Here is a 115343-nt window from a genome sequence, read left to right as displayed (position 1 = left end):
ACAAGCAATATCTCTGGCCTCATTCCAAGTGCGCATATTGATAGAATCCCCTTTCCAGTCTTGTACAGCTAAAAGTCCTGCTTCAAAATCAAGACAAAGTGTTGGTTCATTCAAAGTTTTAAGCAGACTGGTTTTGCCAATTCCATAAGGTCCAAAGATTACTACCTTCACGCCTGTTACTATTTTTACTCTTTCTTTGCTGTTTATTATTTTTAAGGTCATATATCGTGGCCCTCCTATAAGAGTTATACTAGAACTGTTACTTGTTGTTTGATTTGCTAAAAAAAATTTTTTATGTGCCGTCTTATTCGTTGCAAAGTGTTATAAACTGTTGTGCGTGGTATTCCATTTATTTCAGCTATTTCTGGAACACTGAAAAATTCCAGTTGTCTGCATAGTACTTGCCATTCTTGGGGTAGTGTTGAGATAACATCGTTCACATCAATACGAGTTGTGATTTCAGTGATAAAACGACATCTATCATCAACTACTTCATGTAGATCATCAGGATCAACATAGAATATACCTTGTCTGCCACCACGTTTTTTACAGAGTTGCTTATTGATTAAATTAATAGCTCTACACTTAACAAGTTGACATACAAAGGTAGAAAAAGAGCTTCTACTTTCGTCATATTTCTCAATAGCAGGCCAAATCATACAGAAAAGTTCTTGCTCAATATCTTCAAGACTTTCATGCGCAAAACACTTTAAGTTCTTTATACATTTTGCGTAATGTCTAACGTACTTGACAATTATGGGATCAATTCCTGAGTAAGAATTCTTTGATTTCATTAAAGCTCCTTGAATAATTAACTATCAAGGATGACCTTTATAGACGGTTAATTGCAGGTTCAGAGAAATTTAAATAATTACGGTACGATTTTTAACCTGTTGATATTCGCTTGCTTTTTTTTGAGAATAATTGCGGTAGCATTTAAAATAATGTCGATGTAAACATTAGCCTTCAAAACTTGAATAACTCTTATGTAAGGTTGTTTATGGTTTTATTATGAATATCGATTCTAAATCTTTAAATGATAAAACAGAACTATTGCTTAACATAAGATCTTGCCTTTTTTACCTTTTACCAAGAGGAACTTTCCGTGGAGATAAGTTTTACGTAGGTGATGTGCATGGTAATAAAGGAAAAAGTCTGGTAGTAGAATTAAGTGGCAGTAGAGCTGGGTTATGGAATGATTTTGCAACTGGAGAAGGTGGTGACATTATCAACCTTTGGGCAGCTGTACATAGAAAGAATGCAAGGACAGAGTTTCCTGAGGTAATAGCTTCAATAAGTGAATGGCTCGGAAATAATAAAAAATACAGAGAGAAACAATATGTTGATGAAGACTTTGAGAAATTTATTACCTGTAGTTGGAATTATTATGATGAAAATGGCCAGGTCATTGTAAAAGTTTACCGTTCTGATCCTCCTGGAAAGAAAAAAGTATACAAGCCTTTTGATGTTAAGCGAGGCATATATGGTGCACCAGGAATAAGGCCACTCTACAACATTCCAGAAATCTTAAAGTCTGATAAAGTTATTCTGGTTGAAGGAGAAAAATGTGCAGAAGCGCTGATAGAACAAGGAATTGTAGCTACAACAACAATGTCTGGAGCAAACGCAGATGTTGATAAAACAGACTGGTCGCCCCTAAAGGGTAAACATATTATTATATGGCCAGATAATGATGAAGCAGGTAATAAATACGCAAAAAATGCTGAAAAAAAGCTTTTAGAGATCGGAGTTGCATCACTTGTTGTTCTTAATATTCCACAAAATAAACCAAAAGGCTGGGATGCTGCTGATTGTGTGTTAGAAGGAATAAGAGCTTCTAAGTTTATTGAAAGGAGGTTAAAGAAAAATGATAAACTCAATATTTTAGATTGGAATCTCAGCCGTTATTTAGGTGAAGTACCAACACAAAAGTTCCTAGTTGAAGGGTTATTTCCTTTAGGCGTTACTTCAATAGTAGCTGCTATGGGAGATACAGGCAAAGGAATGCTACTACTTGATTTAGCTCTCAAAGTTGCAAGTGATACAGATCAGATCTGTGGTTTTGGTTCGCTTGTAAAAGAACACGGATCAGTGGTAATTTTTTCAGCAGAAGATGATGCAGATGAGATACATCGTCGCTTAGAACGTCTTGATCCTGAAGGTAATAGAGCAAAGTACCAGGATCGTGTATTTATTGTACCTATGCCAAACACAGGAGGACCATTTTCTATAATAAAAACCAATACGCGTGGTAAATGTCCTGAAACTTCAGAAAAATTTGAAGGTATTAGCGAACAATTAAATGCAATTGAAAATTTAAAACTGATTATTTTTGATCCATTAGTATCGTTTGTTCATGCTGATATAAATTCAGATCCAGAACTTGGGTGGTATTCAACAGGATTGCTTGCAAGTTTGGCAACTGAAACAGGAGCGACTGTAATTGCTGCACATCATATGAGAAAACCTAAATGTGGATCAATTACAACCGTAGAACAAGCAAGAGATGCAATAAGAGGTACAACTGCACTTGTTGATGGAGTTAGATGCTCTTTTGCATTATGGCCTGCACCAGTAGAGCATCAAAATTCAGTGTGTAATACACTAAAGCTTGAAAGAACTCATAGTAAAATTTATCAGGGAGCAGTGGTTAAGTCCAATGGGGCAGCAGACAGAAGTGTAAGAACTTATTTGCGTTCATCAACAGGCTTGCTAGAAGATATATCTGAACAAATTAATGCTATTAAGTCCTCTGATGAAGAGTTAAAAAATATACTTATTCACTACATTAAACTTTCAGCCCACGAAGGCCATCCATTTACGCATACAGGTGGTCCTGGAGTTTTCAAGCAACGGCATAAATTACCACCCATGTTTCATAATGCTAGCAGACATAAACTTGAACGTTTAGTACAGAGTTTGCTAAATGAAAATAAGATAGTAAAAGGTATGGCTGCAGATTCAAAAGAAGATAAGTGGCTTGATGTTCCAACTGGTCCTTTTGCAAGAGGTGAAGGTAAATTTAAGCTGGGTGCAGGGAAATTCAAAGTTGCTAATAGTCTTTAAAAACAGTTTACAGCCATCAGCATAAATCTGCTATAATAAAAGGTTAATTACAAACTTGAAAAAACTTTTATTAAAAAAATGGGTCATACAAAAAGCATTTAAGCCAAACTGGGAATACAAATTTCGCAACTATAGGCAAGCTTGATGTATTTCATTACTTTGGCTAGGCCGATCTGAGTTTTATAGTTTCCGTGATTTCCGGCAAAATTTCAAAATAAGGAAACAGAAATATAATACACCTAAACCATTGAAATTCAGTATTTTTATCCATTTAATATCTATAAGACTTTATCTTTCCAGTTCCAAAAGACTTAATGAATCAGATCGCCATAAAACCCGCTACAGTAGCTAGCTTTCCACTTTCCGAAAATCTTATATATTATTATAATATGTAAATAACACTATACATATATATACTAATAACAAATAATAATAAACAATATGAAAATATAATGAGGTTAACTAGAATTAAAGTAATGCTTAGGGGGTGAAGAAAAAAGAAGTTAGGGGAACTGGAAAGGTCTTAAAATATTCATAAATACAAGAAATAGCTTTTAATGCGGATTTAAAACGATTCTATGACTTTGGGGTACAATTATACCACCAAGACCTAAGTTGCTTACGTAGAATAGCTTAAAACTCAATTACAAGGGACTTCTAAATTATTTTCTACTTTAAATTTTTACTTGTTATAAAAAAACTTCATTTTAGTTTATCACGTCTTTTATTCGTTGTAAAATATTTTTTCAAACAGGCAAAGTAGTCGTCAACTGATGTTTGAATTACGTATGCTATTCCATCAAAATATATAGATAAAATCAATAACTGCTGGCATATGATTGATTATGAATCACAGAGGCTTATAAATATGGTCAAAAGTTAGATGCAGAACGTTCTCGTAGACATTTTTACACTTGTGTTGAAGGTATGGAAGAGAAAGTTACAAACCAACTAAATAAGGATATTACAGTGTATGAAAAGATTTTACCAACCGATTACAAATCGCCAGAATATGGAAGTATTGTGCCAGTTGAAGATTCAAACATTTGGCTTTACTATAATTAGATCTCAGCTACAATACCAGACTCCAGAACTCTTCAGTCTTGGCAGAATCTGGTGCAGTTTATGAGATCTGGTACTTTCTGCTAGCAAAAAAATGATGTATTTTCAATAGTTTAAGGGTTGACAGATTTCTGAGCTGTAATCTGGTTTAGGTGGCAAAAAACTTAGGAATATTGAGGGATTTTGACCAGTTTTCAGTTTCCAAAGTTTTCTATTATTATATAATAATAAGTAGTATGAATTAACATATACTACTTTCATCTTACTACTCAAAAAACTTAACTTCTGCGAAAAGGTAAAAGCCACTACAATTAAGTTTCAAAGCGATTCTACAACCCACCAAGACCTATGCAAGATAGCTTAAAACTCAATTAAGAGGCATTTCTAAATTGTTTTTTACTTTTATGAAATTTAGCCCTAAGTTTTTACACTTTTTTGATCAAGACTTTTCTTTTCTTCCACCAATTTATCAAAGTCTGACTTGTATGAATTATCCTGTGTTTTTCTAAATACCTCATATTCTTTTGTAGCTAGGGCAATTGCTACTTCATGAGAGGTTTTGCCATAATTCTGTAATATATCTTGCTCATTAAATCTTAAAAATGCATCAAGTTTCTCTTTCCAATCCTTCATATACATTACTTTACCCCTGGCAGCTTGAAACTCTGCGTAATCTATATACATATTTACTATTCTGTTTAGCTGAGCAATTTCATTTTTATCTAAATAGTTTTTTGCTACTTGCGTGTCAGAAAGAAAGATTTTTCCCTTAGGCCCCTTACGCCAATTTGTTAATCCCATATTAGGTTTACTTCTATCCACTCTGTTAGCAATAATTTCTGCTGCTGTATTTCCAGTAATAGCAAAATGCAATTTATTCTGCACTATAGCAAAGAAATTTTTTGTTTCAGTTGAACAGCTTGCATAGTCTACTGAAGTTGCATAAATGTCTGTGATTTTCTGATAAGCCATACGCTCACTTGCACGAATTTCTCTAATTTCTTCAAGCAACTCATCAAAAAACCGAGTGTCAAATCTAGAGCCATTTTTAAATCTATTGCTATCAATCACGAAACCTTTGAAAATATACTTCTTTAGCTTATCAGTTGCCCATGTACGAAAAGCAGCACCACGCTCTGAATTGACACGATAACCAACTGATATCACAGCCTCTAAATTGTAGAAAACCACATCACGTTTTACTTCTCTTTCTCCCTCTTTTTGAACTATCGAGGATTCCTCGGTAGTTGAGTTTTTATCTAGTTCTTTACATAGATAAATGTTCTTTAGGTGCAATGAAATATTATCAGTTGAACAGCCAAATAACTCAGCCATATGTTTCTGAGTAAGCCATAGATTTTCATTTTCAAATCTAACTTCAATACATACCTTTCCATCATCTGTTTCATAGAATAAAATTTCATTATGATTCCTGTTCATACACTTCCTTTAACACCCTTTGAAAAGCAAATAAAAAGTACTATTAATGATTAGATTGATATAAGTAAACTTACAGGTAAGTTTAACATCGTTTTTATTCATTGTAAAGAAAAAATTTGTATGAAGGAGAAAACTCACTTTGCAACAGCTTTCATAAGTTCCTTGTATCTCTCATCTTTTTTTATTGAGTGTTCCCAGAAAACCTTTAAATTAGCTGATAGCAAGAGAAACAAAGTGTTTGCTAAGTTGCGTAATTGAGAAGAAATAACTTAACTCAAACAAAAAAAATTTAGTGCAAATCAAATTTCCAACCTCATTTCTAGTATATATCTGTTAAGAGGTAGTTGAAAGAGCTACTATAACGTAGACAACCTTAATCCATATACTTCTTAGGAGTAGCACATGATTCTCGAATTTCCGTTGTTGGCCTACAAAAAAACTATAAACCGCTTTTTGATAGTACGTTCGAGGAACCAAACGATATTTTGGAATCAGTGCTACTTATAGTTTTAAATAATGTCAATCCTAACACTGGACCTCGGTAAACAGACAGGCTGGGCAATTCTAACAGATGGAGTAATTGAAAGTGGAAGCAAAAGTTTTCATGGTAGTCGTTTCAGTGGTGGTGGAATGTGTTTCTTGAATTTTCGTAATTGGCTTAACTCTTTGAGAGACATTTCTGCAGTGTATTTTGAAGAAGTGAGAAGACATCTAGGAACTGATGCAGCGCATTGCTATGGCGGTTTTCTCGCAGTTCTGTCTGCTTGGTGTGAAGAACATCATGTGCCATACAAAGGTGTTAATGTTAAAACTATAAAACGCTTTATAACAGGCAAAGGCAATGCAAGTAAGAGTGAAGTTATTGAAGCGATACGTGAAAAAAGTTTTTTACCTAGAGATGATAATGAGGCCGATGCTTTGGCATTAATGTTCTATATTAGTAAAGATATTAATAAGATGAAAAATCCATAAAAAGTGGGTCCTTTCGGCCATATTGGCGGGTTTGGTGGGTTCGACCTCAGGCCTTCTTTAGCGTCAGAGATATTTTGAATATTAACTTTTTAATTATTAAGATATGAATTTAGCAATCCACTACTATCCTGTTGAAAACCTCGTCGAATATAAGCGTAATCCTCGTAAAAATGATGATGTAGTAAATAGAATGTGTGCTTCAATCAGGGAATTCGGCTTTCGTATTCCAATAGTTGCAAAAAGTGATGGAACTGTGGTTGATGGTCATTTAAGACTTAAAGCAGCAAGAAAGCTTGGTATGGAGAGTATTCCAGTGGTTTTAAGTGATAATTTAAATGAACCACAAACCAAAGCTTTTCGATTACTGGCCAATCAATCAGCTAATTGGGCAAAGTGGGACGATGAGCTTTTAAAAGTGGAAATTCAGGAGCTAGAAGATTTACAGTTTGATCTTAAAATGACTGGATTTGAATTAGAAAAAGTTCAACGGTTTCTCGATGATTTTGATGGTGAAAAAGAAGATTTTTCTGACTTAGTTGTTGATGACAAAAAAGTAACAAAACCAGGTGATTTATGGATTTTAGGTGATCATCGAATCTACTGTGGTGATAGCTCTGTAGTTGAATCATATAAAGCGCTGTTAGATGATAAAATGGCAGACATTACTGTTTGTGATCCTCCATATAACGTTGACTATGGTAGCAGTCAAGACAAAAAGATATTAAACGATAATCAAGGTGAAAAGTACGAACTTTTTCTCTACGACATCTGTTCCAATATTTTAGCATATACGAAGGGAGCAATTTACATCTGCATATCATCATCAGAGTTTTCAACGTTGCAAAAAGCATTTGAGGAGGCAGGAGGAAAATGGTCAACATTTATCATTTGGGCAAAGAATCACTTTACGCTAGGCAGGTCTGATTATCAAAGACAATACGAAGCAATGCTCTATGGATGGAAAAGCGGTAATAAACGTGAGTGGCATGGAGGAAGAAATCAAAGTGATTTGTGGTTTTATGACAAACCAGTGCATAACTCATTACATCCAACAATGAAGCCAGTAGAGCTAATGGAGAAAGCAATAGTTAATAGCAGCAGACCTGGGGATACTGTACTTGATCCATTTAGCGGTTCTGGCAGCACACTGATTGCATGCGAGAGAACAGGAAGAATTTGCAGAACAATAGAGCTAGATTCAAAATTTGTAGATGTAACCATAAAACGTTGGCAAATATATACCGGAAGAGATGCCCTTTTAGCCAGTACTGGTAAAACTTTTGCAGAAATTCAAGAAGAAAATTCGTAAAAAGGAGCAAAAAGAGAGGAGGAAAAGAGTGGAAAAAATCACGCAGACGGAATGGGCAAGAGAGATAGGAGTATCAAAGCAATATGTCTGTTATTTAGTAAAAAAAGGAATAGTTGAGTTGGAGGATGGTTTGATCAATAGAGAACAAGCAAATGAAGCGGTGGCAGCAATAAGAGATCCAAGTCAGCCACTTAGGAGGAAAAATCCAGAAAACGAAAATACAAATAACCTTTCTACAATGTTGCTAAAAACGCGAATAAAAAATGAGATGGAACGTGGTAAACTGCTTGAGGCGAAAGCTAAGGCTGAGATTGGTGAACTTGTAGCAGTAGAGGAAGTAAAGCGCGATGCATTTAATGTAGCAAGAGTTGTCCGTAATAATCTGCTTAATATTCCAAATAGAGTTTCAGCGCTGCTTGCATCACTGAGTGACACTGAAAAAATTCATGGAACATTGACCGAGGAAATTACAAACTCACTTGAAGAGTTATCTAATATTAAATTTTAAATAATGGCTGATAACTTAAGTTTAGAATTAATAAAATGCCTCATCAATCAACCTGGATTAGATGTTAATGTTAGAGGATTAAATGGAAAAACCCCACTACATTGCGCTATAGAGTTTGATGAATTAAGTATGGTGGATCTGCTACTCACAAAAAAGAATATCAATCCTTTTGTAGAAGATAATGAAGGTAAAACATCTCTTGATTACGCCAAAGAAGCGAAAAAAGCAGAGATATTACAAGCGCTAATTAGTAACAAATACGGGTCAGAACAAGATAGCTTACTTCATTTGGCTGCAATGATAGGTGAAGTGAATGCAGTTAGATATTTGATAGGAAAAGGTATTGACGTTAATGTACGAAATGCTTTGCATCATACTCCATTACATCTAGCAGCAGGCATAGGACATGAAAATGTTGTCAAAATTTTAGTGGAAGAAGGAAAAGCCGAAATAGATGTCTTTGATGCACGAAATCAGACACCAATGCACTATGCAGTTAATAATAAAAAGTTGGAGATAGTAAAGTTACTGCTAAAGCTAGGAGCAGATGTAAATAGCGCGCGCATGGGACAAAACTCAATGAAATTGTCGCCTGTGCATATAGCTGTAAGTAATACTAATTATGATGAAAGAGACTTATGTCTTGATATCCTCAAATGCTTAATAAGGGAGCCTAATGCTCAAGTAAATTTGCAAGACTACGAAAATAAAACACCTCTACATTACGCTGAAAGACTTAAAACAATAGAGGTCTTACTAACTCGAGAAGATATAGACCCTCTGGTAAAAGACGATAGCGGCAAGACACCATTTGATTACGCTAAACCTGAGATAAAGAAGGCTTTGATGAGTAATAAGTACGGTTCTGAAAAGAATAGTCTACTCCATTTAGCTGTACAAACGGGAGAAATTGAGATTGTAGATGCAATTTTAAAAGAAGAAATCGATATTGATATTGTAAATAATAAAGGTCTATCACCGATTTACCTTGCTGCGGAAAAAGGGCATTTACATGTAGTAAAGTTATTGCTGAAAAAAGGAGCAAATTATACACCTGTTCTGCACTTAGCAATCAAATCAAACAATTTAGAGTTACTCAAAGTTTTGTTTACTGAAAAAAATGGGGCATTGCTCTGCAGAGATACCGTTGTTAATTTTCCAACCATTCATAATAAATATATAGCACAGAGAGAAATAGCAGATAAAAGGATGAAAAAACATAATAATATTGTCTGCATCTATGTTTCAATTAGTGCAATAGCAGTAGCGGCATATATAGGTTTAACGGCAACAACAATAGGCAGTGCAATCATTTTTGCAACAATAACAGGAGTATTTGCGCTTGTTATAGCAATAATGATAAGTGAGATGAGCAAAAGATATATAGAAAAGGAATTTCAGAAAAAGATGTTTATGGAATTGGAGGAGTGTAGTTCTACTGTTAATGATGTCGAGATAGAACCAATTATGAGTAGATGCAGACAATGATATACGCCACATCTTTTTCTGAAGGTTTAAGACCAGATCCACTACTTAAAGTATCAGAGTGGGCGAATGAGTATCGAGTTCTAGCATCAACTGCAGCATCAGAGCCAGGTAAATGGAGAACAGAAAGAACTCCTTATTTAAAAGAAATAATGGATTCACTATCACCATCTTCACCTGCAGAAAAAGTAGTATTCATGAAAGGAGCGCAGATTGGGGGAACAGAAGCTGGTAACAATTGGATTGGCTACATCATAGATCAGACACCAGGTCCAATGCTGGTAGTACAGCCAACAGTTGAAATGGGAAAGCGTTGGTCAAAAGGAAGATTTGCGCCACTGATTGAAAGTACACCATGTTTAAAAAGTAAAGTAAAAGACCCAAGGTCAAGAGACTCAGGAAATACTGTGCAAAGTAAGGAGTTTCCAGGTGGAATAGTAGTAATAACCGGAGCAAATAGCAGTGTAGGACTTCGTTCTATGCCAGTAAAATATCTCTTTCTTGATGAGATAGATGCATATCCAGGAGATTCAGGAGGAGAAGGAGATCCAGTTTTACTCAGCATAGCTCGTACCAATACATTTGCACGGCGAAAGATTTTTTTAGTATCAACACCAACGATTCATGGAATAAGCAGAATTGAGAAGGAATTTGAAGCAACAGATAAGAGATATTTTTTTGTACCATGTCCGCATTGTAATTACTATCAAGTTCTAAAATGGTCACAAATAAAATGGGAAAACAACGACTCAAGAACAGCACATTATGTCTGCACTGAATGTAGCAGCAAAATAGAAAATCATCAAAAGACAGAGATGCTTGAGCGTGGAGAATGGAGAGCTACAGAGGCAAAAGAAGGGGAGAAAAAAGGATTTCATCTTTCAAGTCTTTATAGCCCAGTTGGTTGGTATAGTTGGCAACAAGCAGTAGAAGATTTTCTTCATGCAAAAGAAAGTGAACAATTACTAAAAGTATGGATAAATACTACGCTTGGAGAAACGTGGGTAGATAAAGGAGAAGTACCTGATTGGAAGCAATTATTTAACAGGAGAGAATTTTTTCAGATTGGCACAGTACCAAAAGGCGAAGTAGTTCTCACAGCAGGAGTAGATGTCCAAAAAGATCGTCTAGAGGTGGAAGTTGTAGCATGGGGAAAAAGTCGTGAAAGTTGGTCAATAGACTACCGAGTATTTGAAGGAGATACAGGAGGTAGAGAAGTATGGGGAAAGCTTTCGGAGCTCCTCAATCATCATTTTATCGGTGAAAATGGGCTTGAATATATGATAAGTATGATGGCAGTAGATGCTGGATATGCAACGCAAGAAGTATACAACTGGGTAAGAGGTCATCAAGGATCTGGAAGAGTAATGGCAGTTAAAGGTGTAAATAAAGCCCTAGTGCCACTTAGCAGCCCAAGTAGAGTTGATATAACAGTTGGTGGTCAAAAGCTAAAAAGAGGAATAAAGCTCTGGCCAGTAGGAGTATCGATATTAAAGTCAGAGCTTTTTCAGCTACTTAATATTTTAAAAGAAGAAGAGAAAGTGCCAGCAGGATATTGTCATTTTCCTGAGTATGCACCCGAATATTTTAAGCAGTTAACGGCAGAGCAATTAGTCAGTAAGGTAGTAAAAGGATACACCAAACAGGAGTGGCAAAAGGTAAGAGAAAGAAATGAAGTGCTAGACTGCCGAATTTACGCAAGAGCAGCATCTATTGCGCTTGGAATCGATCGTTGGCCAGAGAGTAAATGGAATAGTTTAAGTGAAAAGCCAGAAAGCAAAAAACCTAAAAAAGTGAGACAAAGCAAATGGTTGAATGAGAAGTAAGATGTACAGCGAAGAGTATTTAATTCAAGTCGAAGAAGCGATAAAGAAACTACAAAACGGAGAGCGAGTAGTATCAATTGCATATGGTGACCATGTGGTGAGATATGCTGAAGTTCAGATAAATGACTTGCTGAATTTACGGCAACGTATTAAGGCTGAACTGAAAGTTGCAGGTATGAAGCCTAAACGAAAGATTATTTTTGCAACAAATAAAGGAGTTATATGAGGGAAAATTTTCTGAGAAAAGTTGTAAAAGAGGAATATTCTGAATTTTTAGAGCAATTGAAAACTTTCATAAAACTATGGGACAATAGAGAGAGTTCAGTAAATGGAATAATAGATTTGTCACATTGGCAAGAAAATGTGGATTTTGAGTTAGCTAAAGAGAGTGGTATAGTTGGAGTAATTCATAAGGCAACGCAAGGAACAGAGTACATAGATTCAAAATACAAAGAAAGAAGAAAAGAAGCTGAAGACTTGGGTCTATTATGGGGTTCATATCATTTCGGTGTAGGGGAAGATGGAAAGGATCAGGCAAATCACTTTTTGAATACAGTGGGTAAAGCTAAAAATACAATTGTTGCTCTTGATATTGAAGAGAACGAAAGTGGAAAAAATATAGAACCAAGACAAGCAGAAGATTTTATTAAAAAAGTTCAAGAAGAAACAGGGCGTTCACCTTTAGTGTATGGAGGTGCTAAATTTTTGAAAGATTTTGCCACACCAATTTTGACTAAATGTCCATTATGGATAGCAAGATATGGAGATCAACCTGTTTTACCGCAAGGCTGGAATAAGTGGATTTTATGGCAATACACCGACGGTAAAAATGGTCCAGAGCCACATGAAGTAAGTGGAATCGGAAAATGTGACAGAAATAAATTTAACGGCACATTAAAAGAATTAAGAGAATTTTGGTTAGTATGATGCTGAAAAATTTCAAACAACTATTTAGCAAGCCAAAAATCAAAAGTTCAGCATGGGATGCAGCAGGGTCAGGAAGAAGATTTTTTCACTTTCAACCAGAGTTAGGAAGTATAAACAATTTGCTGTCTCAAAGCCTTGAAACTTTACGTAGTAGATCACGTGATATGGTGAGAAAAAATCCATATGCAGCAAATATTATTGATACAATAGTAAGTAACTCTATTGGAACAGGAATAAAGCCGCAATCAAAAGCAAAGAATGCAGAATTTAGAAAGAAAGTGCAAGAATTATGGCTAAAATGGACAGATGAAGCAGATAGTAACGGAGTAAGTGATTTTTATGGTCTGCAGGCTCTAGTATGCAGAAGTATGATAGAGGGAGGAGAATGTTTTGTACGTTTAAGAACGAGAAAGCTGGAAGATAGATTTTCTGTACCATTACAACTGCAAGTACTTGAGTCTGAACATTTAGACAATAAAACAAATCAAACTTTAGGAAATGGTAATGTAATAAGAAACGGGATTGAGTTTAACAGGCTTGGGCAAAGAGAAGCATACTACCTATTTAAAGAACACCCTGGTGAAAATACCTTTGGAGAGTCAGTAAGAGTGCCAGCAAACGATGTTTTTCATATCTATAGACCACTAAGACCTGGGCAAATTAGGGGAGAACCATGGCTTTCGAGTATACTTCTGAAACTTTATGAGCTTGATCAATATGATGATGCAGAATTAGTAAGAAAAAAGACAGCAGCGATGTTTGCAGGGTTTATTACAAGACTCGATCCTGAGACAAATATTTTAGGAGAAGGTGAAAGTAATGAGCAAGGAGTAGCACTATCAGGTTTAGAGCCAGGAACAATGCAGCTTTTAGACCCAGGAGAAGATATAAAATTTTCAGAGCCATCAGATGTTGGAGGAAGTTATGAAGCGTTTATGAGACAGCAACTCAGAGCAATAGCGATTGGTACAGGGATAACATATGAGCAGCTAACAGGAGATTTAACCGGTGTTAATTATTCATCCATTCGAGCAGGGCTGATAGAGTTTCGCAGAAGGTGTGCAATGTTACAGCATAACGTGATAGTGTTCCAGTTTTGTAGACCTATTTGGAATAGATGGCTAGAATTAGCAGTGCTTTGTGGAGAACTAAGTATAGATGAAAAAGTAGTAAAAGCAGCGAAAGAAGAAGTGAAATGGATACCACAGGGATTTGATTGGGTGGATCCTTTAAAAGATCAACAAGCACAGCAAATGGCAGTAAGGAATGGCTTCAAAAGTCGATCGGAAGTAGTATCAGAAATGGGTTACGATGTAGAAGAAATAGATCAAGAAATAGCAGAAGATAAAAAGCGTGCAAATAGTCTCAATTTAATGTTTGACTCTGATTGCAAAGGATTATGATGCTCTTAGGAAAACCATTAATGCTTGAACCAAGGAGTTTTGAGCTATTGTCATTAAACAATCAAAAACATCCCACGTTTAAAAACATAAAGCACTCCATCAAAAGTAACGTAGAAAGAACTGCAATTATACCAATTCATGGAATCTTGACGAAAAAACCAGGTGCGTTTGATGAAATGCTTGGGATGACATCATATGAGCAAATAGAAGAACAAATTGCACAAGCATTAGCAGATAGTAGTATAGAGACTATTTTACTGGACATAGATAGCCCAGGAGGAGAGGTAAATGGAGTATTTGACTTAGCTGATTTTATCTATAGTGCAAGAGGAAAAAAGAGGATAATAGCGATAGCAAATGATGATGCATATTCTGCAGCGTACGCTATAGCTTCTAGCACTGAGAAGGTATTTGTGAGTAGAACTTCAGGAGTAGGAAGTGTTGGAGTAATAGCAAGTCACATAGATCAAAGTAGGTTTGATGAAAAGCAAGGTATTAAGTATACCACAATCTTTGCTGGTAGTCGAAAGAATGATTTAAATCCACATGAGCCAATGACGTCTGAAAGTCTGGGAAGCTTACAAAAAGAAGTAGACCGACTATATGAAATGTTTTTGCAGCTAATAGCAAGGAACAGAGGTCTTTCAATTGAAAAGATTCGATCAACAGAGGCAGGGCTATATTTTGGGGAGAAAGCAGTAGAAATAGGCCTTGCAGACGGAATGACAATTCTTTCATCTATTAATAAAAATAGGAGTATTACTATGAATGAACAAACTACAAATGACCTAGAAACTGATAATTTAACCAAGTATCGTACTGAAGTTCTTGAATTAATACGTTTATGTAATTTATCGAAGATGCCAGAAAAGATAGGAGAATTTATTGAGCAAAGTGTAAGTGTTGAGCAAGCAAGGGAGGTTTTAATGGAATTACTTGCAGAGCGAACGAAAAAGACAGAGATACTGAGTGCAATACCACAGAATTCAGAAGAAGAGTTGATGATGCAGGTAGCGAAAAGTCGTGCGCAATCAAACATTTAAAGTATGTGTATAACCGCCGTGTATAACAACCACAAATATGGCGGTAAAAAAATAAAAAAAGGAGAGAAAAAGACATGATAAGTATAACTGAAGGAAATAATTTAGGAGATCTTCTGAAATATGAAGTGTCCAACTTATATTCAAGAGATCAGATAACAGTAGCCAAGGGACAAAATCTAAAGTTGGGAACAGTAGTTGGTTATGATACTAAAGATGGTTTTATTAAAGCTTTAAATCCAACTGCCACAGATGGTACACAAACGGCGATAGGAGTGATAGCAAGCGATGTAAACGCAAAGGAAAATAGTAAAGGAGTAATTATTGCTCGTGGTGCCATGCTAGCTGATCATGCAGTTGTATGGCCAGCAAATATTACTGAAGAACAGAAAGCTACAGCAATAAAGCAACTTGAAGGACGAGGAATCATTATCCGTAAAGCGGCCTAAAGCTATATTAAACAATAAAAAACACAAAGGGGGAAAAGAAAAAATGCAAAATCCATTTACAAATACAGCATTTAGCATGACGGCACTAACAAATGCGATGAATATATTGCCGATAAATTATGGACGGGTTGAAAATTTAAATTTATTTCCAAATAGGTCAGTAAGATTTAGACATATTACAATAGAAGAACATAACGGAGTTTTAAGTTTACTACCAACGCAAGTTCCAGGGGCGCCAGCAACAGTAGGAAAAAGAGGAAAAAGAAAAGTAAGAACATTTACGATTCCACATATTCCACACGATGATGTAGTATTACCAGAGGAAGTACAAGGAATAAGAGCATTTGGATCAGAGAGTGAACTGAAAGCGCTGGCAGATGTAATAACCGATCATTTGCAATTGATGAGGAACAAACATGCAATAACATTAGAGCATTTGCGAATGGGAGCGCTGAAGGGAATTATTCTTGATGCTGACGGGTCAGAATTATTAAATCTGTACAACGAATTTGAAATAACACCAAAAGTAGTAAATTTTGCCCTTGGAACAGCAACAACTGATGTAAAGCGTAAGTGCTTGGAGGTATTGCGACATATTGAGGATAACTTAAGTGGTGAATATATGACGGGAATTCATGCACTGGTAAGCCCTGAGTTTTTTGATGCATTAACTTCCCATAGTAAGGTGAAAGAGGCATATGAGAGATGGCAAGAAGGAGCAGCGCTAAGGAATGATATGAGGTCAGGATTTACATTCTGTGGAATAACATTTGAGGAATATAGAGGGCAAGCAACTGACCCTGAAGGAACTGTGAGAAGATTTATTGAGAAAGATACAGGGCACTGTTTTCCACTAGGAACAGCAAGCACATTTACAACATATTTTGCACCAGCAGATTTTAATGAGACAGTAAATACTCTTGGACAGCCACTCTATGCAAAACAAGAGCCAAGAAGATTTGATAGAGGGACTGATTTGCATACGCAGTCAAATCCTCTGCCAATGTGCCATAGACCAGGAGTATTAATCAAGGTTGTTGCAACATAGGTAGAGCAACTATAAAGTAGTGTGAGGCAGAAGAATGCTTTACCTCTTCTTAGCATATAAATATTAGTATATGGCGGAGAAATGTGCAAGAAAATATTAAGCGATTATTAGAAGATTGTTTTGCCCATTTAGGAGAAGTAGCTTTGTATAAATCAAAGGATAAGTCATACATGGTACAAGTATTAAAGCAACAGCCAGATAAATTATACGAGATTGGTGAAGGACAATTTGTGGGAGAGATGCTTTTCCTTGAGGTAAGCGTTTTTGATGTACTGAGGCCAATGGTAGGAGATACTTTTATTATAGGTGACCGTAAATATAAAGTATATTCTCCACCGCTGCAAGATAATTCAGGAATGATATGGAAAATCAGAGCGTCAGGAGTATAAATGCGTATTAACACCGGTAGTATTATACAAAGTATAGATGCTGAAAGGAAAAAAGTGGAAAAAGCGATGGTGAGTGCATTAAACAAAACGGCACTATGGTTAAAAGCGCAAGCAGCTAAGAAAATTAGTGAGGAAAAGAGAATAAAATTAAGTTTGATAAGAAAGAGATTAAGAATTTTTAAGGCGAAAACTAGCAGATTAGAAGTGTTAATTAGAGCAAATCTCTATGACATTAGAGCATCGGCAATTGGCAAAATACAAAAAACAAGAAGAGGATCGAAAGTAGGAAAGCATGAGTTTATAGGAGGATTTGCAGCAGTTATGCCAAAAGGAAATAGCGGTATTTTTAAACGTGAAGGAAGGGCAGCATTGCCAATAAAGGAAGTTAAGTTGCCACTAGAACCTGAGGCTTCAAGGATAATAGGGAATCTTGTTAATTATGAGGTTGAGGAAGTGTTTGAAAAGTTCTTTGAACGTGATATTACAAGAAATATATGAATTTTAAAGATTTGCATAACGCAATCTGCACTACGCTGAAGAAAGAAATACCAGCAATTCAAACTTGTGAAATTTATCCATCGATAAGAAAAGAATTATTAGCGCCAGCAGTGTTTGTAGAATTAGCAAGTTTAGAACCAGGTAAAGATGCAGGTACTGAGGAATTAGCCCTGAAAGCAAGATTTGAAGCGAGAATTGTAGTTGATGGAACAGTAGAGGGTTCCTCGTTAGTTGTAAGGTCATTAGCAGCAGAAGTAGCAAGAGTAGTGAACAAGAATACCTGGGAAAAGAATGTATCTCCGGCTGAATTTCTTTCTGCAGAGCCTGATGGATTTAGACCCGAATTAGATGCATATTTGGTGTGGATGGTTGATTGGAATCATCAGCTTCATTTAGGTAAATCAGTATGGGAAGAGGGGAAAATTAAACCACATACAATAAACGTAGGAAATATAAATGTTGGATCATAGTTTTGCAATTTCAGAGCTGCAAAGAAAGTTAGCAAACATTGTACGAATAGGAGTGGTAAAAGAAGTAGATTATGAGAAAGCAAAAGTAAGAGTGAAGATAGGAGAACTTTTAACAGATTTTCTTCCATGGATAACTTCTAGAGCAGGAGAGGAAAGAAGCTGGCTACCACCAAGCATAAATGAACAGGTAGTAATATTGTCACCATTGGGAGAGTTATCATTAGGAGTAGTACTTCCTGGAATATATCAACAAAAGTACTCTGCACCAGAAAATAAAAAAGAGGTGAGCAGCTTAACATTTCAAGATGGAACAAAGTTGTCATACGATAAAGATAAACATCATTTAGAGATTGAAGTAGTAGATAAAATAACACTGAAAGCTGGAGAATCGAGCATAGAAATGACAAAAAGTGGAATAAAACTGAAAGCAGAAAGGATCGACTTAAATTGAACAAAGGAATAGTGAGGTTAGGAGACTACTGTGGAGAAGCTATACCACATTTCTGCATTAGCGGAAGTAATAATGTTTTTGTAAACGGTAAGTCAATGTGTAGACAAGGAGAAAGTTTTAGTGAAGGAAAAGTAATGATTCAAGGATCAAAAACAGTGTTTGCAAATGGTCTTAGTGTAGGAAGAGTAGGAGATATAGTTTCATGTGGTTTTAAAGTAATAAAAGGCAGTGAAAGCGTTTTTGCAAAATAGAAATGAAGGGTATGGATGCTAAAACAGGAAAGACGTTAGAAGGAATAGAGCACTTAAAGCAATCGATAATTGATATACTGATCACTCCAGTAAACAGTAGAATAATGAGGAGAGATTATGGGTCAAGATTATTTGAATTGGTGGATAAGCCAATAAATAGAGATTTAACACTTGAGATATATGCAGCAACTGCAGAAGCTTTGGAAAAATGGGAGAGAAGGTTTAAATTAGAGAAAGTGAAGATAACAGAAGTAAAAGAAGGAAAAGTAACGCTTGACCTAGAAGGATTATACTTACCAAGCGGGAAAAACATTCATTTTGATGAAATTGTAGTCTAAAGATGCAGCAGCCAAATATTATCGAACCACTGAGCTTTGAGGAAATCTTTTCAAGAATGAAGGAAGAGTTAATAAATCGAGACACAAGTTTTACAGCATTAGTTGAAAGTGATCCAGCGATAAAGATTCTGGAGGTAGCAGCGTGGAGAGAGTTGTTACTGAGACAAAGAATAAACGAAGCAGTAAAAAGTAATCTACTTAAATTTGCAGGAGGAGAAGATCTTGATAATTTAGCTGAGTTTTATGGAGTAGAAAGACAAAAAGAAGAAGATGATGAACGATTTAGAAAAAGAATTAAAGCAAAGATAGCAGGTTGGTCAACAGGAGGAAGTAAGGAATATTATAAATATCATGCACTGTCAGCAGATAGTAGAGTAAAAGATGCACTAGTGGAATCAACTATACCAGGGAAAGTACAAATTTCAATCTTATCAACACAATTATCCACAACTGGCATAGCGTTAGAAGAGCTACTTAAAATTGTAAAAAAGCAGGTTACTAGAGATGATATAAGGGTTTTAACCGATACAGTAAAAGTGATAGGTTGCAATATTATGGAAATAGATATTCACAGCAGAATGAGCATAAGTCCTGTAATATCAAAGGAGGAAATCAAGAAGCAATTTATTAAGAAGTTTGAAGCAAGCAAAAGGTTGGGATGGAACGTAACAAGATCATGGATAATAGCAAATTTGTTTGTAGAGGGTGTAGAAAACGTAGAATTAATCGAGCCAAGAGAGGATGTTGTGGTTCTGGGGAATGAGTGTGCAGTGCTTGGCTACGTCAAGTTAGATAGGATTTAAAACGTATTTTTTTTGTTTTGTGCCAGTGAGGGGATTGCGTGCAATAAGTGGTTTACTGGATCCAATGTTAGGAAGAAGAAAGTATTGATTTTCTTCCAGAAGTTGTAATTTGTTTTTTAAAGTATGGATAATATGGTCAAATTAACCCTCTGACATTAACATCTATTATGGAAAGTGTTTTCGATATTAAGAACATCTTTATTTTTCTGAAATGATCTCTTGCTTACTCATAAGCTACCTAAATAAAGGAAATTAAAGCAACTTGAAAGAAAAGACAAATGAAAAATTTATTACCGCCAAACGCAACAAAGCAAGAGCAAGCACTGGTTGATGCAATAGATTATAAGGTTGATCCAAGCTGTATCAGAGGGTTTAAGTTCAACCTGAAAGAAGAAACATTACCATGGATAATAGAAGAATATGGTTTAGAAGAGATATTGCGCTGGGTAAAAAATAAAAGAAGGGCGATAGTAGAAGGAGTAAAATTTCAAAGACTGAGAGGAACACCTGCATCACTTAAAATAGCACTAAAGTGGGCAAATATAGAAGATATTACAATTATCGAAGAACCACCTGGTAAACACTTCTTTGAATTACAAATAGGAATAAAAGATGTTCCAAATGACTTTTTTGTAGATGCAGTAGTAGAACTTGCAAAACTATCATTACCAGCAAGATCAAGGCTAATGAGGATTTTTAATGACTACTATAACGTTGATAGGTTTATATTAGATGAAAGTATATTCGGCAGCTTATTATCAGACTATTCAGGTAGAAAAGTTGAAAAAGATGGACCAGTGTTATCGTTTGGAAGAATAAATTTTTTCAGTTCTAGAGGTCCGTTAGTAGAGATTGTAGACAACTATTTAAGAGAGCATTATGAACAAACATTTAGTAATGACATATATCAATTAGATGTAGCAGTACTTGGAGAAACAGAGCCTCACACAAAGAATTATAACGGTATTTATGAAAGAAATCATTTGTGGTACAACTTAAAAGCACTATATCCATTACCACAGAGTTTATTACCATCGATTAAATTTGCAAAAGCGCAGATAGTATTATCAGACAGTTGGGATTTAGGAGACATAAATACGTGCTTTCCAGTTAGTAGCGTAGAAGAAAGAGGAAATAAATTTGTATTGGGAAGCGATAAACTTTCAGGGCAATATTGGAATTTAAAACACAAGCCAATTTTAGAAAGATTTAGCGTTACTCACAACTATAAAGTAGAAAATTATACAGATCAGAAGGTCAGAAAATATGTTTTAGCAGAACACAACGTTTACTATAAAAATGATTTGGATTCAGAGCAAAAAGACTCAATACACGAATTAGAAAAGCACATTTTAGTATTTTACCCGGGAGTACTGAAGTGGCATGAACATCGACATTTGCACAGAAGTTGGAAAGATAGTCGAATAATATCTTTAATAAGTTAAGTACTTATATTTAGATACTCATATATTATATTAATAATAGGTAAAAGTGTATGAAATAAAAAGAAAAGGACTTGCTTTCTCATGCCAAAAAGGACATGACTTGAATAGCAGCAGGTAAATATAAGAAATTTGTCTGGTGCTAGAAAAGCTAATTTTGTGAGGTATGAAATGAGTTTTAGCAAGAGTAAGTTTTTTAAAGAAGTATCAAGTAACGGATTTAAAGACATTAATAAAAGAAATGAAGAAGGAGAGACGATCTTGCATCAAGCAGTAGAAATCTCTGATTACAAAACAGTGAGATTATTAATAAAAAAAGGAGCAGAGGTAAATGCAAGAGATAAAAATGGTTATACACCTCTACACTGTGCAGTATTCGCAAAGAGTTTAGAAAATGTAAAAGTGCTGCTAAGGTCGGGAGCAGAAGTAAATGCCACTCAATATGTCACTGGATGTACGCCACTCCACTCTGCGTGCAAGATGGGAGGAGCAGGAGTTGAAATAATAAAAGAGCTGGTAAAGGCTGGAGCTGAAGTTAATCAACTGAATAAGTACGGCGCAACGCCAATGTATTACATCTGGGAAAGTGAAAAGTATCGTCTATGTGATAGCAAAGAGAGTGAAAAGGCGAGTAAATTTTTGAGAGAAAAAGGAGGAATAACAAAAAGTAGAGAACTGACGTGCTATGGAATAGAGGGGCTAGTGGGAGAAATAGCAGACATGTTGAATGGAAGCTACATGCCTGAGCTAAAAATAATAGAGATAGGAGAAATAAGGAAGAGAGACAAATCGCTAATAAAGAAAGAATGTCAAAATTTAGCAAGCAAGATAATCAGCCAAGTGAATGCAATGATAGATGAGGTGGTAAAAAGGAAGGCTTAGGTTTAAAGAAAAGGTGGGGTAAGTTATGGTAAAGCTGGGCAAAAAAGATAAGTCACTATTAGAGAACTCGTTTAAAAATATTTATGAAAGAGACGAAAAAGGAAGAACAGCTCTACATTATGCAGTAGAGGTAAAAACAGCGAGGTTATTAATCGAAAAAGGAGTAGATGTGAATGCAGCAGATGTAAGAGGACATACAGCACTGCATCTAGCGATAACGGAGAAACGTCTAGAAACAGTTAGAGAATTGATAAAATCAGGAGGGAATGTAAATGCTGAAGAGTATGGCAATAAATGCACTCCGCTGCATCTTGCATGTATGGTAGGAGAAAAAGAAATAGTGGAGGAGCTAGTAAAAGCAGGGGCTGAAATAGAGCAAGCAGATAAATTTGGAATAACAGCGATGGATTATGCGAAAAATAGCAAAGAAATAGCCGAGGTATTAAAGAAAGAAACAGAGAAAATGGAAAGTTTGTTAAAAAAATAAGAGTCGTATCAGAAAGCGCAACAGCAGTTGGCAAAGGAAGGGCTAGACCAAATTTGAAGGCTGTAGCTGATAAAAGTTGGTCTTTTTCATAAGAGTAAATGGATTGATGGAAAAAAGGAGTGGTAAGGCTCCTTGCACTACAAAAACATTTGCAGGAGAAACTATGAGAAAAAGAACATTAACTTGCCGATACGAGCCAGATGAATTAGCGGAACAACATCTAGCAGACGCCTATGAGCTGTTACTAAGGTATGCGGTAAAAAGAAACAATGAAAAGGAGATAAAGAAAAATGATAACAGTGGCCTTATATGCAAGAGTTTCATCGAAGAGTCAAGCGCAGAACAATACAATAGAGAGTCAAATTGCCGAGCTCAAGCATAGAATTGCTGCAGATAAGCATGAGTTATTGAATGAGTATGAATTTAAGGATGATGGGCTTAGTGGGTGGAGTTTAGAACGTGAAGGTTTAGATGCATTACGTGATAAAGTAGGAGAAGATCAAATTGATAAAATTTATATTCATTCACCTGACCGACTATCAAGAAAATCTGCACATCAAATGATATTACTTGATGAATTTGAAAAAGCAGGAGTAGAAGTAATATTCTTAAATCATAAGACTGAAAATAATCCAGAGTCTAAATTGTTATTGGGAATGCAAGGATTAGTGGCAGAATATGAGTGTACAAAGATTATGGAACGTAGTCGTAGGGGAAAACTCCATAGAGCAAAAAAAGGCTGTGTAAGTGTAATTGGCATTGCACCTTTTGGTTATAATCGTATAAAGCATGTAGATAGAGAAAAGACAAAGTTTGAAATAAATGAAGAGGAAGCAAAAATAGTAAAGCAGATATTCATGTGGGTAGGGCAAGAGAGAATAAGTATAAGGGAAGTGATACGTAGACTAAGAGATAAGTCAATTAGAACAAGAACTGGAAAGAAGGTGTGGTGTCCAATAATAATTTGGAAGGTGTTAAGAAATCCAGCATATAAAGGACAAGCAGCGTTTGGTAAATTAAAGAGGGTTGAAAAAAGAGAAAGAAATAAACAAAAGGTTTCTATCTGTCGCACAGATGAGGACAGCTGGATTTATATACCAGTACCAAAAATAGTTGATGAAGGGTTATTTAATAAAGTACAAAAGCAACTGGATGAAAATAGAAAAAGAGCAAGGATGCAGAGAGAGGGAGGAAAAAAGAAATATCTATTACAAGGTCTAGTTGTGTGTCAAAACTGTGGATATGCGTATAGTGGTGCACAATGTGGAGTTGAAGGAAAAAAGTTTAGCTATTATCGCTGTAGTAGTACTATACGTATTACTGATGGTAGGGAGAAGTGTACTAATAAATTGGTCCGTACAGATATGTTAGAAACAGCTATATGGGAAAAGGTGAAAAATTTACTAAAAAACCCAGAGATAATAAAAAATGAGTATCACCGTAGAATTGCAGAAAATAAAAATGATGAATCATCAGATAAGAAGTTTGCAAGAAGGGAAAATCAAATAAAACAAGGCATCGAAAAGTTAATGGAAGACTATTATAGTCAAGAAAATGTAGGAGATAAAGGATATATAAGTGAGGAAGAATTTAAACAGACGATGAAAAGAATGAGGGAACGCTTAAGAGGGATAGAAGAAGAGAAGAAAAAGGTAGTTGATCAAAAAGCAATAGAGAAGGGAATGAACCTTATCATCAACAGTATAAAGAGTCTTTATTCCAGTGTAAAATCTAATTTGGAACAGCTAGATTGGCAAACTAAGCGTGGCATCATTAAAGCATTAGTAGAACGAATTCAGATTGGTTATGACCAGGTAGAAGTGGCGTTTAGAATCGAAGAACCAGCACAGGATGGAGAGATTTTTAATTTGCAACATTGTACTGGACGTCATGACAATAAGAGTATTTATCCTTTAGAATTAATTAAGAGAAAATTTTTTCTCGACTTGTTGTATGATTTTATAAAAGTGATCAAAATCTAAGCTTGCACTGCCAATTAAAACTCCTGATAAATTTGGAATACTGAGCAAGTTTTCTATATTTTCTGAACTGACTGAACCACCATATATAATGTGTTTTTTACCAGTACAGGATTTTATTACCTCAGCAATTGCGTCATTATTTGGCACATTTCCTGTTCCTATTGCCCATATCGGTTCGTATGCTATGGTATATTTACCTTGTGTTGGCAAACGGTTTTTGCATTGATATTCTATTACTTCTTTTGTTTTTTTATTTTTATAATCTTCTGAGTTTTCACCTACACAGATGATTGGGTGTAATCCTGATTCTATTGCTGTTTCTGATTTCAGTTTTATTTCACTATCTGTTTCATGAGCCCTTTCAGAATGTCCAAGTATTACGTAACTACATCCTAGTTCCTTCAACATTCCTGCACTAATTTCACCTGTGTAAGAACCGAACTCTTTATGATGGCAATTCTGTCCTCCTATTTTAATATTGTTGTTCAACTCTATATTGCTTTGAAATGATGTAAAAGGAGGGCAAATTACTAATTTAGAGGTAATTTCGTTGCTCTTGTTGTTAAGTTTGCCTATAAAGTCAACAAATGAAGAACGTGTTCCATTCATTTTCCAATTTGCTACTATTAAAAAAGACATCAATTTTTCTTATATGAATGAGAGTGCCGGCTGTCGGACTTGAACTGACAACCTACTGATTACAAGTCAGTTGCTCTACCAATTGAGCTAAGCCGGCATTAAATACACTGACAATATACAATTATTGATGAATTTTCGTCAACTAATTTTTAAAATACTGCATAATAAGATTATATGAGAAAATTTTTACTGAAGCCAAAAAAGAGTCTAGGGCAAAATTTTATTTTATCGAATGAGATAATAAAAAGAATAGTTGCCTTAGCCGGTAGCCTGAAAGATTTTAATGTTATTGAAATTGGTCCTGGGTATGGTGCGTTAACAAGAGAAATATTGGCATATAATCCAAAGTTTCTACTTTCTATAGAAAAAGATAGTAGTTTAGTGAAACATCACGAACAATTGCTAAATGAGCATCAGGGAAAATATAGAATTATAGAAGCAGATGCACTTAATGTTGTAGAAAAAGAGCTGGTAGAATGTCCAGTCAAAGTCATTGCTAACTTGCCTTACAATATCTCAGTAGCGTTATTTTTAAAGTGGTTAAATAATATAAAATTTTTTACGAATTTGACGTTAATGTTCCAAAAGGAGGTAGCAGAGCGTATTACAGCAGAACCTAATTCTAAGGATTATGGTTCCCTATCAGTGCTAAGCCAGTTACTATGCGACATAAAAAAGGAATTTGATATTGAACCTAAGGAATTTTTTCCAAGACCAAAAGTATATTCTTCAGTAATTACAGTAAAACCTTTACCCACTCCAAGATTTGCAGTAAATTTAGAAACCTTAACAAAGCTAACACGTGCTGTGTTCGCTCAAAGAAGAAAGATGCTGAGAAATAGCTTGCAAAGTATAACTAGTGATGTCTCAACTACTCTTGAGAATGCTAAACTGAGTGGAGACGAACGTCCAGAAAGCTTAACTATTGAGCAGTTCTGTTTGCTAGCAAATAATATAATTATGCGATAAATATATTAGGAGCTACATACCTCTTCTATCCTATTTTGATCTAAAAATAGCTGGAGCCAGGCTAATTTTGCAAAAGCTCTATTGCAATTTCATTAATTGGCGTATAAGCTTTAAATAAAGCATATGAAAAAAATGGAAGCTTGTTATTCGTTTGACGATGTACTTCTCTTACCGGCCTATTCTGATGTATTGCCTCGTGATGCAGACACAAGAACTTATCTAACAAATAATATAGAACTAAATATCCCTCTCATATCCTCTGCAATGGACACTGTCACTGAATCAGGCTTTGCAATAGCTATTGCCCAACATGGTGGAATAGGTTGCATACATAAGAATTTATCAATAGATGAACAAGTGTTAGAAGTAAGAAGGGTGAAAAAATATGAAAGCTGGATCGTGTATAACCCAATTACAATTTCCCCAGATAAAACAGTTGCAGAAGCAGTTTCATTAATGAGAGAGTATAATTATTCCGGCATTCCTGTAGTTGATCAACGCAAGTTAGTGGGAATTTTAACTAATCGAGATGTGAGGTTTATTGAAGACCAGAACATGAATATAAAAGTTTCCGAGGTAATGACAAAAGATAAGTTAGTAACAGTTCGAGAGCAGGCAGTAAATAGCGCCTCAGCAATGAAATTGTTGCATGCAAATAGAATAGAGAAGCTTTTGGTTGTTGATGAAAATTCTTGTTGCATAGGTCTAATCACAGTTAAAGACATCGAAAAATACAATAGATATCCAAATTCATGTAAAGACAGTAAAGGTCGACTCAGAGTTGCCGCTGCAATTGGTACTGGTAAAAAAGACGGTATAGAAAGATGTGAAGCTTTGGTCGAAGAAGAAGTTGATGTGGTTATTGTAGATACCGCTCACGGTCATTCCGAGAACGTTATCAGCACTATTAAGGAAATAAAAAAGATGTATCCGAATACGCAATTAATCGGCGGAAATATTACAACAAAGGAGGCTGCTGAAGCGTTGATTGATGCTGGTGTTGATGCAGTGAAAGTTGGAATAGGGCCAGGATCAATTTGTACTACCAGAATAGTTACAGGCGTTGGTATGCCACAATTCTCTGCGATCAAGAATATTGCAGAGGTTTGTAAAACAAAAAACGTCAGACTAATTGCTGATGGTGGAATAAAATATTCGGGAGATGTTGCAAAAGCTATTGCAGCTGGTGCTGATACTGTGATGATAGGTTCAATCTTTGCTGGTACTGAGGAAAGCCCAGGTGAGATTATCATGTATAAGGGTAGAGCATATAAGGAATATCGAGGAATGGGATCTATTAGTGCAATGAAACGAGGGTCAGCTAGCCGTTATTTTCAAGATTCAAAACTTGATTTAGTCCCACAAGGAGTAGAAGCAAGAGTTCCTTTTAAAGGTCCAGCTTCAGGAGTGATCTGTCAGTTAATTGGTGGGTTGCAAGCTGCAATGGGTTACACTGGCAACCGTAATATAGAAGAGATGAAAAAAAACTGCAAATTTGTCACTATTACTTCATCAGGGTTAAGAGAAAGTCATGCTCATGATATAATCATTACACAGGAAGCTCCAAATTACGCTTACCAAGCATCTAATTTATCATCTGATTCAGAGTAAATACAATCCCCTTTTGAGTGGGTCATTTCAACACTGGTACACAATTGATATTAATATTAAGAGTCAAAAAGATGTCATCTAAGTGGCTGACACTGGAAAATCGATTGTAAATAAACTGACTACATAAAATTTTTGATCAAAATCAGTGCTATAAGTTGGAATAGCAACTTAAGGTAGATTGCCAGCTTAATATATTTTGATAAATCCAAATTATTTTAGCTATAAGAGAGCTTTGCTTTTTTGCTCCATCAGAATTGGCTTACTTTTAGTGATTCATGGAGTTAAAAAAGTCAGCATTGCTCTTTGTTAAAAGTAATTTGTCACGTAAAAACTCCATTGCTTCAACAGATCCCATAGGGTTAAGTATCCTACGCAATACCCATATTTTATTTAGTATGGCCTTATCAACTAATAGCTCTTCCTTCCTTGTTCCGGATTTTGTAATATCAATAGCAGGGAATATACGTTTATCAGCAAGTTTTCTATCTAGTATAATTTCAGCATTACCTGTGCCTTTAAACTCTTCAAAAATAACATCATCCATTTTTGAACCAGTTTCTATAAGGGCTGTAGCGATGATTGTCAAAGAACCACCATTTTCAATATTACGAGCTGCTCCAAAAAAGCGTTTTGGTCTTTGCAGCGCATTTGAATCTACACCGCCGGTTAGAACCTTTCCAGACGAAGGAATGACTGCATTATAAGCACGTGCAAGACGAGTTATAGAATCAAGCAAAATCACTACATCTTTTTTGTGTTCAACCATTCTTTTAGCTTTTTCTATTACTATTTCAGCAAGTTGGACATGACGGTAGGCAGGTTCATCAAATGTAGAGCTTACCACTTCACCCTTTACAGAGCGTATCATATCTGTCACCTCTTCGGGTCTTTCATCTATAAGTAATACTATTAGTTCTATTTCAGGATGATTTGTAGCTATAGAGTGAGCCATTTGCTGAAGCAATATCGTTTTTCCTGTACGAGGTGGAGCAACTATCAATGCTCTTTGTCCTTTTCCAAGAGGTGTAACTATATCTACAGCACGCATGTTTATATCTTTTTTATTATCTCCGCTACTGTTGTTTTCAAGGATGAGGCTTTTTTCAGGATAAAGCGGAAGCAAATTATCAAAATGGACGTACTTTCTTAATTCACTGATTTCAGTAGAGTTTATACTTTGAACCTTAGTTAAAGTAAAATATCTTTCTTTATCACCAGGTGGCCTTATTTCTCCACATGCCATATCTCCTGTACGTAAATTAAACTTCTTTATTTGGCCATTGGAAATATAAACATCATCGGTACTTGGAGCATAATTTGCACTTGATGAACGTAAGAAACCAAAACCATCAGGCAATATTTCCACTACTCCACTTCCTGTGGTTATGCCTCCTTCTTCACTCATTTTCTTCATTAAACTGAATATCATTTCCTGTTTTAGCATCCTGCCATTGCCTTTACCACTAGTTGAAATTTTTCTTTCTTCAGCTAGCTCTAACAATTCTTCTGCTGTTTTCTCTTTCAATTCGCTCAGGTCCAATGTTTTCTTGTTTTTTTCAGCACCTTCACTGGTCATTTGTTTTACTGCGTCAGCATTATGAATTTGTTCGCTTTTTTCAGGTTGACCTACAACCCCTCCTTTTGCTAAGACATCTTCATTGATTGTTGTCATAATCCTCCAAAAATTTTAATTGATGCTTACTAACCTAAAATGTGAATATAAAACAATAAATTAGGCTGAGCTAGTTTTCAGTGCGTATTTAGACTTAATTATTATTAAACTAGATACTTTACTTGCATTATACTGATAAAAACTAACAAGTCAAGTCAATTTAATATTAACAAAGTACAAGAATTTGAGAATCATCAATAGCTATTATTTATATTTTTTAATCTTTGTTTCTTCTCTTCTTCTACTTTCGCTTTTTCTACTTCCGCTTCTAAATTTTCCTGGCTACATAAACCAAGTAGTACAGGATCTTGAGGTTTGATATTGAGTATGTTATGATGAGATCTATCTCTTACCTGCTCAACTGTGTAATTTGTTGTACCAACTAGCTTAGCTATTACATTATTGTTCAAGATAGGAAATTTTTTTACCAAATAATAAATCGCATTAGGTTTATCTCTACGCCTTGCTGTGGAAGCAAAGGCAAGAAAGCTAATCGTCTTTGCCCTTTTTTTCATATTTTTTATAATCAAATTTGGTACACGATTTGGATTTTTTTTGCAATTATCGATTTCTTTTTCAGTAATTATTTCAGAAATAATAGGGTCATACTTTTCAACTTCTATTTCCTCATCAGCTATGTCTTGTACTTTTTCAAGGGATAACTTGCAACATTGTGCTATTTGATCAAAAGTTAAGCTAGTGTTATCAACCAACCAAGCAGCTACTTGCATGAGAAATTGTTCATTTCTATCTTTATTGTCTTTAGAAGATTCCATTGACATCGAAAAAACATCTCCCATTTTAATATTCCTTTGCTGTTATAGAAATAAAATATAAACCATTAAAACTAAAAAAGCATTAACTTTGTCATCCAATGGCTTTTTGGTTTATATTTCTTATCTCTTAGAACCTGTTCATAATCTTTTGAAGAGGAAAGAAGCAAAAGCAAATTTGTAGGCTAGTATTAAATTTACGCTCGCAATTTTTCCAAAGTCGCCTACATTTTTCCAACCAGGCAAAAGAAGATCTCTCAACAACCCATCTTTTTGGCAATACAGCAAAGGTGCTTCACCTCAACAGTTGCACCAATAGTTACTTTCATCTGTGTTGCAAAATTTTCTCCAGTGTAGCCTGCATCAACCAGTATGTTTTTAACTTCAGAGAGACTTTCTTTAGCATTTTTAACCATTGTCAAAGCACTGCTACGATCAGTTATTTCTGCCGTTGTTATATGAATTGCTTGTGTCAAACCTTGTGTATCAACTGCGATCGGTATTTTTTACACTTTGGGCATCAATGATGCAGAAGCTTGTTTTGGTATTTCGACCACTGTTCTCTCCAACCAATTTTTTTAAAGACAATTTCTAGAACATTTTCTCTATCTTCATTCGTTTTTTTACTCCATTTCTTGAAGTAATCGTAAAAATTTCGCCATCTTGGAAACTCTTTTGGAAGCATTCGCCATTGACAGCCACTTTTTAGTACATAAAGCACACCACAAAATAACTCATATAAACCTAATCTTCTTGGCTTTGTTTTCTTTCGCACGCTTTCTAAAATTAGTCTAATCTTTTCGAATTTTTCACAACTTATGTCACTTGGATATGTATTCCTCATACTTTACCTCATGTCAACTATACCTCATCTTACCATATTCAGAGATCACTTACAGGCTCTTAGGTTAATATAAGCTTCCATTCAATTTAATACACTACAATATTACATATATTAGCTAATTTATTAATAGATTTACAAATATTAAATTATTGCTATTCTAAATTTAAGTGTTAGTTAACTAAGTTTACAATGAGTATTAGAAATTTTTTTACCAAGGCAATCGTTCTCCTTTTAGTTTGCTTATTAATCTTTATGGGGATTGGCAATCTTTTATCAAATGATGATGAAAGGAAAGAATTAGCTAAAGTAGGAAAGGAAGTTATAACATCAGATGAATATAAATTACTATATCAAAATTATAAAAAGCAAATTTCTGGATCTGATGTAAGTAAAGAACAAGTAAAAAAGCTGAAATATGATTTACTTAACGCACTTATAGAGCAAAAACTATTGTTTAACCTAATTAGCGAACTTGGATTAAAAGTTGGAGAAGAATCTATCAAAAGCCACATAAAAAATACCAAGTACTTTCAGGACGATAAAGGAGAATTTGACCATAATAAATTCCATCAAACTCTAAATAGCCTGCATATAACAGAAAAGGAATATATAGAAAAACTAGAGAAAATCCTGCCTGCAATGATGTTCATGACTTCGTTATTTAAAGATAATTATCCGGTAACTTTTGGTGAGGGTGTTGATGAGCAGATATACAAAAATCGCTACCAAACTAGAGTAGTTGATATTGTTAAAATAACTGAGGATGCAATTACAGACGTTCCTGAACCAGATGATCAAGCCTTACTTGATTTGTATGAAAGAAATAAGTCCAATTTTTATTACCCTGAGTATCGAACTGCGCAATACATTTCTCTGGATCAAAAATATTTTGAAGATCAAATCAGAATTTCAGATGAAGAGGTTGATAGTATAATAGAACATCAGGAACTTAAAAATCAAAGAGACATATTCAATGTGATATTTCCTACCAAAGAAAAAGCTGAAATAGCAAGAAGAGCACTTGAAGAAAGTAAAGCAAGCTTTGAACAAATAATAGAAGAGTTTAATAAAGTGAAACTCGATGAAACCAGAGTAAATAATATAACTAAGGATTTCTTACCTGAAAATATGAGAGAAAAGGTATTTGCTCTCAAAACAGGTGAAGTAAGTGAAGTTTTAACAAGCAATTTTGGATGGCACGTAATAAAGGTAGAAAGCATACATCAAATCTCTGATGAAGACTTGGTTGATTTAAAAAAAGACATAAGGTCAGTTTTAACCAATCAAAAGTCTTTTGAAAAAGTCAATGATTTCATAAATCAAGTGAATTATAAGATATACAATGGTGCAACGATTGAAGAAATCTCCAATAATTACAATTTACCTATACAAACCATTGGTCCAGTAGATGCTAGTGGAAAAGACCAAAGTGGTAATGAAGTAGGAAATTCCAGTGATTTCATTTCTTTCATTTTTTCACGCGAGAAAGATCAGAAGAGTTATTTTAAGGGTGTTGGAGATACTGTTGTTGGTGTAAAAATCAGTGATATCGTTCCTCCTAAATTACAAAATTTTGAAGAAAGTAGGGAATCAGCCATAAAGCTTTGGCGTAGTGAATTTATAAAAGAAAGAATGTTTAAAATGGGACAAGAAGTAGCAGTTCAACTAAGAGAAAAGACAGATTTGGAAGAAATGCAAGGTATAAAATTGGTTAAAGGCCAGCAAATACAACGCAATGAACAAAACTACCCTTTTTCTTTCATAGAAGAGATTTTCAATATGAAAACAACTAATTCGGTAACAGATCCTATTCAATACAATAATGAAATTATAATAGGCGTTCTAAAACAAATGCATTCATCAAATGGTAAATTAAACATGCTTGACACCGGAAAACGTGTGATGATATCGCTAAAGGAACAGTTAATTAGCTATCTAAAATCAAAGTATAGAGTAGAAGTTAATCATGCTATGATTGATGATATATAAAAAAGTTTATTATCTTCCTTTTATGAGTGATTAGAGGGGGCTATATTGTATTTTTAGGTAAAAGAGGTACAATTAGTTTGACTTGAGCTGTTTATTGTATTTAAATTGTAATTAATATATGAATAAAGGTTGACATGGCAGTTAAAATAAGGTTAGCAAGGTTTGGGGCAAAGAAACGTCCTTTTTATAGGATAGTTGTAGCCGACTCACGAGCACCAAGAGATGGGCGCTTTATTGAGAGAATAGGACAATATGATCCAATGTTGCCAAAAGACAATAAAAATCGTGTTGTGGTAAAAGCTGATAGATTAAAACATTGGCTAAGTGTAGGAGCGCAAGCAACTGAAAGGGTAATGTGGTTCATTAAAAAAGGCATAGTAGATTTAGAAACAGAATCGAAAAAAATAGAAAAGAAAAAAGTTGAGAAAGTACAAGGGCAAGAAGCATAAGTCCTCTTAAATGCTAAACACTGATTTAACAAAAAGTAGTAAATTAGATGATATTGTATCTTCTGATTTATTGGCTATGAATGACTTTATCTTCAAAAATGTCAATGATGAAGGTACTAAGCTTGCTACCGATATTACATCTCATCTTATTAATTCAGGAGGAAAAAAGATAAGGCCTAAGCTCATTTTTATTATGTGTAAAATGCTGAATTACTCTGGAGAGAGTAGGGTCAACATTGCTGCATCGGTAGAATTTATACACAACGCTACTTTACTTCATGATGATGTGCTTGATGAAAGTAAGGCACGCCATGGAGTTGCAACAGCAAATAAAATTTGGGGGAATAAATCAAGCATTTTAGTTGGTGATCTATTATTGACCTTAGCATTTAGATGGCTTATAGAATGTGGGAATTTAAGTGTTCTCTCTATTTTATCTAAGGCATCTAATTTGCTTGTCAAGGGTGAGATAAAGCAGATGACAACGCGTTTTGACCCTAACACAATTAGGAAAAATTATTTTAATATCATTGGAGAAAAGACAGCATCTTTATTTTCTGCATGCTCCGAGGCTGCATCAGTAGTATCTGGAGCCACAAGTGACGAAACAGAGAGGCTAAGGAATTTCGGGTTTAATTTTGGCATGGCATTCCAAATAATTGATGACGTGCTAGATTATACTGCTAATCAATGCACTTTAGGAAAGCAACTTGGAAAAGATTTCTTTGAAGGTAAAGTTACTTTACCTTCTATTATAGCATATGAAAAAGGCAGTCCATCAGAACAAAAATTCTGGGAGAAATCTTTTTCTTCAGCTAGACACAATTTTGACCAAGCATTACAATATATTAATCATCATAATGCCATTCATGTTTCTATGGAAGAAGCTAAACACTATATTAATATGGCGCAAAGTAATATTGATACTTTTTCTGATTCTCTTTATAAAACTGCTTTGATTGACTTTTTAAATGCAAGCATAGAAAGACAAGGATAGCTAACGCTTGATATTTTTGATTGATTGTTATATATTTATTAAGTTTGTAAGGGTGAATGATATGTCAGATAGTAATAAAGAGAAAAAAAAGAAATTTGCAGATATGGTCAGTAAACGAAAAGGGGATGATCAAGAAGATCAGCAAACAGGTGATTTAAGTGAAGAGCTTAATATATTAAAAGAACGTGCAGTTCAGCTTGAAGATCATTTACGTCGCGCTGTTGCGGATAATGAAAACGTTAAACGTATAATGCAAAAGCAAATTAGCGATGCAAGTGATTATGCAGTCACAAAATTTGCACGTGATATGATCGACTCTTGTGACAATTTAAAAAAAGCAATGGAAAACTTGAAAGATGGTGATCCTATTCATGAAGGAATAAAAGTGGCGCACCAAAAGATTGTGAGTGATCTAAAAAAACATGGAATAGAAGAAATAGATCCAATAGGTAACTCTTTTGACAGCAATTTACATCAAGCTGTTGTGGAAAGAGAAGATAATGAAAAAGAGCCTGGCACTATTGTAGAAGTACTACAAACTGGTTATACCATTAAAAATAGGTTGCTTCGTCCTGCAATGGTTATTCTTTCTAAAAAATCTGCTGATTGCGAAAGTAACTAATAAAACACTCAAGGTATGGAAGAAGTTGTCTTCTCAGGTATTCAGCCAAGTGGAGTATTACACTTGGGCAATTATCTTGGTGCAATTAAGCAGTGGATAGGCTTGCAGGATAAATATAAATCTCTTTTTTGTGTTGTTGATCTGCATGCAATCACAGCAAATAAGCTTCCCGCAAATGAATTAAAAAATAATATTTTTAAAGCAGCAGCAACTTATATTGCATGTGGAATAGATCCGGAAAAGTCGATTATTTTCAATCAATCCGCAGTTAGTGGTCATGCAGAATTGGGCTGGCTGCTAGGGTGCTATACACCAATTGGTTGGCTTAATCGTATGACTCAATTTAAAGATAAGGCTGGAAGCGATAGACAAAAAGCTTCTCTTGGTTTATATAGCTACCCAGTACTTATGGCTGCGGATATATTGCTGTATCAAACTAAATATGTTCCTGTTGGCGATGATCAAAAACAGCATTTAGAACTTGCACGTGATATTGCATCAGCTTTTAACAATCATTATAAATGTAGTCATTTCATCATACCTGAAATCTTAACTTTGGATTGTACATCAAGGATAATGAGCTTAAGAGATGGAGCAAGCAAGATGAGCAAATCTGATTCTTCAGAATACTCATGCATTAACCTTGACGATACAGATGACTTGATTGTCAAGAAAATAGAAAAAGCAAAAACAGATTCAATTCTAGGCTTTGATTTTGCTACTTTAAAGTGCCGTCCAGAAGTAAACAATTTGGTAAACGTTTATTCAGTGCTTAGTGATTTAAATGTGGAAAAAGTGTGTGAAGAAGTGAATAAACATGATATGAAACACTTTAAAAAAGAGTTAGCTGACTTAATCATCAGTGTTATATCACCCATACGTGAGAAGTTGAACGGTCTTTTGAGGGATCAGCTCCATTTACATAAAATATTAAAAGAAGGTACAGAAAAAGCAGCAGAGATTGCAAATAACAATATAAAAAAGATCAAGGATATTATAGGGTTTGTTCAATAGGTTACAACTATTTCTTCCCATGGCTTTCAAATCGTGCAGCTATTTTCTTTACACTAACATGAGTGAGAAGAGGTTTTTTACTAACCGGAAGTTTAGAATCGGACTTTGCTGTTATGGGGTTCATTTTAGATCTTTTATTTCCTACCGGAAATGAGTGAGATTGGGAGGCAGTTTCTTGCGATGGTGCAGGATCTTTCTTCATACCGATATCTGCTTGTGTTGCAGGGGTGGCTTTGCTCTTAGCAACTTGATTTTGCTCAAACTTTCCTACTATTGACTTTACTCTACCGTCCTTCTTGCTATTTACTTTTTCTTTTATAATAACCGCTTTTACTTCTGATGATGCTTTATCAGCAGATTTTTTCAGGATTGGTTTACTTTCAGCTGATTTTTGCGAAGTCACTTCTACTATTATTGGTTTCGTGCTCACTTGTTGATCAACAATATCTAGCCTTTTAGGATTTGACAGTATTTCAGATTTATCTTCTTTAGTTTCTTGCTTAATTTCTTGATTGGTAGCGTTTAGCGCTGGTGGCTCTGGAGCCTGTCTCTTTTTATATCCTCTTCTTGTTCCTGCATTTTTCTTAGGTTTCGTTTTGTGAGTTGGCTCCTTTTTAGCTAACTTTGAGTCTTCCGAATCTTTTGTTGAAGATTTACTACTTTTCTCTTGATAATTTGATATTTCCTCATTTCCAGACTCTTCACTTAATGAACTTTCATAGCCTGAATCTTCAGGAGATACATTCTCTATTTCTGGTTTAAAGTGTACCTTTTTTGAGGCAGTAGGAGGTGGCGGAGGTGCCGTTGTTGGCCGTTTTATTTTCTTCATACCTGATTTTCCTGCCGGCTGTTTTCCTTTTTGCAGCTTAGGAGTATCTTCCTTCTGCTTTGATGTCGTTTTATTTTCCGTGCTTACTTCGTATGATTTATGTTCTTTATTGCCTTTTCCACTCTGTTTCGAATCTAAAATTTCTTTAAGTCCTTTCTTGAATAGATTAATTGTACTTAAAATATTTGTGTATTCGGCTGCTTTTTCTATAGTGAAACCTGATAATTCATCACCAACAAAATTTTTTATGTCATTATCATTAGTTGGAATATCTTTTCCCAAGACTCTATCTAATATCCCTTTTAATGTTCCAATAAAACCGAGTGGCTTTGTGCTCAAAGGTTCTACATAATTATTCAAGTCGCTATATATAACAAATTTGGCTACATCTTTTGCGTTGTTTGTAAAATTCTTCAGAGCTTGAGATAAATCTTTCAGTGTTTCATCATATTGTTCATTAATTTTTTTTGTATCCTTCAGCTTTATGACTCTTATCAAAGAATTGAGATTTTTATCATAATTGTCACTTTTAAATAGATCACTCATACCAATTACTGTTTATCGTTTACTTAAATATAAATTCAAAGTATTAAGACCGAGTAAATGTTATATGACTTATCCTCTGACTCATAAACGCTTGCGTTCCTTAATGTGCAAAAAATTTCAATAATCTTCAATCAGCAATAGTATAGAAATCCAAAAAACAAGTAGCTAACACTGGAATCTAGGAATTATGATTGGGCACAAGTTGATGAGTATAGTTGTTTTATGTTGAAATACAGCATTTATGGAAAGATTAGATGTCAGTCTAGAATGACACCCTTTCTGGAAAACTCGGATTACAGTGTTTGTATAACTTAATAATTAGAAACTAAAGGAGTTCTTTTTTAAAAAACTTAAGTTATACTTATAAGTATTTGATATCTTTTGTAGTGATTATGTCGAATTTAAGCTGCCTTTATGGCGATAATGTCGAATTTGTGGAAGAAATTTATAGCCGTTACTTGCAAGGCGATAAATCAATTGGAGAAGATTGGCACAGAATTTTTTCGAGCAATTTAGAAGTTAATAAAGCAGAACCCTGCAGGGCACAGAATGAAGCTAAGGTAGATGTTGATGATTTAGCAAATTTTTTCAGATTTTATGGTCACTTTTTTGCAGACTTAAATCCATTATCACCGCATGTAAATAAGGAAATAGATTATCAAAAATACTTGAATCTTTCTCCTACAAGTGACACTAGAATCTACAGAGATATTTACTGCAAGAATATCGGTTTTGAATTTATGCATATTTCCTCTTATGAGGAAAGAGTTTGGCTGCAGGAGAAAATTGAAAATCAAGTCTATACGCTAAGCCCTCAGGATAAAAAAGAAATACTAAGGCACTTGATTGAATCTGAGATGTTCGAGCAATTTCTCCATATGAAATTTCCTGGATATAAGCGTTTTTCTATCGAAGGTGGGGAGTCAGCCATTGTTGCAATTGAAAGAGTTATTAGTGATTCTGCAGCTTTTGGTATTGAAGAAATAGTTCTTGGTATGGCCCACCGAGGACGGCTCAATGTTCTAACCAAAGTGATGGGAAAAGATTATGCGGCAATGCTGTCTGAATTTCAAGGCAACCTTGCATATCCAAGTGGTCTTGAGGTGTCTGGTGATGTCAAATATCACCTTGGTTACTCTTCTGATCGAGCACTTGCTGGTGGTAAAAAAATACACTTAAGTTTATGTCCTAACCCATCTCACCTTGAGGCGGTAAATCCGGTTCTAGCTGGAAGAGTAAGAGCAAAACAAAATACGAGATCTGTGCTTGGCATATCAATTCATGGTGATGCAGCTTTTATCGGGCAGGGAGTGGTTGCTGAAACCCTGACTTTGAGCAACATTGAAGGTTATAAAGTTGGTGGTATCGTGCATATTGTCATTAATAACCAAGTTGGTTTTACTGCAAATCCTAATTGTGCACGCTCATCTTTTTATTGCACTGATGTAGCAAAATCAATAGAAGCTCCAATATTTCATGTTAATGGAGATAATCCAGAAGCTGTGAGTTTTGTTGCGAATTTGGCAATGGAGTATGTGCAGAAATTTAAAAAGGATGTGGTGATTGACATAATATGCTACCGCAAATATGGCCATAATGAAGGCGATGAGCCAAATTTTACTCAGCCACTTATGTATAAAGCAATATCAAAGCATAAAACTCCAGGCACGCTGTACGAAGAGAAGCTGACTGCAGAGAAAGTGCTAGGTAGCGATGAAGTAAGTAAATTACGCAGCGAATTTAGAACAAGATTGGATAAAAGCCTTACTGAGTCAACGACTTATACTCCGAAGAAAGCTGACTGGTTTGATGGAGTGTGGTTAAAACTCAGGAGAGCAAAGTTGAACGATTTGAGTGAATATTATACGGACTCTGGTGTTTCACCAGATGAGCTAAAAAAATTGGGTGTACACATAAATAGCAATATTCCAAGTAGTTTTAATCTCAATAATAAAGTCAGAAGAATACTTGATGGCAGAATAGACAGTATAAATTCCGGTAGCAACATAGACTGGGCAACTGGTGAAAGTCTTGCATTCGCGTCATTGCTTAAAGAAGGAATAGGAGTGCGCTTGTCAGGACAAGATTCTGGTCGCGGCACCTTCTCGCACCGTCATTCAAGGCTTGTTGATCAAGCAACGGAGGAAGAGTTTATTCCACTAAACAACATAAGTGAGAAGCAAGCTCGCTTTGAAGTTATAGATAGCGCACTCTCTGAGTATGCTGTGATGGGTTTTGAATATGGATATAGCCTTGACTCTCCATATTCACTGGTGCTCTGGGAAGGGCAATTTGGTGATTTTGCAAATGGTGCGCAAATCATGATCGACCAGTTTATTGCATCAGCAGAAACAAAGTGGTTGCGATCAAGTGGTCTAGTTTTACTTTTGCCTCATGGTTATGAAGGGCAGGGGCCTGAGCATAGTTCTGCTCGTATAGAGAGATTTTTGCAACTCTGCGCAGAGGATAATATGCAAGTAGTTAATTGCTCTACTCCAGCAAATTACTTTCATGTTTTGCGCCGACAAATTAATCGAGATTTTCGTAAGCCTTTAGTGGTGTTTACACCTAAATCACTATTGCGTCATAAAAGCGCAGTTTCTAACCTTTCTGACTTTGAAGGAAAATTTCTTACGGTAATTCCAGAGTGTAGAACAGGTTTAGTTGCAAGTGATAAAATACGTAAAGTTGTAATATGTAGTGGTAAAGTTTATTACGACATAATTGAAATGCTTGAAGCACAAAAAATAAACGATATAGCAGTAGTGCGTTTAGAACAATTTTATCCATTCCCGGCCGATAAACTAAACAATGAACTCGAAAAATATAAGAACGCTGAAATTATATGGTGTCAAGAGGAACCAAAAAATATGGGAGGATGGTTCTTTGTCAACCCATTGATAGAAGAGGTATTGTCTGGCCTCAATGCTCAAGCAAAAAGACCTAAGTGCATTGCAAGACCTGCTGCTGCATCTCCTGCATGTGGTTATGCTAATATCCATGCTCAGCAACAAGCAGAAATTTTGAAGCAAGTTGCGCAGGTACAACTGTACAAACACTGAGCGGCTTCAAGCAGACTTATTAATTAGACTCTAGCACTTAGATAACTTACAACAATCAAACCTTTTATATACTCATACAAATATAAAAAGACTTTTATTTTTTTATAAAAGTATAATATTTATTAAGATTTTCATTTATTTTTCTCAAAGTAGTTAATATAGTAAATATTAATATTAATTAATATAAGATATATATGAGGACAAAAACATTTGAGAGGCTAATAGGGCAAACTAGACTACGCAGCGATAGCAAGGCTAAAATCATACGGTTAAATAGAGACAAAAAGGCTTTTATAGATGAGGATAAAAAGTCTATCGAATTAGCTGAGGCTATTTTTGCAGAAAATAATATGTTTCGTTTTCGTAAACCAGGTCCTGCTACGGATTACATTTTGCACAAACTAATAAATGATAGAAAGCTTCTCGAGGAAATGAAAGATAGAGGTACAAGTATAATACGTCTTTTTTCTTTGCTATCAATGTATCGTGGTCTTCCTAAGTGCTATGTTGTGAGAAAAGAAGGGTGTATTACTGAGTTTGGAATACTTACTTATATTGACGAATGTTTAGAATCAGTACCTTTAGAAGATTTTATACTTATTGAGTCTTCCTCGTACCTAGAGTACATTTTGTTTGATAATGATAATATCAGAAATAGGTTAGCTGAAGATTTGACTGAAGATAAAACAAAATTAGATATTTTCGTAAATGGAATTTTAGCAATAAATAGCTCGAATTTAGTATTATCTTGTATCAACACAATCGAGGCTTTTAATGAGGAAGCTAGAAATTTTGTCAATCACATACAGAAAACCAATAGGATGGACTACCTCTTTAAGGAAAATGGTACAACACTTGTAAAGTTAGTTCTAAAAGAATTATTAAAACTTTCTATTTTACAAGAAAGAGAAAACACTACATTAGAATTTCCTCAAATTTCGAGTGTGGAACATTGTAATGGGCGATAGACTTTAAAATGTGCAAGGCTCATTTAAATATGAGCCTCAGTATCGCTTAACTTTTATGGAGCATACTTTAACTTTATTTCACTTCCACTAAAGGAATATTATTCCAACTGTTACTGCTGTAGTTGTCAATAGAAGCGTTTAGGTAATCTGTATCAAAGCGTACTGGTACATCAAATTCGAAGCTTGCGGTGATTATTGTGCCTTTTGCTGGTGGTTTCATAAATTCTATTTCTCCAGTTGAATAATTTACTGAATATTTTTCTGTCTTTTCACCATCTAGGTAAATTTTTATTGTATCATGCACTGGCTTTTTAATAGTTCGTGTATGCTTGTCTTTTCCACTTATGTAAGTTTTCATCAGTTGAAAGATCGTTTTTTTATCGTCTCCTATGCCAATTTCTTGATTGATAACTGTAAAGTCTGACCAATCCTTAAAACGAAATCCTATTGCTTTACCTTTTCGTGCCTGAAAAAATGTTATGAGTTCTGTTAGCTGCTCGTTTGACCTAACTCCATAAGCTATGTTATACCTGGCACGTGCACGAGACCAATTAATATTGCGCTGCTCACAGCCATTATGAGTTGTTACAATGTCAGTGGAAAATTCCGGTCCTCCAGTGGAACCATAAGATATATTTTCTGGAAATCTAATTTCTGTAAATGACATATGCCCTCCTGTAAAAATAAAATTGAGTTGATATAGATGAAGTAGGAAAGATCTTAAATTTTTGAAGCTGCTTTATCAATCAGGCTATAAATTTTAAATCCCGTTTCTTCTAAAAAAGTAAAGGTGTTGTTTTCTCCTACCTTACCTTTCAGTTCGTTAATGTCTTGATGACTCTGCGTTAACTGATATGCACAAATACATGCAACAACTAAAGCCACTCCAGCAAAACATGCTAAAGGCATTGGTTAAGTAAAAACAGCAGCTATAGCAGATGCTGTGAATGCTATAGCTGTTATTACAGCAGCTATGCTATAAATAGCTTCTCTTCTGTAACTATTGATTAATTTCTTTTCTATTTCCTCTTGTTGTGTTTCTTGCCCTTGTTGATGAGAAATAGTAATTACTGTATCTGTATGAATTGGCTCACTAGCGCTGGTATTAATTCTCTCTTTTTGTGTTTCATGATCTTGCACAATTGCTGATTTGCTAGTTCTGATATTATATTGTTCTTCTTGCTCTGATTGATCAGAAGCAGAAGCTTCTGTAACCTCACCAAAGATTTCTTCATTAGAAACTGATTGATTTTCTGTTATATCAGAAGGGATTTTGCTAAGAAGTGGCACAAAATGCCTCATGTAATTCACTACTCCTACAGTTTTTTTGCTACTATCTATCTCTAGTTGATTGAGATTTATATCTTGTATAAAAACTTCTGGATCATCATCATGTGCTGTAATTTTAGTTACCGTAACTTTTTGACTATCTTCCTCTATTGAATAAATATAAAGTTCCACTTTGTACTTGTCGCATATCATTCTACCTTCAATGTTTGGACGACCCCATATAGGTGCGTCAGCTGTATGTGTATTAGTAATATACTCTAAATATTTGAAAAAAGACTTCGCCTTGTCTTGCTTATTAAGTCCATTTTCGCTTATTACTTCTCCATCCGGATCTTTTTGAGGTACGAAATACTCTCCGGCATCTCTTATTACCGCTTTATAAACCCACTGATCTGGCTTTTTGTTTGCTCTAGCATAATCTGCGCAGTCTTTTCTTAATGATTTTGCAGTAAAACGATAATCAGGTTTTATGTTTAATTCATTCAATCCTTGAGCCACAGAGTCAAAAAAGCAATCCCCTGTCTTTATAGCAGCTCCTATTTTTAGCTTTTCAGGATGAGCGCTCTTTAGATTATGCAATAAATCACTTGATTTTTTATTTTCTTTGATTTGTTGAAAAAGAGCAATTGGCTCTCTTACATAGTTAGAATCTCTCATGTTATAACTCCAAAATAATGATTGTATTTTAATAGATTAATCAGCCTAGGAAGGCTAATTACTTAAGGTCGTGCTGTGTTGCAAGCAAACATCACCTACTTTTCTTGAACTAATATGTAGCCTATACATATTGTTACTTAGTATATCTTAACTATACTTAAACTCTCTTATGCTGTCAAGCAGGGAATTTATTAATCTTTTAACTCATCCACTTTTTTGCGTAGCACATTTAAATCAGTTGCTCCTACAAAAAGACTATCTCCAATTATCAAAAAAGGTGTACCGCCTACTCCTAGATCCCTTACTAAAAGTTTGCTGTTGTTTATCATTTGCTCAATTTTGTCTGCATTATTTTTCATAGAGTTATTAAAATCGTTCTCGTTGATCCCTATATTTTTTACTATATCTAATATAGTTTCGTCTGAAAATTCTCCTCTGTGATCTAGTGCAGCATAGTGAAAATCTAAGTACTTTTCTTTATCGATAAAATAAGTTGCTAAAGCACCTTTTGCTGCCTTTAAAGAATTGTTACCAAGTATTGGAGCATCCCTAAAGATATACTTAACTTTGCCATCATTGATCAATTGTTTTACATCGTTCTTTATAGCTTTGCAATATCCACAAGAATAGTCAAAAAAACCTACAGCTATGATATTGCTATTTTCATTTCCTGAGTAAGGATAAGTAGAGTCGAATATTTCATTTTTATGCTGAGAAATTTTATTTTTGGTTGCATTAGCATAACTATTTTTAGCTGACTCTTCCTGGAGAGCTTTTAGAACTCTATCAAAATTTTTACTGATGTAATTATCCAATCTCTCACCTATATAATCATCATTTAAGTTCTGACTGCGGTGTGAAAGCCAATTGTTTATTACTGGTAAACTTGCTACTGCAAGTATAAAAATCAATAAAAATGGTATCTTAGACATATACTTACTTAAAGAATACAAATATTAAAGAAATGCTTAATGTTAAAACATTTTTATCAAGAAATGCAAACTTTATAAAATGAAATTTAAGATATTTTTGTAAAGTTCATCATAAGATTTGGTGATGAAAAATTTTGCAAAGTAAGGCATTTATAAAGATTTAGATAGTCTTTACCGCTATTTCTAGCAAATTGTAAGCAAAAAAGTTGATTATCTTGTAATCGCTGCATATAATATCGGTAAGCGCGTCGCTAAGTAATATGAACACACTAAGTCTTACATTTCCGATAGTGTTGTTCGGATATAATAGAATGATTTTTCAATAAATGTAAGTAAAAAATGAGGTTTTTAAAAGCTGTCTTTAACTTAGCAATGTTAGCATTTTTTGTAGCTTCGACAGCTGAAGCAAGGTGGAGTAAGTACGAAGATGCTTCTGTCGAGGTTAAGTTTTCTAATGTTAACATTAATGTTAATAGAGATGGTACCTACGAAACGGAAGTAGAACTACAAGCAAAAATACTCAAGGAGTCTGGGCGTGATAGATTTTCTCTGTATAGTTTAATCTACAATGATGATAGTGCAGATTTGACTGTTTTAGAAGCTAAAACAGCTTATAACGGAGAGGAATATATAGTCACTGAAGACATGATAGAGGATAAACCGCTAGCTAGTCCTAGTAAAGGCTTCGATCAGCTAAGGCAAGTAACTATATCGTTTCCTAAAATAGAAATTGGTACAGAAGTATATTTAAGGTATAAACAAGTTAACAAAAAGGTTCCTGTTGATAACTTTTATGGCTTGAGCTTTTCTTATCATGGGGATTATTTACAAGCAGAAAATACTAAAATCAATTCTGAATTACCCCTGGAGATTAAAGTTAATGATCCAAGAGAAGTATTAGAAATCGCTGAGGAAAAAAATGATGATATACACTCTATAAGCATTGCTTTAAAGAAAGCAGTTTATGAAAACACAACAAATGAACCACATAATGGAATATTGAACATAAAACACAACACTTGGGTATCACTTTCAAGCTTATCTGAATGGGAGGATTTAGCTAAAAAATTAGCTCCTGGATATCATAGCGTTATCAATCAGCCGCTTCCTGCAACTTTTGAAGCTATAGCAGAATTTGCTGACAATGAGAGTACCGATGAGGAGAAAATTAATGCAGTCACTTCTTTATTGAATGAAAAAGTTCAGTACATGGGAGACTGGCGTACAGTGTCAGGAAAATTTTTTCCGAGAGATTTGGAGAAAATTGCTGATTCTCAAGTCGGGGATTGCAAAGACTTTTCTGCTAGCACGGCTGCTATTCTGCAAAAACTTGGTTATAAAGTTCAACCTATTTTAGTTATGAGAGGAACTACTAGCACTTCTAATCCTGAAGCATTACCTAATATGGGTAATTTTAATCATGTGATGCTCAAAGTAACAAATAGAGATGGAAAAATATATTGGATCGATCCAACTAATACCGTCAGTATGGCACAGGGTATTTTTCCAGACATTGCTGATAGGAACGCTCTAGTACTCGATTCTGAGGAAGCAGATTACATAAAGATTCCTGCTGTACAAGGTGAAAATTCAAAAGTGATATCCCATAGTGAATTAACTATAGAAGATAATGTTGTAAATGAATATGGCCAGCTTACCGTGCAAGGGGAAGCAGCCTTAGGCTTAACAGGGGTTGGATTGTATTATTCAAATGAGCAATTAAGGGATTCTGTTTTTCGTATGATTAGTGGAGTATATCTTGATGAAGAAGAAAAGAAGTTCTTAGAATTGCCTGACCTTACTTTACGTAATGTAGAAGATCTTACAATCAAATATGAGTTTCAGCAAAAAAATAAGATTTTTAAGACAAATCTAGGACCTGCTTTGAATTTAGGAGATAATTGGCTTAATGATGTTGTCAATACAGCTTCTGACCAAGTGTCAGATCTTTTTATTGGTGTTCCTAAAACTAAGGAAAGCCATATGATAATAAAAGATATCAAAATTAAAAATTGTGAAAATTTGAATTTTGAAATAAATTCTCCTTGGTTATATGTAAATAGGTTCTGTAAATATCAAAATGATGGAACCGAATTTAGCAATTTAATAACCATAAAGAAAAGCTTTATTACCAATGAAGAATTAAAGACTGCTGAATATAAAAACTTAAAAAGCGAATTGGAGAATAATTTTTCTAGAGCCTCTATAATAATAAGTGAATGAGTTGTGCTGGGAAAAGCACTTCTTAAAAGGCTTAAAATTTTTAAAATATGTACAATAACTTACGTGACTTCATCAGAGCATTAGAAGAAAAAAAAGATCTAATTAGAATTAAAAAAGAAGTTTCAACTATTCTTGAAATGACAGAAATTCATCGTAGGGTTTTGTCAAACAAGGGACCAGCTATCATCTTTGAAAATGTTGTCACAGAAAATGGCAAAAATTCAATTCCCGTTTTAGTGAATTTATTTGGTACTATTGAGAGAATTGCATTCGGACTTGGTATAAATTCTGATGAATTAAGGGATCTGGGTAAACTTCTAGCATTTTTGCGATCACCTGAGCCACCAAAAACCTTCAAAGATGCTGTGAAAATGTTTCCTCTACTAAAAGTTGTATTGTCGATGCGGAGCAAAGTTGTGAGCAAAGCCCCATGTCAAGAGGTGGTGCTAACTGGGGATGAGGTGGATCTTAGTTTGCTACCTATTCAGACATGCTGGCCAAAAGAGCCTGCACCGCTTATCACTTGGCCACTTGTGGTAACAAAAGGACCAACAGCAGACAAGCAAGATAATTTCAATCTTGGAATATATCGTATGCAGGTTGTGAATAAAAAAACGACTCTCATGCGCTGGCTTGCACATCGTGGTGGTGCAGGTCACCATAAACGGTGGAAGGAGAGGGGACAAAATATGAAGTTTCCTGCGGCTGCTGTGATTGGTAGCGATCCTGCAACAATTATTGCTGCGGTAACTCCGGTGCCGGAGACTTTATCAGAATACCAATTTGCCGGGCTGCTGCGAAAAAAACCACTTGAGCTTGTAAATTGTAAAACTATTCCTCTTCAGGTTCCAGCTCATGCAGAAATTGTTTTGGAAGGATATGTAAGTTTGGATAATTACCAAGATGAAGGGCCATATGGAGACCATACCGGTTACTATAATGCTGTTGAACAGTTTCCTGAGTTTAACATCACTGCAATTACAATGCGCAAAGATCCAATTTATCTCAGCACTTTTACTGGCAAACCACCTGATGAACCATCAATTCTTGGTGAAGCACTCAACGAAATCTTTGTGCCGATTCTTATCAATCAGTTTCCGGAAATAGTAGATTTTTATCTGCCCCCAGAAGGTTGTTCATATAGAATAGCGGTAGTGTCGATAAAAAAGGCTTATCCAGGGCATGCAAAAAGAATTGTTATGGGCACACTATCTTTTCTCAAACAGTTCTTATACACGAAATTTATTATAGTTGTTGATTATGATATAAATATACGTGATTGGAAAGAGGTGATGTGGGCAATGTCAACAAGAATGGACCCTGTGCGTGATACAATTACGATAGAGAATGCCCCAATTGATTATTTAGATTTTGCTTCCCCTGAAAGTGGTCTCGGAGGTAAAATAGGGTTTGATGCAACAAACAAACTTCCACCTGAAACCAAACGAGAATGGGGAAGAAAAATTGAAATGAGCGAGGAAATAATAAAGAAAGTTACAGAGAAGTGGAAGGAATATGGGTTGACAGATGATTAAACTATGATGTAGACTACCGCCGTGTATTTAGGTGTGGTTTGTGAGGCTTTTATATCTTTTATTTTTGTCGGCATGTTTTTCTCTGTATTACTATGTGGGTCCTACATTCTCGCCTTGCCCAAAAGCAACAGTTTGCTTCTCACCTGAAGAAGACTGTGCTGTACCGATAATCAGCGAGATAGACCAATCTAAAGAATCTATCTTAGTTCAAGAATATACATTTACTCTTGGAACAGTTGCAAAATCTTTGATTAACGCCAAAGAGCGTGGTGTTGATGTTAAAGTCGTCTTAGATAAATCACAACTCCATTCAAAATATAGTGTCATAAGCGAATTGTTTTCAAATGGAATACCGATTTGGATCGATAATAAGCCAAAAATTGCTCATAATAAGGTAATAATTGTTGATAATCAAAAAGTCATCACAGGATCGTTTAACCTCAGTAAGACAGCTGAAAAGGGAAACGCTGAAAATTTATTAATTATTGAAAATTATCCTGAATTAGTCCAGCAGTATGTGAAGAACTGGGAAATACGAATGTCACAATCCTATCAATATGCTCCCTAGATACTTGATATCAAAAAAAGTCTTTTTATTGATAGATTTAATTTCTTGTGATATAATAAATTAAAAGGTTTTAAGGGGTAGGTAATGGATTACATAAATGATGCTGCTGATAGTTACGCTGCCATTCATGATTTTTTTCAAAATAATGGTGTTGGAGATTACAAAGTTCAATGCAATTATGGTGGTGTACCGTATGCTACTGACAAATATGTACATTCTGGAGACAAATTTTGGAGCAATAATTTTATAGACTCACATTTTGGAAGGGAAATAAAAATGTATCCTCAAAGTGAGCTTTTAGCTAAAGAGTATGCTGGTAATACACTACCGGTTTCAATATCACTAGACAAGGATCTAATAAAAATAAAAGAATGTCAGAAAAAAACTAAATTTGTAGAACTAGAAGGGGAATCAGGTGATATAGTATATGATAAGCAAAAGCATATAAAGTGCTACACGACAAAGTTATCATATGACGATGTTTCTGTTCATAATAAAAACGAAGTTTCAATACTGAATATTAGATATGATGTGCCAAACGATCCAAGATACAGTTTAAACATAGCCTTCACAAAGGTTAATGATAATAAACCAGGGTTTTGGCAAAAGTTTAAAAATATGTTTTAATAGAGTAGCTTCTAAATCAAGGGGATTTTGTTGAAAAATGAATATCTACTTAATAATGAATTTGGTCAGTAGCTACTAAGTTTGTTTCATAGCTATGCAACAAAAGGTTTGTGCCCTCACGTTTATTCTCTGCAACACGAAAAGTTCGTACAGTTGTACATGCTATGTAGTAGATAAACTTCTACTATATTTTTTTATTCAACTTACCTATTGTCTATTGAATAGATTTTGTATTAAACCTAAAATTCAACGCACCTAAATATATAAGCATTCCCAACAAAATCATAGGTATAGAAAGCAACTGTCCCATAGTTAAATTGAACCATAAATAGCCAATTTGATAGTCTGGCTCGCGGAAAAATTCAACCATAAAACGTGCTACTCCATACAACATAACTGCAACTCCAGTTGTTGCACCATAATACAATCTCATTTTGTTCAAGTAAAATAGTGAATTTACAACTACGAAAAGTAGCGCTCCTTCAAAAAATGCCTCATAAAGTTGGCTTGGATGGCGCAATAAATTATCACCACTTTCTGGAAATACCATACCCCACGGCATAGTTGTAACCCTGCCAAATAACTCTCCATTTATAAAATTACCTATGCGGCCTAGAAGTAAACCTATCGGAACTCCACAAGAAATTAGATCCAGTGTGTAAAATATAGGAATGTTATGTCTTCTACAGGAGATTATTACTGCAAGCAAAACTCCTATAGCACCGCCATGAAATGACATACCTCCTTCCCAGGTCTTTAGTATTTCGATAGGATTGCTTATATAGAGAACTGGATCATATATCAATACGTACCCAAGCCTACCTCCAAGGATAATGCCTATAATAACGGCTGTTAATAACGAATCGTAAAAATTCTTAGTAAATATTTTTTGATTGTCTAGCTTATGTAAATACCAATATGCAAAAACTATACCCAAAACATATGCTAAAGAGTACCAATATATAGAAACAGGACCGATGCTAAAAATAACTGGACTTAAAGACATATTTTACTACAAATTATTCTTAGACAATCTACTTTTCTCACGTTCCCACTCTCTCTGCTTTATGGTTGCTCTCTTATCATAGAGTTTTTTTCCTTTCACAATGGCAATTTTAGTTTTTGCCAACCCTTTATCATTAAAATAGATAGAAAGTGGCACAACAGTTATTCCAGAGGTTTTGATTTGACCAATTAGCTTATTTATCTCTTTTTTATGCAAAAGCAATTTTCGTTCTCTTTTTGGCTTGTGATTCTTTTGGTTTGCAGCTTTATACTCTGCGATATGCATATTGTTTAGCCATATTTCACCTTTTTTTTCAGTAACGTAAGCATCAGAAATGTTTGCTTTTCTTTCCCTTAGTGATTTCACTTCACTACTTAAGAGGATCATACCTGCTTCAAATTCTTCTAAGATAAAGTATTCAAACCTTGCTTTTCTATTTTCTGCAATAACTTCCATATCTAAAGATATCTTTAAGCTTCAATATATTACAGAACTTTTGGTTTAATTCATAACAAAACAATTATCTCAGTAAATGCAAGTTTGGTTAAAAAAGCTCCAATCTTCCTGCAAGTGTAATTTGTTCCACTCTTCCTACTGCCATTTCAGCCCTAGGACTAGCATTACCTGACAAAGAACTTATCACATCTTTGCAGCCCCATTCAATAGCAAAGTGTAAAGGAGCATATCTATTATTGTTCTGTTTACTAACATATGCCCCACTTTCAATTAAAATATCTCTTATACTTTCATGATCGCTAGCAAAATGCAAAGGAGTGCGTCCACAACTATCCCACACATTAACACATGCTCCATGTTCAATCAGAGTTCTTACTATGTTTTCATTATCACTTTCAGCAGCAAAATGCAAGGGAGTGCTTCTATAATTATCCCACGCATCGACGTATGCTCCGTGTTCAATTAGAGCTATTACTATGTTCTCATAGCCACTCTTAGTAGCAAAATGTAGAGGAGTGTGTCCATCATTGTTCTGCGCGTTAACATCTGCTCCACATGCAATTAGAGCTCTTACTACACTTTCATTCCCACCTTCGGCAGCAAGATGTAAAGGTGTACATACACCTACGACAATGTTGCAAATTTTTATTTTCCTTTCCATTATGTCCAGAAGAGTTCGGTAGCTCTTTTACGCGAAATACCACATTTACGTCCTCAAGGTTAATTTCAATTCTCTTGACCAATGTTCTGATAATATCACGTTTAGTTAACCAGTCTGCGTTATCAAGGTTTAACGTAATATTGGAAGAAAAGTCTTCTAAATTGGCCACAACCAGAGTTACCTCCTGTTCTAATTCCTTTTGATAAAATATCTTTTTCTTCTCTTCTTTAATTGTTTTTAAGCTTTGTTTCATTGCTTTAATTCGTGGTTCAAATTCCTCTTGATTGATATATTCTTGAGCATAACTATCGATAAGTCTAGCAATACCACGTTTTAATTTATTTTCTTGTTTCTCTAGCAGGTCACTTTTTTGATCCAATGATGATTTTTTTAGTTCTGAAAGCCTACGCTTGTATTCTTCTAAAATCCTGTTTGGATTTTTCAATAACTGCTTAACCTCTTCCCACACAGCTGTTTCTAATGCATCTGAGCGAATGGGTTTATTGTCACAAATCTTATTACCACCAAAACGGTAAGAATCTTTACCACTACAACGGTAATATGCATAATGACCACCTTCTTCTTCTCGTCTACTTCTCATGCAAGTTCCGTAACATCCGTAATTACAACGCTTACATATGACTAAACCTTGTAGTAAGTACTTTGCTCCTCTTTTTCTTGTCCTTGCTACTTTTCTATTTTCAGCTAATTGTTCTTGAACAATATCAAATATATCTTCATCTACTATATTTGGCACTTTAATATAAATCCAATTTGCTTTTTCAACAGGATAGACAGAGTGGTTACTTTTTGGCTGCTCACAAGAGCCTTTCTGTGGTCTTACTTGCTTTAATCTTACTCCTAACCTTCTTCTACCAAAAGCTGCTTGTCCTTTGTAAGCAGGGTTTTTCAACATACTCCAAATTGTACCTTTATTCCAGCGTTCTTTTCCTTTTTGTGTCTTAATGGACATAGTATTTAGCCGACGACATACTTCCCCAATACTTGTTCTTTCTCTGCCTATCCACAAAAATACTTTACGAACGACATCAGCTTCTTTTTCGTTAATCTCAAATAAAGCTTGTCCTCCTCCCATATGCTTATCTATATAACGATAACCATAAGGAGCTCCTCCCATTACATTTACATAGCCTTTGTTAGCTGCATAGATTTTACCACGACGACTTCGTTCCATAATTTTCGCACGTTCATATTCTGCTATCATACCTTGCATTTGTAACAGTAATTGAGATTCTGGGTTACCGTTAATCTCATAATTTAAAAAAACCACTTTTGCTCCTGCTTTTTCAAATTCTTCAATCAGCACCATTTGATATGCATATTTTCTAGATAAACGATCAGGAGAATGAATGTAAATCTTATCAATTTTACCTTCTGTTACTTTATCACGTAATTTTTCTAAATCAGGGCGGACTAAATGAGATCCACTGTAGCCGTTATCAATAAATTTATACTCACTTAACAATCTGTATCCGTCCAGATTAATTTGCTTCTCTAAAGCTGCAATTTGACTTTCTATCGTATTTCCTTCTACTTGTTTCCCCGAAGAAACTCTCGCATATAAACATACTGTTACCATTTGACCCTCCTTGAATCCCATTTTTATGTTTTAAGTTTTTTTGACTTATTTCCTTTGACACTACCTTTTCATAAGCATCTGATAAGCATTGTTCTGCTAACCGATTAGGTTCATAGCTACAGCTAATTTGGATAGCTAATCTCTTGTTTCTCATGACTTTTCCTTGAAATAATATGTTCATATCATTCCTTAAAGCCGATGGTTAATTGATTATTAGCGCTATAAGTAAATCGGACTCTTGGTTCTGGACACAGAAGTTTTCGAGAAATGGTTTTCTCTAGTTTTATTTTTATGTTTTTTGCAACATTGTCGGTAGTGTAAATACATCATTGTCCCACGCATTAACATTTGCTCCACTTTCAATTAAAATATCTAATATGCCTTTGTGGTTCCATTCAGCAGCAAAATGTAAAGGAGTGCATCCATCGCTGTCCCATGCATCAACATATGCTCCATATTCAATTAGAGCTATTACTATGTTCTCATAGCCACTCTTAGCAGCAAAATGCAACAATGTAGTTTCTACAGGATCTAGATCACTATGTGTAGTGAATATATGATTGATATTAAATCCACTATCTTCCCACCTCCGTAAATCAATTCTTTCTAATTTTATTTTTATTCGTTCAACTATGTTGTTCTTGCTTAAACCTGAAGTATCATTTATTTCTTCAAGCATTTTTAGAAAATCATCAAGCGTCATAATCTCCACTACTTATTAAAATAACTTGGTTATTATGTTCTTTGACACAAAAATCAAGAACTTTTTATTTTTCTAAAAAATCATTTAAGTTATACTCCAAATCATGAAAGTCAGGCAAAATATTAAGTTTTTTTCTCTATCATTTGTGATTTTGTCTTCTCTATGGATTACATTGTCTGGTTATTTTGAGCCTTTTTTTATTCTCTGTGGAGTATTTTCTTCTGTGTTCACATTGATTATCTTTAAAAGGTTAATTGATGCTGAAAGTGCCCTTAGTCAAATTCTAAATGATAGTGGTAGGCTGTCACTTTATCAGCTTATAAGTTATATACCTTGGCTAATTTACCAAATTATTTTTTCAAGTATTTATGTAACAAAAAAGGTGCTACGATTCAAATCTACAGTTGAGCCAATTGTTATTGTAAGAGAATGCATAGGACATAATGATAAGACCATTGCATTATTTGCTAACTCGGTTACGATTACTCCTGGAACTTTAACTATCAATGTTGAAAAGAAGCAGAAAACATATTTATCTACCATATGTTTGATAGATAAAGATCTTGAAAGTGGCATTTCTGAAATAGAAGGTAAAGTCTTAAAAATGTTACACCTAGTTAAGTAATTGCTTTAAATAAGTTAACAGCGTCTCTGTATTCTCTTCTTAGGCTTTCAAGCATTTCTTTTGGAAGGCTATCAATAACAGTAGAACATAAATAATTGTACAAATCTTCTAGCCTTGATATGTTATTTTTCTTCTTGCTGTTGAATTTGTACGGAAAAATACCCTCCATAATTTCAATATCAACAACCTTATTTAAAAATGCATTTTCACTTGTTATGCTTATTCTTGTAAGTATAGTATTAATTTCAGGTTCATTACTCGTATAAATATCTGATAATTCTGCCATTTTAATGACGTATAAAGTTACTACTTTTGATAAACAATTATCAGAATATTCACAATTTTTTATTACCTCCCACTGAGTAACCTGAGACTTGCTTGTTTTTGCATTGCTTGGTAATTTATTCATTGAATTTTCTCCATTTAATTCAGTGTAGTAAATTATACTAATACTTTGTTAAATAAATAATAACGCAGCCATAAAAATATGCATTTATTTACCATAAATTGTATAATATTCCTAAAATGAAATGTTAAAGTTACTTCAAACTGAATGATTTCTTTAATTCCATGTTATTCAGCAGTGTAAAATATTGCTACACAATAGTATTTATTCTAAAATAAACTTTCCTTTTGAGCTATTTTATTAATATCCATTCTTACGGCTGCACTAAAATGAAAAAGATAAAACTCGGAATACTAATTTCAGGTAGAGGATCAAACATGCAGGCTTTAATAGAAGCATGTCAAGATCAGAATTTCCCTGCTGAAACTGTGTGTGTTATCACAAATAATAGTGAAGCTGGAGGCCTTAAAATAGCAAAGCAAGCAGGAGTTTCAGCGTTTGTTGTTGAAGATAAGCCACTTGATACTGATAAAATTCATGAAATACTTGTTCAACATAAGGTTGATTTAATTTGCCTTGCAGGGTTTATGAGAATTATAAAGGCCAATTTCCTGAATAAATGGCATAACAAAGTTATAAATATTCATCCCTCTTTACTTCCGTCATTTAAGGGCCTAAATGCTCAGGAGCAAGCTCTGAAAGCGGGTGTAAAAATTACAGGATGTACTGTGCATTATGTTACTCCTGAAATTGATGCTGGAGCCATAATCGCTCAAGCTACTGTTCCAGTGTTACCAAATGATGATGTTCACAGTCTCTCAGAGCGCATTCTAGCTGAAGAGCATAAGTGTTATGTAAAAGCAGTAAGATCAATAGTAGAAGGTATTAACTATTGACCTTAAGCGTTTCTTCCAACTTCAACAAAAAATAAATTTTCAGGATTCAGTAAAGAACTTGCCAGCTTGTTTACTTTTTCCAATTGAACATCATTAATGATATTTGCATAATTATTTATATGGTTAATATCACGATCATCTATCTGCATACTATCCAGTAACGTTGCTGTATTCGCATTATTGGATAGAAAAGAGAAGATAAGGTTATTTACTAAACTGGTTTTTGCATCCTTGAATAATTGTTCGTCAATTCCTTCCTCTTTTATTCTGCTAAATGTATCTTTTACTGCTGATATAGCTTTGCTAGCAGTGGAACTATCAGTACTCATAAATCCAGATATAATATTTCCATGCTTATTAGGAACATTACGTGCACTAACACCATAAGTAATACCTAGATTTTGTCTCAACTCTTTCATCAGTATTGAGTTTAGACTCATACCACCAAGCGCATTAATCAAAACACTAGCATTATAGTAATTAGGGTCTTCATATGCTATGCCTTTTTGAGCAAAAAGTATTACACTCTGTGGTATATCCATAAAAACGCTCTTACTTTCTGCAGGCCCAAATTCATTTTTTACAGATACCTTCCTAACTTTCGATCTTTTTGATGGTAACTTAGATAAATATTTATCGAGCAGCGTACTAACTTCTTCTTTTGTTGCACAACCAACAATACTAATAACGATATTATCCTTAGTAAAACTACGCTTTATGTATGTTAAAACATCGTCTCTAGTAATGTTCATTATAGTGTCTAGAGTTCCATATGGATCTCTTGAGTAAGGATGTTTTTTGAACAACAATGTATCTAACTCTTTTGCAGCAATAAAATAAGGGTCTTTTTCAAAATTATTAAAGTTTACTTTGGCTTTTTCGAATACTCTATTTAACCCCTCAGGATCAACTTTAGGGCGCATTATAGCATCACTCAGTAGTGAAATTGCATCCTCTAGATTCTCAGATAAAGTGTTTAATGAAACCCTAAATGCTTCTAAACCAGAAGTAAAATTTAAACTAATTCCTTTATCCTCAAGCTTTTTCGCAAAATCTTTGGCATCATTTTTTCCTGCTCCTTCTTGAATTACAAGAGAAGTAAACCAAGCAAGCCCCTGCTTTTCTGCACTTTCATACACACAACCTGCATCTTTGAATGATATATTAAGTGAAACTTTTGGTAGATCATGGTTTTCAACAAATAAAAACTTAAATCCTTTATTAGTAGTAACCTCCTCTATATTTAAGTGACTGCTTGCTTGCAAATTAAAGCCTAGACAGAAAAAAAATAGAAATACATATTTACTTATCTTCATTATTACCTCCTTTTGGTAGCAAACGACCAACTAATTTATTAGTAGAAAAGATAGCGTGAACTTTATTATTTACATCCTCTAGATTGACATCATTAATTTTGCTATATGAAATGTCTATTTCATCAAGTGGAATACCTAGTGCTAGACGTGGTATATAAAACATTGCTATATTAGTTAAATCAGATAGATTATCAAGCTGTGCTGCTTTGTATTTAGACTTTGTACTTTGCAACTCTTCACTTGTTATTCCTTCAGAGTTAAAGTGATTAATAGAATTTTCTAACTCTCTTGCAACAGCATCCAAATTCACCCCGCTTTTTGGAGTTACCCGAATCTCAATGTAACCATTACTAAAAGCTAAGCTATTATAATAAGCAAACACTTCTACTGCTACATTCTTATCTAGAACTAAATCTTTATATAGCTTACTAGACTTGCCATTCCCCAAAACATCAACTGCCAAATCAACAGGAAAAGTTTCACTTATTTGCTCAAATAAAGGAACACTATAGCGAAAGTATAAAACTGGCTCTTTTACTTCAGTGCTTTCTAAAATTACCGATATATCTGCATTATGTATTGAATCTTGGTTCGGATAATGCTTCACTACAGGCTCAGCTTTAATTGCACCATATTTTTCCTTTGCTAATCCCACTACTTCTTCAAATTCTACATCACCAACAACGAGCAGTATAGCATTACCTGGATGATAATAGTTATCATGAAACCTTGTTATGTCATCTTGATTGTAAGTTTTAATATCGCTCTCCCAACCAATAACAGACCTACCATAACCATTACGATAAAATGCACTGTTCATTTCCTCCCATAGTAAAGCTTCAGGATTATTATCAAATCTCATCTTTCTTTCTTCTAATACGATATTTTTTTCTCTATCTATTTTGTCTTGAGTAACATCAAAATTGCCCATTCTATCTGCTTCAATTTCCATTGCTAGTGGTAAATCTTTTTTGAGAACTAATTCGTAGTAGCAGGTGTATTCTTTAGTGGTAAAAGCATTAAATTGGGCCCCAATGCTGCCCAAAGTGGATTCTATGTCTTTAAATTTTCCTGTAGTTTCAAACATTAAGTGTTCAAAGTAGTGAGCCAATCCTGCTTTGCCAATTGGGTCATCCATTCCCCCAACTTTATATATTATTGCATGAAAAACAGCTGGAATTCGGTGATTATGTACTACATAAACATCCAATCCGTTACTGAGCTTAGCATGCTTTATGATTTCAGCTTCCAAAGAAATCGGACAAATGAAAAAAAACACAGATAGTATAAAAAAACTAAAGAATTTGCGAAGCATTATTTCATTCCTCATTTTGCTTAGAGATAGACCTATCATATATATACCACTTATATAACAATGTACACATTCCACAAACTATAGATAGATCTGCTAAATTAAAGGCTGGCCAATACCAATCATTGATATGAAAATATATGAAGTCATATACAGCTCCCCAATAGATTCTATCAATTACATTTCCGATCGCTCCACCAATCATCAGAGAAAAACTAAGGTAAATTGACTTATCATTAGATTTATATATCAAGTATGCAAGTATACCAATTATTAATATTGAACATGCTGAAAAAAAGAAGCTGCCATGCGGCAGAGTACTACACATTCCAAAGCTAATTCCTGAATTCCAAACTTCAACTAATTTCATAAAACTAGTAATCTCGATTGACTCCCCCTCATCAATCAAAGAGTTTATATACAATTTACTTGTTTGATCGAATGATACTATAATCAATATAATAACTAAACATATCCTTTTCATAAGTTTATCTTTAACTGGTAAGCCTTCATTATATCACGGTCTATCTGTTTTGTTAACTCGTTAATACTATGGAATTTTTTTTCTGCCCTAATAAATTTTAAAAGTTGTATGTCAACCTTAAAATTGTATACATTTTCGTTGAAGTCAAATATATGCATTTCTACTATAGGTTTTTTTAAGTCCTTAAATGTAGGTCTCATACCAATGTTGACTACTCCATATAGCCAACTTGAACTATTTTCAGAAAATGCAACTTTGGCGTAATATGTACCAAGCTTAGGTTTTATCATGTAATCTTCTATCGGAATGTTTATGGTTGGAAACCCTATTTCTCTACCTCTACATGCACCTTTTGTTACAATACCAGAAACTTGATAAGACCTACCAAGCAATTTATTAGCAATTTCTATTTCGCCTTTTTGTAAACACTCTCTGATTGAGGAAGAAGAGCAAATTTTTCTATCGATTATCAATGGCTCTAATTTAGTTAAAGAATATTCATACATCTGAGAATATTTTTCTAGAGTTAATATGTTACCCAATCGTTTGTGACCAAAAGTACAACTTTCTCCAACAGTTATATGTTTAGCACCATACTTCTTTACCAAAATCTTACCAATGAAGTCATCGCAGCTAACCTCAGAAAAACCTCTATTAAAATTAATAATATACAAGTAATCTATACCATAGCTGCTGATTAGTTCCTTTTTTTGTTCTTGGTCTATTAACCTAAAATTGTTCCTACTAAATAAAACAGTTGATGGGTGAGGCTCAAAAGTTAAAACTGCAGAGGGTAATCCTCTTTCTTGTGCTACCTTCTTTAGATTGGAAATTGCAAACTTATGTCCTAAATGAACGCCATCGAAATTTCCGAAAGTTAGTGCCACATTATCTTTTATCCCTTGCTCACAGTTGTAAATAATTTTCATACAATTTGATATTTTATATATATTTTTTATATATAATAGTTGTATTTTATGAACTATGGAGATAAATCGTGAAAAACACTAAAGGAAAAGTTGTAATATATGTGAAGAAGTACTGCCCATTCTGCAAGAAAGCAAAAGAGTTATTGGATGAAAAAGGTGTGAAATACGAAGAAATTGATGTACTTAGAAACTCGGATTTGTTTGACGGTATAAAATCAAAATATAACGTCAGGACAGTTCCACAAATTTTTATTACTGATGAAAATGGTGATTATGTACATCATATTGCTGGATGTGACAAATTGATGGACCTTGAAAAAGAAGGAAAGTTGGATAATATGTTAAATAACAATGAAGATAGCATTAATGCAACAGCTTACACAAGCGGCAGTGATGAACACGAGGGATGTAATATAATACATAATGAAGATTTTATGTGATTTTTTTGTCTTACTGTTGCTGGCATACCCACTTTAAACAATTTTTAATGAATTAAAAATACAATTCATCTAGTGAGTTTTTTTAGTGGGAAAAAATGATAAAAAATATTATAATTGTTAGCAAAAACTTAATTAGTATTGAATTAATTAACAAACAAGATTTAGAGAGTTTCATCAAGATTTTCACAGTGCTTGATAAGCATATAGCAGCTAAAACTCTTTTTACAGAAGAAGTGACAATAGAGTATAAACAACACAATTGCATAGAAGTTGTTGAATTGATAAAAGATACAGGTTTTACATATCATGATGTTGAGAATGTGTTAAATCACCTAAGTAATCATGGAATGAAAGTACCAAGTAGCGTTATAGCAAGCACCCTTTCTTCTTCATACAATCACGCACTTGAGTCTAAGGATGTAGCATTTGCCTGTTCTAAAGGGTTGCCACAATTTTACATCAGGGTAAATAAGAATACCTTTATAATGACTCCTATAAGTGAAGAGAATCTGGAATTGAATTCGCAAAATAGCAAAATGCTTATAGAGTCATTAAAGAGCGAAAAAAGCACTTATGATTGCATAGTGGAAGAAAATATCATCAAAGTTATAGTGCATTCTGAAATACATCAGGCTATAAACTCGATTATAAAATCACTGATAAAGTCTTGCCTTTTAGCAAGAGATGAAGAAGAAAAATTCAAAGAGAAATTGAGACAACTTGCTTTTAAAGATCAAGCTTTCGTTGAGTATTCTAGCATCAAAACCATTCATAGATATCCGAATAACCATCCTCTGAGAAAGCATGAAAGTGTTATTAAAGATATAGAAAATATTTTATGTGATTTCATAATAAATGAGAACAGCGGGTTTGCTATAGAGCGGTTAAATAGACTGGGCTCAGAAGTCTCTCCAAATACTCCAAGAATCATCACTAAAACTATAGATAAGCTTGTTAAGTTTCACTAAAATGTTGTTGGAATGGTTTTAGCCAATGTCTACATATATCTGATTTTTACTGATTGAGTGGAGCAATTGAGCTGCTCTCTGTCATCCCAGCGTTTAACACTGGGATGATTTCGTTGTATGGTATCTTATATAGTGTTTTACAAATTCACATAGCTATTTCAAATTTACCCATATCAATGTCAGTAAATTTATTGAGAAAATATCACTTAGTTCTTTAAATTTATGTTTTTGAATATATATTAATCATTTATTTTCAAAGCCTCAATAAAAGCATTTTGTGGGATGTTTATGTTTCCTACAGAATGCAATCTTTTCTTACCTTTCTTCTGCTTTTCAAGCAGCTTCATCCTTCGTGTAACGTCTCCACCATAGAGCTTGGCTGTTACATCTTTTCTATACGGGTTAATCGTTTCTCTAGCAATAATTTTTCCGCCTACTGCCGCTTGAATCGCGATTTTATATTGCTGGCGTGGTATCAAGTCTTTCAAACGTGCACATATTTCACGGCCTCTTTTTTCTGCCCTGCTTTTATGAACAATGCAGGCTAACGCATCCACAGGTTCTCCATTAACTAAAAAACTTAATTTATCTATCTGACTTTCCTGATAATCGGATATTTCCCAATCTAAACTTGCATATCCCTTGGAAATTGATTTTAGTCTATCGTAAAAATCAAAAACAACCTCAGACAGCGGTAATTTATACTTCAGTAGTGCTGTTGTCGTATTACCAACATAAGATAAATCCTGCTGTTCTCCTCTCCTCTCTTCACACAGAGATAGAATCTCTCCTAAATATTGATCAGGTACCATTATAGTTGCAGTGATCCACGGTTCTTCCACTATTTCAATTTTTGTAGGGTCTGGCATATCGCTTGGGTTATGGATATTTAAAACTTTACCATTTTGTGTTTCAACTTTATATATAACACTCGGTGCAGTTGCTGTTAGATCTAAATCAAATTCTCTTTCGAGTCTTTCTTGAATGACTTCAAGATGTAGCATTCCTAAGAAACCGCAACGAAATCCATAACCTAGGGCATTTGACGTTTCAGCATCAAATGTAAAACTAGCATCATTTAAATGTAATTTTTCTAGTGCTTCCCTTAAATATTTAAAATCATCTGTGTTATTGGGAAAAATACTGCAAAATACTACAGGATGTACTTCTTTAAAGCCAGGTAATGCCTTGCTGCACGGCCTTTTCTCTTCAGTAATAGTGTCTCCTACTTTGCAGTCTGCTACTTCTTTCATTGAAGCAGTTATAAAACCAACTTCACCTGCTGAAAGTTCACCAGTCATAACTTTTTTAGGAGTGAAAATACCGATATTATCGACCTGATATGTAGCATTATTAGACATCATAACGATTCTCATGCCTTTTTTTAGTACTCCATTTTTAACTCGCACTAAAATTACTACTCCTAGGTAAGGATCATACCAACTATCAACTAAAATTGCTTGCAGTGGAGCATTTGTATCACCTTGAGGAGCGGGAAGTTTTGTCACTATAGCTTCAAGTACATCCTTTATCCCAAGACCAGTTTTTGCCGATATCAAAATTGACTCAGTTGCATCAATTCCGATTACCTCTTCAATCTGAAGCTTTATCCTTTCTGGATCTGCAGCAGGAAGATCGACTTTATTAAGCACAACTATTATCTCATGATTATTGTCAATTGCCTTGTAGACATTTGCCAGAGTCTGAGCTTCAACTCCTTGGCTGCTATCTACTACCAAAAGTGAGCCTTCACATGCGGCTAAGCTTCGGCTGACTTCATATGAAAAGTCAACATGACCTGGTGTGTCCATGAGGTTGAGGCAATATTTATTACCATTATTTGCAGTGTAATTGAGTCTTACCGTTTGTGCTTTGATTGTGATTCCGCGTTCACGCTCTATATCCATTGAGTCAAGTACCTGATTGGTCATTTCCCTTGTCTCAAGACCGTTACATTCTTCTATCAAACGATCAGCAAGAGTTGACTTCCCATGATCTATATGTGCTATTATTGCAAAATTTCTTATATTGTTCATAGATCTACTTATTTAAGTAGATCTATTTTACATTTTAAGTATTACAAGAGCAATTACTTATATCTCTCTTTGCTAAAAACATTAAGCTGTCCTTGCCAATGGACGGCAATGCTCATTAGCTGATGCTTGCTTCACTGTGCTACTTGGATCTTCTTGCTGTCTACACGTTTTTACTGCATCAGCAAGGCTTAGGTAAGCATCACCAACTTTAATCTTTACATCTTTATTTTTTTCTAAATCCGCATCAGTTGGTCTATCACTTATTATTCTAATACTATCATCACTGTTAGCACCTAATGTAATGCTACATTCCTTTCCGTCTACATACCAGTTAAACTTTATTCCATATTGAACTGTGGTACCTATATGATAATATCTAATCCCCTCATGTATTTTACCACTGATAAATTCTTTTTGATCTTCACTTGAAAGAAGAAAACCGGCAATATTGTTTTCTTTACAAAAATCACTATTTAAAAATTCGCTTACTTTAATATCTGTGCTTTTATTGTCTTCTTTTAGCTTAATTATTGTATAAAGAAGATCTGAATTACTATCCCTTTTGATTGACATCGCATCAATAGTGCCGTTTTCTATATACTTGCTAAACTCTGCTTTAGCTTTCTCTTCTAACTCTTTTTTCCTTGCTGCACTTTGTTCTTGTTGTTGCATGTTTTCTAGCACTTCTTTCATTTCTTTTTGGAGTGATTCGATATCCTGGATTAACCCGGATTCATCAAAGTCGAAGATCACGAATGCTTGGCCCAATCTTGTCTTCGATTCTTTAATTATGTTTACTATCTTTAAGATAGACTCTAAGTTTTGATAATGTACAATAATTTTTTGAGCATTTAGGCTACCCTTATTGCCATCCCAGTCAGAACTAATGTTATCAAATATTGAATTAAGTCCTTTATAAATGGTTATCAATTCATTTGATTCCTCTTTGCCTATTCCATTACTTTTAATACTGCTAATACAATTATTGAATAACTCTATCTCTTTAGAATCTGCAAATAATACACCATACAATTTTTTATGTGCTACTGCATCTTGTATCTTTTGTTTTAGTTTCTTTAATTCTTCTAATTCATCACTATTCATACATTTTACCTCATAAAACTATTTAATATTATATACATAAACATTAGGGAATGTTAGCACTTTCTATATGCTTGCGCACTTCCTATTATTCCTTTAACATAGCTGACACTTTTTTTGAATGAGAAATCACTTTATTAATCATATAATTCTCATGATTGTTATCTATTTTAGGCAGCTCATACAGATAATTCACCATTATTCCGGCTGACTGACTAATGCCTTTTTCAGAAGTATCAGCCATCCAGTTGATTTGTTTGATTGATGCACCATTGCTTAAATGAAAGTGTGCTACTGGATCATAAGCACCTCCACCACTGCTTTTAACCTTTAGCAAATAATGTGCACAAAGTTTCAGTAGGGACTGTTTTTCGCATTCAATGTTAGTTTTTATGCTTTCTAAAATTTCTGTACCTGATTGTTTTATATTAAGCTTACCTAATAAAGCTACGTCTTGATTTTTTAGCCATTTTGTAAATCCAGGAACTGGAGAAAGAGTTGCATACACTTTTACGCTTTTAAATTCTTGCGATAGTTTTTCTACGACTCTCTTTATTAAAAAGTTACCGAGGCTAATTCCAGATAAACCAGTTTGAGTGTTTGATATTGAATAGAATATAGCAGTACTTGCACTGCTTGGGTCACTTGAAGGAACTGACTCGTCCAAAACGTGTTGAATACTATCTGCAATCTCATTCATCAGTGCAACCTCTACAAAAATTAAAGGTTCATTTGGTATTTTGTAATGAAAGAAAGCAAAACAGAGATGATCAGAATCTAGTCTGTTTTTTAAGTCACCCCAAGAGGAAATTTTATGTACAGCTTCATATTTTATAAGTTTTTCCAACAATGATGCAGGTGAATCCCAGGTGATTTGATGAAGATCAAGTAGATCAACATCAACCAAAGTACAAAGTATACTTTTTAATTCGTTTTCTAGTGGACTTAGACTTTTATATTGATTCTTCAGCTTGAGTACATCAGAACGCATATCAACAATAAACTTAAGGCCCTCCGGTAAGGAGATAAACTGCTTCAATATTTTAGAGCGTGGTGATTCAAGGACTTTTATTAAGTCTTGTTCAAACTTATAGCTCGACTCAGAATCTTGATTTTTCTTATATACTTTCATTTCTTCATCTATTTTCGTTTTATCCGGATTGAACTTTTCTGCCAGGGTTTGTAAAAATTTTATTTGACCTGCCTCTGATAAACTCAAGTACAAATTACCAAGAGATACGGTGTTCTTACGTGCTGAGACTTCACCCCCCTTTGGGTTTAAGCATTCGTTCATCTTCAAGACTAAACTATCGACATCGCGACTACTACTTAAATCAGGGCCAATATTGCCAACCCATGACCTTACAGCATCTGCTACTTCACCTAATATTTTAAAAAATCCCTTTGTTGCTTTCTTATCTTCAACTTTTACTATATCAGTTTTTGCTAATGATTCTTTTGTCATATGTTCCTTTTATCGTGTATCTATCTTAATTTAAAGAAAAATCTTAGTCTATAAAGAAGGCATATATTTTTATGGTACAACTATTTTACAATCTATTTAAAATTTTCGTAAAGAGAGTTAGATTTTTAATTTCATTATTTCTCTTACAAAAGTACTTTTATTATAAAAATGCCCTTTTGCCTCTTTCTTTTCCGGGTAAGGCTGATTTTTTAATTACCTAGTCGAAGTTACTTAATTTTTACACATCTATTGTAAAGTACAAAATCTGACTTTGGAATGAAAATGCTAGCTGATGCTTGGACTTTATTGATAATTACGCTACTTGAAACTATACTTGGTATAGACAATTTAATCTTTATTTCTCTAGCAATAGATAAGGTGCCAAATCTGCTGAGAGAAAGAGCCCGCCTTATAGGTTTTGGCTTAGCGCTATTGATGCGTTTTGTAATACTATTTTTACATCATATATACTATCAATGCAAAAGCCTATATTTCACGCTGTATCGCTAGATATCTCAGTAAAGGATTTACTTATGATTGCAGGAGGGTTATTCCTTATTGTTAAAAGTTCTATAGAGTTATGGAGCGAAATTTTTGTACATAAGGAGAACAAAACAAAGGCAAATGTTAAATCACAATTTTTTTTAGTTGTGCTACAAATTATATTAATAGACTTAGTTTTTTCGGTTGATTCAATATTAACTGCCATAGCATTAACTCACAATATGATAATCATTGCCATAGCATTTACATTTTCCATATTAGCGATGCTATTTTCATCAAATTATACCGCTCAGGTAATAAAATCCAACCCAAGCTTAAAAGTAATTGCCATTCTATTTATTTTACTCGTCGGTGTATATCTAACACTTGAAGGGCTTCACATAGAACTACCAAAAGCATATTTGTATTCTTCATTTATGTTTGCAGTGCTTGTGGAAGCTATAAGCAAAATAAAGACAATGCGGCCTTGAAATTATTTTGCACAAGGCAAAAGTCTAATTTTTATTCCGGTGTGTGACGAATATCTGTACGAACATTTCGATGTCATCCGAGTAGCTGACACTGGTTCTTTTTTTCTGGATTCCAGCGTTACGCGCTGGAATGACATTAAATAGTTTTCCTTAAAATTTGAGTTATGCAACCAGCCTCTTTGGTGTGATTCGAGTAGCTGAAACTGGAATGAAATTATTGCTACTCCCACTCAATAGTTGCTGGTGGCTTGGAAGTTAAATCATACACAACTCGATTTACTCCGGAAACTTTGTTAACAATTATACTACTGACGTCTTGCAAAAACCTCCAAAATACTAACGAATGTTGATCTTTATTTTCAAATGGAAATGCATCAGCTGTCATGCCATCAGATGAAGTCACAGCCCTTAAAGCGCAAACATATCCGTATGTACGATTATCTCCCATAACTCCCACAGTTTTTACTGGTAACAGTACAGCAAAAGCCTGCCATATTTTATCATACAGATCATAATTTTTCATTGTGTTGATATATATTTCATCTACTTCTTGCAATATTCGTACCTTTTCTTCATCAACCTCACCTATGATCCTCACTGCAAGTCCAGGCCCAGGAAATGGATGTTGAAATATTATCTCATCTGAAAGCCCAATTTCTTTGCCAAGCAGCCTTACTTCATCTTTAAAGAGATAGCGTAAAGGTTCTACTAATTTCAGATTCATTTTTTCTGGCAACCCACCAACATTGTGATGAGATTTAATTGTACTAGTGTTTCCTGAAGCGTGCCCTGATTCAACTACATCAGAGTAAATGGTGCCTTGCATTAAAAAATCCACATCACCTATTTTTTTTGCCTCTTCTTCAAATACTTCGATAAAAGTATTGCCGATAATTTTTCGCTTTTCTTCCGGATCAGTTATTCCCTTTAACCTACTTAAAAACAAGTTTGATTTATCAACGTAATTTATTGGAATTTCTTTTAACATAGCAGTGGTCTGGCTCTTACGCAATAACCCAGTATCGATAAAAATACAGTTTAATTGTTTTCCTATAGCTTTGTGTGTAAGAACTGCTGCAACACTTGAATCAACCCCCCCACTTACTGCAGCAATTACTTTTTTCTCCCCTACTAAGTTTTGAATTTTTTCCTTCTGTTTTTCAATGAATGACTTCATTGTCCAATCTCTCTCACAATTTGCAATATCTAAGAAATTAGAGAGAAGTTTACTACCATTTGTCGTAGGCTTAACTTCAGGATGGAACTGAGTACAGTAAATCTTCCGCTCTTCGTTGGCAATTATTGCGATTGTTTGATTTATTATACCTGAGGCAATAGCAGTAAATCCTTGCGGTATAGTTTCGACACTGTCTGCATGGTTCATTAGCACATCGACTTCGGAATTAACGTCCCAAGTATCCTTTATAATTGGGGATTCTTTTAGTATCTTGATTTTAGTTTTGCCAAATTCCTGATTGAATTCTTTTCTTACCTTTGCCCCGAAATAATGACAAATGAGTTGCTGTCCATAACATATTCCAAGTATAGGAGTGTTTATTGTTTCGTTAAGTTTTATAATTTTATGTGCTACTTCACTTACTTCAGAGCAATTGTCATTTACAGATTGCGGTCCTCCAGAAAAAATAAATCCATTGAATTTTGATACTGTTTCGAAATCGATATTGCTTGGAAATATTTCACAGTAAACGCCCATTTCCCTGATTTGTCTTGCAATAAGCTGTGTAAACTGTGAACCAAAATCAATAACGGCAATTGCTGACAATGTGCTCCTCCATATTATTTAAAGCAATATTTGATAATAAAGAAAACAATAAAGTAAGTAAACTAAGACCTGTTTAAAAACTTTAATATATGACTAAAGTAACTTAAATTTACTGCAACAGATTTATGATTAAGCTGTCTTAATTATCATTCTGATACTCTCTTCTTATCATAATAGCAACCCCAACATCTTTCCTTAAGTTGATGCCATTGCCTGAACGGATACGTTTAATATATATATAAATTCCTATCTTTTATATCTAATAAACCAAGTGTTGGTACGATTGTTGCTTTCAGGAAGATGACGGTTTCTACTGTCTTAGCCAGTTTTTTTGACTTTTGATGCAATAAGTTTTGGTTATCTTTTCTATGCTCTATAAGCCCACCAATTACCATAACTTCGCCGCTCTTAATTTTTAACGTAGAGTGCATTTCTCTGGTTTCAATAATTGGAATGTCACTATTTAATTTCATTTTATTCTGTTGTGCGACATATTCTATATTTGGGTCTTTAGTGTAATTGTTAATTCTTGATAAGGTTGGGTGTATATCCATAAATATTTCGTTAGTATCAATGTTAATGCTTGGGTGGATTATTAACACCACACCTATTGGAGTGCTATTCATCTTGGTAATTAAGGCATGATTGGAGTTTCCGGTATCTTTCTGTATATCGGAAGTAAAATAGATATGGTTTTTAGTAAATGAAATCATTGCTTGCTGATTATTTATAGCATGTACTCTAGGGCTTGAAATTACGGTTGAAGTGCCAAACTTGTCTAAAGTTTTTACTAAATTTTCTAAATCAGAGTTCATTACCAGGCTAGTAATGGAACTATCTTGATTTGTTATAGATTTTGTTTCATTATGCAAATCATTTAAGTTGATACCAGAAAGGTATTTATCGTCTAATACAACTTCAACTATTTTGGCCTCGATCATTACTTGAGAAGACGCCAATTTCTTAACTTTATTAATATATTCTTCAACAGCTTTGTGAATATCTTTTCTAGCATTTAGAATAATGACACCAGCTTCTCTGTTGGATGAAAGAAATTCACCATCATCCACTCCATTAACATCCATTATTGCATTTAAGCCTTTTTCTAATGAACTCCATAAGTCACTGCTATATTGAGACTTTCTAACATTCCTGTCAGCATCGCTGCTTGTAACATTGCCACTAACGACAAAATTGCTTTGAGCAGAGTGTTGAATATTGATGAAGTCTACGTAATAATTTTGTGCATATGGCAAATCTTGTTCAATTCTAATTACACCATTATTCATTGAGTAACGCAATTTGGCGCTGTTGGCTATATTCTGAATTACTTCGTTTATGTTCTTATCTTTTAGCTTTAAAGTAATATTACCTGATATTTTGGGATCTATGTCTAAGTTAATGTCAGAAAGTTTTCCTATTTCAATCAGTAAATCCTTTACTGGTACTTTTTCATCAACATTAATCGAAAGAAACTGATTACTGGTTGTAAGATCGGGAAACTCTACCGGTAAAGGTATCATTTCTGGTATTGCTGGTTCGTTATTCTTCAAAGGAGTATTATATTGTTGCAACGAATAATCGTGCTTATAATTGTCTATATTAACAGAATGTTGCTTGTTAGGTAAATGTGTGCAAGAAATAATGAAAAGGAGTATTAAACATTTTAAAATAGCCATGAGGGCAGCATACAAATCTATACTAATAGTTTTCTATAAAAATGTTAAAAATGTATTTAATTGTATCCGTTCAGGGGAGTGGTTTAAGAAATGATAGATAGGAAATTATGAAAAGGGTTTAGCCGCATGGAAGTGGGATGAAAAGAAGCACTGGTTTCACATGCGTCTGAACAGACACCATTTTACAGCATTTTAAATTTGTCCTGTGCAATGTTTGTACAGTTGCGATAAAAATTACTTGACAAATTTTGACAGCTTTGTCACTTTGATAGTGAAGATATTCTAGAGCTCGAAATCTATCTTCGTCTGCAGACTTTTCAACTTCATTAATTTATAATCTCTAGTTAAAGTATATTGTACTTATGTATAGATAACTTCTATCATAGCTATATACATTTTTCTGAGTTTTTTTGTATTACTTAGGAGGATCATCATGTTTAAAATCATGGATTACGCATATCATTGACATAAATGCCTTAAAAGGACAGATGGTACCTACGTCCTCTTTATATAGATTATGTATTTGTTCAGATACGACTAAATTGTGTCTAGTGTAGAAAAAATTAGACAAATTCAGCCTTATATAGAACCAAATTCAACGGAAGTAGAATTATCCTCATTTCCATAATAGTAAGGATTTGCTTCTTGCGTATTATTAACAGCAGTTTTTAATAGTACTTCCTTATCACTATTCCATGCAACTTTCTCCATAATTGGAATATAATCCTTACACTTTTGATTATCTCCACAATCCTTGATTTTACCATCATCATTTAGATAACGCTTCAATGCATCATAGTATACTTTAGTGTTATTACCCTCTTTATCTATCATTTGTCCTAAGGTATTAACAAGTATCAATGGTGCAATTTGTTTTGCTTTTACAACACTTGTTTCACTGGGCTCTCTAAAGAGATTAGGACATGCTCCTCTGGAAAAAAAGCTTTTGTTGAATTCTGGATTACTATGGTAAACGTTCGGGTAACAGAAACTCTTAATCTCTTCTTCTTGACACGCTAACTCTATTTGATCATCCACACATTTTTCACATTCTATATTACCAAGCCAGGATATTGAATTAAGATCCTCTGTAAAGGCAAATTTAAAATTTACTGCACCATAATTACCATTTGCTCCCTCTTCTATATATTTTGCAATCTTAGGATTACTGTACATCTCAGGATATAATTCCTTTAGTAAATCAGATGAACTAAAACCTTGACAACCTATCTTATTATCAACTTTATAAAAATGAGAATACGGCCCACAATTTTCATACTTGGAACAATCTGAGGTTACTTTTCGAGATGTAATTTCTCCATTTTCATTCTCTCCTTCATCGGTAACAGGTTCGCCCGTACCACTTCCTTTTTTACATTCTTCAGCTATTTTTTTATACCACTCAGTCTCTGCTTTTGCTCGCTTAACTTCCTCTTCACATTTCGTAAGCTTCTTTTCTACTAGTTCAAAATCCTCTTTTACTACGGAACTATTTGTAAATTCCTTCTCAGTCGTAGTTTCACCTTCAGTGATCTCATCTATATCCTCTTCACCATAAAAAAGTTTGTTGTTATATAAATAACTATTATTAATTTGGTCACTATAGGTGTTTTTTGACATCGGAACCTCCTCTACAGTCAAAATTGAAATTGTATTAAAATAAAAAAACTACAAATTTAATGTGAGTAAAAGAAACCACATTTCAAGAAACTTCATGGTAACTTAGGAGCTATTATAAGCTAAAGTAATTAAAAATTTAATAACTTGAATTATAAATATAGCATATCTATCAATAGAAATTTTCTTTCAATTTCTATCTTATCTTCACCAGCTTTACATAGAGCACATCTTTATTCACTAGAGAATCATGATTCTTCTCCTTGCATGTGATTAATCACTATAATCTTGAAGTGTGGTTTGTACGTAATTAGTTCTGGAACTTGCCAATGGATGATTGCTCTACATTTTAATCTCTGTCGCTGTTCACAACATTACACTCTGGAACTATATACCTAATATCGCATGCTAATTTCTCTCTTTATCTTCTGCAAATTAATTAAATGAAGGGCATTAAGTATCCACACTACTAAAAAAAGTGTGGTACAAAATATAAACATTGCAATGAGTGGCAGCATTAAAGAACCTTCTATTGCTACTCCACCTTTTCTAAAAATACTTGCTGGCTGATGAAGAGTAGACCATAAATTCACAGAAAATTTTACTATGGGAATATTTATAGTACTAAAAATGGCAAATACTGCTGATGATTTCTCTGCTCTTGCTTGATTATCAAAAGCGCTCCACAATGAAAGATAACCAACATACAGAAAAAACAAAATCAGCATTGAAGTAAGCCTTGCATCCCATACCCACCAAGTACCCCATGTTCCTTTTCCCCAGATGCTACCTGTGATTAAGCATATTGCCGAAAAGACTGTCCCTGCAGGAGCAGCAGCATGTGCCAAAACACTAGCAACGCTATTGTTCCACACCAACGAAATGAAACTGAGTGATGCAATGAGTCCGTATATTCCAAGAGCAAGCCATGCAGAAGGCACATGAAGATACATAATTCGTACAATTTCTCCTTGTTTATAATCTCCTGGGGAGAAGAATAATGCCAAGAACATTCCAATTAAAAAACATGCGAAACAAATAACCCCAAGCCAAGGTAGAGCTTTTTTAGCAAAAGAAGTGAAATTTGTAGGCTTTAATAAAAACATTCGTTTTGAGAATAATTGTGTTAAGAATTTATCAATTAGTTTGAGTTTTATCAACAAGATAGTTTTTCTATATTTACGTAGTATAATAAATTAGCACAATTTCAGTAGCAGATTGCTTGCTATTATTTTTAGTATAACGTTGATGACCCTTAAAAAGCTTAACCTACACTTAGTGTCAGATTCAAGTGGTGAAACTGTTATATCAGTTGCAAAATCAGCTCTGAAACACTTTCGTTCTGTAGAAACGATCGAATATGTTTGGTCTTTCGTAAAAGGAGAAGAGCAGATTGACAAAATTTTAGAGGAAATTAATAGAAAAAGTGATGAGCATAATTTTGTTATATGCACTATTACTAATGATGAGCTAAGAAAATATCTAAAAGATAATTGTATCAAGTTAAAAATTCCATATCGAGCAATATTATCACATATTATTAGAGAAATCTCATCCTATCTTGAAATTGAAAAGGATGAAAAACTTGACCTGTATACTGAAATAAATAACGAGTATTTTCAGCGCATTGAGGCAATAAACTATACCATTAATCATGATGATGGACAAAATATTCAAGATATTGATAAAGCCGATATAATTTTGGTTGGAGTTTCACGCACATCAAAATCTCCCACCAGTATGTATTTAGCTTACCGAGGCTATAAAGTTGCAAATGTTCCTTTTGTTAGCGAGATACCCTTTTACGTCGACTTAGCAAAATTAAAAAATAAACTGACTATAGGAGTAACAATAGACGTAAGAAGGCTAATAGAAATACGCAAAAATAGACTGACTTCAATTAATAATGAAGGTAATAATATATATGCTGACCCTAGAAAAGTAGAAAAGGAAATTAAAGAAGCAGAGGAGTTCTTTAAGCAAAATAACTGGCCAATTATTGATGTCACGCAAAGGTCAATCGAAGAAGTATCAGCAACAATTATACAGTATTTTAATAAAATGTGAAAAATTTATCAATTGACTAACTCTCTGTCAGTGATCATAATGTAAGGTAATTCTATTCTTACTGTAGATATGAAAGTTAAAGGTTCACTAAAATCTCATCGTAACAGAGATAAAAATTGTAAAGTTGTGAAAAGGGGTGGTAAGGTTTATATTATAAATAAGGTAAAGCCAAGATGTAAAGCGCGTCAAGGTTCTTAGCTTTTTGTTTTCCTTTTTATGTCATATGTTTTTCATATGGAAGCATGGTTAGAAAGAAACAAAAACTGTTGCATAGCACTGCCCATTTCTTCTCTTACATTATATTTTGGTATTAACATGATTACAGGCAGACGTGGCTTGTTAACATTAATTAACTTAAAAAAAAGAAATTAATTACGTGCGTCAACAAGTCCATGAATTTTAGTTCCACCCTAAGCCCTCTTGAGCTTGAGAATTTTTCTATATATAGGCTGAGCATGAATGACATCTGATCATCAATTATGCAAATCTTGTTGTGCATACTTAAGTCATTTTGCCAAAATTCCCTTTTTGCATCACCTTTTAAACCTCTTGTGTATACTTCTGTAATTGTGGTAAATTTTTGATCATTGGCAGCCACTTCTCCACACTGCTTCCATACATATTCTCAACTTCTTCTCGCTTTTACTGTGTATTCCTTTTGTGCTCTTTAAAACGGTACCTTCTATATATATATTTATTGTCATTAGGCTAAGTTACCGCTTTTTTTCCATTTTTATACTTCCTGCCCTTGATTAATTTGACCTGCTAACATTTTGTTTACAGGGCCTGCTATTAACTCTGCACAATTTATTCTTATGGTAAAAACTTCTTCTTCACTCTTATTTTTCCTTAACTTGACGCATATGGTTTGTTAAATACTCCCGTCTGTCAAGGAATTTCTACTCATGAAGGTTATGGCTTGGAAGATTACTGAAATTTTGAAAAATGTAGTCTACTTCTATATTCAAATATATCAAGCAGTAATTCAAAATTAGCTATTGTACCTTTTGCACTATTATATGCAAGGTTGAGCAATTCTCTGTCCTCATATAAATCAGCAAATTTAAACTCCATGCACCCTGATTGTTTTGTGCCTAGAATATCTCCGCTACCCCTCAGCATCATATCCTTTTCAGCAATATAAAATCCATCTTGTGACTCACACATAATCTTTAACTTTGAATACGAACTTTTACTGAGATTGTCATATAACAGTACACAAAAAGACGGTTTATTTCCTCGTCCTACTCTACCTCTTAACTGATGTAATTGCGATAACCCGAACTGCTCTGCATTCTCTATAATCATAATAGTTGCATCTGGTACATCTATGCCAACTTCTATCACAGTGGTTGCAACAAGCAGAGAAAATTCATTTCTCTTGAAGGAAAACATCACTTGATCTTTCTGCTCTTGAGTTAGTTTTCCGTGTATTATTCCGACTCTATCAAAAAATGTCTTTTGTAGTTCCTGAAAGCGCATTTCTGCTGCGGCAATATTGAGTTCTTCGTTTTCTTCTATGTATGGACAAATCCAATATGCTTTTTCGCCTCTATTTATAGCATTTTTCAGTCTTTGAATAATATCTGATACTTTTTTAACGTTCATAATAACGGTTTTTATTGGCAATCTAGATTTTGGTTTTTCCCTTAAAATAGAACATTCAACATCACCATACATAGCTTGCTGCAAGGTTCTTGGAATGGGAGTTGCAGTAACAAAAAGTATATCGGTATTTTCTCCTTTTCCTACCAACCGATTCCTCTGTATCACTCCAAATCGCTGTTGTTCGTCTATGACTGCGAGTCCTAAATTTTTAAATGTAACGTTAGCTTGAAATAATGCATGAGTACCAATTACTATATTTAAAATACCACTTGCAAGTTCGTTCATAATAATCTTTCTTTCCTTGCTCGCAGTTTTACCGGTAAGCAAAGCAACTTTTATATCAGTACAAGATAGAGCTTCTTCGATCCAATTATAATGTTGCTCAGCCAAGATAGTAGTTGGTGCCATTAGAGCTGCTTGCATGTTATTTTCTACCACATTCAGCATCGCAAAGAGTGCAACTACAGTTTTGCCACTCCCAACGTCACCTTGCAGCAGACTTACCATGCGGTATCTGGATTTTTGTCTTTCTGAGATTTCATCTATCGCTCGAATTTGATCATTTGTTAATTGGAACGGTAATTCATTTAAGACCTGCTCTTTGTATTTACTCAATATTATAAATTCTTTTCCCTCTTTTTTTACATGATTTTCCCTTGCAAGCTTTAGTGCCAACTGGTACGCAAATAGCTCATCATAAGCAAGTCTTTCTCTGCAAACTTCTGCTTCTGCGAGTGAGCTCGGTCTGTGCAATCTTATGATGCTTTCTTTCCAATTCAGCCATTTCTTTTGCTTGATTAATGTTTCATCTATCCACTCTGGCAAATCAGGCAAATCTTTTAGATTAGAACTTATTATGTTTCTAATGCTCTTGTTAGTAATACCGCGACATAATTGGTAAACTGGCTCTATGCAGGCTATTTCTTTAAATTGATTGATATCAGATAACATATAATCTGGGTGAGTAATTTGCCAATGTTCGGCAAACTTTTCAAGTTTACCACTGATTACTATATCTGTTCCAACTGGAAATAATTTATACAAATATTTAACTGAGTAATTAAAAAAAACTATAAATAAATACTGACTTTCACTTTCAACGATTATTTTATATGGCCTACCTCTAACAGTGGGGCGCTGGTGCTCATACACTTTTGCCATAAAAGTTGTAAATTCTCCTACTTGAGCATCAGGTAGTGATTTACTTCTATCCACATAACTGAGCGGCCTATAAAACAGCAAGTCCATTACTCTGTCTCCACCGCAAAGTTTAGGCAATATTGCGGAATGAAACTTTGGTATATTCTCAATTTTACTATTTAGAAAAGTCAGCACACTTGACTGCTCATCAACATTCATACTGTGTAAAACCGTTTATTCATAATAGAGCCTTACTAAAATCCTGTCACCCTATTATGACTGTCTATGTTAAGTATATTATTGACATATTAACTATTTTTATGTATTATTATACTATCAGCAATTCATATCAAAGTATTAACAATGAACAACTCTACACAGGAAAAAAATGAAAATCCAGTCGTTACACTAAAAGCTCAGGCAGAAAAGTTTGATTTCAGTAAGTTAAGAGCTTCAAGAGATAATAAAGCAGCAAATTCTGGTGAAGCTATATATAAAGATTTTGATAGAATGGACTTTGTTATTAAAGACAGAAATATAGACAAAATCTTAATTAAAGCGCTGGTAAACAGAAATAAGGAAGGATTTGATAAGATTTGGGAAGAATATTGTGAAGATCCGGAAATCCCTAGTGATAAAAAAACTGATCAATATAAAGAAGAGATTAAAAGATTTTACGATTTAGGTAAAGAACACACGCATCTATTACCGAAAGAAGGAGATAAAAACAAGAGTTATCGTGCATTTGCAAAAGAAGTTTTTAAGGAAATATTTGAATATGCCAACGCTCAGGTTCCAAGTGACTCTATCTTAGAGGAATTGGTTACCAATTGTAATCAGGCAGGGTATGAAGCTGGTGTATTTATAGAATCTCAATTTGCACTTAGCCAACATTCATTGAAAATACTCTCACCTAAAAAAGTTATAAATATCTATTATGTTGACCAAAATAATGTGAGTGTTAGATCTGATATGACATTACCAATACTCTCCCAAGAGAGTGATGTTCAATTAGGTGACAAGGTATGCGATCTATCCAGCTCACTAGAATTTACACTTGAATCTCAAGATGGGAAAGATGATGTGATATATAAAGATGGCAAATTGTCACTTACTGTGCCTAGAAAATTGAGAGATTACAAAATTGATGGCAGAAGTTTATTTGATACCATTAAAGAATATTTCTACAAATTCTGCGAGAAGTTAGGATTCAAGTTTGAAGTAGAAATAGAACACAATTTTGAAGAAGAAGATTCTTTATATGAAGGTGAGGAGTATAACTTTGAGGGAGCACGTCTTGTGTTTCAAGAACAACCTCAAAACTATATAGAAGATCCAGATGTGGATCCTCTTAATAAAAAACGTGAAATTTCACCTTGATAATATGTACTAGACGCAACTTAATCTGACAGAAAAACTAATGTCAATCTCTATGTTTGATGCTACTAATATTTTTCTAAAAAGCAATATGCTTGCTATCAAGAAAAGTCTGCATAGCAATATTTACCTAAATGAGGCCTTGTCTCAATTCCTAAATATAGCTGTGATTTTCTGGTTTATCATAGCCCATATCAGTCAAAATGCGCGATAATAGCACCATCAAAGAAAGATATATTAAAAAGATTAGCGGCAGTAATTGCAGTTTTCTCTGTTTGCCATAGCAACTCTTGAGTAGGTATCAATAATAATGATAATCTATATATCTGCTATAAAACCTCGAGATCCGTAGAATAGGGCTGACTAAGGTTCTCATACATTCCTGTATGCTGAGAACATAAAAGCTCTTTTGATTCTATTCCTAAATCCTCAAGTATTTGCTCCTGTTCAGCTATAAGTTCTAATAGCCCTGTTCCACTTTCACTTACTTCACTTCGTTCAAGACACATAAGTTCTGTTAACTCTGCTATGTCTTCTCTAGAAAGCTGATTTTTTTCAGAAAAAGTTGCTTCACTCATATGGTCCTCTTTTTGATATAAAGAGTATCTTATACAAGAGAATAACTAAAATAATCTAAACTCTTGTGTCATATTTGTAGCTTGGTGTAGTTATATGGTACATTTCAGATAAGAGTACTGATTATCTAATTGTAGGAGAAGACTTAGTCAAAATATAAAAAAGCAGTGGAATTGGGGGTGGTAAATTCAGAAGTGTCTGAATAACTGTGTGAACTAAGTTCGGAGGAGAATAGTATCAAGAAAGGAGAAAATTATATGGTCTTACCTTTATTGATGTATTAATTGAGAAGAGTTCTTAAAAGTTAATGTTTTGTTAGTTGTTTTATACTAAAATAGGCATATATAAATAATTAGGAGAATGTTATGCGGTCTAATTCCAATTCACTTAATAAATACGGATATGTATCTGATGCAAATGGATTGTCTCACCAACAAATGGGAATGTATGATGATTTAGGGAGATATGAAGTTGCTGATGAAGATATGATGTACCAAAAAAACTATGGTATTATTGGTGATAGTTTAAAAAAAGTAACAAATCTGACTGGAGATACAGCAAAGAGTATAGCAGATTACCTTATTAAACCTGTTAGTGATCAGGTTGCAAAGCAAATCGTTGTTCCATTAGGAACGGAGATTATAAGTAAAATTGTCGTACCTATTACAAAGAAAGTTGCAGAACAAAATCAAGACATGATAAAAGAGCTAACAGATAAACTCATGGTTCGCGTGGGAGATTTTGCTCGGTTACAAATAGAAAAATTAAAAGAAGACGTAAAGCAAGAGATAACATCAATACCAGGTAAAGTTTTAGAGAAGATAAAACCTTCTTCATGGCTTCCATGGAAAGCAGAAAGTTTGGATGAAGCTTATTCTGACACTTATGTACCAAATGATATAGATGAATTTGCATGGTAGAGCTTCAAGGTTTAGCAAAATGTTTTTTGGTTTATATTCGCTTGAGGTTAACATCATTGGCCTTAAGCTTTTTTTAATGCTAAATGATCTTACTGTATATCTACAAATTCTTCCTGTGATTTTCAACTCTAGAGGTTATGCTTAAATTATAATATCTACCAAAAAAATAGTCATTTTGCTTGGATATTTGATATAATTTAGATCTATTAAAGCAAAAGCATGAATGAAGTAATAACATTTGGTTGTCGTCTAAATTTCTACGAGAGTGAGTTAATCAAAGAAGCATTAAAAAAAGCAAAGAGAGAAAATGTTGTTGTAGTGCATAGCTGTGCAGTGACAAACGAAGCAGAACGCCAAGTGAAGCAAAAAATACGTAAGATCTATAAAAACGACCCAAGTAAAGAAATTATCGTAGTTGGCTGTGCCGTTCAATTAGATCCTAAATCATATAGTGATATTCCTGGTGTAAGTAAAGTGCTAGGTAATCAAGACAAGCTAAGAGCTGAAAATTATCTACTAAATAATGATGAAATCTTAGTCAGTGATAACCAAGTAGAACCTATTCTCATTAATGGATTTGAAGATAAATCAAGGGCATTTATTGAAATTCAAAATGGTTGTAATCATAGTTGTACATTTTGCTCAATTACTGAGGCAAGAGGAAATAATCGATCTGTGCCAGTAAACAATATTATAGAGCAAATTAAGATTTTTATAGAAAATGGGTATCAAGAAGTGGTGTTTACAGGTGTTGATATTACTGACTTTGGTACAGATTTGTTTGGTAAGCAATCACTTGGTTCGATGGTTAGGAGAGTTTTAAAGGATATACCACAGTTAAAGAGACTAAGACTTTCCTCTATTGATGTTGCTGAAGTTGATGATGAACTAATGGATTTAATAGCTAATGAGTCAAGACTTATGCCTCACTTACACTTGAGTCTACAGTCTGGTAATAATTTAATACTAAAGAGAATGAAACGTCGTTACAATAGAGAACAAGTGATAGAATTTTGTCATAAAATGAAGAGCTTAAGACCTAATATAGCATTTGGCGCTGATATTATTGCTGGATTTCCAACAGAAACTGATGAAATGTTTCAGGATACAGTTGATTTACTGAAAAAAATAAATGTAGTTTATCTACATGCTTTTCCATATTCAGAGCGGAAAAACACACCTGCTGCACGGATGCCACAAATATCAGAGAATGTACGTAAAGAACGAGTAAAGCATCTAAGAGAAATAAATAAAGAAATGATGAGCAGTTTTTATCAATCTTTGCTCGGCACTGAGCAAAGCGTTTTGGTTGAGCAGAATAATATTGGTAGAACAGAAAATTTTGCATTAATAAAACTTACATCAAGAGTTCAAGCTAAAAGTATTGTGAAAGCTCATGTTAAAGGAATAGAAAATAATTGTTTAATTGGAAATATTATTTCTTAATTTTTGTACATTAAAGGAATATATGATATAGTAGTTATACTATAAGTGATAATTCATTTATGATAATTAGAATATCTATTGCTTTATTTTTCATCTTCATTCCGTGTGTCTATTTTTTTATTACTTATATCAGTAACAATACACACATTGAGCAAGTGCAGCCCTTAAAATTAGAAACGGACAATAATGAAAGTGTGATACATTCTGAAGAAGTTACTGAAAAAGAAGTGCCAATAAAATGTCAAGAACTTGAAAGTAGTTCACCTTCTGTTTTCCAAGTAGCTAATCAGAAAAATATATGGCCAAGTATTGCAGATCAAGCTGAACCTACAAAGGAAAAATCAAAAAAACTTGATTTCTATGTTAGTGCTAATGGTGGTAAGATATATTCTGATAGCTCAGAAGTATTTGTGGAGGGTATACGTGCAATAGGAAAAAGAATTCTTGCTTTAGCTGAGGGCCGTTATGGTGGTTTTCTTTTAGACCTATTCTTAGGAGATGAAATTAAAAACATAAAAAAATTTAACGGTAAAATTGATTTTCAGTGGCTTAGCAGCATATCTGTAGGTTACTATGCTGGAGAAAATGGCCGAGTTGATTTTGAGACCATGTATTCTAAAGTCAATATTGAAGATAGTAACTCTCCTCCGGTATTTGATAAATCAGCAAGTGTATCTGCATTCTTATTAAATTTTTACTATAACCCTAATGTTCAAAATACTCAATTTGCTCCGTATATTGGTCTTGGTATAGGATCAACAGTTTTTAGATTAAAAAGGATTGATAAATCATCTAAAAATTTAATGCCACTGAATGTTCCTTGGCTTGTTTATCAAATAAAGCTTGGTGTTGATTACTCAGTAATTCCAGAAGTTAAAACCTTTCTCGGCTATCGTTACTTTAATATTCCAACACCTATTGCAGACGATATATCCACTCATAATATTGAAGTTGGTTTGATGTTTAATTTTTAGTAATAATATCTTTTCAATTCTAATATCCTGATTTCCATTCAGAAATTTGATAAATCTATCCATATCTTTAATCTTATGGCCATATCCTTTGTGATAGCCTGAAGATGGTTTCTGTTTCTTTTTTCCTTTTCTTCCACAAATATATTGGTTTTATGCTCACTAAATTGGTGAGCATGTTACAACGTTTTTGACGACGAAAAGACTGGATAGCTACTTTCATGACAACCATTTAGTTGTCTTTTCTCGTCTATCTTATTTTGTCACTCTGCTGAACAGATACTAAAGTACTAGCTTTTGTGGGTTGATGCACAATTCTATCAGAAGTTTTGTGACTATAATTGCAGAAAACATCGAGCATAAAACTCCTATCGATAAAGTGATAGAAAATCCTCTAATTGCTCCGCTACCAATAATGAACATTATTCCTGAAGCAATTAGTGTAGTGAGGTTTGAATCAAGAATTGTTTTTATTGCGTTTTTAAATCCTTCTTCAATGGCACGAGCTGTTCTTTTTCCTGCTCTTATTTCTTCGCGGATGCGTTCAAATATTAAAACATTTGCATCCACTGACATGCCAACAGTTAGCGCAATTCCAGCAATTCCAGGGAGAGTAAGAGTTGCTTCAAGTAAGGTAAGAATGAGTAGTATAGAGATTACATTAAAAACGAGTGCAACAGACGCTAATAAGCCTAATTTGCCGTAAGTAATGATTATAGATAAACCAACGGCTATGATAGAGATTATTGCTGCAATTTCTCCTGCTTTTATTGACTCTTCTCCAAGGCTTGGACCAATGTTTTTTTCTTCAATTATTTTAAGTGGTGCAGGTAGTGCACCTGATTTTAAAAGTATTGCAAGTTCACTCGCTTGTTTTTCAGTGAAATTACCGCTAATTTCTCCCTCTCCATTTAGAATAGGTTCACGTATTGTTGGTACAGTTAAGACTGTGTTATCTAAAACAATTGCAAAAGGCTTTCCTACATTTTCTTTAGTAATTTTTGCAAATTTTTTACTTGCTATGCTGTCGAATTTGAAATGTACTGTTGGTTTACCTAAATTGCCAAATCTAACTGATGCGTTAACTAATGAATCACCGCCTATTTCAGTTTTGCGGAATATCGGGTAGGAATTATCCAAAGAATCCTTGAGCATAATCGTAGTGTCATGATCGATATCTTGCATTTTAGCTACATTGGTGTTTGCCAAATGGAAGGCCAGCTTGGCTGTTTTGCCAAGCAGAGATTTTATCTGCTGAGTGTCTTCTACTCCAGGAACTTGGACTAATATCTTATTTTGTCCTTGTTTTTGCACACTTACTTCCTTAGTACCAAGCTTATCTAAGCGTCTTTGAACATTAACTATTGACTCTGAAACTACTTCATTGATTAATGAATTCTTATAATGCGGTTTATATGAAATGAAAATTGCAGTATTTTTTCTACTCAATTCTAAATTTTGGTTTATTTTATGTATTAACGTTGAAACTTTTTTGTAATCATCAATATTATTTAAAGTTACAACCACTTGTTTATCGTTTTTTGCGCTAAATTCAATCTTTTGTGTTAACAGACCTTCTTTTATTTCATCGGTTAGCATGCTTAGTTTCTCTTTGAAGTAAAAATCTAAGTCTACATTTAGAAGCAGAGATGATCCACCTTTCAGGTCAAGCCCTAAATTTATTCTCTTTTTTGAGGTAAAGAACTTATTATCAATAAAATTTGGCAGTATTATATATAAGGACAGCAAAAAAATTAGTAACACTGAAAGAGATTTAACTATTATCTTGTTTGGCATAAATTTAAACTATATTAGTGCATTGTAGACCGAATAGTTGCTAATCACAAGCACCTAAAAGATTAGGACCGCCTAAAGCCCTGATCTATAATTGATGGTCTGCGTTTGTTTTTCTAAAATATCATTATAAATCCATGAATGAGGTTCAGAGGTAGCTTTAAGATTCTCTATTTGTTTATTTTTTCTAATGCTATCAATCGGAAGGTAAATGCATAAACCAAGTATTGAGAAAGTAACTATGGTAGCTGGTATGTGAATAGCAAGAAATTCACTATAACTTGGATCTTTCCAACCGAGAGGACTAGATAGAGAAGGATGAGAGGAAAATCTGGGAATTGCTACTACTGCACTTAATGCTGTTAGAATAATAGCGACAGTAGTACATACAAGAGGTAAAATATTCTTTTTATTAAATCTGCCATTAGAATCTTTTAAAATATCAAACATACATACTCCTAGATTACTAAATGTTCGTGATACTAAGGGCTAATTGTAAAATGTTCAATAACTAAATTGGAGATAATAAAAAATGGGCATAGAATATAGACATATAATATGAAGGATATATGCTAGTTAAAATAGGTACGAGAGGAAGCGACCTTGCGCTCATCCAAGCTTTGGAAGCAAAACAAAGATTATTAGAGTCTTTTCCTAATCTATCCGTTGAGATCATTAAAATCAAAACTTCTGGTGATAAATATGCTAATGTAACCCTTGCTGAAATAGGAGGTAAAGGACTGTTCCTCAGGGAGATTGAGGCTGAATTACTCAAAAATAATATAGATATGGCGGTTCATTCGCTAAAAGATGTACCTGCGTTTTTCTCGAAGGACTTAACAATTCCTTGTGTTTTAGAGAGGCTAAGTCCATGTGATGTATTTATTTCTCATAAATATAAGAGCCTAAAAACTTTGCCACAGCAGGCTACAATTGCAACTTCTTCAATAAGAAGAAAAGTTCAGCTGTTAAATCTCAGGCCAGACTTAAATGTAGTGCCACTGCGTGGAAATGTGACAACTAGACTGCAAAATCAGAATTTTGATGGAATGATTTTAGCTGAAGCAGGGCTGATAAGATTAAAAAAATATCACTTAATTACAGAGGTATTGCCACCAAAAGTCATGTTAAGCGCAGTAGGGCAGGGGACAATTTGCATTCAATGCCGAAAGAATGATATAAAAGTTATCGATCTTTTAGAGAAAATTAATAATAATATGTCTTTTATAAGGGCAAAATCAGAGCGCAGTTTCATGAAGACAGTAAATGGTTCATGCTTTACACCGCTTGCAGCTTTAGCAGAATATGTGAGTGAAAACATGCTACATCTTTATTGTATGTTAGCGGGCGAGAGAGTTATATACTTTACTGAACGCACTTCGTTTGTAGAAGATGCAGAAAAAATGGGTATGGATGCAGGATTAGAGTTAAAATCAAAATGCTTATAAGCTTACCTAAAGTATGTGGAATCTACCGTTATAATGTTTCAATGTCTAAAATGACTTGGTTAAATGTTGGTGGCCAAGCTGATGTACTATTTAAGCCACGTGACATTGAAGATCTAATGTGCTTGATAAAAGATGCGGAGTTACCAATTAGCGTTATCGGTGCAACATCCAACATAATAGTGCAAGATAGTGGCATTCGAGGAATAACGGTGAAATTAGGTAAGGAATTTGCGTATATTAAATGTAAAGATAATAGCTCCATAGTTGCAGGTGGTGCTGCACTGCTTAGTAACCTTGCCTACTTTGCAGGGGAACAGCAAATTAGTGGGCTTGAGTTTCTTGCTGGAATTCCAGGAACAGTTGGCGGTGGAATAGAAATGAATGCAGGTGCATATGGTAGTGATATTGCGAGTGTTGTAAAATTTATAAGGGCAGTGAATCTAGAAGATGGAAATTTATATGAATTCTCCAGCGAAGAAATGGGATATTTTTATCGTGGACATAGTCTAAAAGGCAGGTGGATTTTTATTGAAGCTGAATTTAAAGGAGTAAGTTCAGAGTATGAGCTTATATTGCAAAGATTGAAAGAAGTTATTGATAAAAAAAATAAAAGTCAACCAGTAAGAGGAAAAACTGCTGGTTGTATATTCAAAAATCCAATAGGCTGCAAGGCATGGAAACTGATTGATGAATCTGGCTGCCGAGGATTAGATAATGGTGTAGCTAAAATTTCTAAGAAACATTGTAATTTTCTACTCAATTACAATAATGCAACTGCACTTGACTTAGAAAACCTTGGCAACAGAGTAAAAGATGCAGTAAAAGATAAATTTAACATTGAACTTGAGTGGGAGATAAGGGTTTTGGGTAGGTAACTTCTAACCTTCTCTAATATGACCTATTTCAATTGAGTACACTTCAATTTAAGTCCAAGGTACACTATTTTGCGAGGATAATTTATGCTTCCTTTGAAGAAAAGCATTCTTTTATTTTTTCAATTACCGGCTCTATAATGTAGTGATTTATTTTCTTAATCATAGGTTCTACAATCATATTTCCAACAATAAGGCCTGTAATTGGGGCAATAATTCCTATTGTCGCACCCATCAAAACTGCTGATCCTGTATTTAACATTACACCAGGAAAAATAGCACCTATAGCTGCACCAAGACCAATCCCGATTGCAGTGCTAGTAACGCCCATACAAAATATAGGGAAAATGCATTCTCGATTTACTTTATCTTCCTTATAATCACAATATGTAAGGTATGCGATAGATAATATTGTAGAAACAGCAGCAATAATTCCACCTATAATGGAAGGTGATAAAATTGCGAAACTTGGACCAAGACCTACAAGCACTCCTATTGAAATATTCATTCCCATTAATATTCCAACAAGGATTAACTCTTCTTTAGTTTTTTTATCCATACCCCTCCTTAACACTTAATTAATAATAAAATGTTACTCATCTTTACTTAACCTGTAAAGTTATCTTAACCTAATTTCAAAAATTATTGTATAATATCATTTTGAGGTTTTATTTTCAATGCGCAAACTTGCAATACTCTTTTCTATACTGTTTGCGGTAATTGCTTACTATTTAAACAATGAAGTAATATTTGAAATAGCAAAGCTATTTAGCGATATATTCATCAGTCTGTTGAAATTGATTAGCTTACCTTTAGTTTTTCTATCTATAGTGTCCACAATTTCAGGGCTTAAAGACTCAATTGAAATTAAAGTATTACTTAAGAAGACGCTGTTTTACACGCTGTTTACAACAATTGTAGCTGCATTTGTTGCGTTATCTTTCTATTTATTCATAGACCCAGTAAGAAAAAATTTCATAAGTAACACAATAGAAAGTGTGAGTGACAGCAACCACAATTACTTCTCATACTTAAAATCACTCATTCCATCAAATTTTGTGCAAGTTTTTCTTGAAAATAACGTTATTGGCAGCATATTGATTGCTTTTTTGATGGGTGGAGCTATTATTTCGCTCTCAAAAGAAAAACAGGATATATTACACCAAATATTCTCTGCACTGTTTGATACACTTCTTAAAATTGCTCAAGGGTTGTTAAAGTTTATTCCTCTTGCTGTATGGTCTTTTATCACATGTTTTTTATACGAGTTAAAAGGTGGCAGCGAATTCCATAGTCTTTTTTGGTATTTTGCTTGCATAATGTCTGCAAATTTCGTGCAAGCATTTGTGATTTTGCCACTACTCATGTGGTATAAAGGTATATCACCAATTCAAACGATGAAAGGTGTTATGCCAGCACTTACACTTGCGTTTTTTTCTAAATCATCTAGTGCAACGCTGCCTACAACCATAGACTGTGTGCAAAATCAGCTAAAAGTGCCAAAGAAATTGTCATCTTTTATTCTACCAATATGTACAACTATCAATATGAATGCGTGTGCTGCATTTATTTTGATTACAGTGATGTTTGTTGCAGAGATGAATGGGCACACATTTTCCTTAAGTGAGATGTTCATATGGATTTTTTTAGCTACAGGAGCTGCAATTGGTAACGCTGGAGTGCCGATGGGGTGCTATTTTATGGCAACTAGTTATTTGGTATCAATGAATGTTCCTTTGTACATTATGGGATTGATTTTGCCTATTTATACAATCATTGATATGTTTGAAACTGCAATAAATGTGTGGTCTGATATCTGTATAACGCAGATAATTAATAAAGAATTTCAAACTCAAGAATGATATTAGATAATACAATAATAAAAGAATTTGAAGAGGTTGGTGCGATTTTGCACGGACATTTTGTACTCTCGTCAGGGCTGCACAGCAACACTTACATACAATGCGCTAAAATTTTTGAAAATCCAAGCAGAGCAATGAACGTTTGTGAGCTATTGGCGAATAAAATAAGAAAAGAGCTTATTGAACCCATAGATTTAATACTATCTCCTGCGATTGGTGGAATAATCGTGGGTTATGAGATTGGTAGACAGCTTGGAATCCGAACAATATTTTGCGAACGTGTTAATGGTAAATTTGAATTACGCCGTGGATTTGAGATTAAACAAGGTGAGAAAATCTTACTAATTGAAGATGTGATTACCACAGGTAAATCTTCACTTGAAGCAGTAAAATGTGGAGAAGAGAAGGGAGGTAAAGTTGTTGCTGAAGCTTCTTTGATAAAGAGAAGTAGTGAGACAAAACTACCTTTTTCTGTTATATCTTTGATTGAACTAAACATTCAAAACTATAGCGAGAAAGAACTGCCAAGTGAATTAAAACAATTACCTATAATGAAACCTGGAAGTAGAGAATATTTAACAAAGTAATTCTATATAGTATATTTTCTCTTGGTTTAGCTAAGGGTTTTATGGGTTTTTGAAATTTTGCCCATAAAACCCCTTTCATGATTAAAAATACACTAAATCTTGGTTTTCACATGTTTCATCTCGTGCAGCAGAAAACAATAAGTCTGCACTCTCATTCAAACTATTTGCAGCAGTCTTTAAAACCTCAGATTTTGCTTCTATAAGTTCGCATTCAATCTTGTCTATTCTTGTATCCAAATCCCTATGTGCATTTTCGATTAACTTATTCATTTCATATTCTAGAAATTTGCTTGATTTTTCACTTTGTTCAGTGAGGAAATCACCTATTTTGCTTGTGATTTCAGGTTTGATAAGACTTTCAATTTTTTCTTCAGTGTATTTTTTTACTGCTTCTTCTACCTGAGTTTTTATTGTCCCAAATTTGGGAGAAAAACCCTGGACTTGAAGTCCATCCTTTTAAGAATATAATTTTAAGGTGAAAAATCTGAAAGAATGTGGAATATTATAGAAAAAGCAGTCACTCTGTATATATATCACATAGTGTGGATAACAAAATATCGATATCCAGTACTAGTTGGAGATATTGGACAGAAAGCTAAAGAAGTTGTACAAGAAGTATGTGCAAATAATCAAGTAGAAATTATCAGAGGTAGAGTTGCGTCAAGTCATGTACACGTATACGTTTCTGTACCCCCATACTTAAGTATTAGTAAGTTAGTGCAGTTAATAAAAGGAAAAAGTTCCAGAAAAATCCAGCAAAACTTTCCAGAGCTAAAAAAGAGATATTGGGTTGTGGGCAGTAGGCTAGTTTGTCAGGACTAGCGGAAATGTAACTGACGAAATGATAAAAAATTATATTGAAAATCACTCTAAAAAAGAAGATAAATTTGGTGACTTTCAAGTCGAAAGTTAGCATTCTATGCTCTCTCTCAATCTTTGGATTTTAATCCATAGTGGTTGAATTCTGGCTTTAGCAAATCTGCAACTTCTGGTCCTACTTTTTTCACTGCTTTTTCAGCTGCATTTTTTGCTGCTTTTTCAGCGTTTGCTTCTACTGACTTTACTGTCTTATCAATTGAAGTCGATATTTTTTTTCTATTTGATTAGCTTTTTCGCTAGCTATTTTGTTAGCTTTTTCTTCAGCTAAAGTTAGCATTTTTCCTTCTATTTTTTTTACTTCATCTTGAGCTGCTTTTCTAGCTTCTAGTTTTAAATCGTTACCCATTTTAGATATTACTTGATTCGCAGCTTCTTTTGCTGTTTTGCTTATACCAAGAATTTTATCAAACATTCCTGCACGATACACTTGAGAGCCGAAGTTTGATTCGTCAGCCAAATTTTTGTAATTGTATTCTTTCATAATGTACTCCTTAATTTAAAAACTATACTAACATTAATATACAAGTACAAAAATTATATTAATATTAGTATTGCTTTTCAGGGCAGTAGTATAAATTTATAGTACCTTTTGAAAAAATTCATGACTTGACGGCAAAGAGCATTATATTGGTATCATGACTGACTTGGAAAAGATGAGAGAAAAACTGCAAAATCAAATTAATTATCATAATATCTTATATTATCAAAAAAGTAAGCCAGAGATAAGTGATGCTGAATATGATGAACTGAAAAAAAAGTTAGCTGCAATAGAGCCAGAAGCTTATGCAACACAAGATAGTGTTGGTGCTCCGCCTGATGAGAGATTTTCTAAGGTGGAACATCAAGAACCTATGCTTTCTCTTGAGAATGCTTATGATGAACAAGGTGTAGAAAAATTTTTGTCTAAAATAAAGAGATTTTTAATTGCAGATGAAATAGAGATATTATGTGAGCCAAAAATTGATGGATTGTCATTTTCTGCAATTTATGAAGATGGGAAATTTGTTAAAGCTGCAACTCGAGGTGACGGTTTTGTAGGAGAGGATGTAACTCACAATGTTGCAACAATAAAAGGCTTTCCTAAGTTTTTACAAGATGTGCAAGGAAGACTAGAAGTAAGGGGTGAAATATATATCAGTAACAGCGACTTTTTAAAGTTAAATGAAAATAATGAATTCGCTAATCCTCGAAATGCAGCTGCTGGTTCTTTAAAGCAATTGAATGCGAACATTACAGCAAAAAGGCCTCTTAGATATTTTGCTTATTCTTTAATTGGTGGAATAGAGAAAAGTCAAAGTGAAGTACTAGAAAAACTTGAGAAACTTGGTTTTTGCGTAAATGAGCATCGTTCCTTAACAAGTAGTTTGAATGGAATGCTAAAGTTCTATAACGAGATCTATGATTGTCGTTATAACTTGGATTATGATATCGATGGGATAGTCTATAAAGTGAATGATTTGGTGCTACAAAGTCGTCTGGGAAGTACACACAAAGCGCCACGCTCAGCGCTTGCATATAAGTTTTCTGCGATTTATGCGAAGACAAAGTTAAATAAAATATTTATACAGGTGGGTAGAACGGGGGTTTTAACTCCAGTTGCAGATTTGGTACCAGTTAATATTGGCGGAGTGCTAGTTAGCAGAGCAAGTCTACATAACCAAGATGAGATAAAACGTAAAGATATAAGAGAAGGAGATGTTGTAACAATTAAAAGAGCTGGAGATGTAATTCCTCAAATTGTCAAAGTAGATGAAGGTTCTCGTCATACAAATATGCCTGAATTTGTTTTTCCTGACATATGTCCTGAATGTGGTAGTAAAGTGCAGATTGAAGGAGTGGCAGTAAGATGTCCTGAAGAATTTAATTGCAAGGCTCAAATAGTAGAAAAACTAAAACATTTTGTGTCAAAAGATGCATTTGACATTGTTGGCCTTGGTGAAAAACAAATAAAGTTTTTTTATGATCTGGAACTAATAAGACAAATTCCAGACATTTTTATTTTAGAGGAAAGATTAAAAGAGTTTTCCTTAAAAGAGCATCATGGTTGGGGCGAGAAGTCAATAGCTAATCTATTAAGTGCTATACAAAGCAGAAGAGTAATCTCTCTAGATAGGTTCATATTTTCTTTGGGTATCAGATTTATCGGCCAAGTTGTAGCAGAATTGCTCGCAAATTATTATGTATCTTATGATAACTGGTATAATTCGATGTCATCAAATGATGTTGAGTTGGTAGGTATAGATGGTATAGGAGAAAAAGTAGCTGAATCTTTAAAATCGTTTTTTTCTCAGGAACGTAACATTAAAATGTTAAATGATCTTACTGCATATCTGCAAATTCTTCCCGTGAGCTCCAACTCTAGCGATTCTTTTTTGAATAACAAAATTATAGTGTTTACTGGTAAGCTACGTGCTATGAGTAGAGGGGAGGCAAAAGTAAGAGCTAAAGTTTTAGGGGCAAAGATCAGTTCAAGCCTTTCTACTAAAACTGACTATTTAATTGCAGGAGAAGATCCAGGTTCAAAATATAAAAAAGCAATGGAATTGGGTGTGGAAATTTTAGATGAAGAACAGTGGAACAGATTGTGCTAAACACAACTTAATCTGACGGGAATGAATTAACTGATAGAAGAATTGAAAACTAATATCAGACTCTTATTTAATACAATTTATAGATGCGACAGAACCCTTTTCACTGACAAAATTGAAGGGATGGAAAGAAATAAAAATGAGGTAAAGATAGTAGAAATATACAGTAACGATAAAAAAATAGCAACGGTTGAGAAGAATGATAATGGAAAAAGAAATTACTATTTTGCAAAAGATGCAACATGCGATATGAAAATTAGGTGGAGTGCAGAAGATGAGAAAGGTAATTCTGTTAACTGTTTTATTAGTTTAAATGTAAATCCTAGTGAAATTGAGATTGGTAAGGCAACTATTAATGGTAAAGATGTTGAACTAGACGAAATTTTGAAATTAGATGAGCAAAACGAAGATGTGCTTATAGAAGGTAAAGCTTTACATGAATTTTTAGAAGAACGTCTGGAGTACGTACTATGTGAGGAGGAGAAGAATATACAACCACAGGGGAAAGAAGTTGTTACAACACCTAGCTCCATTCTCCATGACGTGGAACTAGATGAGATCAGCGAAGAGGAAGCCATAAAGAAAGGCTGGACTCCCGGGTACTTTGGTAGTTAGATGTATACTACACATTAAACCTAAAGTGCATTATATCGCCATCTTGCACGATATAATCTCTGCCTTCGAAGCGAATTTTCCCTGCATCTTTGCAAGCTAATTCGCTTCCATATTTTATATAGTCTTCAAAGCTTATGGTTTCTGCTTTTATAAAGCCCTTTTCAAAATCAGTGTGAATTACACCTGCTGCTTTGTCAGCTGTTGATCCTATCTTTATTGGCCATGCACGTGCTTCTTTGGGGCCCACAGTAAAAAAAGTTATCATACTTAGCACTTCATACATAATACGTGCTACTCCATCAAGTCCTGATTCTTGTAAGCCAAATTCTGATAAAAAATTCTGTTTTTCCTCTTCACTATCAAGATTTGCAATATCTGCTTCAAGTTTCGCTGAAATACAATAAAATTTGCTTTTATTTTCTTCCGCCATTTTTTCCACCCTTTTAGATAGTTCATTACCAGTTATGATATTCGTATCTTCAACATTGCATACATACATAACAGGCTTTGTTGTTAGCAATTGAAGCAACTTCATCTCATCTTCATCGATATTCTCCAAGCTTCTTGCCGGTTTACCTAATTTTAAAGTAGCTAATACCTCTTGCATTAATTCAAGTTGTCTCTTTAGCTCTTTATCACCTTGCTTTGCTTTCTTTTCCAATTGAGGAAGCCTTTTTTCTATGCTATCAATATCAGCTAGAATTAACTCCATTTCCACTATTTCAGCATCTGATATTGGATCTATTTTACTGTTTACATGGCTGATATCGTCATCCGTAAAGCACCTGAGCAGATGAACAATGGCATCAACTTCTCTGATATGACTCAAAAATTTATTTCCTAGTCCTTCACCCTTGCTCGCACCCTTAACCAAGCCGGCAATATCGACAACTTCCAGTTGATTGTAGATTATTTTCCCTGAGTGAGCAATCGAGGCAATTTGTTTCAAACGCTGATCTCGTATTGGCACTTTGCCAACATTTGGCTCGATTGTGCAAAAAGGATAATTTGCAGCTTCAGCTGCACTTGACTCTGTAAGTGCATTAAATAAAGTTGATTTTCCTATATTTGGTAACCCAACTATACCACAGTTAAAGCTCATATTTGCTATTTAAAGCCTTAATTATTGCATAATTAAAAAATTTTTGCTATACCTAATTAGTTACTTATTAATAAGTTAGTTAATATAATAACATATAGCTTGAATTAAGGTAGAAATTATGGTTGGGCTTAGAAAACGGAAATTACCAAATGGTTTTGACAGTATTGAAAATGCTAAAGGACGCAAGACTTCAGAGAGTAATGTAGAAAAAGAACCTTCTAATAACCAAGTAGTTAAATATGATACTGCAGGTGATGGCAATTGCTTTTTTCATGCAGTGTTTGGTGATAACAGTTCTGGTACATATAAAGCTGAAAGAGCGCAAGATATGAGAATGGAATGGCACAAATTTTTAAGTCGATTTACGTCTTTAGATGATCCAAGTATGCCAGCTCCTTTAAAGGATCAGCTAGAAAAGGTTTTTAATATGTTTTTTAATAAGCCAGGGGATTTAACTGGCAGGTCTGATAAAATAAAGGGTCTGGTTAAGCAAACAAATAGGAAAATTGAAAATGCTGAAGGTAATGTGAAGAGGTTAGTAAGTAGAGCTGTTAGCAAATTTAATATATCGCATAATCAAGCTGTGCTTAATCTAAGTGAATATGCAGAGGCTCTTGATGGCATTGGTGAGAGTGACTATAATGCCGAATATAACAATGATTTTATTACACGCTCATTTCTTGACAAACCTGAACTCTATCAATCCTATCTAGAAGCAATAGAAAGTAAAAGTTATTTTCCTTTTATTGAAGAAATTCAATTATTAGCTTCTTTAGCCAACATTGAAATTAATGTCCATTGTAAAGTTAGCGGCAGAGAGAAACAACAAAAGTTTGAACCAAATCCTGAAATGATAAACAATGATCAACTAAATCAGATGTTTAATCGTGAGAGTTATAAATTAAATGACGAGTTATGGGGTAGTAAAGAGAGAGAAACAATATATCTTGAAGGAAATCATTACTCTAGGGCTAAAATTGTAACTCAAGAGTTAATAAAACAGCAGCAGGAGCAAGAAGACTTTCTATTAGCAAAACAACTTCAGATAGATGAAATTTTGGAATATTGTGATCTTTCAAAGGATATCTCTGAGAGAGTAGAGATTGAGAGGGAGTTTGATGAGTTATTGGCAAAAAATGCTGATGGAAAAATTGGTGATGTTATATGGCAGTGCATTAATGATGTACAGCAACGTATAAAATGCCTTGAGGAGCCAGTCTTATCAAGAAGGTGCAGTGTGGAAGAAGCACGTGTAGAAAAAACATTTTATCAACAACAAGTACCACAACCTGTAAGATAAGTCTTCATAGTCTATATACTTCTATAGGGGGGCATTCTATAATAAAAGCCATGCTCATTTTTAACCACTGCTTAATAAGAATAAAGTCTTAGCAAAACAAACACAAGAACAATAGGATTTCTTGCTTGCAAAGCAACTCCAAGATCGGGAGGAAAAAGACTTTTTCCTTGCAAGGCAACTTCAAGAGCAACCCTCACGCACAATCCCTTAACCCAAATGGAGGAAGTAAAAATAGAAGATCAGCAGCAACAAATACTTATAAAATAATAACTCTATGGTTAATGTGCGAGATTTAATTAAAAAATGTTGTCATTCGAGTAGCTGACACTGGGCTCCAATGTCAATTACTCGGATAACAAAAAAACACAGGCTTCACATGCATCTGCAGTACTGTATTAGTCTACTATCTTCATTCCCACAACATTATACCCTGAATCAACATGTAAAATTTCTCCAGTTGTACCACTACTCAGGTCGCTTAATAAGTATAGTGCTGCCTTGCCAACATCTTCTATTGTAACATTGCGTCTAAGTGGAGAATTAATTCTATTCCATTCCGATATGGAGTGAAAGTCACTTATTCCAGAAGATGCCAAAGTTCTGATTGGACCAGCAGAAATTGCATTTACTCTGATGTTCTTTGGCCCAAGATCACATGCTATATATTTTACACTTGCTTCAAGTGCTGCTTTACATAAACCCATCACATTATAATTTGGCATAACTTTTTCAGCACCATAGTAAGATAAAGTAAGTAAACTACCACCATTTAACATCATTTTTTCGGCGCTTTTTGCTAAAGCAGTAAAAGAATAGCACGATATATGCATTGCATTGAGAAAGTTGTTTAGTGAAGTATCGACGTATTTACCATTGAGCTCATTTTTATCAGAATATGCTATTGCATGTACCAAAAAATCAATAGCACCCCACTTTTCCTCTATTTCTTTAAAAGCACTATGTATGATTTCCTCATTTGAAACATCACAATGTAGTGTTAGCTCCACATTTAATTCATTCGCTATTGGTAATAATTTCTCTTTTATTACTTCATTTTGATAAGTGATTGCAAGCTCAGCTCCGTGCTCTGAGAGAGTCTTTGCTATACCATATGCTATTGACCTCTTATTTATTATTCCGGTTATTAACCCTTTTTTACCCTGCAATATCATAGAAATTATTTGCCTTTTTTATAATTTGAAATATTAACTAGGCAAAGTCAATTATGTTTTAACTGTAGCTAACGTATAAAAATTACTTCCGCATATTTCCAACCTCATTATAATTACAATTAGAGATATTTTAAGAGCTCAAAATCTATCTTTAGTCTGCAGACTTTTTAATCAAATTTATTAAAAAATATATTCTTCAGTGTATATCTGTCGTATATGCACTGCATTTTTTTCTAACTTTTTTTACACAGGAGGATTTTATGTCCAGAATTCCAGATACTTGACCTTTACTTTAAAACCAACTGGCGCCTATGGTTTTTATAAAAAGATTACAGGAAATAAAAATACTCTAGAGAACATGAAATAAGGATACTGAAATATAAGCTGCCTATATTTGCAAGCAGCTCATAAAGTCTTCTTATTTACTTACTCCTTGAGCAGAAGAAAGTTGTTTTGATATAGTCACACTTTCCATACTTGTTGAAGGATTCTGTGAAACTTTTACTATTTCAGAACCTTCTTTACGTAAGTAGGATAGTGCATCATACAAGGACTTCGCTTCGTATTGTTTTCCTACTTTTACTTCTTTATGTGCAGCTATTTGCTCCCAAGTGATATCATTGCTTTCAATAAGCTTGATAGAACCGTCATCACTAATATTAATTTTCATTTTACATTCTTTTTCTTCATCGTACCAATTCAAAGTCATGTTATATGAGCCATTAGCTACTTCATAAATTCTTACTCCATGCTCATCAACTCGTCCACGCATTCCTCTTTTTTCATCTCCAGGTAGCAACAATGTAACCGCCGTTATCCTATTGCTTTCAAAAAAATCATTAGTTAAAATATTACTAATGTTTATTTTTCCTTTATTATCATTCAGCACAGTTCTTGCAGTCAACATAGTTCTAATTGGACTTCTCACTCTAAGCTGTACAGATTCTACATCACTGTTTTCTATGTGTTGAGCAATTTCTTGCTTAGTTTCATCAATAATCTTGCCTTTTAGATATTTACCGTGATTTTCATTTTCTGAATTATAAGGAGAGCTATCAGCAAGAATTCGCCTTTTTGACTCTTCATCATCACAATCTAAATATTCAATTTTGCGGTCATGCTTGGTACCTAAAAATGGATGATCATCTGCTCTCACCCTATTATTCGGAGGAAAATTGAAAGTCCTATTCGGTTTATCACTCGATACTGATTCAGATATACCTTGAACAGCTTCAAAACTTTTTTTAAAAGAATTAGTTAACATTATATACCCCCTTATTCTATAAATAGTCTTATCTTAGAATGTTTTTAACATATGTCAATTCAACCACTATGGATTAAAATCCAAAGATTGAGAGAGAGCATAGAATGCTAACTTTCGACTTGAAAGTCACCAAATTTATCTTCTTTTTTAGAGTGATTTTCAATATAATTTTTTATCATTTCGTCAGTTACATTTCCGCTAGTCCTGACAAACTAGCCTACTGCCCACAACCCAATATCTCTTTTTTAGCTCTGGAAAGTTTTGCTGGATTTTTCTGGAACTTTTTCCTTTTATTAACTGCACTAACTTACTAATACTTAAGTATGGGGGTACAGAAACGTATACGTGTACATGACTTGACGCAACTCTACCTCTGATAATTTCTACTTGATTATTTGCACATACTTCTTGTACAACTTCTTTAGCTTTCTGTCCAATATCTCCAACTAGTACTGGATATCGATATTTTGTTATCCACACTATGTGATATATATACAGAGTGACTGCTTTTTCTATAATATTCCACATTCTTTCAGATTTTTCACCTTAAAATTATATTCTTAAAAGGATGGACTTCAAGTCCAGGGTTTTTCTCCCAAATTTGGGACAATAAAAATTTGATATATTTGACATAAAAGCGTTTTAAATAATAAGAGTAAAATGGACAAATCTATTTCGTGAGTAACCAAAAACCGTTTTGTATTCATTCAGATAAGGAAAAATAGCAGATAGTGTCATGCAAGTAGCTGACACCCTTTTGGTGGACCACACACACAACTTTACAAACATTGCAATATGGCACATAGTAAATGATGTTATTCTATAACGCACGACCTATACTCACCCAACCTAATGCATTACTTGCAATTTGGATCCCAGTGTCAGCTACTTGGATAACACCAAATGGGCTACTCGCATTTTTTAGGCCTAAATCACAATGCTCGTACTGACCATTTTTCGTATAAGTTACCTTTATAAACAAATGTTTGTACAGCTGTAACACCCACCTTAAAAACTTCAGAAAAACTTACTTGTCTTTTTTTAATCTGTTTAAATTTCCAAAACCAATCTATTTGGATCTTCTATGTAATTTTTGATTTTAACAAGGAAAGTAACTGCTCCTTTGCCATCAACTATTCTGTGGTCGTAAGAGAGGGAAATGTACATCATAGGTCTGATTTCAATTGAGCTACTCACAGCAACTGGCCTATTTTGTATTGAGTGCATGCCAAGTATTCCAGATTGCGGAGGGTTTATTATCGGAGTAGAAAGAAGTGAACCATATACACCACCGTTTGAGATAGTAAATGTTGCACCTTCCATTTCCGATACTTGCAGCTTACCTTCTCGTGCTTTTTTGCCAAGAGCAACTAAAGTTAGTTCAATTTCAGCAAATGACATTTGATCAGCATCACGAATAACTGGTACAACAAGACCTTTATCAGTGCCAACAGCAACACCTATGTCATAGTAATTTTTATATACAATTTCATCACCTGAAATCTCAGCGTTAATCTCACGAATTTCTTTTAGTGCTTGCACTGCTGCCTTTATAAAAAACGACATGAAACCCAGTTTTATTCCATATTTCTTTTCAAAAGTTTCTTTATACTTTGCCCTCAGATCCATGACGTTTTTCATGTCAATTTCATTGAACGTGGTCAGTATTGCAGCAGTATTTTGCGATGCTTTCAAACGAGCAGCTATTACTTGCCTTATTTTGCTCATTTTCACTCGCTCTTCTCTTCTTTCTCCACTTACTACACTTTTTGGCGATTCATATTGTTTTACCGAAGGTTGTTCAGCTTTACTCATATGGTCTATCACATCTGCTTTAGTTATTCTACCTCCCATGCCAGTTCCTTTTACATTTTCTGCACTAATTGCATTTTCTTCCATAATTTTACGAGCTGAAGGGGCATCTTTTTTATCAGGGCCTTCGCCTTTATCTTCTTTTTTCACTTCTTCTTCTACTTCTCCTGCAGCAAGTTTTGCCAGTAATTGATCAGGGCTAATTATATCATCTTCTTTCACAAAAAATTCAGTTATTTGTCCTGAAGCTTCTGCAGTTAGTTCTAGCGCCGTTTTATCAGTTTCAATTTCAAAGATCAAGTCATCTACTTTTACTGCTTCGCCGATATTTTTCTTTATTTTTACTATACCTTCCGTAACTGATTCACCACCAAGAGTTTTTGGCGCTCTGATTTCTATAATTTTGCTCATAAAATAACTTCTATATAAAACTTTCTATAAATTTATACATGAAAAGAAACATAAATAAACTAATAAATTCATTAGGCCTTATGCTTGATTCTTTCCTCCTAATACATGCAAAATTAAAATACTAAGTAAATTGAAATAAGATTATGGATTTTGATAAGGCAGGCAATGCAGAAGACTTATATAACGAAAAACTTCAACTGATATGTAAGACTTATAACAGAGAATTACTATCAAATCAAAGAGTTGTTGATGGCATCAATTCAATGGATTACAGTAAGCTTAAAATCTTGTGCAAGTATCATAATAAGTTTAGTCACAAAGGTATTGAAGAATTACTATTAGATGAGAGCATTGTTAATCACATCAACGATTATGATGATGAAATGTTTAGGTCCATGCTAAATAATGCACCTGCGGAGCACAATATTCTAGAAATACTAAAAGGTGGAAAGATTTGCAATATCAACAATGAATTCGAAAGTAGTGATAGTGAGGAGAATGGAGAAAATTATGGATATTATGATTACGAGGAAGATGAAAAAAATGATCCGAATAACTTCGCTAAAGAAGCACTAGGAAATAAAGGAATTAATGAAAAACATGTTGATGATGTTCAGTTTTGCAACGATGCAGATGTGGGAATACCACCAAAAAATCAAAATGATATTAGGAATATCCGTCTTATTCAATGGATGATAGTTGAGAGTGATGGTAAGCTTAGTGAGCAAAATGTTACAGAATTACTAAAAGATCAGAGTTCTATTGATCGAATTAACTCTATTGGTGATAAAAAGCTTCAACTTATACTCAAGAGTAATAAGTTTAGTGGTGAAAATATTATGGAGTTATTAGGAAATCAAAAAGTTGTTGAATACCTCTGTTTTATTGATTATGAAAAATTTGAACTCATTCATAATAGCGATAAGTTTAATAGTAGCAATTATACTAGTAGCAGTTACAAGATTATAAGGTTGCTAGAAAATCAACAAGTTGTTGAGCACATCAATTTTATTGATTATGAAAAACTTAAATTCATACTTTGTAATGATAAGTTTCTCTTTAGCGATATTGTAAGACTACTAAAAAATCAGGAGGTTGTTGAGAATATCATTTCTTTTAACATTAAAAAATTTCGACTCATATTTTATCGTGATAATCTTAACTACGTAGATACAATAGAATTACTAGGAAATCAGAAAGTTGTTAATGGAATCGGTTTTACTCCTTTTGAAGAGTTAAAATCCATGTGTAGTCATTCTAGTCTTAGCGATATTATAAAACTACTAGAAGATAAAAATGGGCCTAGTAATGTCTTAAGTGGGACACGGAAAGAAAAAATGCAAGTCAGTTACATATCATGACATAGCTTAAAAAGTGTTTATATCCAAGGTTTTGCTTTATAAATTTAAGAGGGTGTTAAATAAACCATACGCATCGGTTCTGTCGCATCTATAGAGCGAAGTCAGTTTCATTTGTAGGAAAATAGAAAAGAAGTAATATAATCATCTTTAAAAAAGCAAAGATGTTGCGTATTAGTCCAAAATTATTGCCCTATTTCAAAGGATTTAGCTTTTCAGCAGAGATAATAATGTTATCAGTATACATGAAGTGTCGATTTTCTTTGAGCTATCGAGATTTGGAAGAAATGATGAGTATAAGAGGAGCGAAAATTGATCATGCTACGCTACAAAGGTGGATTATCAGATTTGTGCCACTGATAGATGAAGAGTTGAGGAAAAGGAAGAAGCAGGTTGGCAGTAGCTGGAGAATGGACGAGACCTACATAAAATTAAACGGTAAATGGGTTTATCTATACAGAGCACTAGATAGTCTCGGCAATACTGTAGACTTTCTGCTGTGTACTCGTAGAGACAAGTCTGCAGCACTTGCATTCTTTCGTAAAGCCTTTAGAAGGAATAATCTTCCTGAGAAAGTAGTAATTGATAAAAGCGGCAGTAATATTGCTGCTCTTGATGACTTGAATACGGAAATTCCTGAACCTTATAGAATCACGGTTTTTCAAGTAAGATATCTAAATAATATTGTTGAACAAGATCATAGATTTATCAAAAAATTAATAAAACCAATGCTTGGGTTTAAAAGCTTCCATTCTGCAAAGATTACCATCACAGGCATAGAAAATATTCGTATGATTCAAAAAAGACAAATTATTAAAGCTAATGATAATGGTTCTACTTTTGAAAATTTTGCTATGTTAATGGCTCTATAACTCTCATAATTCCAGTTTTTACAATCTTCTTGTACTACAATTTATAGATGCGACAGAACCATGCGAAATCCTTATCACTACTTCGTTGATGATAAAACTTCAGTAGAAAATGCATATCGCTCTTTTAATAATGATATTGAGACTGTAAATAATATTATAAGAAATGCAAAATTTAATATTAATAAATAAGTCCACTAAAAGGTAAAAATGGATTAATATCTATAAAAGATTTTACTACTTGTTGATTAAATTAAAGGGCCAGTAATATTATAGAAAATTTTAGACTTGCAATAATTTTCAATAAGAGCCTCTTGATAAGGTCAATCTGATCTTTCATTTTTTTTTAATTCTGTTTTTATCATACGCTTATTAATTCTTCCGCAAGTAAAATACTATTAATTTGGCAAGATATATGATTAAGATCTCAAGCAAATTAACCATTTCCAGTGCTCAAAATCAAGAGACGTGAGAAGAGTTTGTTTTGGAATGGATTGGTCTACCAAACGATACATACGAACTTTTCTAGATAATAATTTCATTATACGCTGAAATCAGCTATATTGGCTCACTTTTACTAAACCTACGTACGAACTGTTTTGCCTAAGCTTATGAAAATAATTTAAACCTTCTATTTTTATAACCTTATTTCTATGCGGCTTGTTCTCGCAAATATACGACCTTTTTTGCAATTTTAGAAAGAGTCAATAATTCAAATTTTTGCAGCACTAAAATAGACGTTTCTTTAGTTACAACAAGGTCTATTTTTTCGTAAATAAAAATGTTTTATAATAATTAATTATTAGAATGAAAATATCATACTTGGCTCTCAAGAAATTTCCTGTTGTGCAGTGGTAAGGTTTGGAGAAAAAGATTGACTTGGCAACGATAATTTACTAGACTAAAGTTTATATTAAAATACAAAATGGGGTTGCGGGTATGGAATCTGGTTTGGATCACAATTACAATAAAATACTTGATATATTAAAAGGTGCTATTAAAGGCGACGATAATCAAGTTAAAGCAAGAAAACACCTTAGAGTAGAAAGATGGTTGAGGGCTTATATTCAATTAATTGAAGATTTTGATGAGGAAAAACTAATTTTTTTTTCTGATATATTCTCTGATAATTCTTGTTGGGATGGAATAAAATTAAAGAATAAAGCTGTTGGTGAAAGGCTAACTGAAGAAAAAAATAAAAATGGAAAAGAAAATCCGCTTGATCTTGCAGATAGATATTACTTGGCATGTAAATATTGTCTAGAAGATAAGATTCCTGGATTATTTGAACAAGTATTTATGAGATTTAAGAGAAGTGCCTTTGAAGAAGATGGATCTGATGATGATCTGAGAAGAGAATTATTGGAAAATATCGAAGAAACTAGCCCTATAGAAGCTTTCTGGTCTTTTCTTATTGATAAGCAGATTGGAAAACTAAACGAATATAAATCAGTTGAAGGTTTGCAAAAATCCATACAGATAAATTCTAATAAAAACTGGGAAGAAGGTATAGAGTTCTTCTATAATAAATTACACAATGATTCCAGTATTTCTAGTCAAGATAAAGATGATCTGTTAATTGAAGCAGCTTTATCTGCAGTAAAGGGTTACAAAGAAGTAGACACCATAGAGTTTTGCCTGTCTAAAATGGATGATGAGCAAAAGAAAAAATTACTAGATAGAGGTTATAAGGAAAATACTTATTATGCAGTGTTGAATGTGCTAGTAGGTCAGTATTACTTTGATTCTTTTATGGAATTAATCCGATTGTGTAGTCAGATTGAATGTGAACGTTACACAACTTTTTTATCTTCATTATCAGATCAAGTACTGAAGAATCCAGATCTGTCTGAAGAAACAAAAAAATGTATGATGAATGTTTGGGAACGTATAATAAAATTAAAAACTCAAGACCGCGGGGAGCAATCTATTTCCTCTATTTTTGTAGACTATTCAGTTACATATACAATAGCAAATTTAATTGTGGATCCAAGTAGACAAGGGGTAAGTAAAGAAGAAATATTAGGGAAGATATTAAAGCACGTAAAAGAAATGAGTGGTGAAGAGATGATAAAGGTTAAAGATTCTGTATTAAGTAAAATTCAGTTATTTCATGGGGGTAAAAAATTGCAGTTAGGAGAACAAGTATTTTCTAAATTAGCTCAAGAAGCTTCTAAAGAATCAATTTTGCGTGAAGCTGGTGATACTTTGCCACAGTCAAGTCTCAGTACGACTGATACCCCATATAATATAAAATCTTTAAGCCATAGCAAATAGGAGTAATATGCCAAGTAATGTCAAGCCGCTTGAGTTGGTACAGCTTCTGTTAATGAGAAATAAATCAAAAGACGAGTTCCTAGATTTTCAAAAAAGGTTCCAATCGTTTATCAATCAATCTCCTTCTTTTTTGCATTCAGTTGGAAAGCCAGGCTTTTTCCCTAGTTTCTTTTTTGGTATGTTTGCTACTGTATTAGACACAGAACTTGCTACTAAAATTGGTATTAAAAAACTTCATTTTCGTTTTGATGATAATAGAACTTTAAAAATAGCTATATTAACTAATGAGGGACTTAAGTGTATAACGATGTCTGATCAAGTTGATGGTAACATGCATCTAAAGTTCTCTCAAGGAGAGTTAGAAAAAATAGCACAGAAATGGAAAATGGGAGCAGAGTTTGATAAACTAGAAAAAGAAGAGCATGAAATAACAATTACAGGAAAAGAAGTAAAGTACGGAAAGGTTGATCCAGCTTTTAGTAAAAAGACTGATTATTCACAAAAAGGTTTTACAGAAATAGAAAAAGATCGTGACCAACAAGACCTAGAGAGCTTAATTTCAAAATTGAGTAATCAAGATTTCGAAGAAGTAAAAAAGAACGCTAGAAGAATGTTTAATTATATTACAAATGTCTATAAGAAATATGAAAAAGAAACTCTATTTAGCGGTAAAGAATCAAGTCATCATGGGTTTTTAGCTGGGTTTTTGATAAATTTTAAGTATCGTTTTCACCTAAAACTTTATCTCGAATTATTTGCTGGAAAAGGTTACGCAGACATTATTTTACTTGTGCGCGGTTCTGATAAGTCGCTAAGCTCTATTCCTATTATTATTGAGCTTAAAGCAGGTACTGGTGAGATAAGTACAGTGATAAAAGCATTGAAGCAAGCACAAGATTATGTTAAGGGCTCTTTTTCTAACTCTATAAGAATGATTACTATAGCTAATGAAGCTATTTGTGTAGGATTAAATTTTGACATGGTTCATCACGAAAATGTTAAAATTGATGTAGAAAATTTTCTTAGTCGAGAAGGTAATTCTGTAATAGAAAAGTTACTTGGCACTGAAGCAGCGAATGCTGAGGTGATAAGAACACAGCTAGAGTATCTTTACTATGGAATTGTTTGGAGCAATGGTGGAAGTGATAATATTAATTATGTCAGCAGAAGGTTCTGTCGCATCTATAAATTGTAGTACAAGAAGATTGTAAAAACTGGAATTATGAGAGTTATAGAGCCATTAACATAGCAAAATTTTCAAAAGTAGAACCATTATCATTAGCTTTAATAATTTGTCTTTTTTGAATCATACGAATATTTTCTATGCCTGTGATGGTAATCTTTGCAGAATGGAAGCTTTTAAACCCAAGCATTGGTTTTATTAATTTTTTGATAAATCTATGATCTTGTTCAACAATATTATTTAGATATCTTACTTGAAAAACCGTGATTCTATAAGGTTCAGGAATTTCCGTATTCAAGTCATCAAGAGCAGCAATATTACTGCCGCTTTTATCAATTACTACTTTCTCAGGAAGATTATTCCTTCTAAAGGCTTTACGAAAGAATGCAAGTGCTGCAGACTTGTCTCTACGAGTACACAGCAGAAAGTCTACAGTATTGCCGAGACTATCTAGTGCTCTGTATAGATAAACCCATTTACCGTTTAATTTTATGTAGGTCTCGTCCATTCTCCAGCTACTGCCAACCTGCTTCTTCCTTTTCCTCAACTCTTCATCTATCAGTGGCACAAATCTGATAATCCACCTTTGTAGCGTAGCATGATCAATTTTCGCTCCTCTTATACTCATCATTTCTTCCAAATCTCGATAGCTCAAAGAAAATCGACACTTCATGTATACTGATAACATTATTATCTCTGCTGAAAAGCTAAATCCTTTGAAATAGGGCAATAATTTTGGACTAATACGCAACATCTTTGCTTTTTTAAAGATGATTATATTACTTCTTTTCTATTTTCCTACAAATGAAACTGACTTCGCTCTATAGATGCGACAGAACCGAATTAATAATAAATGAAAAAGAAGCAAAAATAGTAGGGCACATATTTGAAAGATATTTGGAGCTAAAATCAATGGCAGAATTGGCAAGGGAGTTAAATAGTCAAGGATACCGGACAAAATCAGATATCTTTAAAAAAGCGACGGTAAGGAGAATAATAACAAATCCAATATATATGGGAAAAATCAAACATTATGAAAAAGAGTATGAGGGAAAGCATGAAGCAATAATAGAAGAAGAAAAGTGGCAAAAAGCGCAGGAATTGATAAGGAATCAACCATATAGAAAAGCAAAATATGAGGAAGCACTGCTTAGGGGAATAATTAAGTGCAAGAGCTGTGATGTGAATATGACACTGACATATGCAAAAAAGGAGAATAAGAGATATCGATATTACGTATGCAACAATCATTTAAGGGGAAAAGGTTGTGAATCAGAAAACCGAAATGTAATAGCAGGAGAAGTAGAAAAAGAAGTGATGAGGAAAGCGGAGCAGATATATGAAAATTGGAGAGAAAAGACCGAAGAAAAATGGGAAAATTTAAGTTTTGGAAAGCAGAAAGAAGTAGTGAAAAAGTTAATAAAGGGAGTAATGATAAGAGAAGATGGAATAGAGGTACATTCTGAGTCAGAGGAAACATTTATACCAATAAAAAAGAAAGGAAATAAATGCACAGTAGTAGAGCCAGAAGGGAAAACAAATAATGCACTACTGAAAGCAGTGGTGAGAGCTCACCTATGGAAACGTCAGCTAGAAGAGGGAAAGTATAGAAGTGTTAAAGAGATGAGTGCCAAAATTAATATAGGTACAAGACGTATACAGCAAATTTTGAGATTAAATTATTTAGCTCCAAAAATAAAGGAAGACATAGTAAATGGGAGACAGCCAAGAGATTTGAAGCTAGCTTATTTAAGAGAAGTACCAATGTTATGGAGTGACCAATTGGAGAAGTTTTACGGCTTAGAATCTCAATTTACAAAAGCAATAGGCAATGGAAAAGACTATGTGCCAGAAAACCAATACTTTAAAACAAAGAATTAAGGTAAACTAGTTTTACAGGAACTGATACTTAACTATGTAATAAAAATAGTGATAATCTTAAACATACATATGAAACGATTCCAGAACTCCAAAGTTATTGCGTAAGAACCTGATAGCCCTTCTCCCGCTGAATCATGTGGTGGGTCTGATAAAACCCCAACTATGGATTAGCCAGCAAAGAAAGGCATAGAAATAGAGGGCTTTTTCGACTGCATGGAATAGGAAATCAGAACAGAAAAAACATGAATTAGGAAATTTGTTGGCGATCTGTGTCTTGTGTGCTCAATCTCAAATTTGTTTTTCAAGGAGTCGAAAACAGTCTCAACAATCGATCTTTTCCTTAGTAAAATCTTCTCTTTAAGTGAAATGAGTACGTTTTTCATACCTTTTTTTACTTTAGTGACGAGTTTTAGGCCTCTATCAAAGAGTTTCTCAAAGAGCTCTTTCTTTATATAGCCCTTATCTCCAAACAAAAGTCCGGTCAGTCTTTTAGTGAGAGTTGGCACAGGTTTTCTGTCATCAACGTTACCTTTGGTTAGAGTAAGTGATTCCAATTTCATTAATTACCAAGTGCAATTTAAAGCCAAAAAACCAACCATATGTGCTCTTACTAATTTCTGCCAAACCATCAAAAACTTTGTTCTTGGAGATTCTTTTTTTGTGGCAAACAGCGATTGTAGAAGTGTCTATGTAGGCAATACCTGTCATTTTTGCTTGTTTGCAGAACCATTGCAAAAGTAATCCATAAAACCCGTGATTTAAGAGCGATAAATCGGTCATATGTTGGCAATTTAGAAAACTCAGATTTATAAAGTGGCAGATAAAGTAGGTAAAAAGCTTTGAAACTTTTGCAAGGGGATTGATGATATAATAGAATTATGGTGAGAATTTCCGAAGTCCGTTATTCTAGTGGGTTTTCTTCCTTTTGATAGGAGCATATTAGCAAAATTATCATCGACTGTGCGACAAAAATCCTCGACGCAACAGTAAAGTTCTGTAATATCTTTCTTCATGGGTAACCTCTTAATTATTGATAAAATACTTGAGCTTACCCTGTTTTCCTCTTCTTAGCTGCACTTTTATCTCTTTATTTAATCCATAGTTGGGGTGATAAAGGAAATTCTGTAGGTATCACAAAAGTCAATTCAATCAAACACAAAAGGCTATACCTATAAAAGAATAAACATCAAGAGAGAAAAATAATTTCTTTAGAAGAATCTCTAAATTATTAAGTCAACACTTATCCCCCTACTATTTCTTCTCACCTTGAGAGTATAGTTTATACCTAAGAAAATCTTACTTTGAAGATACATCAATTTTTTTACCCTCCAAGACCTTTCTTTTGTTTACTAATTTTAGTTGACTTCATTAACACACTACTATTTCTTTCGAAGCTCCCACCTTTTGCAGCTGGTCTAAACTATCGATTGGCCTCATAAGAGTAGATGGGACACCTGATTCTTTCACTACAAAATTTGATTGTTTAATAGTTTCAGCTGACTCTATAAGTATTCTACCGTTTCTTTCAAAACCTTTATCGTTAACAGCTTGTAGAACACTTTTTCCTCCTAAAAAGCAGCTTTCTCCTAGACTTGATTTATCTTTTAATTTGTTAAACTTCTCCTGGTTCTCTCCATCAAGCTTTACTTTTATTATATTACTATCACTAGGATACAGATGAATACTAATCTCGCCTACTTCAGTGGTAAAGGACATTTCAATGCTATCTCCTAAGACATCTGTATAATTTCTTTTTCCTCCTATATTTTCAACTCTTACTATACTCTCTCCAATCTGTAGGATGCTACTTTCTATACTAAAGTTTTCATTCACCTTACTATTCATAACCTTTCCAACTTCAACAATACTGTTTTTTGGCCACCTAAAAAGAACAAGATTGTTATCTACTTCTACTTGCAGATCATCATCTTGAACTTGTTCATTCTTATTTATTAAACCTTCATATGCGATACTTTTCAGTTTGTCCTTAATTTTTTTACACTCTGTAAAAATAGGCTCATCACTTCCCCACATAGTTTCACCTATCATTCTATCATTGTAAAAATCAGACTCTATTTTTGCACCTGCTAATAGTAGCTTATTGACAATATTGAATAAAGGTTCTAAAGCCTCTTCCCACTCATCTATTGCCTCTTCCCCATTGTCCTTATAACGTGATATAGTAGTAGGAGTTATACGCATAACACTGCTAGCATTAGCAATGTCAATTATTTTTTTAAATATAAAATTCGACACACTACGTTCATAGTGATCACAGCGTAAATTTAGCTTTATTTTTCTTTTCAAATGTTCATCTATTAAACGTTCCATCTTTTCTAGAGTGACCTTTGCAGAACTTTCGTATCTATTTTCATGAAACTCTTTCATTATACTTTCCATCTTGTCATGAAATTCATCAATCGAAACTTTTTCGCTTTCAGTTAACAGATTTGCTAAATTCATTAAAATTGAATTCTCTGGAATAAAAGAACTTTCAACAACAGTATTGTTGTCTTCAACAACGGACTCATGCCAGTCATCAGTTTGTTCTTGATCTAACAATGATGGACTAGGCTCCAGAGTTTGCTGACCAAAACGTTCCATGTGCTGTTCTTCAGTAGCTAATCCACCATTTGCATGAACTTGCTTAGTTCCTAAAATATATTCTAATATCATAATCCCTCAATCTATAGATATATTATGTACATAATTAGCATGAATAAAAGCTAATGCAAGTATAATTTTTCTAATACCAATTTCCGTTAGTTATGAAACACATGAAAAAGAGCTGTTTTTGCCTATAATTGAGAAGTTAAACAAATTTATCATTTGCGTTCCCAACAATGAGTGTTGGTATTAGCTGCATGATGCATACGCTACTTTTAAATTTGATCAAACTTAACTAAAAAAGTAGTGATTTTCAATAATTTACCTACAATCTAATTCATAGTTGGGGTTAGAACAGTGTTACAGAACTTGATTATATACTAAAGCATAATCACTCTAGATGCAAAAGTGGTTAGCTGCATAATTTACCTAGCAATTTCTCCCCTAGAGTCAGAAACTCTTCTTAACTCTTCACGTTCTGTCCATTTGTTGTTAGACTCGCTTATTACTTCAGGATGCATTAATCCACCAGATCTAGCAAAAACACCTTGATCTATAGCTTCAATAACCGATAAACCTCCCAATAAGCAATTTTGCCCTATTTCTTCATGACTTGCTATTTCTTCAAATAGATCTTCATCGCTCACTTCTACTCTTATCAATTTTTTATTGTTCTCATCAGGATATAATCTAACTTCCAATTCTCCCAAACTAGTATAGAAAGTTAATACTATACTGCTGCCTTCTGTAAGATCTGTATAATTCCTTATGCCATCTTCAGTTTTAATTTCTACTTCACTATTACCGATCTTTACTATATTTCTTCCACACTTTACATCTCCATCTGTTAGACCTAAATCCCTTGCCCCATCTGTTATCTTTATAATGTCTATTTTACTATCTTTAGAATATTCTAAGTAAAAAACGGAGTTGTCTACTCTTGCATCTTTTAGCTCGCTATTGGTTGCACTTTTTGCGATTTCAATAAACTTATGAGAATTGCTAATATAATCTCTATAAGCTTTTTTTAGGTTAGTTTTATGCTCTTTAAATTCTGATGTCAGTGTGTTAGCATCAACTGTATTACCAAACACTGCCCCTTTTGATACTAATTGACATATTATATTACTAGCAACTTTAGGATTTTTTTCCAACTCACTGATTTTTTTCATCACATAATCGGTAAAAGTGTACTCATTACCTGAAAAGAAATCTTGTGAAAGAGAATAGTTTAATCGTACACCAGACTTTATAGCATCGTTTACAATCTCTTCAAGTTCAGCCATGTTTTGAGCCTGAAACACCTTATCAGAAAACTCATTTAACTTTTCCTTTTGATTTGAGGTTAAATTAACGAGTAATTTACTGACCTGTCCTTTCTTTTGCTGACGATAAATATTTATACCATAATCTAATGCTCCTGCTTCTAGAAATATTTTTCTTAACTCTTGAGCAAGATCTTCATTATCCCAAGCAAAACGATCAACATACGAAAACACTTTTGATTCACCCATTCCTTGCCTAATATTTAGCACTACTTTTAGGTCTGAATCTCTTTTATGCTTACTTAAAAACTCCTTTAAATTTTTAGTGCAGTCTGAATCGAGTACAAGTAAGTCATACAATTCCTTATTCAACTTTTTCTGTTTATCAGTTAAAAATAATTCTTCTATATTATAGCAGAGTTTATTAGTTGCTATTTGTTGTGGAGTTTTGCCCTTTCTACTTGTTATATTAGGTTTAGCTCCTTTCAAAAGAAGAGAGTTTGCATTATCGTGGTGACCTTTGGCAGCAGCAAGGTATAATGGTGTTTTTCCTTTATTATCTTGTATGTTAGGATCTGCGCCTGCTTCTAAGAGTAAATCTATAGCCTGATTTCCTGTGCGACGAAATCCACCAATGTTTGCTCCTGCAATTGCATGCAATACTGTTGATTGAGATTCTCCTCTTCTTAGGTTAAGAATCACTTTTAAATCTTTATTGTTTTTATTATCATGTAAAAATTCTTCAAGGGGCTCAGTATTATCAAATGAACCACAGTTAGAAGCTAAACATTTTAGAGCACTAAGTAACTTTTTGTTTAAAATTTTTTGACTTGGCGTAAGATCATGGTCCAGAGCAAACCAAACACAAATTTGTTCACTTAATCCAAGTTTGCTATCTATCAAAGATAATGGTTCATTATAGTTTCTGACTGATGGTAAGTCTCCTGAGTACCACATATCATTCATCAGCTCATTTAATAAATGCTCTTTAGATGATAGATGTTCTATAATGGACTCATATTCGAAATCATATAGTTCTGATTTGGATTTTGGCTTTAGTAGATTGATGATAGATTTTACCATCCCAGTAGACTCACTCATACTTACCCCTTAAGCTAAGATATATGATATATTGTATGCGATATGTAACATTAAGTCAATAACCATAATCTTTTTACTGCTCACGTCGTTAAGCTTTTGTTAAGTTTTTATGGTGAGTAACAATGGAGTATATAGAGAGGTTAAAAGTTGCTTATGACTCCAAATTTGAGCTAATTTTACTATAAATCAACATGGTTAAGACCTATACTTGATATCACTACTATAAGAGCATGATGCTTTAAAGGAGCACGGAAACTGCTGAAGCTTATACAGTAACCTGCGGAGCCACTTCAGCAGAATAAACAAACACATGCCAGTATTAGTAGAGAATTATTTATAAGTCAACTAACTTTTTCAAAAATATTTTAGCAAGAACATCAGTGTTGTGAAAAAAAGTTCAAAACCTTCCAGCCTTGGTAACTATTTACACAATACATACTTTTAGCTCTTAGCTATCTAAGGAATTCACTGGAGATTGATTACTATAAATGTAATTCATATTATGCTTAGTAATAAATGTATCGGAAAACGAACTTTTAACAGCACTCCATGTACTCGTATCAGGATCATTTTGTTTTCCTTCTATAACTTTGTCACAAAACTTCCCGACAGCATAACCTACTTAAGATGACTATTTCTTAAGACTAGATCACTGATTAACTGCTCGAGATAGACCTGCTTGTTTAACATAAGGTTGTTGGAGACTACCTGGCTGTTGACCAAAAGCAACCACAGAGCTATGTCTTACATCTACCTCTACAAACTCATTACCAATTTTTATAAGGGAACCTTCATCTGTTGCACCTTTATTAAAAACAGCATATATCAGTTTCACTTTGCCAGCATCAGTAATTACCTTATACGCTTCACCTTCTTTATATCTTTTCAACTGGTCCTTAGCATCTTTTTCTTTTTTATCCAATTCTCCTTTCTTAGCAAATTTTAGCTCTATTCCAACTGGGGGGTATTCTTTTTTTTGATCAGTAGCATTTATAACCAAAATAACATCCAACTTCTCTCCACCACCTATTTGAAATTCAGTAATAACTTTTATATTATCTTCTCCGTAGCTACTAAATAAACCATGCAATACAGCTTGAAATGTAGCCTCATTGCTTATTAATGATTTGAAAGGATGTAGTATATGAGAAATTTCTTCAAATAGTTTTTTGTAATCATCATATTTACCAGATTCTATAGCTTTGCTCAAAGCTGCTTTAAATTTTTTATTTTCCACAATTCGAGTAAAATTACCTTGTAAAATTTCTTTACCTCTTTTGTATTTGTCCAATGAGTCATACGTATTTACTGTAATTCCCTTATTCTTATTACAGTACTGATCAAATGGATTCTTATTACTAGGCGTACTGTATAAGTTACAGGTTATTTCTTGTATCTTTATGTCATTGACGTTTTGAATTCTCCTAATATTTTCAATAGGAATTCCTTTATTATCTGGCACTCTCAATGCAAATTCATTTTTTTCATTTATGTTGAGTATAAGCACCTTCTTACCTAAAGTTAGCACTATAGTTGTAACACAATCCTCAATACTTTCTTTTGCTGCTTCTGGGCGTTTCTGTGATCCAGTAACCATTTTATCATTTTGATCATAAATAAAAATATGTTTACCTAACTTTTCACGCTTAATAATATTAGAAATAAGTACTAGCTGACCTAAGATCATTCTGCTGGGTTCTGTCGCATCTATAGAGCGAAGTCAGTTTCATTTGTAGGAAAATAGAAAAGAAGTAATATAATCATCTTTAAAAAAGCAAAGATGTTGCGTATTAGTCCAAAATTATTGCCCTATTTCAAAGGATTTAGCTTTTCAGCAGAGATAATAATGTTATCAGTATACATGAAGTGTCGATTTTCTTTGAGCTATCGAGATTTGGAAGAAATGATGAGTATAAGAGGAGCGAAAATTGATCATGCTACGCTACAAAGGTGGATTATCAGATTTGTGCCACTGATAGATGAAGAGTTGAGGAAAAGGAAGAAGCAGGTTGGCAGTAGCTGGAGAATGGACGAGACCTACATAAAATTAAACGGTAAATGGGTTTATCTATACAGAGCACTAGATAGTCTCGGCAATACTGTAGACTTTCTGCTGTGTACTCGTAGAGACAAGTCTGCAGCACTTGCATTCTTTCGTAAAGCCTTTAGAAGGAATAATCTTCCTGAGAAAGTAGTAATTGATAAAAGCGGCAGTAATATTGCTGCTCTTGATGACTTGAATACGGAAATTCCTGAACCTTATAGAATCACGGTTTTTCAAGTAAGATATCTAAATAATATTGTTGAACAAGATCATAGATTTATCAAAAAATTAATAAAACCAATGCTTGGGTTTAAAAGCTTCCATTCTGCAAAGATTACCATCACAGGCATAGAAAATATTCGTATGATTCAAAAAAGACAAATTATTAAAGCTAATGATAATGGTTCTACTTTTGAAAATTTTGCTATGTTAATGGCTCTATAACTCTCATAATTCCAGTTTTTACAATCTTCTTGTACTACAATTTATAGATGCGACAGAACCATGCGAAATCCTTATCACTACTTCGTTGATGATAAAACTTCAGTAGAAAATGCATATCGCTCTTTTAATAATGATATTGAGACTGTAAATAATATTATAAGAAATGCAAAATTTAATATTAATAAATAAGTCCACTAAAAGGTAAAAATGGATTAATATCTATAAAAGATTTTACTACTTGTTGATTAAATTAAAGGGCCAGTAATATTATAGAAAATTTTAGACTTGCAATAATTTTCAATAAGAGCCTCTTGATAAGGTCAATCTGATCTTTCATTTTTTTTTAATTCTGTTTTTATCATACGCTTATTAATTCTTCCGCAAGTAAAATACTATTAATTTGGCAAGATATATGATTAAGATCTCAAGCAAATTAACCATTTCCAGTGCTCAAAATCAAGAGACGTGAGAAGAGTTTGTTTTGGAATGGATTGGTCTACCAAACGATACATACGAACTTTTCTAGATAATAATTTCATTATACGCTGAAATCAGCTATATTGGCTCACTTTTACTAAACCTACGTACGAACTGTTTTGCCTAAGCTTATGAAAATAATTTAAACCTTCTATTTTTATAACCTTATTTCTATGCGGCTTGTTCTCGCAAATATACGACCTTTTTTGCAATTTTAGAAAGAGTCAATAATTCAAATTTTTGCAGCACTAAAATAGACGTTTCTTTAGTTACAACAAGGTCTAT

At 33.8% G+C, this 115343-nt stretch carries 104 protein-coding genes, 1 tRNA gene and 6 pseudogenes (1 of these 111 cut by a window edge); 63 read left to right on the top strand and 48 right to left on the bottom strand.

Translation table 11 applies throughout. The annotated features are described in order from the left end of the window. On the bottom strand, positions 1-222 hold the beginning of the coding sequence (locus CAI20_RS06325; RefSeq protein ID WP_149168973.1) for an ATP-binding protein. 591 nt of this gene lie to the left of the window's left edge; the window shows 222 of its 813 coding nt (coding positions 1-222); its start codon is at positions 220-222; its stop codon lies off the left edge, out of view. A 56-nt stretch (positions 223-278) separates the two neighbouring features. Further along, a complete protein-coding gene (locus CAI20_RS06320) occupies positions 279-794 on the bottom strand; it encodes an RNA polymerase sigma factor (RefSeq protein ID WP_246111594.1) in 516 nt (171 codons plus the stop codon). Between the two features lie 217 nt (positions 795-1011). Here CAI20_RS06320 and CAI20_RS06315 point away from each other — a divergent pair, with 217 nt between their 5' ends. Continuing rightward, positions 1012-3066, top strand: a complete 2055-nt coding sequence (locus CAI20_RS06315) for an AAA family ATPase (protein WP_149168972.1) — start codon at positions 1012-1014, stop codon at positions 3064-3066. A 927-nt stretch (positions 3067-3993) separates the two neighbouring features. Continuing rightward, positions 3994-4131: a hypothetical protein gene (locus CAI20_RS06740; protein ID WP_019236431.1), complete on the top strand. Its 138-nt coding sequence runs from the start codon at positions 3994-3996 to the stop codon at positions 4129-4131. A gap of 414 nt (positions 4132-4545) precedes the next feature. On the opposite strand, the gene CAI20_RS06305 is transcribed toward CAI20_RS06740, so the two are convergent. Further along, positions 4546-5568, bottom strand: a complete 1023-nt coding sequence (locus tag CAI20_RS06305; RefSeq protein WP_149168971.1) for a virulence RhuM family protein — start codon at positions 5566-5568, stop codon at positions 4546-4548. A gap of 516 nt (positions 5569-6084) precedes the next feature. On the opposite strand from CAI20_RS06305, the gene CAI20_RS06300 reads away from it, so the two are divergent. From CAI20_RS06300 to CAI20_RS06190, 23 genes are all read left to right on the top strand, one after another. Then, positions 6085-6540 (top strand): crossover junction endodeoxyribonuclease RuvC, encoded by a 456-nt coding sequence (locus CAI20_RS06300; protein ID WP_149168970.1) that lies wholly within the window; start codon positions 6085-6087, stop codon positions 6538-6540. A 103-nt stretch (positions 6541-6643) separates the two neighbouring features. After that, positions 6644-7849, top strand: coding sequence for a DNA modification methylase (locus CAI20_RS06295; RefSeq protein ID WP_149168969.1), 1206 nt, complete (start codon positions 6644-6646; stop codon positions 7847-7849). A gap of 28 nt (positions 7850-7877) precedes the next feature. Continuing rightward, positions 7878-8357 (top strand): hypothetical protein, encoded by a 480-nt coding sequence (locus CAI20_RS06290; RefSeq protein ID WP_149168968.1) that lies wholly within the window; start codon positions 7878-7880, stop codon positions 8355-8357. A gap of 3 nt (positions 8358-8360) precedes the next feature. Continuing rightward, on the top strand, positions 8361-9845 hold the full coding sequence (locus CAI20_RS06285; protein WP_149168967.1) for an ankyrin repeat domain-containing protein: 1485 nt from the start codon (positions 8361-8363) through the stop codon (positions 9843-9845). Continuing rightward, positions 9842-11668 (top strand): phage terminase large subunit family protein, encoded by a 1827-nt coding sequence (locus CAI20_RS06280; protein ID WP_149168966.1) that lies wholly within the window; start codon positions 9842-9844, stop codon positions 11666-11668. Before CAI20_RS06285 ends, CAI20_RS06280 begins: the two co-directional genes overlap by 4 nt. Position 11669: 1 nt before the next feature. Continuing rightward, the gene (locus CAI20_RS06275; protein ID WP_143688727.1) at positions 11670-11894 is read left to right on the top strand and encodes a gpW family head-tail joining protein; all 225 of its coding nucleotides are present in this window, start codon (positions 11670-11672) and stop codon (positions 11892-11894) included. Continuing rightward, positions 11891-12595: a glycoside hydrolase family 25 protein gene (locus CAI20_RS06270; protein ID WP_236514948.1), complete on the top strand. Its 705-nt coding sequence runs from the start codon at positions 11891-11893 to the stop codon at positions 12593-12595. Before CAI20_RS06275 ends, CAI20_RS06270 begins: the two co-directional genes overlap by 4 nt. Beyond that, positions 12592-13998: a phage portal protein gene (locus CAI20_RS06265; protein ID WP_149168965.1), complete on the top strand. Its 1407-nt coding sequence runs from the start codon at positions 12592-12594 to the stop codon at positions 13996-13998. The genes CAI20_RS06270 and CAI20_RS06265 overlap by 4 nt, the downstream gene beginning before the upstream one ends. Beyond that, positions 13998-15041: a S49 family peptidase gene (locus tag CAI20_RS06260; protein WP_149168964.1), complete on the top strand. Its 1044-nt coding sequence runs from the start codon at positions 13998-14000 to the stop codon at positions 15039-15041. The genes CAI20_RS06265 and CAI20_RS06260 overlap by 1 nt, the downstream gene beginning before the upstream one ends. 74 nt (positions 15042-15115) lie before the next feature. Beyond that, positions 15116-15487 (top strand): head decoration protein, encoded by a 372-nt coding sequence (locus tag CAI20_RS06255; RefSeq protein WP_038536951.1) that lies wholly within the window; start codon positions 15116-15118, stop codon positions 15485-15487. Between the two features lie 43 nt (positions 15488-15530). Beyond that, positions 15531-16535, top strand: a complete 1005-nt coding sequence (locus CAI20_RS06250) for a major capsid protein (protein WP_149168963.1) — start codon at positions 15531-15533, stop codon at positions 16533-16535. 83 nt (positions 16536-16618) lie between these two features. Next, the gene (locus CAI20_RS06245) at positions 16619-16924 is read left to right on the top strand and encodes a head-tail joining protein (protein WP_149168962.1); all 306 of its coding nucleotides are present in this window, start codon (positions 16619-16621) and stop codon (positions 16922-16924) included. Further along, on the top strand, positions 16925-17422 hold the full coding sequence (locus CAI20_RS06240) for a phage tail protein (RefSeq protein WP_149168961.1): 498 nt from the start codon (positions 16925-16927) through the stop codon (positions 17420-17422). Then, a complete protein-coding gene (locus CAI20_RS06235) occupies positions 17419-17892 on the top strand; it encodes a hypothetical protein (protein WP_149168960.1) in 474 nt (157 codons plus the stop codon). Before CAI20_RS06240 ends, CAI20_RS06235 begins: the two co-directional genes overlap by 4 nt. Beyond that, positions 17879-18343, top strand: coding sequence for a phage baseplate assembly protein V (locus tag CAI20_RS06230; protein ID WP_149168959.1), 465 nt, complete (start codon positions 17879-17881; stop codon positions 18341-18343). Before CAI20_RS06235 ends, CAI20_RS06230 begins: the two co-directional genes overlap by 14 nt. Continuing rightward, a complete protein-coding gene (locus CAI20_RS06225; RefSeq protein WP_149168958.1) occupies positions 18340-18594 on the top strand; it encodes a PAAR domain-containing protein in 255 nt (84 codons plus the stop codon). The genes CAI20_RS06230 and CAI20_RS06225 overlap by 4 nt, the downstream gene beginning before the upstream one ends. A gap of 2 nt (positions 18595-18596) precedes the next feature. Then, complete coding sequence (locus CAI20_RS06220; RefSeq protein ID WP_149168957.1) at positions 18597-18932, top strand: GPW/gp25 family protein; 336 nt, start codon at positions 18597-18599, stop codon at positions 18930-18932. A gap of 2 nt (positions 18933-18934) precedes the next feature. Next, positions 18935-19735, top strand: coding sequence for a baseplate assembly protein (locus CAI20_RS06215; RefSeq protein ID WP_149168956.1), 801 nt, complete (start codon positions 18935-18937; stop codon positions 19733-19735). A gap of 278 nt (positions 19736-20013) precedes the next feature. After that, positions 20014-21180 (top strand): phage tail protein, encoded by a 1167-nt coding sequence (locus tag CAI20_RS06210; protein ID WP_149168955.1) that lies wholly within the window; start codon positions 20014-20016, stop codon positions 21178-21180. A gap of 168 nt (positions 21181-21348) precedes the next feature. Next, positions 21349-22059 carry an ankyrin repeat domain-containing protein gene (locus tag CAI20_RS06205; RefSeq protein WP_065095389.1) on the top strand — a complete coding sequence of 237 codons (711 nt, stop codon included), beginning with the start codon at positions 21349-21351 and terminating at the stop codon, positions 22057-22059. A 25-nt stretch (positions 22060-22084) separates the two neighbouring features. Continuing rightward, the gene (locus tag CAI20_RS06200; protein ID WP_149168954.1) at positions 22085-22546 is read left to right on the top strand and encodes an ankyrin repeat domain-containing protein; all 462 of its coding nucleotides are present in this window, start codon (positions 22085-22087) and stop codon (positions 22544-22546) included. A 106-nt stretch (positions 22547-22652) separates the two neighbouring features. Continuing rightward, the gene (locus CAI20_RS06195; protein WP_017532679.1) at positions 22653-22928 is read left to right on the top strand and encodes a hypothetical protein; all 276 of its coding nucleotides are present in this window, start codon (positions 22653-22655) and stop codon (positions 22926-22928) included. Then, entirely contained in the window at positions 22837-24528 is a 1692-nt protein-coding gene (locus CAI20_RS06190; RefSeq protein WP_149168953.1) for a recombinase family protein, read from the top strand. Before CAI20_RS06195 ends, CAI20_RS06190 begins: the two co-directional genes overlap by 92 nt. Here CAI20_RS06190 and CAI20_RS06185 read toward each other — a convergent pair. After that, entirely contained in the window at positions 24466-25167 is a 702-nt protein-coding gene (locus CAI20_RS06185) for a triosephosphate isomerase (protein ID WP_007301968.1), read from the bottom strand. The two genes, CAI20_RS06190 and CAI20_RS06185, sit on opposite strands and share 63 nt — an antisense overlap. A 24-nt stretch (positions 25168-25191) precedes the next feature. Continuing rightward, positions 25192-25264 (bottom strand) — tRNA-Thr (locus CAI20_RS06180). Between the two features lie 77 nt (positions 25265-25341). On the opposite strand from CAI20_RS06180, the gene rsmA reads away from it, so the two are divergent. Together rsmA and guaB are read left to right on the top strand one after the other, a co-directional pair. Next, on the top strand, positions 25342-26136 hold the full coding sequence (rsmA, locus tag CAI20_RS06175; RefSeq protein WP_007301967.1) for a 16S rRNA (adenine(1518)-N(6)/adenine(1519)-N(6))-dimethyltransferase RsmA: 795 nt from the start codon (positions 25342-25344) through the stop codon (positions 26134-26136). A 123-nt stretch (positions 26137-26259) separates the two neighbouring features. Further along, on the top strand, positions 26260-27747 hold the full coding sequence (gene guaB / locus CAI20_RS06170) for an IMP dehydrogenase (protein WP_012481851.1): 1488 nt from the start codon (positions 26260-26262) through the stop codon (positions 27745-27747). A 265-nt stretch (positions 27748-28012) separates the two neighbouring features. On the opposite strand, the gene rho is transcribed toward guaB, so the two are convergent. The 3 genes and pseudogenes from rho to CAI20_RS06155 all read right to left on the bottom strand — a co-directional run bounded on the left by rho (position 28013) and on the right by CAI20_RS06155 (position 31036). After that, positions 28013-29419 carry a transcription termination factor Rho gene (rho, locus tag CAI20_RS06165; RefSeq protein WP_007301965.1) on the bottom strand — a complete coding sequence of 469 codons (1407 nt, stop codon included), beginning with the start codon at positions 29417-29419 and terminating at the stop codon, positions 28013-28015. 194 nt (positions 29420-29613) lie between these two features. Next, positions 29614-30219 carry a cell cycle transcriptional regulator TrcR gene (locus CAI20_RS06160; protein WP_007301964.1) on the bottom strand — a complete coding sequence of 202 codons (606 nt, stop codon included), beginning with the start codon at positions 30217-30219 and terminating at the stop codon, positions 29614-29616. A gap of 103 nt (positions 30220-30322) precedes the next feature. Next, positions 30323-31036: pseudogene (locus CAI20_RS06155) on the bottom strand (IS5 family transposase). Between the two features lie 189 nt (positions 31037-31225). On the opposite strand from CAI20_RS06155, the gene CAI20_RS06150 reads away from it, so the two are divergent. The 5 genes from CAI20_RS06150 to trpS all read left to right on the top strand — a co-directional run bounded on the left by CAI20_RS06150 (position 31226) and on the right by trpS (position 36107). Continuing rightward, positions 31226-33025, top strand: coding sequence for a peptidylprolyl isomerase (locus CAI20_RS06150; protein WP_012481850.1), 1800 nt, complete (start codon positions 31226-31228; stop codon positions 33023-33025). 134 nt (positions 33026-33159) lie between these two features. Next, a complete protein-coding gene (gene rpsP, locus CAI20_RS06145; RefSeq protein ID WP_006015540.1) occupies positions 33160-33474 on the top strand; it encodes a 30S ribosomal protein S16 in 315 nt (104 codons plus the stop codon). 10 nt (positions 33475-33484) lie between these two features. After that, positions 33485-34471, top strand: coding sequence for a polyprenyl synthetase family protein (locus CAI20_RS06140; RefSeq protein WP_007301961.1), 987 nt, complete (start codon positions 33485-33487; stop codon positions 34469-34471). Between the two features lie 61 nt (positions 34472-34532). Beyond that, on the top strand, positions 34533-35093 hold the full coding sequence (locus CAI20_RS06135; RefSeq protein ID WP_007301960.1) for a nucleotide exchange factor GrpE: 561 nt from the start codon (positions 34533-34535) through the stop codon (positions 35091-35093). A gap of 15 nt (positions 35094-35108) precedes the next feature. Continuing rightward, positions 35109-36107, top strand: a complete 999-nt coding sequence (gene trpS / locus CAI20_RS06130) for a tryptophan--tRNA ligase (protein ID WP_007301959.1) — start codon at positions 35109-35111, stop codon at positions 36105-36107. Between the two features lie 7 nt (positions 36108-36114). Here the strand turns inward: trpS and CAI20_RS06125 are convergent, their stop codons facing one another. Beyond that, positions 36115-37482: a hypothetical protein gene (locus CAI20_RS06125; protein WP_007301958.1), complete on the bottom strand. Its 1368-nt coding sequence runs from the start codon at positions 37480-37482 to the stop codon at positions 36115-36117. Between the two features lie 392 nt (positions 37483-37874). Here CAI20_RS06125 and CAI20_RS06120 point away from each other — a divergent pair, with 392 nt between their 5' ends. Together CAI20_RS06120 and CAI20_RS06115 are read left to right on the top strand one after the other, a co-directional pair. Continuing rightward, the gene (locus tag CAI20_RS06120) at positions 37875-40544 is read left to right on the top strand and encodes a 2-oxoglutarate dehydrogenase E1 component (RefSeq protein WP_149168952.1); all 2670 of its coding nucleotides are present in this window, start codon (positions 37875-37877) and stop codon (positions 40542-40544) included. Positions 40545-40738: 194 nt separating this feature from the next. After that, positions 40739-41512: a hypothetical protein gene (locus CAI20_RS06115; RefSeq protein WP_007301956.1), complete on the top strand. Its 774-nt coding sequence runs from the start codon at positions 40739-40741 to the stop codon at positions 41510-41512. A gap of 73 nt (positions 41513-41585) precedes the next feature. On the opposite strand, the gene CAI20_RS06110 is transcribed toward CAI20_RS06115, so the two are convergent. From CAI20_RS06110 to CAI20_RS06100, 4 genes are all read right to left on the bottom strand, one after another. Next, positions 41586-42179 carry a TIGR02217 family protein gene (locus tag CAI20_RS06110; protein WP_149168951.1) on the bottom strand — a complete coding sequence of 198 codons (594 nt, stop codon included), beginning with the start codon at positions 42177-42179 and terminating at the stop codon, positions 41586-41588. 53 nt (positions 42180-42232) lie between these two features. Beyond that, positions 42233-42421 carry a hypothetical protein gene (locus CAI20_RS06735; protein ID WP_246111593.1) on the bottom strand — a complete coding sequence of 63 codons (189 nt, stop codon included), beginning with the start codon at positions 42419-42421 and terminating at the stop codon, positions 42233-42235. A 3-nt stretch (positions 42422-42424) separates the two neighbouring features. Continuing rightward, positions 42425-43459: an OTU domain-containing protein gene (locus tag CAI20_RS06105; RefSeq protein WP_246111592.1), complete on the bottom strand. Its 1035-nt coding sequence runs from the start codon at positions 43457-43459 to the stop codon at positions 42425-42427. 191 nt (positions 43460-43650) lie between these two features. Further along, the gene (locus tag CAI20_RS06100) at positions 43651-44391 is read right to left on the bottom strand and encodes a DsbA family protein (protein WP_149168950.1); all 741 of its coding nucleotides are present in this window, start codon (positions 44389-44391) and stop codon (positions 43651-43653) included. A gap of 339 nt (positions 44392-44730) precedes the next feature. Here CAI20_RS06100 and CAI20_RS06095 point away from each other — a divergent pair, with 339 nt between their 5' ends. The 4 genes from CAI20_RS06095 to CAI20_RS06080 all read left to right on the top strand — a co-directional run bounded on the left by CAI20_RS06095 (position 44731) and on the right by CAI20_RS06080 (position 49344). Further along, a complete protein-coding gene (locus CAI20_RS06095) occupies positions 44731-46614 on the top strand; it encodes a DUF3857 domain-containing protein (protein WP_007301951.1) in 1884 nt (627 codons plus the stop codon). A 47-nt stretch (positions 46615-46661) separates the two neighbouring features. Next, positions 46662-48149, top strand: a complete 1488-nt coding sequence (locus CAI20_RS06090) for a UbiD family decarboxylase (protein WP_149168949.1) — start codon at positions 46662-46664, stop codon at positions 48147-48149. Positions 48150-48189: 40 nt separating this feature from the next. Next, positions 48190-48717 (top strand): phospholipase D family nuclease, encoded by a 528-nt coding sequence (locus CAI20_RS06085; protein WP_007301949.1) that lies wholly within the window; start codon positions 48190-48192, stop codon positions 48715-48717. An 84-nt stretch (positions 48718-48801) separates the two neighbouring features. Next, positions 48802-49344, top strand: coding sequence for a hypothetical protein (locus tag CAI20_RS06080; protein WP_007301948.1), 543 nt, complete (start codon positions 48802-48804; stop codon positions 49342-49344). Between the two features lie 214 nt (positions 49345-49558). Here the strand turns inward: CAI20_RS06080 and lgt are convergent, their stop codons facing one another. The 5 genes from lgt to CAI20_RS06055 all read right to left on the bottom strand — a co-directional run bounded on the left by lgt (position 49559) and on the right by CAI20_RS06055 (position 53770). Then, entirely contained in the window at positions 49559-50350 is a 792-nt protein-coding gene (gene lgt, locus CAI20_RS06075; RefSeq protein WP_007301947.1) for a prolipoprotein diacylglyceryl transferase, read from the bottom strand. 6 nt (positions 50351-50356) lie between these two features. Continuing rightward, a complete protein-coding gene (smpB, locus tag CAI20_RS06070) occupies positions 50357-50806 on the bottom strand; it encodes an SsrA-binding protein SmpB (protein ID WP_007301946.1) in 450 nt (149 codons plus the stop codon). An 88-nt stretch (positions 50807-50894) separates the two neighbouring features. Next, a complete protein-coding gene (locus CAI20_RS06065) occupies positions 50895-51467 on the bottom strand; it encodes an ankyrin repeat domain-containing protein (RefSeq protein ID WP_246111591.1) in 573 nt (190 codons plus the stop codon). After that, the gene (locus tag CAI20_RS06060; RefSeq protein ID WP_149168948.1) at positions 51388-53088 is read right to left on the bottom strand and encodes a recombinase family protein; all 1701 of its coding nucleotides are present in this window, start codon (positions 53086-53088) and stop codon (positions 51388-51390) included. Before CAI20_RS06060 ends, CAI20_RS06065 begins: the two co-directional genes overlap by 80 nt. 268 nt (positions 53089-53356) lie before the next feature. Further along, complete coding sequence (locus tag CAI20_RS06055; protein ID WP_246111590.1) at positions 53357-53770, bottom strand: ankyrin repeat domain-containing protein; 414 nt, start codon at positions 53768-53770, stop codon at positions 53357-53359. Positions 53771-53873: 103 nt separating this feature from the next. On the opposite strand from CAI20_RS06055, the gene CAI20_RS06050 reads away from it, so the two are divergent. Further along, on the top strand, positions 53874-54395 hold the full coding sequence (locus tag CAI20_RS06050; RefSeq protein WP_006015458.1) for a Na+/H+ antiporter subunit E: 522 nt from the start codon (positions 53874-53876) through the stop codon (positions 54393-54395). Here CAI20_RS06050 and CAI20_RS06045 read toward each other — a convergent pair. Continuing rightward, on the bottom strand, positions 54388-54804 hold the full coding sequence (locus CAI20_RS06045) for a hypothetical protein (RefSeq protein WP_007301944.1): 417 nt from the start codon (positions 54802-54804) through the stop codon (positions 54388-54390). The genes CAI20_RS06050 and CAI20_RS06045 overlap by 8 nt on opposite strands. 266 nt (positions 54805-55070) lie before the next feature. Between CAI20_RS06045 and purN the strand changes: the two genes are divergently transcribed. Next, positions 55071-55637: a phosphoribosylglycinamide formyltransferase gene (purN, locus tag CAI20_RS06040; RefSeq protein ID WP_007301943.1), complete on the top strand. Its 567-nt coding sequence runs from the start codon at positions 55071-55073 to the stop codon at positions 55635-55637. Positions 55638-55639: 2 nt separating this feature from the next. Here purN and CAI20_RS06035 read toward each other — a convergent pair whose 3' ends face one another. Genes CAI20_RS06035 through ribF form a run of 4 tightly spaced genes read right to left on the bottom strand, consistent with a single transcriptional unit; the run spans position 55640 to position 59678 of the window. Then, the gene (locus tag CAI20_RS06035) at positions 55640-56953 is read right to left on the bottom strand and encodes a M16 family metallopeptidase (protein WP_019236622.1); all 1314 of its coding nucleotides are present in this window, start codon (positions 56951-56953) and stop codon (positions 55640-55642) included. Further along, positions 56940-58268 carry a M16 family metallopeptidase gene (locus CAI20_RS06030; RefSeq protein ID WP_026097227.1) on the bottom strand — a complete coding sequence of 443 codons (1329 nt, stop codon included), beginning with the start codon at positions 58266-58268 and terminating at the stop codon, positions 56940-56942. The genes CAI20_RS06035 and CAI20_RS06030 overlap by 14 nt, the downstream gene beginning before the upstream one ends. A gap of 4 nt (positions 58269-58272) precedes the next feature. Then, positions 58273-58749, bottom strand: coding sequence for a signal peptidase II (gene lspA, locus CAI20_RS06025; protein WP_007301940.1), 477 nt, complete (start codon positions 58747-58749; stop codon positions 58273-58275). Further along, positions 58746-59678 carry a riboflavin biosynthesis protein RibF gene (ribF, locus tag CAI20_RS06020; RefSeq protein ID WP_019236620.1) on the bottom strand — a complete coding sequence of 311 codons (933 nt, stop codon included), beginning with the start codon at positions 59676-59678 and terminating at the stop codon, positions 58746-58748. The genes lspA and ribF overlap by 4 nt, the downstream gene beginning before the upstream one ends. Before the next feature lie 68 nt (positions 59679-59746). On the opposite strand from ribF, the gene CAI20_RS06015 reads away from it, so the two are divergent. Then, the gene (locus tag CAI20_RS06015) at positions 59747-60118 is read left to right on the top strand and encodes a glutaredoxin (RefSeq protein WP_006015443.1); all 372 of its coding nucleotides are present in this window, start codon (positions 59747-59749) and stop codon (positions 60116-60118) included. Positions 60119-60213: 95 nt separating this feature from the next. Beyond that, entirely contained in the window at positions 60214-61086 is an 873-nt protein-coding gene (locus CAI20_RS06010; protein WP_007301937.1) for a hypothetical protein, read from the top strand. Between the two features lie 239 nt (positions 61087-61325). On the opposite strand, the gene lepA is transcribed toward CAI20_RS06010, so the two are convergent. From lepA to CAI20_RS05995, 3 genes are all read right to left on the bottom strand, one after another. Continuing rightward, on the bottom strand, positions 61326-63122 hold the full coding sequence (lepA, locus tag CAI20_RS06005; protein ID WP_007301936.1) for a translation elongation factor 4: 1797 nt from the start codon (positions 63120-63122) through the stop codon (positions 61326-61328). Between the two features lie 81 nt (positions 63123-63203). Next, complete coding sequence (locus CAI20_RS06000) at positions 63204-64226, bottom strand: hypothetical protein (RefSeq protein WP_149168947.1); 1023 nt, start codon at positions 64224-64226, stop codon at positions 63204-63206. Between the two features lie 85 nt (positions 64227-64311). Further along, complete coding sequence (locus CAI20_RS05995) at positions 64312-65688, bottom strand: malonyl-CoA decarboxylase (RefSeq protein WP_019236618.1); 1377 nt, start codon at positions 65686-65688, stop codon at positions 64312-64314. Positions 65689-65970: 282 nt separating this feature from the next. On the opposite strand from CAI20_RS05995, the pseudogene CAI20_RS05990 reads away from it, so the two are divergent. Next, positions 65971-66662 (top strand): annotated as a pseudogene (locus tag CAI20_RS05990) (TerC family protein). A gap of 220 nt (positions 66663-66882) precedes the next feature. Here the strand turns inward: CAI20_RS05990 and guaA are convergent. The 4 genes from guaA to ccmC form a co-directional block, all read right to left on the bottom strand. Continuing rightward, positions 66883-68445: a glutamine-hydrolyzing GMP synthase gene (guaA, locus tag CAI20_RS05985; RefSeq protein WP_149168946.1), complete on the bottom strand. Its 1563-nt coding sequence runs from the start codon at positions 68443-68445 to the stop codon at positions 66883-66885. A 227-nt stretch (positions 68446-68672) separates the two neighbouring features. Beyond that, positions 68673-70124, bottom strand: a complete 1452-nt coding sequence (locus CAI20_RS05980) for a type II secretion system protein GspD (protein ID WP_019236615.1) — start codon at positions 70122-70124, stop codon at positions 68673-68675. Positions 70125-70703: 579 nt separating this feature from the next. Continuing rightward, positions 70704-71744 carry a hypothetical protein gene (locus CAI20_RS05975; protein ID WP_149168945.1) on the bottom strand — a complete coding sequence of 347 codons (1041 nt, stop codon included), beginning with the start codon at positions 71742-71744 and terminating at the stop codon, positions 70704-70706. Positions 71745-72136: 392 nt separating this feature from the next. Next, positions 72137-72847, bottom strand: a complete 711-nt coding sequence (gene ccmC, locus CAI20_RS05970; RefSeq protein WP_149168944.1) for a heme ABC transporter permease CcmC — start codon at positions 72845-72847, stop codon at positions 72137-72139. A gap of 142 nt (positions 72848-72989) precedes the next feature. Here ccmC and CAI20_RS05965 point away from each other — a divergent pair, with 142 nt between their 5' ends. Together CAI20_RS05965 and ykgO are read left to right on the top strand one after the other, a co-directional pair. Continuing rightward, positions 72990-73808, top strand: coding sequence for a pyruvate, water dikinase regulatory protein (locus CAI20_RS05965; RefSeq protein ID WP_127463643.1), 819 nt, complete (start codon positions 72990-72992; stop codon positions 73806-73808). A gap of 69 nt (positions 73809-73877) precedes the next feature. After that, on the top strand, positions 73878-74006 hold the full coding sequence (gene ykgO / locus CAI20_RS05960) for a type B 50S ribosomal protein L36 (RefSeq protein WP_006015378.1): 129 nt from the start codon (positions 73878-73880) through the stop codon (positions 74004-74006). A gap of 729 nt (positions 74007-74735) precedes the next feature. Here the strand turns inward: ykgO and recG are convergent. Then, entirely contained in the window at positions 74736-76775 is a 2040-nt protein-coding gene (recG, locus tag CAI20_RS05950; protein ID WP_149168943.1) for an ATP-dependent DNA helicase RecG, read from the bottom strand. 144 nt (positions 76776-76919) lie between these two features. On the opposite strand from recG, the gene CAI20_RS05945 reads away from it, so the two are divergent. Then, on the top strand, positions 76920-77936 hold the full coding sequence (locus CAI20_RS05945) for a hypothetical protein (RefSeq protein ID WP_245970139.1): 1017 nt from the start codon (positions 76920-76922) through the stop codon (positions 77934-77936). Positions 77937-78262: 326 nt separating this feature from the next. Here the strand turns inward: CAI20_RS05945 and CAI20_RS05940 are convergent, their stop codons facing one another. Then, positions 78263-78511 carry a hypothetical protein gene (locus CAI20_RS05940; RefSeq protein WP_007301923.1) on the bottom strand — a complete coding sequence of 83 codons (249 nt, stop codon included), beginning with the start codon at positions 78509-78511 and terminating at the stop codon, positions 78263-78265. Positions 78512-78874: 363 nt separating this feature from the next. Between CAI20_RS05940 and CAI20_RS05935 the strand changes: the two genes are divergently transcribed. The 3 genes from CAI20_RS05935 (at position 78875) to CAI20_RS05920 (ending at position 81849) form a co-directional block, all read left to right on the top strand. Continuing rightward, on the top strand, positions 78875-79429 hold the full coding sequence (locus tag CAI20_RS05935) for a hypothetical protein (RefSeq protein ID WP_149168942.1): 555 nt from the start codon (positions 78875-78877) through the stop codon (positions 79427-79429). Positions 79430-79648: 219 nt separating this feature from the next. Beyond that, the gene (mtaB, locus tag CAI20_RS05925) at positions 79649-80875 is read left to right on the top strand and encodes a tRNA (N(6)-L-threonylcarbamoyladenosine(37)-C(2))-methylthiotransferase MtaB (RefSeq protein ID WP_149168941.1); all 1227 of its coding nucleotides are present in this window, start codon (positions 79649-79651) and stop codon (positions 80873-80875) included. Positions 80876-80934: 59 nt separating this feature from the next. Continuing rightward, positions 80935-81849, top strand: a complete 915-nt coding sequence (locus CAI20_RS05920; protein ID WP_019236608.1) for an outer membrane protein — start codon at positions 80935-80937, stop codon at positions 81847-81849. A gap of 279 nt (positions 81850-82128) precedes the next feature. Here CAI20_RS05920 and secD read toward each other — a convergent pair whose 3' ends face one another. Both secD and CAI20_RS05910 read right to left on the bottom strand, forming a co-directional pair. Further along, on the bottom strand, positions 82129-83643 hold the full coding sequence (gene secD / locus CAI20_RS05915) for a protein translocase subunit SecD (protein WP_149168940.1): 1515 nt from the start codon (positions 83641-83643) through the stop codon (positions 82129-82131). A 72-nt stretch (positions 83644-83715) separates the two neighbouring features. Further along, entirely contained in the window at positions 83716-84090 is a 375-nt protein-coding gene (locus CAI20_RS05910; protein WP_007301917.1) for a hypothetical protein, read from the bottom strand. Between the two features lie 119 nt (positions 84091-84209). Here CAI20_RS05910 and hemC point away from each other — a divergent pair, with 119 nt between their 5' ends. After that, complete coding sequence (gene hemC, locus CAI20_RS05905; protein WP_007301916.1) at positions 84210-85088, top strand: hydroxymethylbilane synthase; 879 nt, start codon at positions 84210-84212, stop codon at positions 85086-85088. Further along, positions 85079-85963, top strand: a complete 885-nt coding sequence (gene murB / locus CAI20_RS05900) for a UDP-N-acetylmuramate dehydrogenase (protein WP_017531754.1) — start codon at positions 85079-85081, stop codon at positions 85961-85963. Before hemC ends, murB begins: the two co-directional genes overlap by 10 nt. 82 nt (positions 85964-86045) lie before the next feature. On the opposite strand, the gene CAI20_RS05895 is transcribed toward murB, so the two are convergent. Beyond that, on the bottom strand, positions 86046-86519 hold the full coding sequence (locus CAI20_RS05895) for a glycine zipper family protein (RefSeq protein WP_007301914.1): 474 nt from the start codon (positions 86517-86519) through the stop codon (positions 86046-86048). Positions 86520-86637: 118 nt separating this feature from the next. Between CAI20_RS05895 and CAI20_RS05890 the strand changes: the two genes are divergently transcribed. Further along, positions 86638-87822, top strand: coding sequence for a dicarboxylate/amino acid:cation symporter (locus CAI20_RS05890; protein ID WP_007301913.1), 1185 nt, complete (start codon positions 86638-86640; stop codon positions 87820-87822). After that, positions 87819-88409: an orotate phosphoribosyltransferase gene (pyrE, locus tag CAI20_RS05885; RefSeq protein WP_007301912.1), complete on the top strand. Its 591-nt coding sequence runs from the start codon at positions 87819-87821 to the stop codon at positions 88407-88409. The genes CAI20_RS05890 and pyrE overlap by 4 nt, the downstream gene beginning before the upstream one ends. A gap of 81 nt (positions 88410-88490) precedes the next feature. Here the strand turns inward: pyrE and CAI20_RS05880 are convergent, their stop codons facing one another. Continuing rightward, positions 88491-88679, bottom strand: coding sequence for a hypothetical protein (locus CAI20_RS05880; RefSeq protein ID WP_017531751.1), 189 nt, complete (start codon positions 88677-88679; stop codon positions 88491-88493). 224 nt (positions 88680-88903) lie between these two features. Here CAI20_RS05880 and tnpA (CAI20_RS05875) point away from each other — a divergent pair. Further along, a pseudogene (gene tnpA, locus CAI20_RS05875) lies at positions 88904-89322 on the top strand (IS200/IS605 family transposase). A 147-nt stretch (positions 89323-89469) separates the two neighbouring features. On the opposite strand, the gene CAI20_RS05870 reads toward tnpA (CAI20_RS05875), so the two are convergent. Further along, positions 89470-89769 carry a hypothetical protein gene (locus tag CAI20_RS05870; RefSeq protein ID WP_017531750.1) on the bottom strand — a complete coding sequence of 100 codons (300 nt, stop codon included), beginning with the start codon at positions 89767-89769 and terminating at the stop codon, positions 89470-89472. Between the two features lie 154 nt (positions 89770-89923). Between CAI20_RS05870 and ligA the strand changes: the two genes are divergently transcribed. After that, on the top strand, positions 89924-91879 hold the full coding sequence (gene ligA / locus CAI20_RS05865; RefSeq protein ID WP_007301909.1) for an NAD-dependent DNA ligase LigA: 1956 nt from the start codon (positions 89924-89926) through the stop codon (positions 91877-91879). A 120-nt stretch (positions 91880-91999) separates the two neighbouring features. After that, entirely contained in the window at positions 92000-92491 is a 492-nt protein-coding gene (locus CAI20_RS05860; RefSeq protein ID WP_246111589.1) for a hypothetical protein, read from the top strand. Positions 92492-92498: 7 nt separating this feature from the next. Here the strand turns inward: CAI20_RS05860 and ychF are convergent, their stop codons facing one another. Continuing rightward, positions 92499-93593, bottom strand: coding sequence for a redox-regulated ATPase YchF (ychF, locus tag CAI20_RS05855; RefSeq protein ID WP_010406370.1), 1095 nt, complete (start codon positions 93591-93593; stop codon positions 92499-92501). Positions 93594-93711: 118 nt separating this feature from the next. Between ychF and CAI20_RS05850 the strand changes: the two genes are divergently transcribed. After that, positions 93712-94893, top strand: coding sequence for a hypothetical protein (locus tag CAI20_RS05850; RefSeq protein WP_149168939.1), 1182 nt, complete (start codon positions 93712-93714; stop codon positions 94891-94893). A gap of 395 nt (positions 94894-95288) precedes the next feature. Here the strand turns inward: CAI20_RS05850 and CAI20_RS05845 are convergent, their stop codons facing one another. The 5 genes and pseudogenes from CAI20_RS05845 to odhB form a co-directional block, all read right to left on the bottom strand. Next, positions 95289-96065, bottom strand: a complete 777-nt coding sequence (locus tag CAI20_RS05845) for an enoyl-ACP reductase FabI (protein WP_007302843.1) — start codon at positions 96063-96065, stop codon at positions 95289-95291. A 418-nt stretch (positions 96066-96483) separates the two neighbouring features. After that, positions 96484-97329, bottom strand: a complete 846-nt coding sequence (locus tag CAI20_RS05840; protein ID WP_007302842.1) for a hypothetical protein — start codon at positions 97327-97329, stop codon at positions 96484-96486. A 107-nt stretch (positions 97330-97436) separates the two neighbouring features. Continuing rightward, a pseudogene (tnpA, locus tag CAI20_RS05835) lies at positions 97437-97855 on the bottom strand (IS200/IS605 family transposase). Between the two features lie 294 nt (positions 97856-98149). Beyond that, positions 98150-98311, bottom strand: coding sequence for a hypothetical protein (locus CAI20_RS05830; RefSeq protein WP_246111588.1), 162 nt, complete (start codon positions 98309-98311; stop codon positions 98150-98152). Positions 98312-98379: 68 nt separating this feature from the next. Beyond that, positions 98380-99552 (bottom strand): 2-oxoglutarate dehydrogenase complex dihydrolipoyllysine-residue succinyltransferase, encoded by a 1173-nt coding sequence (odhB, locus tag CAI20_RS05825; protein WP_007302840.1) that lies wholly within the window; start codon positions 99550-99552, stop codon positions 98380-98382. A gap of 143 nt (positions 99553-99695) precedes the next feature. On the opposite strand from odhB, the gene CAI20_RS05820 reads away from it, so the two are divergent. The 4 genes from CAI20_RS05820 (at position 99696) to CAI20_RS05805 (ending at position 105251) form a co-directional block, all read left to right on the top strand. Further along, the gene (locus tag CAI20_RS05820) at positions 99696-100913 is read left to right on the top strand and encodes a hypothetical protein (RefSeq protein WP_007302839.1); all 1218 of its coding nucleotides are present in this window, start codon (positions 99696-99698) and stop codon (positions 100911-100913) included. Positions 100914-101074: 161 nt separating this feature from the next. Further along, positions 101075-101782 (top strand): IS6 family transposase, encoded by a 708-nt coding sequence (locus tag CAI20_RS05815; RefSeq protein ID WP_149168876.1) that lies wholly within the window; start codon positions 101075-101077, stop codon positions 101780-101782. A 936-nt stretch (positions 101783-102718) separates the two neighbouring features. Next, positions 102719-104056: a hypothetical protein gene (locus tag CAI20_RS05810; RefSeq protein ID WP_149168925.1), complete on the top strand. Its 1338-nt coding sequence runs from the start codon at positions 102719-102721 to the stop codon at positions 104054-104056. Between the two features lie 7 nt (positions 104057-104063). After that, positions 104064-105251, top strand: a complete 1188-nt coding sequence (locus CAI20_RS05805; RefSeq protein ID WP_246111587.1) for a hypothetical protein — start codon at positions 104064-104066, stop codon at positions 105249-105251. 34 nt (positions 105252-105285) lie between these two features. Here CAI20_RS05805 and CAI20_RS05800 read toward each other — a convergent pair whose 3' ends face one another. After that, on the bottom strand, positions 105286-105993 hold the full coding sequence (locus tag CAI20_RS05800; RefSeq protein ID WP_149168876.1) for an IS6 family transposase: 708 nt from the start codon (positions 105991-105993) through the stop codon (positions 105286-105288). 86 nt (positions 105994-106079) lie between these two features. Between CAI20_RS05800 and CAI20_RS05795 the strand changes: the two are divergent. After that, positions 106080-107048, top strand: a pseudogene (locus tag CAI20_RS05795) (recombinase family protein); the annotation flags it as partial. A 239-nt stretch (positions 107049-107287) separates the two neighbouring features. Here the strand turns inward: CAI20_RS05795 and CAI20_RS05790 are convergent. From CAI20_RS05790 to CAI20_RS05775, 4 genes and pseudogenes are all read right to left on the bottom strand, one after another. After that, positions 107288-108133: pseudogene (locus tag CAI20_RS05790) on the bottom strand (IS982 family transposase). A gap of 355 nt (positions 108134-108488) precedes the next feature. Next, complete coding sequence (locus CAI20_RS05785) at positions 108489-109796, bottom strand: hypothetical protein (RefSeq protein ID WP_019236482.1); 1308 nt, start codon at positions 109794-109796, stop codon at positions 108489-108491. 356 nt (positions 109797-110152) lie between these two features. Then, positions 110153-112093 (bottom strand): ankyrin repeat domain-containing protein, encoded by a 1941-nt coding sequence (locus CAI20_RS05780; RefSeq protein ID WP_149168924.1) that lies wholly within the window; start codon positions 112091-112093, stop codon positions 110153-110155. Between the two features lie 649 nt (positions 112094-112742). Then, positions 112743-113780 (bottom strand): hypothetical protein, encoded by a 1038-nt coding sequence (locus CAI20_RS05775; protein WP_246111586.1) that lies wholly within the window; start codon positions 113778-113780, stop codon positions 112743-112745. 93 nt (positions 113781-113873) lie between these two features. On the opposite strand from CAI20_RS05775, the gene CAI20_RS05770 reads away from it, so the two are divergent. Beyond that, the gene (locus CAI20_RS05770) at positions 113874-114581 is read left to right on the top strand and encodes an IS6 family transposase (protein WP_149168876.1); all 708 of its coding nucleotides are present in this window, start codon (positions 113874-113876) and stop codon (positions 114579-114581) included. Positions 114582-115343 lie beyond the last annotated feature (762 nt).

Source organism: Wolbachia endosymbiont of Chrysomya megacephala, from assembly GCF_008245065.1.
GTDB lineage: Bacteria > Pseudomonadota > Alphaproteobacteria > Rickettsiales > Anaplasmataceae > Wolbachia.
The sequence above is the reverse complement of the archived record's forward strand: the minus strand, read 5'-3'. Positions and strand labels throughout refer to the sequence as shown.

Excerpts from the sequence above, each read along its gene's own strand:
- CAI20_RS06160 (WP_007301964.1), bottom strand. The coding sequence starts at position 30,219 with ATGGGAGATGTTTTTTCGATGTCAATGGAATCTTCTAAAGACAATAAA.
- CAI20_RS06095 (WP_007301951.1), top strand. The coding sequence starts at position 44,731 with ATGAGGTTTTTAAAAGCTGTCTTTAACTTAGCAATGTTAGCATTTTTT.
- CAI20_RS05895 (WP_007301914.1), bottom strand. The coding sequence starts at position 86,519 with ATGGATAAAAAAACTAAAGAAGAGTTAATCCTTGTTGGAATATTAATG.
- CAI20_RS06135 (WP_007301960.1), top strand. The coding sequence starts at position 34,533 with ATGTCAGATAGTAATAAAGAGAAAAAAAAGAAATTTGCAGATATGGTC.
- CAI20_RS06000 (WP_149168947.1), bottom strand. The coding sequence starts at position 64,226 with ATGAATAGTGATGAATTAGAAGAATTAAAGAAACTAAAACAAAAGATA.
- CAI20_RS05940 (WP_007301923.1), bottom strand. The coding sequence starts at position 78,511 with ATGAGTGAAGCAACTTTTTCTGAAAAAAATCAGCTTTCTAGAGAAGAC.
- CAI20_RS06035 (WP_019236622.1), bottom strand. The coding sequence starts at position 56,953 with ATGAAGATAAGTAAATATGTATTTCTATTTTTTTTCTGTCTAGGCTTT.
- CAI20_RS05800 (WP_149168876.1), bottom strand. The coding sequence starts at position 105,993 with ATGTTGCGTATTAGTCCAAAATTATTGCCCTATTTCAAAGGATTTAGC.
- CAI20_RS06140 (WP_007301961.1), top strand. The coding sequence starts at position 33,485 with ATGCTAAACACTGATTTAACAAAAAGTAGTAAATTAGATGATATTGTA.
- CAI20_RS06050 (WP_006015458.1), top strand. The coding sequence starts at position 53,874 with ATGAAAGTCAGGCAAAATATTAAGTTTTTTTCTCTATCATTTGTGATT.
- CAI20_RS06045 (WP_007301944.1), bottom strand. The coding sequence starts at position 54,804 with ATGAATAAATTACCAAGCAATGCAAAAACAAGCAAGTCTCAGGTTACT.
- rsmA (WP_007301967.1), top strand. The coding sequence starts at position 25,342 with ATGAGAAAATTTTTACTGAAGCCAAAAAAGAGTCTAGGGCAAAATTTT.
- CAI20_RS05965 (WP_127463643.1), top strand. The coding sequence starts at position 72,990 with ATGACCCTTAAAAAGCTTAACCTACACTTAGTGTCAGATTCAAGTGGT.
- CAI20_RS05880 (WP_017531751.1), bottom strand. The coding sequence starts at position 88,679 with ATGAATAAGTTAATCGAAAATGCACATAGGGATTTGGATACAAGAATA.
- purN (WP_007301943.1), top strand. The coding sequence starts at position 55,071 with ATGAAAAAGATAAAACTCGGAATACTAATTTCAGGTAGAGGATCAAAC.
- CAI20_RS06740 (WP_019236431.1), top strand. The coding sequence starts at position 3,994 with ATGGAAGAGAAAGTTACAAACCAACTAAATAAGGATATTACAGTGTAT.
- CAI20_RS06185 (WP_007301968.1), bottom strand. The coding sequence starts at position 25,167 with ATGTCTTTTTTAATAGTAGCAAATTGGAAAATGAATGGAACACGTTCT.
- CAI20_RS05995 (WP_019236618.1), bottom strand. The coding sequence starts at position 65,688 with ATGACAAAAGAATCATTAGCAAAAACTGATATAGTAAAAGTTGAAGAT.
- CAI20_RS05980 (WP_019236615.1), bottom strand. The coding sequence starts at position 70,124 with ATGGCTATTTTAAAATGTTTAATACTCCTTTTCATTATTTCTTGCACA.
- CAI20_RS05935 (WP_149168942.1), top strand. The coding sequence starts at position 78,875 with ATGCGGTCTAATTCCAATTCACTTAATAAATACGGATATGTATCTGAT.
- CAI20_RS06270 (WP_236514948.1), top strand. The coding sequence starts at position 11,891 with ATGAGGGAAAATTTTCTGAGAAAAGTTGTAAAAGAGGAATATTCTGAA.
- CAI20_RS05820 (WP_007302839.1), top strand. The coding sequence starts at position 99,696 with ATGGATTTTGATAAGGCAGGCAATGCAGAAGACTTATATAACGAAAAA.
- ligA (WP_007301909.1), top strand. The coding sequence starts at position 89,924 with ATGACTGACTTGGAAAAGATGAGAGAAAAACTGCAAAATCAAATTAAT.
- CAI20_RS05860 (WP_246111589.1), top strand. The coding sequence starts at position 92,000 with ATGGAAAGAAATAAAAATGAGGTAAAGATAGTAGAAATATACAGTAAC.
- CAI20_RS05845 (WP_007302843.1), bottom strand. The coding sequence starts at position 96,065 with ATGATATTGCAGGGTAAAAAAGGGTTAATAACCGGAATAATAAATAAG.
- CAI20_RS05910 (WP_007301917.1), bottom strand. The coding sequence starts at position 84,090 with ATGTTTGATATTTTAAAAGATTCTAATGGCAGATTTAATAAAAAGAAT.
- secD (WP_149168940.1), bottom strand. The coding sequence starts at position 83,643 with ATGCCAAACAAGATAATAGTTAAATCTCTTTCAGTGTTACTAATTTTT.
- lspA (WP_007301940.1), bottom strand. The coding sequence starts at position 58,749 with ATGAAAAGGATATGTTTAGTTATTATATTGATTATAGTATCATTCGAT.
- CAI20_RS06285 (WP_149168967.1), top strand. The coding sequence starts at position 8,361 with ATGGCTGATAACTTAAGTTTAGAATTAATAAAATGCCTCATCAATCAA.
- CAI20_RS06220 (WP_149168957.1), top strand. The coding sequence starts at position 18,597 with ATGAAGGGTATGGATGCTAAAACAGGAAAGACGTTAGAAGGAATAGAG.
- CAI20_RS05770 (WP_149168876.1), top strand. The coding sequence starts at position 113,874 with ATGTTGCGTATTAGTCCAAAATTATTGCCCTATTTCAAAGGATTTAGC.
- CAI20_RS06295 (WP_149168969.1), top strand. The coding sequence starts at position 6,644 with ATGAATTTAGCAATCCACTACTATCCTGTTGAAAACCTCGTCGAATAT.
- CAI20_RS06275 (WP_143688727.1), top strand. The coding sequence starts at position 11,670 with ATGTACAGCGAAGAGTATTTAATTCAAGTCGAAGAAGCGATAAAGAAA.
- CAI20_RS06120 (WP_149168952.1), top strand. The coding sequence starts at position 37,875 with ATGTCGAATTTAAGCTGCCTTTATGGCGATAATGTCGAATTTGTGGAA.
- ribF (WP_019236620.1), bottom strand. The coding sequence starts at position 59,678 with ATGAAAATTATTTACAACTGTGAGCAAGGGATAAAAGATAATGTGGCA.
- CAI20_RS06265 (WP_149168965.1), top strand. The coding sequence starts at position 12,592 with ATGATGCTGAAAAATTTCAAACAACTATTTAGCAAGCCAAAAATCAAA.
- CAI20_RS06305 (WP_149168971.1), bottom strand. The coding sequence starts at position 5,568 with ATGAACAGGAATCATAATGAAATTTTATTCTATGAAACAGATGATGGA.
- CAI20_RS05850 (WP_149168939.1), top strand. The coding sequence starts at position 93,712 with ATGGTTGGGCTTAGAAAACGGAAATTACCAAATGGTTTTGACAGTATT.
- CAI20_RS05945 (WP_245970139.1), top strand. The coding sequence starts at position 76,920 with ATGAACAACTCTACACAGGAAAAAAATGAAAATCCAGTCGTTACACTA.
- CAI20_RS06300 (WP_149168970.1), top strand. The coding sequence starts at position 6,085 with ATGTCAATCCTAACACTGGACCTCGGTAAACAGACAGGCTGGGCAATT.
- ychF (WP_010406370.1), bottom strand. The coding sequence starts at position 93,593 with ATGAGCTTTAACTGTGGTATAGTTGGGTTACCAAATATAGGAAAATCA.
- guaB (WP_012481851.1), top strand. The coding sequence starts at position 26,260 with ATGAAAAAAATGGAAGCTTGTTATTCGTTTGACGATGTACTTCTCTTA.
- recG (WP_149168943.1), bottom strand. The coding sequence starts at position 76,775 with ATGAATGTTGATGAGCAGTCAAGTGTGCTGACTTTTCTAAATAGTAAA.
- hemC (WP_007301916.1), top strand. The coding sequence starts at position 84,210 with ATGCTAGTTAAAATAGGTACGAGAGGAAGCGACCTTGCGCTCATCCAA.
- CAI20_RS06320 (WP_246111594.1), bottom strand. The coding sequence starts at position 794 with ATGAAATCAAAGAATTCTTACTCAGGAATTGATCCCATAATTGTCAAG.
- CAI20_RS06205 (WP_065095389.1), top strand. The coding sequence starts at position 21,349 with ATGAGTTTTAGCAAGAGTAAGTTTTTTAAAGAAGTATCAAGTAACGGA.
- murB (WP_017531754.1), top strand. The coding sequence starts at position 85,079 with ATGCTTATAAGCTTACCTAAAGTATGTGGAATCTACCGTTATAATGTT.
- odhB (WP_007302840.1), bottom strand. The coding sequence starts at position 99,552 with ATGAGCAAAATTATAGAAATCAGAGCGCCAAAAACTCTTGGTGGTGAA.
- CAI20_RS05870 (WP_017531750.1), bottom strand. The coding sequence starts at position 89,769 with ATGAAAGAATACAATTACAAAAATTTGGCTGACGAATCAAACTTCGGC.
- CAI20_RS06250 (WP_149168963.1), top strand. The coding sequence starts at position 15,531 with ATGCAAAATCCATTTACAAATACAGCATTTAGCATGACGGCACTAACA.
- CAI20_RS06190 (WP_149168953.1), top strand. The coding sequence starts at position 22,837 with ATGATAACAGTGGCCTTATATGCAAGAGTTTCATCGAAGAGTCAAGCG.
- CAI20_RS06315 (WP_149168972.1), top strand. The coding sequence starts at position 1,012 with ATGAATATCGATTCTAAATCTTTAAATGATAAAACAGAACTATTGCTT.
- CAI20_RS05840 (WP_007302842.1), bottom strand. The coding sequence starts at position 97,329 with ATGTTAACTAATTCTTTTAAAAAAAGTTTTGAAGCTGTTCAAGGTATA.
- lepA (WP_007301936.1), bottom strand. The coding sequence starts at position 63,122 with ATGAACAATATAAGAAATTTTGCAATAATAGCACATATAGATCATGGG.
- CAI20_RS06215 (WP_149168956.1), top strand. The coding sequence starts at position 18,935 with ATGCAGCAGCCAAATATTATCGAACCACTGAGCTTTGAGGAAATCTTT.
- CAI20_RS05975 (WP_149168945.1), bottom strand. The coding sequence starts at position 71,744 with ATGTCAAAAAACACCTATAGTGACCAAATTAATAATAGTTATTTATAT.
- CAI20_RS05810 (WP_149168925.1), top strand. The coding sequence starts at position 102,719 with ATGGAATCTGGTTTGGATCACAATTACAATAAAATACTTGATATATTA.
- CAI20_RS06150 (WP_012481850.1), top strand. The coding sequence starts at position 31,226 with ATGAGTATTAGAAATTTTTTTACCAAGGCAATCGTTCTCCTTTTAGTT.
- trpS (WP_007301959.1), top strand. The coding sequence starts at position 35,109 with ATGGAAGAAGTTGTCTTCTCAGGTATTCAGCCAAGTGGAGTATTACAC.
- CAI20_RS06125 (WP_007301958.1), bottom strand. The coding sequence starts at position 37,482 with ATGAGTGATCTATTTAAAAGTGACAATTATGATAAAAATCTCAATTCT.
- CAI20_RS06110 (WP_149168951.1), bottom strand. The coding sequence starts at position 42,179 with ATGTCATTTACAGAAATTAGATTTCCAGAAAATATATCTTATGGTTCC.
- CAI20_RS06210 (WP_149168955.1), top strand. The coding sequence starts at position 20,014 with ATGAAAAATTTATTACCGCCAAACGCAACAAAGCAAGAGCAAGCACTG.
- smpB (WP_007301946.1), bottom strand. The coding sequence starts at position 50,806 with ATGGAAGTTATTGCAGAAAATAGAAAAGCAAGGTTTGAATACTTTATC.
- CAI20_RS06090 (WP_149168949.1), top strand. The coding sequence starts at position 46,662 with ATGTACAATAACTTACGTGACTTCATCAGAGCATTAGAAGAAAAAAAA.
- CAI20_RS05780 (WP_149168924.1), bottom strand. The coding sequence starts at position 112,093 with ATGAGTGAGTCTACTGGGATGGTAAAATCTATCATCAATCTACTAAAG.
- ccmC (WP_149168944.1), bottom strand. The coding sequence starts at position 72,847 with ATGTTTTTATTAAAGCCTACAAATTTCACTTCTTTTGCTAAAAAAGCT.
- CAI20_RS05815 (WP_149168876.1), top strand. The coding sequence starts at position 101,075 with ATGTTGCGTATTAGTCCAAAATTATTGCCCTATTTCAAAGGATTTAGC.
- CAI20_RS06055 (WP_246111590.1), bottom strand. The coding sequence starts at position 53,770 with ATGACGCTTGATGATTTTCTAAAAATGCTTGAAGAAATAAATGATACT.
- CAI20_RS05890 (WP_007301913.1), top strand. The coding sequence starts at position 86,638 with ATGCGCAAACTTGCAATACTCTTTTCTATACTGTTTGCGGTAATTGCT.
- CAI20_RS06235 (WP_149168960.1), top strand. The coding sequence starts at position 17,419 with ATGAATTTTAAAGATTTGCATAACGCAATCTGCACTACGCTGAAGAAA.
- CAI20_RS06080 (WP_007301948.1), top strand. The coding sequence starts at position 48,802 with ATGGATTACATAAATGATGCTGCTGATAGTTACGCTGCCATTCATGAT.
- CAI20_RS06100 (WP_149168950.1), bottom strand. The coding sequence starts at position 44,391 with ATGTCTAAGATACCATTTTTATTGATTTTTATACTTGCAGTAGCAAGT.
- rho (WP_007301965.1), bottom strand. The coding sequence starts at position 29,419 with ATGACAACAATCAATGAAGATGTCTTAGCAAAAGGAGGGGTTGTAGGT.
- CAI20_RS06260 (WP_149168964.1), top strand. The coding sequence starts at position 13,998 with ATGCTCTTAGGAAAACCATTAATGCTTGAACCAAGGAGTTTTGAGCTA.
- CAI20_RS06255 (WP_038536951.1), top strand. The coding sequence starts at position 15,116 with ATGATAAGTATAACTGAAGGAAATAATTTAGGAGATCTTCTGAAATAT.
- CAI20_RS06115 (WP_007301956.1), top strand. The coding sequence starts at position 40,739 with ATGAGGACAAAAACATTTGAGAGGCTAATAGGGCAAACTAGACTACGC.
- CAI20_RS05775 (WP_246111586.1), bottom strand. The coding sequence starts at position 113,780 with ATGATCTTAGGTCAGCTAGTACTTATTTCTAATATTATTAAGCGTGAA.
- lgt (WP_007301947.1), bottom strand. The coding sequence starts at position 50,350 with ATGTCTTTAAGTCCAGTTATTTTTAGCATCGGTCCTGTTTCTATATAT.
- mtaB (WP_149168941.1), top strand. The coding sequence starts at position 79,649 with ATGAATGAAGTAATAACATTTGGTTGTCGTCTAAATTTCTACGAGAGT.
- CAI20_RS06105 (WP_246111592.1), bottom strand. The coding sequence starts at position 43,459 with ATGAGAGATTCTAACTATGTAAGAGAGCCAATTGCTCTTTTTCAACAA.
- CAI20_RS06280 (WP_149168966.1), top strand. The coding sequence starts at position 9,842 with ATGATATACGCCACATCTTTTTCTGAAGGTTTAAGACCAGATCCACTA.
- CAI20_RS06030 (WP_026097227.1), bottom strand. The coding sequence starts at position 58,268 with ATGCTTCGCAAATTCTTTAGTTTTTTTATACTATCTGTGTTTTTTTTC.
- CAI20_RS05785 (WP_019236482.1), bottom strand. The coding sequence starts at position 109,796 with ATGATATTAGAATATATTTTAGGAACTAAGCAAGTTCATGCAAATGGT.
- CAI20_RS06065 (WP_246111591.1), bottom strand. The coding sequence starts at position 51,467 with ATGGAAAGGAAAATAAAAATTTGCAACATTGTCGTAGGTGTATGTACA.
- rpsP (WP_006015540.1), top strand. The coding sequence starts at position 33,160 with ATGGCAGTTAAAATAAGGTTAGCAAGGTTTGGGGCAAAGAAACGTCCT.
- CAI20_RS05920 (WP_019236608.1), top strand. The coding sequence starts at position 80,935 with ATGATAATTAGAATATCTATTGCTTTATTTTTCATCTTCATTCCGTGT.
- CAI20_RS06010 (WP_007301937.1), top strand. The coding sequence starts at position 60,214 with ATGATAAAAAATATTATAATTGTTAGCAAAAACTTAATTAGTATTGAA.
- ykgO (WP_006015378.1), top strand. The coding sequence starts at position 73,878 with ATGAAAGTTAAAGGTTCACTAAAATCTCATCGTAACAGAGATAAAAAT.
- CAI20_RS05805 (WP_246111587.1), top strand. The coding sequence starts at position 104,064 with ATGCCAAGTAATGTCAAGCCGCTTGAGTTGGTACAGCTTCTGTTAATG.
- pyrE (WP_007301912.1), top strand. The coding sequence starts at position 87,819 with ATGATATTAGATAATACAATAATAAAAGAATTTGAAGAGGTTGGTGCG.
- CAI20_RS06230 (WP_149168959.1), top strand. The coding sequence starts at position 17,879 with ATGTTGGATCATAGTTTTGCAATTTCAGAGCTGCAAAGAAAGTTAGCA.
- CAI20_RS06200 (WP_149168954.1), top strand. The coding sequence starts at position 22,085 with ATGGTAAAGCTGGGCAAAAAAGATAAGTCACTATTAGAGAACTCGTTT.
- CAI20_RS06060 (WP_149168948.1), bottom strand. The coding sequence starts at position 53,088 with ATGGGATTCAAGGAGGGTCAAATGGTAACAGTATGTTTATATGCGAGA.
- CAI20_RS06195 (WP_017532679.1), top strand. The coding sequence starts at position 22,653 with ATGGAAAAAAGGAGTGGTAAGGCTCCTTGCACTACAAAAACATTTGCA.
- CAI20_RS06735 (WP_246111593.1), bottom strand. The coding sequence starts at position 42,421 with ATGCCTTTAGCATGTTTTGCTGGAGTGGCTTTAGTTGTTGCATGTATT.
- CAI20_RS06240 (WP_149168961.1), top strand. The coding sequence starts at position 16,925 with ATGCGTATTAACACCGGTAGTATTATACAAAGTATAGATGCTGAAAGG.